This is a genomic window from Nocardioides sp. (genome assembly GCF_036267815.1).
Taxonomy (GTDB): domain Bacteria; phylum Actinomycetota; class Actinomycetes; order Propionibacteriales; family Nocardioidaceae; genus Nocardioides.
In genome coordinates this window covers 1-114,437 of sequence record NZ_DATAVI010000039.1, presented here as the reverse complement: position 1 = coordinate 114,437, position 114,437 = coordinate 1, and the positions used below count along the sequence as shown (strand labels likewise).

Below are 114,437 nucleotides of genomic sequence, written 5' to 3'. Positions count from 1 at the left end.
GCGGCCCGAATGCTGGGGGACCGGGCGGGCACGGCGGGCGGTCGAGCGCGCGGTGGGCGTGCGTCGGCTGTGGGTGCTGCGCGACAACGCACGCGCCCGCGGGTTCTACGAGCACCTCGGCTGGAGGCCCACCGGGCTGGAGCAGGAGGCGGAGTGGCCGCCGTACCCGACCGAGGTGGAGTACGCCCGATGAGCGACCAGCTGCTCGAGATCGCCGACACGCTCTACGCCCTGCCGATGGCTGAGTTCACGCCCGCCCGTGACGCGCGAGCCAAGGAGCTGAAGGCCGACCGGGAGCTCTCCGCCGCCGTCAAGAGACTCAAGAGGCCGTCGGTGGCCGCGTGGGTGGTCGACCTCTTCGTACGCCGCGACGCGGGCCAGGTCGAGCAGCTGATCGAGGTCGGAGACGCGCTGCGCGAGGCCCAGCAGGGCATGGACGGCGCCGAGCTGCGTGCCCTCACCCGGCAACGGCGACAGCTCACCGCGGCGGTGACCCAGCAGGCGCGCAGCCTGGCGGTCGACGAGGGCGTCAAGGTCACCCAGGCCGTGGCCGACCAGGTCGAGGCGACGCTGACGGCGGCGCTGCTCGACCCGGAGTGCGCCAGGGCGGTGCGCAGCGGGCTCCTCGTCGCCGCGCTGGCCTCGACGGGCGTCGACCAGGTCGACGTGGCGGCCGCGGTCGCCGTACCCGAGGCGCTGGGATTCTCGGCGTCGCCGACCACCGGTGACGCGCGGTCGGGGTCGTCGGGGCCGCCCGGGCCGCCGGACCTGCACGTCGTACCCCGGGACGCGAAGGAGCGCCGACGCGAGGAGGCGGAGGCGGCCCTGGCCGAGGCCACGGAGGTAGCCGACGAGACGGCGCCGGCGCTGGCCGAGGCCGACCGGGTGGTCGCGGAGCTCCAGGCCCGCAGCCTCCAGCTCCAGTCCGAGATCGACGAGGTCCGGCGCAGGCTCTCCGAGCTGGAGTCGTCGGCCGAGGAGACCGACGACGAGCTCGAGGAGGCCGAGGAGTCACAGGGTGAGGCGCGGGCGGCCCACGACGCCGCGGTCAAGGCACGCGACACCGCTCAACGCGCCCTCGACAAGCTCACCTGAGGCGATAGTACGGATCAGCAGACTGGTCATCTGCTGCCCGTCACCAGTCCTGTGATCCGTACTATCGCCTCAGTCGGTGGCCCAGGCCAGGGAGCGACGGACGGCCTCCTGCCATCGCGCGTACGCCGCGTCGGCTGCGGCTCGTGCGGCCGGGTCGCCGGACGGCTCGAAGCGGGCATCGAGCGCCCAGGTCTCGCGCAGGTCGTCGGTGGTGTCCCAGATCCCGGCGCCGAGCCCCGCCAGGAACGCCGCGCCGAGCCCGGTCGTCTCGACGATCTCGGGCCGCTCCACCGGCACGCCGAGCTGGTCGGCCTGGAGCCGGCACAGCAGGTCGTTCGCGGCGGCCCCTCCGTCCACGCGCAGGGGCGAGGAGTCGGCGCCCGGCATCGTGGCGACGACGTCGCGCACCTCGAAGGCGATGGCGTCGAGGGTGGCCCTGACGAGGTGGGCGCGGGTCGTGCCGCGGGTGATCCCGAGGACCGTGCCGCGGGCTCGGGGGTCCCAGTACGGCGCGCCGAGGCCGGTCAGCGCCGGCACGAAGACGACTCCCTCGGAGGAGTCCACGGTGGCGGCGACAGCCTCGGTCTCCGCCGCGGAGCCGACGATCTGGAGGCCGTCTCGGAGCCACTGCACAGCGGCCCCGGTCACGAAGATCGCGCCCTCGAGCGCGTAGACCAGCTCACCGCCGGGTGGTCGCCATGCCGCGGTCGACAGCAAGCCGGCGTCCGACCGCTCGAGGGAGCCTCCGGTGTTGGTCAGGATGAACGAGCCCGTGCCGTAGGTGCACTTGGTGTCCCCGGCGTCGAAGCAGGTCTGCCCGAACAGCGCCGACTGCTGGTCGCCTGCCATCCCGGCGATCGGCAGCTCCAGACCACAGAACGACGCCGGGTCGGTGGTCGCGATCTCGCCCCAGTTGGGCACCAGCTCGGGCAGGGAGTCGGTGGGCACGCCGAACAGCTCGCACAGCTCGCCGGACCACCGCCCGGTCGACAGGTCGAGCAGGAGGGTCCGGCTCGCGTTGGACACGTCGGTGACGTGCCAGGTGCCACGGGTCATCCGGGCGACGAGATAGGAGTCGACCGTTCCGACGGCGTACCGGCCGGCCTCGACCAGGGCCCAGGTGTGCGGCTCGTTCTCCCGCAGCCAGGTCAGCTTGGTGCCGGAGAAGTAGGGGTCGAGTCGGAGCCCGGTCAGCTCGGTGACGCGGTCCTCGTGGCCGTCGTCGCGCAGCCGCTCGCAGATGGCTGCCGTGCGCCGGTCCTGCCAGACGATGGCGCGTCGTGGCGAGCCCAGGGTCTCGCGGTCCCACAGCACGACGGTCTCGCGCTGGTTGGTGATGCCGACCGCCCGCAGCTCGGCGACGTCGTACGACGAGAGGGCCGCGCGGGTGGCCTCGAGCGTGGCCTGCCAGATCTCCTCGGGCGCGTGCTCGACCCAGCCGGGCTTGGGGAAGTGCTGCGCGAACTCCTGGTAGCCGCGGGCGGCGATCCGGCCCTCGCCGGTCACGACCAGCGCGGTGACGCCGGTGGTGCCGGCGTCGATGGAGAGCACGCTCATGCGCGGCCCTGCGGAGGCTCCGTCGCGGGGTGGTCCGGCGTACCGGGTGCGCCCTCGGTGGCGTCGCGCAGCCGGTCGAGGATCTGTTGGTCGATCCAGGCGCCGGCGGGATCCACGCGCATCTCGTAGTTCTCGGTGCCGGCCCAGCCTCCGAGGTCGTCGTGGCCGAGCTCGTGGACCCGCCGCTCGATCTCCGTGGCCAGCTCGGGGGTGATCTCGACCTGCTCGGACTCGGTGGACGCCGTGAGGTAGAGGTCGTTGAGGTCGAGCAGGCGGGCCAGCTCGGTGACGGGGTCGGCATGGTCGTCGACCCGCAGGTCGACCGCGATGTCGTCGCCCCCGCCGTACCCCGCGCCTTCCTGGACCACCAGGAGGGCGGCCGACTGGCGTCCGCGTCGGTCGCCGCCGGCGTCGTCGCCCGCGGCGAGCGCGGCCAGCAGTCGCCGCGCCAGGGGCTCGTCTGGGTCGCTGGCCTCGAACGCGTCCTGCATCGCTGCCACCACGAAGTCGCCCGCCAGGATGTTGCCCTGGATCGCATAGCCCTCGCCGGTCGCGCTGCCGGCCCACTCGAGGCAGGCGTGGCCGGTGTGACTGGCCGCTCCGCCGTCGATGTCGACGATGCCGACCTGTCGGTCGTCGCGGCCGTCGTCCTCCTCGAGCAGTCGCTGGAGAGCCACCGAGGCCGTGGCGCCCTCGTCGAGGTGGGACAGGGCCAGGCCCTTGTAGGCGACGTTCGCGTCGGCCTGGGTGGCGACGGCTCCGACTCCCGCAACAGCAGCGGGGACCACCGCTCCCACGGCCAGGAACTTCGAGGCGACGGCCACGCCCCAGGACTCACCGTCGGTGGACCGCGCCACGATGGAGAACGTCATGGCGTCACCGTATCGACATCACTTGCCCTCAAGCCGACATGAAGTTGGAGGATGCAGTCGTGCTTCAGCGACTCGGGTTCCCAGACGTGGGAGCGCACCGCCGCTTCGTCTCCGCGCTCGCGATCGACGCGCTGGGCAGTGGCATCTGGATGCCGCTGTCGCTGCTCTACTTCCTCCACGAGACGTCGCTGTCGCTGGTCCGGCTCGGGCTGGCGATGACGGTCGCGAACGCCGCGGCGTTCGTGGTCGTGCCCTATCTCGGGGTGCTGGTCGACCGGTGGGGCCCGAGGGTCGCGATGCAGGCGGGCAACGCGGGCGCGGCCGCGGCCTTCCTGCTCTACCCCTTCGCCCACTCCCTGCCGAGCGTCACCGTCCTGGTCTTCTGCGCGACCGTGACGCGCCAGGCGTTCTGGAGCGCCCTGGGCCCGATGGTCACGCTCGTGAGCAGCTCGGGGGAGCGCGAGCTCTGGTTCGGCTTCCTGCAGGCGATGCGCAACGCCGGGTACGGCGTCGGCGGCGTGCTCTCGGCGGTCGCGCTCACGATCGGCTCCGGGGCGGCGTACCAGTCCGTCGTGGTCGCGAACGCCGTCTCCTACGTCGTGGCCCTGCTGCTGATGCTGGGCGTCGCCGTCGGCGGCCGGCCCCTCTCCTCGACCATCACCGGCCATCGCGTGCGGGGGAGCGCCTGGGTCGCGTTCTCCGACCGCGGCTACCGCACCTTGATCGCGGTGATCTTCTGCTACGCCCTGGCCACGATGACGCTGAACGTCTCGATGCCGGTCTACTTCGTGGACTCCCTGGGCCTGCCTGGCTGGACTCCGGGCACGGTCTTCGTGATCAACACCGTCATGATCGGGGTCGGCCAGGGGCTCGTCGTCCGGGCGATGACCGGCTCGGTCCGCCGCCGGGTGCTCCAGGCGGCGGTGGCCTTCACGGTCGCGTCGTATGCGATGTTCTACGTCGCGCACGCGCTCTCGGTGGTCGGCGGGGTCGCGCTCGTGCTGGTCGCGGCGCTCGTCTACACCCTGGCCGAGATGACCGCCGGGCCGGTCGTCGCGGCCCTGTCGGCCGAGACGCCGCCGCCCGACCAGCGCGGCCGCTACATGGCGGCCACCCAGCTGGCGTGGAGCGCGTCGGCGGCCGTGGCCCCCTTGCTCTACTCCTGGCTGCTCGACCTCGGCCCGCTGGCCGCCTGGGGCGGCCCGGCCCTGGTCTGCCTGCTGTGGCTGCTGCTGATCGAGGTCCTGGCGCGCCGGATGCCGCAGGTACGTCGTCCGGTGACCAACCTCGCCGAGCCGGAGACCGCCATCGAGGCAGTTCCGCCGGACCCCGCGCGAACTCTCCCCTTGGCCCGCGACCCGGACGGTTGACGCTGCCGTCCACCCGACCCCTAGGCTGACGGCTGCCCTTGTAACGATCCAACGTCCCAGGGTCGGCTCGCAGGGTGGACTCGCAGGGTCGACGTGGAGGTCAGGAGTCAGCATGCGGATCGGAGTGCTCACCGGCGGAGGCGACTGCCCGGGGTTGAACGCGGTGATTCGCGCGGTGGTCCGCAAGGGCGTCGCGGTGCACGGCTTCGAGTTCGTCGGGTTCCGCGACGGGTGGAAGGGGCCGCTGGAGGGGCTGACGATGGAGCTCGGGATCGCCCAGGTGCGCGGGATCCTGCCGCGCGGCGGCACCATCCTCGGGTCGAGCCGCACCAACCCCTTCAAGATCGAGGGGGGCGTGGAGCGGATCAAGGACAACCTCGCCGGGGCCGGGGTCGACGCGCTGGTCGCGATCGGCGGTGAGGACACCCTCGGTGTCGCCACCAAGCTGGCCGACCTCGGTGTGCAGGTCGTCGGCGTGCCCAAGACGATCGACAACGACCTGTCGGGGACCGACTTCACCTTCGGCTTCGACACCGCGGTCAACATCGCCAGCGAGGCCATCGACCGGCTCCACACGACGGCCGAGTCGCACCACCGGGCGCTGGTCGTGGAGGTGATGGGGCGCCACGCCGGCTGGATCGCGCTGCACGCCGGCATGTCCGGGGGGGCGAACGTCGTGCTCATCCCCGAGGTGCCGTTCGACATCGACGAGGTCTGCGAGCTGGTCCGCAAGCGCTTCGAGACGCAGTACGCGCCGATCATCGTCGTGGCCGAGGGCGCCGTACCGCGCGAGGGCGGCGACATGTCACTGGTCTCCGGCGAGGTCGACTCGTTCGGGCACGTGCGGCTGGGTGGGATCGGTGACCGCGTCGCCGCCGAGATCGAGCAGCGCACCGGCGCGGAGGCCCGCGCCGTGGTCCTGGGTCACGTCCAGCGCGGCGGCACGCCCTCGGCGTTCGACCGCTGGCTGGCGACCCGCTTCGGCCTGCACGCCATCGACGCGGTCGCCGAGCAGGCGTTCGGCACGATGGTCGCCCTCCGCGGCGCCGACATCGTCCGCGTCCCGCTCATCGAGGGCACCGGCGAGCTCAAGCTGGTCAGCCCCGCCGAGTACGCCGAGGCGGAGGTCTTCTTCGGCTGACCCTCCCTCGCCCCCGGTCGCCCCTGACCCAGACAGGTAGTCCCTGACAGAAGTGTCCTGAGCGGGCTCGTCCGACGACGTTTCTGTCAGGGACTACCCCCCGCAGGGCCGCCTCGTAGAGGGGCCGCTGGTCTCAGCTCGCGCGATGCCGGTAGCGGAGGAGTCGCTGACGCTGGCTCTCGGTCAAGCGCCTGCGCTGCTCGACGGTGAAGGTCGGGATCCACCAGGAGGGCAGCGCGAGGGTCCATCTCCGGTCGAAGGCGGCCTGTCTCTCGGCGCGCGCGTAGGCCTGACGGAGCCGAGCCAAGAAGGAGAACGGGTCCACAAGATCTCCGGCTAGCATCTCGACCGTCTCGAGACCGACGGCCCGGAAGCGGGCCTCCCGCACGACATCTCTGGAGCGCTGGGCGCCCGACAAGTGAACGGCACCGCTGTACTCACCGACGACGCCGGAACCTGGATCGATGAGATCGGGTGTGCCGACATGGTTCCCGGCGCGGTCGAAGACCGGATGGTTGCAGAGGGGGCGAGGCAGACCCGCCTCCTTGCGCCACACCCCGCGCATCGCCACCTCGGTCGGCGACCACGCGTTCTCCTCCATCTCCGATGCCGCCAGTCGCGATCGCTCCATTCCGGTCCAGCCGGCGTTCACCCGGATGAAGGCGCGCAGCTCGCTCGCGGAGACCAGGTCGGAGTACGCCGCCATGTCGGCGGCCTGGACCGCTTCGGTGTCCGACGCGGCGTATCGCATCTCGAAGAACAACGACCTGAGCGGCGTGGTCACCCGCAGACCTCGGTACGCCGTCAGCTCCGTCGGGTCCATGCGTTCCTCGCTGGTCGCGATGCCGTGGCGAAGCTGCGAACGGATCGAGCGGTCGGCCACCGCCAAGGTGACCGGTCGCCGTTCACGCCCGCCGCGCCGGAGGCCCTCGAACCAGACGCCGCCGAGCCACCGCAGAGCAGCCCAGCCGGAGACGCCGCCGTAGGTGGGGAGTGCCGCAGCGGCCTCGACGATCCGCTGTTCGGTGGTGACCTGGACGTCCGCCGGGACGTAGAGCCCGTGACTGCTGCGGCGCCACTTCGGCCCACTGGCCTGAGCCGGCGTCGGGCCGCCGCCGACGCCGTTTCGAGCGAGCCGCACCGGCCAGGTGAGGTCGTCCGGCAGACCCAGCGGACGAGGCCCGGGCTCCGAGGTCGGCATGTGCCCATGCTCTCGGGCCCACGGCGTTCCTCGCTGGCGCTCTCCACAAGGCCCCCGACAGCGGGGTAGTCCCTGACAGAAGTGTCGCGAAACGGTGGCGGCGACGACATTTCTGTCAGGGACTACCCCAACCTTCAGGGGAGGGAAGGAGCAGGTGCAGGATCAGGGGAGCAGGACGAGCTTGCCGGTGGTGTGTCCGGTGGCGATCTGGCGATGGGCCTCGGCGGCCTCCGCGAGGGGATACGTCGCGGAGACCATGACGCGGAGCGTGCCGGCCCCGGCGAGGGCGGCAAGGTCCGCGCGTGCGGCATCTCGGATGTCGTTGCCAGGGTCGGCGCCGGGGCCTCCGCCGAGCAGCCGGACGCCCTCGCGCGGGCCGCGTGCGAAGTTCGCGATCGTGGCGATCCGAGCCCGGTCGGCGACCAGCTCCAGCGAGACGTCCATCGCCTCGTCGGTGCCGACCAGGTCGACGGCGGCGTCGATGCCGTCGGGCGCGATGGCGCGCACCCGGTCAGCCAGGCCCGCGCCGTACTCCACCGGCTCCGCTCCCAGCTCGCGCAACAGAGCGTGCTGGCGCGCGCTGGCCGTGGCGACGACCCGGGCCCCCCGCAGTCCTGCCAGTTGGACGGCGGCCAGTCCGACGCCGCCGGAGGCACCGTGCACGAGCACGGTGTCGCCGGCCGCGACGCCGGTCGCGACGAGCGTGTGCGTCGCGGTGGCGCCGGCCAGCATCAGCCCGCCGGCCTCGGGCCAGCCCAGAGCGGGCGGCTTGCGGGTGAGCGTCGTGTCGTCGACGACGAGGTCGCCGGCGTAGGCGCCGCTGGCCCGGAACACGATGACCTCGTCGCCCACCGACGCCGATGCCCCGGGGCCCACCCCGGTCACGACCCCCGCGGCCTCGTAGCCCAGTGGCAGCGGCAGGCGTGAGGGGTCGCCGTCGTTGCGGTAGCTCTTGACGTCCGCCGGATTGACTCCCGCCGAGCGCACCGATACCCGAGCCTGGCCGGGCCCCGGGTCGGGCACCTCGACGTCGTCGACTCGAAGATTCTCCGGGCCGCCGTACCCGGCAGCGACGACACGACGGCTCCGCAGGCTCATGGACGTCAACGTAGCCCGCCAGCGGAGGCGCTCGTCGCGACCAGGCCGACGAGGCCACGGCTGTCCGGGTGGCGTCGTCGGTGCGAGGGGGCGGCGTGGCGCGCCGTACCCTGGTGCGGTGACCATCCCCGACCTGGAGTCGCTGCACGCCCTCGGCGCGTCGCAGCAGCCGGCGTACGACGACCCGGCCGCCGTCGACGCCGCGGTCGCGCGGCTGCGCACCCTGCCGCCGCTGGTCTTCGCGGGGGAGTGCGACGAGCTCCAGGCCAAGCTCGGCGACGTCGCGCACGGCAGGGCGTTCCTGCTCCAGGGCGGCGACTGCGCCGAGACGTTCGTGGGCTCGACCGCCGACAACGTCCGCAACAAGCTGCGGGTCCTGCTCCAGATGGCCGTCGTGCTCACCTACGCCGCCTCCGTGCCCGTGGTGAAGCTGGGCCGCCTCGCCGGCCAGTATGCGAAGCCGCGCTCCTCCGACCTCGAGACACGCGAGGGCCTGACCCTTCCGGCCTACCGCGGCGACGCCGTCAACGGCTTCGACTTCACCGCCGAGGCGCGCCGTCCCGACCCGCAGCGACTGATCGAGGCCTACCACTCCAGCGCCTCGACGCTGAACCTCGTGCGCGCCTTCGTCACCGGCGGCTACGCCGACCTGCGGCAGGTCCACACCTGGAACACCGACTTCGTGTCGAACTCGCCGGTCGGCAAGCGCTACGAGAAGGTCGCCGACGAGATCGACCGGGCCATGCGCTTCATGGCCGCGATCGGCGCCGACCCCGACGAGTTCCACCGGGTCGACTTCCACACCTGTCACGAGGCGCTGATCTTGGAGTACGAGCACGCGCTGACCCGTATCGACAGCCGCACCGGCAACCCTTACGACGTGTCGGGTCATTTCGTGTGGATCGGCGAGCGCACGAACGACCTGCAAGGCGCACACGTCGAGCTGCTCAGCCGGGTGCACAACCCGATCGGGGTCAAGGTGGGCCCCCGCTCGAGCGCCGACGACCTGATCGCCCTGGCGGCTCGGCTCAACCCCGACAACGTCGCCGGGCGCCTGACCTTCATCACCCGGATGGGCGCGGGCCGGATCACGCAGGCGCTGCCGGCTCTGGTGGAGAAGGTCACCGCGGCCGGGCTGGAGGTGGCTTGGGTATGCGACCCGATGCACGGCAACACCTTCGAGTCCTCCACCGGCCACAAGACGCGCCGGTTCGACGACGTGATCGGCGAGGTCCAGGGCTTCTTCGACGTCCATCGGTCACTCGGTACGTGGCCGGGCGGCATCCACGTCGAGCTCACCGGCGACGATGTCACCGAGTGCGTCGGCGGCGGCGAGGAGGTCACCGAGGTCGACCTCAACTCCCGCTACGAGTCGGTCTGTGACCCCAGGCTCAACCGCGTCCAGTCCCTGGAGCTGTCCTTCCTGGTCGCCGAGATGCTGCGTACGGCGTAGCCCCGCGTTCCCCCGTTGAGTGGCGACTTCCAACCCGTTGAGTGGTGCATTTCAACCGGTTGAGATGCGGGTCTCTGTTGACACCGCGGCGGAAAGTCGCCACTCAACCGGTTGAAAGTCGCCACTCAACGAGGCGGCCTTTGCTCAGCCTGCTTTGCCGAGCAGGAACACCTCGCTGATCGCGGTGTCGTTGCGGGCCGCTCGGCCCTTCCCGGGGGCGGAGACCGAGAGGATGCGGAGCCGGACCGTCTGGGTCGTGACCGGCTTGATCGGGGTCTGCTGAAGGTCGCGGTCGAACCCCAGGTGCTGGGTGACGCTGCTGCCGTCGTCGAACACCCACTGCACCGACAGCACGCGCCGGTTGCCGTGATACCAGTCGAAGGACCTGCCGCCCGAGTAGGCGATCTTGGAGTAGCCGTTCACCAGTCCGACTCGGAGCAGGCGGGTCGGCTGGTCGAGCCGGAAGGTGAGCAGTGTGCCCGTCGCGGCTCCCGGGGTGCGCCAACAGGTGTCGTTGCGGCCGTCGACCATGTTCTCGGCGACGTAGGTGACCGGCCGTCCGGCGAAGTCGACGCCGGCCGGAGCGTGCCGCGGAGCGGAGGCCCGAGCCAGGCCCGCGACGTTCGTGGGTGGACCCTTCACCGTCGTCGACGGCGTGGTCGACGACGAGCTCGTGGACGACGGCGAGCCCGACCCGGCCGACGTGTCGGACGAGGGGCCGGGCGAGTGGTGGCGGCGCACGATCGGCGCGCTGGACGCGGCACCTCCCGTGTCGCCACCCCCGTGCAGGAGCAGGAAGCCCCCGGCGACCAGCACGACGACTAGCGCGGCGGCGGCGGCGATCCACAGACCGGGTCCCGCGCGGTGCGAGTGCCGCGCCGGCGGCTGGTACGCCGCGCCGCTCGGCGCCGGTCCCGGGGACGGCGCCGCACTCGGCTGCGCCACGGCGTAGGCCGGCGCCGAGACGTCGTAGACGCGCTCGGCGGTGTCGGTGGCCAGTGGCACGACTCGGGGGTTGGTGGGCTCGGTGCCGAGCTGGGCTCCGCAGTTGGTGCAGAAGCGGCCGCCGCTGACGGAGGGAGTCCCACACTGGGCGCACCGCTCAGTCTGGCCGTCCATGGGCGCAAATCTAGGCCACGCACGCCGGGCCGCGTCGAGTCGAGACCGACCTGCTACACCGCGAGGTGCGTGACCTCGCCCTCGATCCGGCGACGCGGTGCCAGCTCGGCCAGCACCATGGCCGCGAGCACGAGCACGCCGCCTGCCAGCATCCGCGTCGTCGCGGTCTCGCCGCCGAACAGCACGGCGAACAGGGCGGCGAAGACCGGCTCCATGCTCATGATGATCGCCGCCCGGGTGGCCGAGAGGTGCGCCTGGGCCCAGGTCTGGCCGATCATCGCGCCGGCGCCGGCGACGATCGCCATGTACAGCACGCTCAGCCAGTCCGTGGGCCGGTGCGGCAGGACCAGGCCGTTCGGTGCGGTGCAGGCCAGGCAGATGACGGCAATCACGATCAGCTGCACGATCGCCATCCCGAGCGCCTGCCCGGGTTCGGACCAGGCGCCCAGTCCGACGATGTGGAGTGCGTAGAGCATCGCTGCCACGAAGATCAGCGCCTCGCCGTACCCGACGGACAGACCGCTGAGGGTCAGCACCCCGAGCCCGGCCATCGCCACCAGGACCGCCAGCCAGGTGAGTGCGCCGACGCGCGAGCGCAGGATGAGGGCCGCGAAGACCGGGGTGGCCACGACGTACATGCCGGTGATGAACCCCGACACGCTGGCCGGGGTGCGCCCCAGGCCCACGGTCTGGAGGATCTGCGCGAGCCCGTAGACGCATCCGAGCACGACGGCTTGGCGGCGCGACTCCCGAGTGAGGCGGCCGAGGGCCTTGGGTGCCAGCAGCACCAGGGTCAGGCTCGCGATCGTGAAGCGGACGGCGAGGAAGTCCAGGGTCGGCACCCGCGTGAGCAGGTCGTGGATCATGAAGAACGTCGAGCCCCAAGAGGCCGTGACCGCCAGCAGCGCCGCGGTCGCGAGCAGCGTCAGCCGGCGGGACTCGGTCACCACGGAACGCTATCCGCCTCCCCGTGGCGTACGCCGTGCAGGCCCAAGGTGCGATCGGCCCGGGGTCAGCGCGGGTCAGTGTGCGGTCAGACGACCCTGAGGATGATCGTGCTCCCGATGGGGGCCATCGAGCCCGGGCTCGGGTCGGACCACGCGACGTACCCCAGCCCGAGGTAGACGCGGGCGTGCTCCTTGCGAACGTGGAAGCCGAGCCCCTCCAGCTCGCTCTTGGCGTCGCCGACCCCCATGCCTCGCAGGTTGTCGGGGATCTGCACGAGCTGCGGGCCCTTGGAGACCACCAACGAGACCGTGTCGCCGCGGTGGAGCACCTTCTCGACCGGGTGCTGAGAGATGACGTGCCCCGCGGGCACCACGGTCGAGTACTCGTGGTCGCTGGTGTCCACCTGGAGCTGCCGGGCCTGGAGCGCCTTGATGGCCCGCTCGGCGCTGGCGCCGGTCCAGTTGCGGATGTGGATCGGCTGCGGGCCCTTGCTCACGACCAGGTCGACCTGGAAGCCGGTGGGCTCCCTGGTGCCCTTCGCCGGGGTGGTGTGCAGCACTGTGCCCTTCGGGGCCGACTCGTCGTAGCGCAGGATCGAGCGTCCATAGGCGAGGTGGTGGGAGCGCAGCGCGTCCTGCGCCTGGTCGACCGTCATCCGCGCGAGGTTGGGGACGGCGAAGCGCTCCTTGCCCATGGACATGGTCAGGGTCACGGTGCCGTGGTCGAGGATCTTCGCGCCGGGGGAGGGGTCGGTGGCGACCACGCGGCCCCTCGGGACGTCCTCGGAGTACGACGGGTCGCCCACCCGGATATGGAGCCCGTCGTGCTCGAGCCGGTCGACGGCGACCTTCTGGGTGAGGCCGATGAGCCCGGGCGTCGCGGTGTAGCGGGCCCAGCCGAACCAGTAGGCGCCGAGGCCCGCTGCCAGGGCGATCGCCAGCGCGACCGCCAGCAGCACGGGGCCGCGGCGCGAGCGACGCGGACGCCTGGGCGCGGGCGCCGGCCGGATCGGCCGGTCTCCTGGCGGCTGCCGGTCGAGGCCGACCGCCTGGGCCAGCTGCCGCGGCTCCAGGATGCGGGGGGAGGTGTCGGCCCGGTCAGAGCCGGTGCCCGAGTCGAACGGCAGGATCGCGAACGCGTCGGTCTCCCGGGGGCCGGTGTCGGACGGCTGGTCGGGCGGCTCGTCGAACGGCTGGTCGAACGGCTCGGCGGCCGCCGCTCGGGGTGGCAGCGCGAGATCCGCGGTGAGCTCCGCGTCGTCCCACACGCCCCCGGCCAGCGCCTGGGAGACCCGGTGCAGCTGGTGGAGCAGGACGCCGGCGTCCGCCGGACGCTGCGCGCGGTCGCGTGCGGTGGCGCGGGCGACCAGCGCGTCGAGGTACGCGGGCACTCCGGGTGCCAGGCGAGACGGCGGTGGGACGTCCTCGTGGACGTGCTTGTAGGCGACCGCGATCGGCGACTCCCCGGCGTGCGGCTTCTCGCCGGTCAGCAGCTCGTACAGGACGACGCCGGCGGCGTAGACGTCGGCACGTGCGTCGCTCGTGCCGTCGACGACGAGCTCGGGCGCGAGGTAGGAGACGGTGCCGATGATCACCCCGCCGGTGGCGGTGTGCTGGGTGTCGGCGCTGACGGCCTTGGCCAGCCCGAAGTCGGCGACCTTGACCCGGCCACCGGCGGAGTCGTCGGCGATCAGGACGTTCTCCGGCTTGATGTCGCGATGGATCAGGCCGGAGCGGTGCGCCGCGGCCAGCGCCGAGACGATCGGCTCCATCAGCGCGAGGGCTCGGGCCGGGGCCATCGGCGCCTGGTCGCGGATCACGTCGCGCAGCGTGTGGCCGGGGACCAGCTCCATGACGAGGTACACAGTGCCGCCGTCCACGCGAGGGTCGTCGCCCTGGTCGAAGACGTTGACGACGTTGGGGTGGCTCAGCCTGGCCGCGGCGCGGGCCTCGCGCTTGAACCGCTCGGCGAACGACGTGTCGCCGCCCAGGGCGGTGTGCATGATCTTGACGGCGCAGACCCGGTCGAGCCGGGTGTCGAGGGCCTCGTAGACGGTGGCCATCCCGCCCCGGGCGATCCGGCGTCCGACGCGGTAGCGGCCGTCGAGCAGCTGGCCGGTCACGGGGTCGACGACAGCCGCGCCCGCGTGGGCGCGCGTACCTGCCTCCACGTCGACCCTCCAGCCACCCGGTCGGGGAAGTGACCCGGCCGGACCATCCTACGGACCTTGGTGCGGTTGCCCCCACTCACCGCCTACCGGCGCGCCGCCGGATCCCGCGGGCGCGCTCTCGCCGGCCTCGTGCCAGAGTGGGACGCATGAGCTCGCTGGCCGACGCCGACCTCTCGCTGCTCGTCGACGAGTGGCTCGAGTGGACCGAGGTCGCCGCCCTGCTCGGGGTCACCCCGGCCAAGGTGCGCACCATGGTCCGTGCCCACGAGCTGGCCGACGCGGTGCCCCGCGCGGGTCTCGGCCCGCGGGTCCCCGCGGCGTTCGTCGACGCCGACGGGCTCGTGGTCAAGGGCCTGCCCGGCCTGCTGACGGTGCTGCACGACGGTGGGTACGACGACCGGGAGTGCATCGCGTGGCTGTTCACCGATGCCGGGCTGCCCGGGCGCCCGATCGACGCGCTGCGCGAGAACCGCGGCTCCGAGGCCAAGCGGCGTGCGCAGGCCCTGGGCTTCTGAGCCGACGCCGGCCCGCGGGCGGCTGTGGCTCGGACTGGGCGCCGTCCTCGCGGTCGCGCTGCTGACCTGGGCGTTGAACTCCGGGGGATTCTCCGGTGGCGGCCGGTCAGGAGACGCCGATCCCGCCGACCTGCCCCAGGTCGCGCTCGCCGACCTGCCTGCCCAGGCGACGCAGACCGTCGCTCTGATCCACGCCGGTGGACCCTTCCCGTACTCCGGGGACGGCATCGTCTTCCACAACTACGAGGGGTTGCTCCCGGCGGAGGCCTCGGGCTATTACCACGAGTACACCGTGCCCACCCCCGGTGCGAGTGACCGCGGCGCCCGGCGGATCATCAGGGGCGCCGGGGGCGAGCTGTACTGGACGCAGGACCACTACCGAACGTTCGAGAGGATCTCTCCATGAGGGGATGTGCCGCGTGAGCGGACTTGCCGGGCTGCTGGCGCACCACGCCGAGCCGGGGATCTACCGATGGCACGGGCACTTCCCCGTCGCCGATGTGCGCCGCACCGTCGAGCATGCCGGCTGGCGGTTCGCCGAGGTCGACGGCTGGCATCACACCTCCAAGGTGGAGTTCCTGGCCGCCTTGGGCGAGGCGCTGGAGTTCCCCGACCACTATGGGCAGAACTTCGACGCGCTGGCCGACTGCCTCGGCGACGTCACCGCCGGCGACAGCGAGGGCTGGGTCCTGCTCTGGGACGGCTGGGGCCCGCTGGCGCGCGAGGACCGTCGCGCGTTCTCGGTCGCCCTCTCGGTGCTCGGCGGCCGCGTCAACGCCGACAAGGGCGGCCGCTTCGCCGTCCTGCTGCGCGGCGACGGTCCCGACGCCGAGGACATCCCCTCCCTCGATTGACCGCCGAGGTGGCAGGCCAGTCCTCCCACCTCGGCGGCTAGACCGCGCGAACGGTGACCGCGGTGGCCAGCTTGAGGAGCACCGCGCGAGCGGCGGGGTCGAGGTCCGCGCGGGTGAGCGAGTCGGTGGCGGTCGTGGAGAGCTCTCCGATCACGGCCTCGACCTGCTCACGGGCGCCTGACTCGTCGATGATCCGCCGCAGCTCGGCGACCTCGTCTGCCGACAGGTCGCTGCCCAGCGCGGCATCCACTCGTGCGGCGTCCTCGGCACCGGCTGCGTCGAGCGTGAGCGCCACCAGCACGGTCCGCTTGCCCTCGACCAGGTCGTCGCCGGCGGGCTTGCCGGTCGTCGAGGGATCGCCGAAGACCCCGAGCAGGTCGTCGCGCAGCTGGAAGGCCTCGCCCAGCGGCAGGCCGAAAGCGCTGAGCTGCCGCAGCTGGTCCTCGGAGGCCCCGGCGAGGGCCGCACCGATGTGCAGGGGGCGCTCGATGGAGTACTTCGCGGACTTGTAGCGCAGGACCGTCATCGCGGCATCCACGTCGGCCGATCCGCGGGCCTGCACCGAGACGTCGAGGAACTGGCCGGTGATCACCTCCGAGCGACACCGGTCCAGCAGCTCCAGTGCGGCCGCCACGCGCGCCAGCGGAAGGCCGCAGCGTCGCAGCAGCTCGTCGGTCCAGCTCAGCAGCAGGTCGCCGAGCAGGATGGCGGCCGCCGCGCCGTACCGCTCGGGGTCGCCGCGCCAGCCGTCGCGGCGGTGCTCGGCGGCGAAGCCGCGGTGAGTCGCGGGCCGGCCTCGGCGCGTGTCGGAGGCGTCCATGTAGTCGTCGTGGGCCAGGGCGCTAGCGTGCAGCAGCTCCAGAGCCGCGCACGCACGGAGCAGAGCGGTCTCGTCGGGCTCGTCGACCTCCGGGCCGACCACCGCCCGGAAGCCCCAGTAGCAGAACGCCGCCCGGAACCGCTTCCCGCCGGACACCGACGCCCGCGCCTCGGACAGCAGCCGCGACGCGTCGTCACCGAGGGGAGCCAGCCGGGTCGCCTGCTCGTCGAGGAAGTGGTCGAGCGCGTCCTGGATCCGCGTGCGGAACCCGGCCTGGTCCCACGCCTCGTCGCTCACGATCGAAGCCTAATGGGGGTGGTCGGCGACGGAGGACCAGTGGCCCCGCGCCAGCACGCGGACCGGATACCGCGCCGGCTCCCGCCTACCTAGACTCCACGCATGCTCGACGTCTCGGACATCGGACAGCTCCTACGCGAGGGAGGACGCTCGTTCTCCTTCGAGTTCTTCCCGCCCAAGGATGCCGAGGGCGAGGAGGTCCTGTGGCGCTCGATCAGCGAGCTGGAGTCCCTGCACCCGACGTTCGTCTCGGTGACGTACGGCGCAGGCGGCACGACCCGGGAGCGCACTGTCGCGATCACCCGGCGGATCGCGGCGCAGACCTCGATGCTGCCGATGGCCCACCTCACCTGTGTCGGTCACACCACCGAGGAGCTCGGTGGGGTCGTCGAGGACCTGCGCCGAGCCGGCATCCACAACGTCCTTGCCCTGCGCGGCGACCCGCCCGGGGGGCCCGGCACGCCGTGGGCGCCGACGCCGGGCGGGCTGGAGTACGCCGCGGACCTGGTCGCCTTCGTGCGTGACCAGGGGTTGACGGTCGGCGTCGCGGCCTTCCCCGAGGGGCATCGCGACGCGCCGAGCCTGGAGCACGACGCGCAGGTGCTCAAGGCGAAGTACGACGCGGGCGCGGCCTTCGCGATCACCGAGATGGTCCTGCGGGTCTCCGACTACACCGGCCTGGTCGGCCGCGCGGCCAGCGTCGGCGCCAACCTGCCGATCGTCCCGGGCATCATGCCGATCCTGGGGCTGGGCTCCATGCGGGCGATGGTGCGGCTGTCGGGTCGTGAGATGCCCACCGAGATCCTCGACCGCATCCGTCCCCTCGAGGACGACCCGGCAGCGCTGCGGGCCGAGGGCATCCGGATCGCCACCGAGCTGTGCGAGCGGCTCCTGGAGGCCGGTGCGCCCGGCCTGCACTTCTACACCCTCAACCGCTCCACGGCGACGCGCGAGATCTTCGCGGCCCTGCCCGTCCCCGTCTGACCTCGCGAGGGCCTGGTCCCTCGGGCAGCATGGCGTCATGCGCACCGTGACGGTCACCGGCCAGGGCGAGGCGCGCGCCGTCCCCGACTCCGCGGTGCTCCGGGTCGCGGCCGTGCATCGGGCCGCCGGGGTCGCCGAGGCGCTCGGCGGCGCGGCCGGCGCGGCACGCCAGGTCGCCTCGACGGGGGCGCACGACGAGCGGCTGCAACGCAGCCAGCGTGCGCGCATCGCGGCGCACAGCAGGCGGGACTGATCAGCGCTTCCCTAGCCTGTGGGGCGGCGCTCCGCGCGACCCACGACCTCGGCGACGAGCGCGGCGGACAGCCCGACGTAGGGCAGGCCGGAGCCGGGTGTGGCGTGGGCCCCCGCGGCGTACACGCCGGGCACGGGCGTGCGGGGACCGAGCCGCTCCCGGACGGTACGGCGCCCGCGCCAGCTCACGCCCAGGGGGGTGCCGCCCCAGCGCTCGACCAGCTCACGGGGGGACAGGTCCACCCGGGCGACGACCTGCTCACGCACGTCGAGCCCGTGCCGGGCCAGCGCCGTCAGCGGGTCCTCGTCTCGGCGGCCGCGGCTCAGGACCGTCCAGGCGTGCCCGCCGGGCGGGGCACTTCCGAGCGTGCGGACGACCAGCGTCGTCTCCCCGTGCACCACCAGCTCGTGGGGGACGTCGGGGACGTCGCCCACCAACCCGACGTACGACGCCGCGGGCGGGATCGCGGGACTGGTGCGGCGTACCAGGGGGGCCAGGGCGGGCAGCGACCGTGGGTCGACGGCACACACGACCACGTCCGCGTCGAGGTCGCCCTCGGAGGTGCGGAGTCCCGCGGCGCGACCCTGTCGGAGTACGACGTCGCGCACCCGCGCGCGGACGACCGCGACATGGCGGGTGTCGAGCCGGCGGACCAGCGACCCCAGCAGCGCACCGGCACCTCCGGTGACCGCCCAGGCACCGAACCGCTGCTCGAGGTAGGCCGACAGGCCTGCCCAGGCGGGCACGTCGCGCAGGGCGTGCCCGTCCATGGTGAACGCCTGACCGGCGACGAGCCGGGGTCGAACGTCGCGAAACCTCCCGCGGAGCCGCCGGGCGAGCGTCTCGCGCGAGTCCAGGCGGGAGGCGAGGTCGCGGGGGAGCTGCTCGGGGTCCCAGGGCACCTCGGCGTACCCGCGCCTGATCACGTCCCAGTCGTCGGCGAAGGACGCCACGTGGTCGACCCAGGCCCTCCCGAGCCCCTGCCCCAGTGACTCGAAGGCGTCGTGCTGGGCGCTGCGACCGGTGGGAAGCACCAGCGAGCTCCCGTCGGCGAACCAGTGCTCGCGAAGACAGTCCAGCTGGACCAGCTCCAGCTCCTTCTCCAGCGGGCGTCCGGTCTTGCGGAACAGGTCGCGAACCACGGCCGGCAGCAGCGTGTGGGACACGGTGTCCCACACGAACCCCTCGTCGCCGCGCACCGGCAGCAGGGCGCCGCCGAGATCGTGCTGGTCGACGATCGTGACGTCGTGCCCCAGCTTCGCCAGCCGCAGCGCACTCGCAAGCCCCCCGAAGCCGCCCCCCACCACCACGACCCGCGACATGGCGCGGAGCCTACGGGGCAGACGAACCCAGCAGCCGGCCCGAGCACGAGGCAGCGCTCAGGTCACGACGACCTCAGTAGCTCCGGTCATCCGCAGCAACTCGTCGTACGTCGTGGCGAAGACCGCGGCCGGGTGCCCGGCCGCAGCCCAGATCTCGGCGTACTGACGCAGGTCGACGTCGAGCCAGGCCGGGACCGGTGCGGGGTGGCCCAGGGGCGAGACGCCGCCGATGACCTGCCCGGTGTGCTGCCGGACGAAGTCCGGGGTGGCTCGCGACAGCTCGTCGACCCCGATCCGCTCGGCGGTCCGGGCGGTGTCCACCCGGTGTGCTCCCGACGTCAGGATCAGAGCCGGCCGGCCGCCGGTGTCGAAGAGCAGGCTGTTGGCGATCGCCCCGACCGGGCAGCCGAGTGCCTCCGCGGCCAGCGCGGCGGTGTGGACGCTGTCTGGCAGGATGACGACGCGGCCCGTGCCTCCCGCTGCGGAGTGGGCCTCCTTGAACCTGGTGACGGCGGCGGGCTCGGTGGCGGCGCTCATGCGCCCGACCCTAGTCGGAGAGGACGGACGTGGTGCGACGCCTCGGTGCCGGTCCGACCGGGCCGCGATCGGTCGGCCTCGCGCTCCGCGCCGCCTGGGGCCTGGTCGCGCTCGTGGCGTTGGTCACGGCGCTGATGGCGATCTTCTACGACGATGTCGTGGGCGCCTGGGCCGATCGCCGCGTGGGCGCCCGCGAGGCGTTCGCGCAGGGGGGTCGCGTGGGTCTGGAGCGCGCGGGGTTCGCGCCGCCGCACTTCCTGCCGGTCGCGGCCACGATGCTGGTGGTCGGCGCGATGATCGTGTGGGTGCTGGGGGTGTTCCTGCGGCTCGGCTACCGCTGGGGCCAGCTGGGGCTGTTCGCGCTGATGCTCGGCTGTGCCTACGCCAGCATCTCCTTGGGTCTCGTGCTCGGCCCGCCTCCGGTCTTCCGGGTCGCGGCGGTCGTCACCCTGCTCGTCGAGGGCGTCGCCGTGGTGTGCCTGTGGCATCGCGACACGCTGGCGCACGTGCACGGGCCGTGGCGGGGCGGTCCCGGCCTCGAGCCGACCGGCGCCGAGGTCGGCCAGGTGTCCGGCCAGGTGCCCGGCCAGGTGACCGGCCAGGTGCCCGGGCTCTCCGGCCCGCCGCCTCCTCCCGCCTGACCGGCTCCCGACCGGCTCGCGACCCGGCTCCCGACCTGCTCGCGGGAGCGGTCCGCGCTCTCTCTCCACGCCTCTGCCCAGCACCCTGGCGCGATGTCGGGAGGGCGGTGTACGGTTCTCGTGTTCGAACAGGTGTTCGATCACATCTCTGGCCCGGGGGCGGGCGACCTCGACCCCCGTCCGCGCCCGGGCCGGGTCACCGGGGTCGACCGAGCGCACCACGATGAAGGACACGATGGAGAAGGGGAGAGCTGCATGAGGCGGTACGACGACCCGGTCGAGACCCGGATGGGCCTGGTGTCGGGGCTGGAGGGCCCCGAGCAGTTCCTGTGGCGGGGCCGCCTGTGGAAGGTCAGGGCGGTGATCGCCCACTGGGTGGAGACCGGGCCGTGGTGGCAGTCGGGGGGAGCCCGGGCGGTGATCGGCTCCGACGACCCGGCGAGGTCTCCCGGTGCCGACTCCCGCTCCGTCGACCTCTTGGGCGAGCGCGAGCTGTGGCGGGTCGAGGCGGGGCGGGGGCCCGTGCGCGACAGCGTGGACGGCGACGACACCGGTGGGGTCTTCGACCTCGCCTTCGACTGGGCCGACGGGCGTTGGGCCCTCGTCGGCTGCACGGACTGAGGGAGACCCGACGATGTCCACCACCACCACAGGTCGCACCGGTCGCACCGGCCGCACTCGCCGGCCGACCACCGACAGGCATGAGCCGAGCGGCCCGTTCTCCCTGCCGGCGACCACCCACTCCTACCTCGCACGGTCGGCCGAGTCGCTGCGCGACGCGATGGTCGCCCGCGACGTCCCGACGCGCTATGCCTGTGCCCATGTCGCCGCTCTGCGTGCCGCCGCGGCGCTGCTCGCGGCTCGTGCGCGCCCGGCGGCGGCGCCGGCGGGCCGTCGTCGCCAGCAGAAGAACGCCTGGGTGCTGCTGGCCGAGGTGGCGCCCGAGCTGACCGAGTGGGCGGCGTTCTTCGCCGGCGGCGCCGCCAAGCGTGCCGCCGCCGAGGCCGGCTCCACCCGGGCTGTGACCGAGCGCGAGGCCGACGACCTGGTCCGAGACGCCGACCGGTTCCTGGCCGTGGTCGAGCAGGTGCTGGGGCTCGCCCCCCATGCGGCCTCCCCGCAGCTGTGCGTCCTGGCCGGGCCGGCCCCCCACCACCGCGCCGGCTGACCCGGGCCGGGCTGACACCTGCGATGGATCCCTTCGTCCACCTGCACGTGGCGTCGGGCTACTCCCGGCAGTACGGCGCCTCCCATCCCCAGGTGCTGGTCGAGCGCGCCGCCGAGCACGAGATGGACACCCTCGCCCTCACCGACCGCGACGGTGCCTACGGCGCGGTCAAGCACGCACGGGCTTGCCGTGCCTACGGGATCCGGCCGGTGCTGGGGGTCGACCTGGCGGTGCGGCCGTGCTCCGCGCCGGCCGACGAGCGGGCGCAGCGAGCGAGAGACCAACCCTCGCGCACCCCGGTTCGCGGCGGTGCGTTCCGTGACGACCGGCGAGTGCCGCGGGTGACCTTCCTGGCCGACGCCAGCCATACCGGTGGCCGGGCCGGGTGGGCGGCGGTGTGTCGCCTGGTCTCGGCGGTCCAGCTCGCCGGGGAGCGCGGCACACCGGTGGCCGACCTGACGGTGCTCGCCCCGTGGCTCGCCAGTGGCGACGTCGTGGTGCTGCTGGGCCCGGCCTCCGAGGTCGGCGCCGCCCTGGCCCGTCGGCGCGACGACCTGGCCTGGGCTGCCCTGGCCCCGTGGCGTGAGGTGGTCCCGGCCGAGAACCTCCTGATCGAGCTGGTCTCCCACCGGCTGCCGCAGACCGGTGGCAGCGGCTGGGGCCCCGGCACCACCCCCCACGCCGCGCGGATGGCCGGTTTCGCCCGCCGCGCCGGGGTCGGCACGGTGCTGACCAACGCCGTGCGGTACGCCGACCGTCGCGATGCCCCGGTCGTCGACGTCCTGGACGCCTCCCGCCGGCTGGTCGCCCTCGACCGGCGGCACGTCGATCGGGCGAACGCGGAGGGCTTCCTCAAGTCCGGCAAGCAGATGCTCGAGGTGGCCGAGGAGATCGCCCGCCTGTCCGGGCTGGGCGAGACCGAGCGCGAGGCCCACCGGCTGCTGTCCCAGACCCGGCAGCTCGCCGACCGCTGCGCGCTCGACCCGCGCACCGACCTCGGGATGGGGGAGGTGCACTTCCCCGAGCTCGACGTCCGACCCGTGACCAGGGAGCCGGGGGAGCCGGGCCCCGACGGCACCGCCGACGGCCTGCTCCGGGCCCGCTGCGAGGGGGCGATCGGTGGTCGCTACGGCTCGGCTCCCCGGCAGCGGATCTGGAAGCGGCTCGACGACGAGCTGGAGACGATCCGGGTCCTGGGCTACGCGTCGTACTTCCTGACCGTCGGCGACGTCACCGACCTGATCCGCGACCTGGGAGTGCGCTGCGCGGCCCGCGGCTCGGGCGCGGGCTCGCTGGTCAACTACCTCCTCGGGGTCTCCGGGGTCGACCCGATCCGCCACGGGCTGCTGATGGAGCGGTTCCTCTCGCCGCTGCGGGCCTCCCTGCCCGACATCGACATCGACGTCGAGTCGGCCCGGCGTGAGGACATCTACCGCGCGATCCTTGACCGGTACGGCGGCGAGCGCTGCGTGTGCGTGTCGATGATGGACACCTACCGCGTCCGCCACGCCGTCCGCGACGTCGGGGCCGCGCTCGGGATGCCCCCGAGCGAGACCGACTCGATCGCCAAGGCGTTCCCCCACATCAGGGCCAGGGACGCCCGGATGGCGATGCGCGACCTGCCCGAGCTGCGGGCGGCCGGGCTCGCCCACGAGCGGCTCGACCTGTTCTTCGACCTCGTCGAGCGCCTCGACGGCCTGCCGCGCCACATTGCCGTCCATCCCTGTGGGGTGCTGCTCTCCGACGCGACCCTGCTCGACCGCACCCCGGTCGAGGCGAGCTTCGTCGGGTTCCCGATGAGCCAGTTCGACAAGGACGACGTGGAGGATCTCGGACTCCTCAAGCTCGACGTGCTCGGCATCCGGATGCAGTCCTCGATGGCCCATGCGATCGACCTGGTCCGGCGCACCGACGGTGCCGAGATCGACCTCGACGACGAGGAGCAGGTGCCGTTCGACGACCCCGCGACGTTCCACATGATCAGCCAGGCGCGCACCCTCGGGGTGTTCCAGATCGAGTCGCCGGGGCAGCGCGAGCTGGTCGGCAAGTCCGGCATCGAGACCTTCGCGCACATCATCACCGACATCTCGCTGTTCCGGCCCGGACCGGTCAAGAGCGACATGATCACGCCCTACCTCGAGGCCAAGCACGGCTGGTCGGGGGCGACGTACCTCCACGACGACCTGCGCCCGATCCTGCGTGAGACCAACGGCGTGGTGGTCTTCCACGAGCAGGTGATCGAGATGATCGCCTGCTTCGGCGGGATCTCCAACGCCGAGGCAGACGAGAAGCGCCGGGCGCTGGGCGACGTCGAGGGGATGGCCGAGACCAAGCTCTGGTTCTACCCGGCCGCCCTCGGCCGCGGGTATTCCCTGCCCGTGGTCGAGGCGGTCTGGAGGGTGATCGAGGCGTTCGCGTCGTTCGGGTTCTGCAAGGCCCATGCCGCGGCGTTCGCACTGCCGACCTACCAGTCGGCCTGGCTCAAGGCCCACTACCCGGCGCACTTCCTGGCCGGCGTGCTCACCCACGACCCGGGGATGTACCCCAAGCGGCTGATCCTCGAGGACGCGCGCCAGTGCGGCATCGCGATCCTCGGCCTCGACGTCAACGCGTCGGAGAAGGAGTACGTCGTCGAGCGATGCGCCGCGCCTGATGCCGCTGGATCGGGCGAGCTCGGGCTCGACGACCCTGATCTCCCCGACCCGACTGCGGGGGGCTGGCCCGACGGGCGGGCGTGGGGCATCCGGCTGGCGCTGGCCGAGGTCAAGGGCATCACCGCCGGTGAGGTCGAGCGCATCGTCTCGGCTCGTCCCTACCACTCGCTGACCGACTTCTGGCACCGCACGCAGGTCTCCCGTCCGATCGCCGAGCGGCTGGTGCTGGCCGGTGGGTTCGACTCCGCCTACGGCCTGGGCGGGGTGGTCGACGGAGGCGGCCTCCCGGGGGTTCGCCGCCGGACCAAGGTCACGCGTCGCGATCTCCTGCTCCAGGTCGCCGAGCTCGACCGGCACGCCCGGGCGGTCCAGCGGGCCGGCCGGGCGCGCGGGCTGGCCGCGGGCCGGCCGCGCAACCGCGGCCTACCGACGCCGCGGCCGGCTGACGTCCGGGTCGAGGAGGCCGCCGCGCGCACCAGCACCGACCCGGGTGCCCGGGAGGGCTCGGTGCCGCTCGAGCGACATCCGCTGGCCAGCCAAGGGGTGTGGGCCAAGGCGGCGGCGCAGTCGCGCGCCGCTGCCGGCCCCCGTCCGGTGACCTCGGTCCAGCTCACCCTCGACCTCGGCGACGAGCCGCAGGAGCACGTCAGCGGGCTGCCGGAGATGAGCGCCGAGGAGCGGATGCGCGCCGAGCTTGAGATCCTCGGTCTCGACGCCAGCCGTCACGTCGTCGACACCTACGCCGGGTTCCTCGACGCGCTCGGTGCGGTCCGGAGCCGCGATCTCCTCCGTCAGCGCAGCCGGTCGGAGATCGTGGTCGCCGGGGTCAAGGTCGCGACCCAGACTCCGCCGGTCCGGTCCGGGCGGCGCGTGGTGTTCCTGACCCTCGACGACGGCACCGGGCCGGTCGACGCGACGTTCTTCGAGGACGCCCAAGGTCCTTACGCCGCCACCGTGTTCGGCTCCTGGCTGCTCGTGGTCCGCGGCGAGGTCCGTCGTACCGGCCATCGGGGCATCTCCCTGCGAGCCACCGGCGCCTGGCCGCTGGCCGACCTCCACGCCTGCTGGGAGCGCGAGGGCATCGAGGCGGTCCGGGCCCATCTCGCGGGCGACGAGCTGTCCCGAGGGGGCGAGGAGGTCACCCAGCACCGGGTGCTGGTGCACTCCAGCGGCTTCCGGATGTCGCCGTACGCCGACGTCAAGCCGTCCGGGGAGTCCGCGAAGCGCGTCCCCCGCCAGCCTTGGGTGGAGGGGGCGAAGGACGAGCCATCTCGAAGCCTGTGGCACCGCAGCCCCGGCAGCCCCGGATGAGCCGCCCCACGGTCGGCCCATCCCCGGTGAACCCTCGTCTGGGACCGCAGACGGTGCCCCTAGGCTGGCGGCCATGTCGACCACCCCGAGCGAGCCTGCCGGCCGGGGCAGCACCCGCACGGCCGTGGTGTGGTCCGGGCTCGAGCCGGTGCTGGCCGGACCGCCCCGCGACGTCCTCGACATCGGCGGCGGCACGGGAGGGCTCGCGGTCCGAGTCGGCGCGCTCGGTCACCGCGTCACGGTGGTCGACCCCAGTCCCGACGCCCTGGCGGCCCTCGACCGCCGAGCCCGCGAGCACGACGTCGAGGTCACCGGCAGGCAGGGCGACCTGTCCAGCCTGCTCGACGTGGCCGGCGCTGCCCGTGCCGACGTCGTCTTGTGTCATGGCGTGCTCGAGGTCGCCGGCGACCCCGCCGCCGCCCTGGCGACCCTGGCCGCCGCGCTCCGGCCCGGGGGTGTGCTCAGCCTGCTCGTCGCCCAGCGCCACGCGGCCGTGGTCGCCCGGGCCATGGCCGGGCACTTCCAGCAGGCGCTGGCGATGCTCGACCCCGTGGCGCATGACGTACCGACCGGCCGCAGCGGTCGTCGCTACACCCACGACGAGATCATCGAGCTGGTCAGTGGCGCCGGGTTCACCGTCGACACGGTGCACGCGATCCGGGTGTTCACCGACCTGGTCCCCGGCTCGCTGCTCGACCTCGAGCCGGGTGCCTCGGCCGCTCTGGTCGACCTCGAGCAGGCCGTGGCCGACCGGCCGGAGTACCGTCCCCTGGCCACCCAGCTGCACCTGCTCGCCCACCGCGCCTGAACCGGCCATCTCCCTTCACCTCCACCGCCACGGGGGCCGGCCATGAGCCGGGTCGGCGCGATGCAGGTCCCGACCCCGGTCCTGCACGTCGACATGGACGCCTTCTACGCCAGCGTCGTCGTCCGCGACCGGCCCGAGCTGCGTGGTGGTCCGGTGATCGTGGGCGGGGGCTATCGCGGCGTCGTGCTCTCGGCCGACTACCTCGCCCGCGCGAGCGGCGTCCGCTCCGGGATGCCGATGACCCGTGCTCGCCGGCTGTGCCCCGCCGCCGAGGTGGTCGCGCCCGACTTCGACACGTTCACGACGGTCTCGGCCTCGGTGATGGAGACCTTCCGCCGGGTCACTCCGCTGGTCGAGGTGCTCTCGCTCGACGAGGCGTTCCTCGACGTCCGCGGCTCGACGCGCCGCCTGGGGTCGCCGGTCGAGATCGCCGAGTGGCTTCGCGCCACGATCCACGACGAGCAGGGCATCACCTGCTCGGTCGGCGTGGCCGCGTCGGTGACGATGGCGAAGATGGCCAGCCGGTGGGCCAAGCCCGACGGCGTCTTCGTCTGCGAGCCCGCCTCGGTGACGACTCTCCTGCACCCGCTCGACGTGGGGGAGCTGTACGGCGTGGGGGAGAAGACCACCGAGCTGCTCCACCGGCTCGGGCTGGTCACCGTCGGCGACATCGCGCACACGCCGGTGCGCACCCTCCAGCGGGCGGTGGGAGGCCATCTCGGCCGCCATCTCCACGACCTCGCCTGGGGCATCGACGGCCGGCAGGTGATCGCCCGCAACACCAGCTCGTTCACCTACCTCGGCGACCCGGACAAGTCCATGGGTGCCAGCGAGACCTTCGGCCACGACACCGACGACCGCGCGGTGATCGTCCGCGAGCTGCTCCGCCTCACCCAGCGGGTCGCGACCCGGATGCGGGTCGCCGGCGTGGCCGGGCGCACGGTCACGATCACGGTCCGGTTCGCCGACTTCACCACCATCACCCGGTCACGCACCCTCGCCGAAGCCACCGACGTGACCCAGGAGGTCTTCCGTGAGGCGGTCCGCTCCTACGACGCGCTGGGGTTGCAGCGGGCCCGGATCCGGCTCGTCGGGGTCAGGCTCGAAGGGCTGGTGCCTCGCGAGCGCGTCCAGCGCCAGCTCGTCCTCGGCCAGCGCGACCGCGGCTGGTCGGAGGCGGACCTGGCCACCGACCGCATCGTCCGCAGGTTCGGCAAGGACGCCGTCGGCCCCGCCAGCCTGCTGACCTGAGGTGCCCGGTCATCTCGCGGTCGCGGATCGTCACAATTTCATCCACGCGCCTACCGGATGGCGGGGTCCCTGCTTACACTGGCCGTGAGGCCGTGGTCATCCGTGTGAGGGGAGGTTCTCATGCCGCTCTCCGAGGAAGAGTTGCGAGCCCTGGAGCAGATGGAACGCGCTCTCGTGCAAGAGGACCCGAAGCTCGCCTCGACCCTGCGTGGCACCAACCTGCGCCGTGCGGCCCAGCGCCGCGCGATCCTCGCCGGCATCTGCTTCGTGATCGGAGTCGGCGTCCTCATGACCGGCGCCATCGGGCGGATCACCGTCGTCGGGGTGCTGGGCTTCGTGATCATGCTCGCCTCGGCGACAGTCGGCCTCGCCGCCCTCCGCGGCAGCCCGAGCAGCCACAGCCCCGCGACCCACACCGGCCACCAGCCCGGATCGATGCTCGACCGGTTCGGCGCTCCGTGGCGTCGCCGGCACGACGGCGAGGTCTGACCCTCCGCTTCCTGGCCGGGTACATCTAGGCTCCCGTCATGGCGGGGACATGAGACGCCCGCACGTCGGCAGGGCCGGTGTGGCGATGGTGACGGGTGTGGTGCTGCTCCTGGCCGCCGGCGCTGTCGGCTGGCACCTCGCGACCGATGACCCGGCGATCGGTCCCCGCACCTCGCTGGCCGACCAGTGCGGCGACGTGCCGCCGAACGCCGACCGGGTCGAGCTGACCGGGTCGGGCGGTCGCGTCCTCGGGGCGGCTCTGGTCGGGCCCTCGAGCGCCAAGGTCGGCGTGGTGCTCAGACAGGGGGCCAGCCAGACGATCTGCGACTGGCTGCCCTGGGCCGGCGACGTGGTGGCGAAGACCGGCGCCCGTGTCCTGCTCTTCGACCGTCGCGGCAGCGGCAGCTCGCCGGGGGCCGCCGACCTGGCCGCGGAGCCCACGGACCTGGTGCGGGCGGTCAGGCTGCTCCGAGGGCGTGGGGTCGACCGGGTCGTCGTGGTGGGCTCGTCGATGGGCAACGCCGTCACCTTCTCGGCCCTACCCGACCTGCCGACGCCGCCTTGTGCCCTGGTGGCGATCTCGCCGGTCCTGGCGGCCTCGGGGGCCGGCGGAAGCGTCGACGGGCGGTCCGCGACGCCGTACCCGCGCAGCCTCTGGGTCACCTGGGAGGAGCAGAACCCGCACATCGTGACCGGCGTCCGCCTGATCCGGTCACAGGCTCGGCAGCAGCACCTGCCGGCGCCGCACCTGCACGGCGTCGCGACCCTCGACCACAGCATCACCCTGGTCGAGCAGCACGCCGACGTCCGTGACTTCCTGCTGAAGGCCGTGCGGTCCTGCTCGAGGGTGACCGGCTGACCGGACCCGGTGGTCAGCCGACGTGGTCGACGACCCCGCCGGCATTGACCGCCGCGGGCTCGCGCTCCAGGGCGGCCGCACCGCGTGCGCCCGCTCGTCCGAAGAGCGACCGGGGGAGCCACCGTGCGCGACGCAGGTTGGCGCGGGTGCTTCCGTGCTCGAGCGCGGTGACCACGGTTGTGACGTTGTCGGCCAGCGCGCCCGGGACGTCGTCGGCGTAGCGCGCGTAGCGCACCCGTTCCAGCGTCAGCACGATCCGGTCCAGGGCGTCCTCCCCGCCGGGGGACAGACCACGTCCACGCGGTGGCCGCACCAGGGGTGGACCGTCCGGCTCGGGCCCGAACCACGCCGACAGCAGGTACCCGGTCTCGTGGGGCGAGCGCCCGGCCGGCCAGCCGACCCCGAGATCGACCGCGGAGTCGCGCAGCTCGAGCCAGGCGTCCTCGGCCCTGCCCGCCAGGCGACGGCTGCGCCGCGAACGACGCGCGAGGCCCGGGAGGTAGAAGAGGGCTCCGGCCACGAGCAGCACCAGCAGCCCGACGAGCAGCGGCACCCACGGCACGCTGCTGTGGCTGGTGGACGAGGTGCCGTCGTTGGTCTGGTTGTGCTGCCCCTTGGGCGCCGCCGCGCTGGTCGTGTCGGTGGCGTTGCGGCCACCCGCCTTGCTCTGGCTCTGGCTCTGGCCGGAGCCCGGCTTCTTCACCGCTCCGGTCGTGTACGTCGGGGCGCCGCCCGTGCGGACGGCCGGCGTGGGCTCGAACTTCACCCACCCCGAGCCCCGGAAGTACACCTCGGGCCAGGCGTGCATGTCGTGGGAGCTGAAGACGTAGGTGTCGGGGCCGGCCGGCTTGGGGTTGATGAAGCCGATCGCCACTCGGGTGGGGAGGCCGATCGAGCGGGCCATCACGGCGTACGCCGAGGAGAACTGCTCGCAGTAGCCGACACGGTGGCCCTTGCCCGGTGTCAGGAAGTCCAGCAGGGCCTGGTTGCTGTCGCCGTCGTCGCTGGTCTTGAGGCTGTAGCGGAAGCCCCCGCCGGTGCGGAACCAGTCCTGGAGCATGACGGCCTGCTGGAACCTGGACGTCGCACCCTTGGTGACCTTCTGGGCCAGTGACTCCACATAGGCGGGCAGGTCCGGGGTGGCGGTGTAGGGCTCCTGGATCGACAGCGGGGCGGTCAGCGAGTTGATCATCGAGTAGCTCGAGAGCTGCGGGTCCGCCGAGATGGCGGTGTAGGTCAGGCCCGCGGTGTTGGTGGAGTCGTTGCTGGCGATGAAGTCCATCGTGGTCGGGTCCCAGTGCCAGTCGCCGGTGGCCGTGACGCTGGTGGCCGGGAACGGCGTGGGCAGCCAGTGCGAGTCGAAGGCGGTGGTCGCGAAGATCTTGTAGGCGTGCGGGTCGAGGGTGGCGGTCCCGGACAGGCCCTGCTCGATGATCGGGAGCTGGCCGGTCGCGGTCTGGCCGGGGACGATCGAGCGGCTGCCGGTGCTCCACTCCAGACCGTTGTACTGCGCGAGCACTGCGATCCGCAGGTACGACGGGTCGGGGTCGTCGGTCTTGACGGTGAGCAGCGGGACGTCGGCGCCCTCGTGGAGGTTGCGCCGCATGTCGGTGATCGGGTTGACGACCTTGATCCCGGAGCCGTTGCCGCCGGGTCCGAACAGGCCGAGCCCGTCGAGGTGCAGCGTCGGGATGAACACCGGCAGCACCACCGCCAGCACGACCGCGGCGCTGCCGACGGTCGTGGCGCTGGCCTTGCTCGCGCCGTTGCGGACGCCGAACCCCTGCGGGTCGGCGGGGCCGTTCGCGCCCAGGGGGCGACCCCATCGGGTGATGTGGGCCGACTCCTGCAAGAAGATCATCAGCAGGAAGCCACACGCCGCGAAGAGGAAGACCAGCCACGGGACGCCGTCGCCGATGACGCTGATCGGCACGCAGTAGACCGCGAGCAGGGGAAGCCCGGCGAGGGGGACCCGGCGCAGCCAGCAGGCCAGCATGTCGACGACCAGGAGCGCGAGCGCGCCGCACGGGATGAGCAGCGGCGCGATCCCGGGCACGGTCTGCGGGATGGGCGGGCGATAGGTCTCGGCGCTGATCCAGGCGTTGCCGATGCGATCGGCCAGGTCGTGGGTGCTGGAGAAGGGATGGATGGGAGAGCCGCCCAGCATCAGCCAGACCAGGGCGGCGATCACCAGCACGTGGACCAGCGCGCCGGCCCGGCGCGGGATCGGCGCCGCACGCAGCAGCGCGCCGGCGACCGGAACGGCGATCGCGACCACGATCAGGGGCCCCAGGAACTGTCCCCACAGGTCGCTGAAGCCTCGCCACGACACCATCGTCAGCCAGGTGGTTGCCGCGGCGACCGCCGCCAGCGGCAGGTCGCGGCGGGCATCGGTCGACAGTCCGTGCATGGGGTTGCTCACCGCGCTCCCTCGGCAACCGGTCGGATCTCCTGCGAGGCTCCGGCCCGGGCGGCGTGGGCGCTGGTGCGACCGAGGTCCTGCCACACCATGTCGAGCCGGTCGCGCGGCCGCAGGGTGACCGCGCGCCATCCCTGCCGGACCAGGAGCGGCCGCGCGGAGTTGGGCACCGAGCCGAGCCCGGCAGCGCCGGTCGGCGACCAGGCGGACACGTCGAGTGCCAGGGCGAGGGCGGAGCCCGCGTGGTGGTGCATGCGACGCAGCATCGGCCCGTCGCTGTCGGTGATGGCGCCGATGACGGCGAGCAGCAGACCGCCGTGGGTGGACTCCGCGAGCCACCCGGTGTCGATCCGGGCGTTGGTGACCGGCAGGACGACGGCGAGCGCCTCCAGCATCGCGCGGGTGTTGAGCTCGGCGTCCCGGGTGTGCCAGCTCGTGCTCAGGTCGTCGCCCGACGCCGTCACGAGCCGGACCGTGAAGCCGCGCTGGCCCAGGTGGACCGCGATCGAGGCCGCCGCCGAGACAGCGGCCTCCAGCGAGGAGGCGATGCCCTGTCCCTGGTGGGCCGAGAGCCGGTTGTCGACGAACAAGGTGGCGCGCGACTGCCAGGGCTGCTCCTCCCGGCGCACCATCAGCTCGCCCATCCGCGCGGAGCTGCGCCAGTGGACCCGGCGCAGGTCGTCGCCGCGGCGGTACTCGCGCACGGTGACGTCCTCGGCGCTGCCGATCGCGAACGCGCGCGGCCGGTTGTCGCCGGAGCCGGTCCAGGCGCCGCCGAGCGGGATCGGCGGGAGCGGGACGGTCCGGGGGGTCACGGTGAGGCTTGCCGTGCTGCGGAACGACCGCCCGAGCTCGACGAGGCCGAAGGGGTCGCTGACACGGACGCTCATCGGGCCGATCTCGTAGCGCCCGCGGACATCGGAGCGCACCTGGTACGTCGCGTGCCGGCGCCACCCGTGGCCGATGCCGTCGAGGACGAAGCGCGGACGGGTCCCCAGGACGTAGGGGACGTGGTCCTCGAGCATCAGCACGCCGGACGGCGTACGGCCCTCGTTGGTCATGGTCAGCTGGACGGTGGCGGGCTGACCGGCGGTCACCGTCTGCGGCCCGACGCTGCGCACCAGGGCCAGCCGGTAGCGGCTGCGCCCCAGGGCCAGCGCGGTCAGCAGCGGCAGCGCCGCGACGAGCACCCCGACCCGGGTCAGGGTGGGCTGGCCGAGCAGCACCGCGCACACGACCGCGGTGATTCCCGCGGCCAGGAACGCCCGTCCGCGGACGGTCAGACCGGAGAGCGCCTCACGCACGGGTCCCCTCGGGGACGGCCACCGAGCTGATGATGCTGTCGAGGATCGTCGCGGTGCTGCGACCGCCCATCGCGGCCTCGACGCTGGGCAGCAGGCGGTGCGTGAGCACGGACGGCGCCAGCGAGTGCACGTCGTCGGGCAGCACGAAGTCGCGGCCCTGGATCGCCGCCGAGGCCTTCGCCGCTCGCACCAGATGCAGCGACGCGCGCGGCGACGCGCCCAGCGCCAGCTCGGAGGTACGCCGCGTGGCCGCGGCGAGGGCCACGGTGTAGCGCTGCACCGCCTGTGACACGTGCACCTGGGTCACGATCTCGGTCAGCTTGCGGATCTCCACCGCGTCGGTGACAGGCTCCAGGTCGTCCAGCGGGTTGGTCATCGTGTGGGAGTCGAGCATCGCGATCTCGGCCGCCTCGACGGGGTACCCGACCGACAGCCGCACCATGAACCGGTCGCGCTGTGCCTCGGGCAGCGCGTAGGTGCCCTCCATCTCGATCGGGTTCTGCGTCGCGATGACCATGAACGGCGCGTCGAGGGTGTACGTCGTGTTGTCGACGGTGACCTGACGCTCCTCCATGCACTCCAGCAGCGCCGACTGGGTCTTGGGCGAGGCGCGGTTGATCTCGTCGCCGACCACGATGTTGGCGAACACACCACCGGGCCGGAACTCGAACTGCCGGCTCTGCTGGTTGTAGACCGACACCCCCGTGACGTCCGAGGGCAGCAGGTCGGGGGTGAACTGGATGCGGCGCACGGAGCTGTCGATGCTGCGCGCCAACGACTTGGCCAGCATCGTCTTGCCCACGCCCGGGACGTCCTCGATCAGCAGATGACCTTCGGCCAGCAGGACCGTGATCGCCGAGGAGATGACGTCGGGCTTGCCCTCGATGACGCGCTTGATATTGGTGCGGACCCTGTCGACCACCCTGCCGAGGGTGTCCAGGTCGGCGCCCTGGGATATCGGACCAGCCACGAGCCGTCCCTTCCTTGTCGTCCTCGCGCCCGCCCCGTTCGCGAGCCACCCGCCGAACTGACCCGGGGCGCACTCTGCCCGCCGGCCGGACCGGTCGTGCAGGACAACCTACGTCGCGGCGGCCACGAAGGTTCTGACTCCTGCCATAACGGTTCGGTTGCAGGTCGGGCCTGCTCGCATCCGCCCCGTGGCCGGCAGGAGATGTCCTGCGGACCATCCTCCCCCACCCGTCCATCCCACCGAAGGCTCCGGGCGCCTGCCCGTGCCCCACTCCGCTCCACCCCGGCTGGTCGCGCCGGCAACGCGACCCGCCGTCGAGCGGCCTGCGGACCGCTGACCTGCACGGATGCGAGTCGGCGTCGGCCGAGCTGCGGGGGAGCGGTGCGACCTGCCGCCCCGGGTCGGCGTACGGCCTCGACGCGGCCCACGCCTGAGTTCGTGCCCCGACTTGGCGGAAAGTGGTTGACGGTGGAGTGAAGTGGAGTACAGTGGCGCAAAGTGGAGGACAGGTCGAGCCAGGTGGAGGTGCCCGGATGTTCGTGGGCTCCTACACCCCGAAGCTGGACGAGAAGAACCGGCTCTTCCTGCCCGCCAAGTTCAGAGACCAGCTCGCGGAGGGACTCGTGGTGACGAAGGGTCAGGACTTCTGCCTCAACGTCTTCCCGATCGCCGACTTCGCGGGCATGACCAACCGCATCCAGGAGGCGCCGCTCACCGTCCGCCAGGCGCGTGAGTACGGCCGGTTCCTGGCGATGCGGGCCAGTGAGGACAAGCCCGACAAGCAGGGCCGGATCACGATCCCGCCCCTGCTGAAGGAGTACGCCGGCCTCGACCGCGAGGTGGTCGTGATCGGCGCTCTGAACCGGGTGGAGATCTGGGACCCGGACCGGATCGCCGCCTGGGAGGACGAGCACAGCCAGACGTTCGCCGACATGAGCGAGGACGTCTTCCCGGGCTGACCAGCACCAGCACCAGCACCAGCACAAGACCACATCGGACTCGTACAGCGAGGTCTCGCGCCCGCTCCCGTCATCTGGGGCACCTTCCCCGGCTCCAGACGACCTTCCCCATCGAACCCACACGCCACCCCATGAGGCGCAGGGCTTCGCGGGAGCGGGCAGGGACCTGACTGGGCGAGTCCGCCCACCAGCACCAGCACCAGCACCAGCCGAGAAGCGGCACCGCACCACCAGCGCGACCAGCACCACCAGTTCCGGCAGTCCGGCAGTCCGGCAGTCCGGTAGTCCAGCAGCCAGCCACAGCGGGGTCGAAGCAGATGAGTCTCACAGCCAGCGCCGCCAGCGCGTCGCCGGTCGCCGCCGTCTCGGCGCCCGACGCGCCGCGCCGGGTCCGCCACCAGGCGCGCGACGCGGTCGCGGTGATGGTGTTCTCGGCCTGCGCGTCGTCCGGCGTCGCCGTGGCGTTCCTGCTGCTGTCCCATCTCTCGCGGGCCGGGCGCTAGGCCGAGCGATGTCCGCCCCCTCCCACGTCCCGGTGCTCCTCGACCGGGTCGTTGCCCTCCTGGCCCCTGCCCTCGACCACGACGGCGCCGTCCTGGTCGACGCGACGCTCGGGCTGGGCGGACACAGCGCGGCCGTCCTGACCCGCTGCGAGCTGGCCCGGGTCGTCGGCTTCGACCGCGACCCCGCGGCCCTCGACCTGGCCGGCGAGCGACTAGCTCCCTTCGGCGACCGGTTCACCCCCGTCCACGCGACCTTCGACCAGATCCCCCGGGCGCTGGCCGACCTCGGCCTCCGGCGCGCGGACGGCATCCTGTTCGACCTGGGCGTCTCCTCGATGCAGCTCGACACGGCCGAGCGCGGCTTCGCCTACCGCCAGGACGCGCCCCTGGACATGCGGATGGACCCGACGACCGGGATCACCGCCGCCGAGGTCCTCAACACCTACGAGCGCGGCGAGCTGACCCGGGTGCTGCGTGAGTACGGCGAGGAGCGGTTCGCGTCGCGCATCTCGGCCGCCGTCGTCAAGGAGCGTGCCCGGGAGCCGTTCAGCACGTCGGGGCGCCTGGTCGAGCTGCTCTACGACCAGATCCCCGCGCCCGCTCGCCGGACCGGGGGCCACCCCGCGAAGCGCACCTTCCAGGCCCTGCGCATCGAGGTCAACGACGAGCTCGGCACCCTGCGCCGGGCGGTCCCCGCCGCCATCGGGGCGCTCGCGGTCGGCGGCCGGGTGGTGGTGGAGTCCTACCAGTCCCTGGAGGACCGCCTGGTGAAGCGGGCCTTCACCGCGGTCACCCGCCTCGACGTCCCACCCGACCTGCCGTTCGTCCCCGAGGACCGACAGCCGGCGCTGCGCCTGGTGACGCGCGGCGCCGAGCGCGCCGACGCCGAGGAGATCGCGCGGAACCCACGGGCCGCATCGGTCCGCCTGCGCGCCGTCGAGCGCGTCCGTCCCGACCTCGATCCGACCGTCCACGGCAAGGGAGCAGCATGAGCAGCACCGCACCAGCGCTACGCGCCCGGGTTCCACGCCTCGCCGAGGCTGCTCTCGAACGAGCCCGACTGAGCGTCGTCCCCAGGCGCAGGCGACGTCGGACCAGCCCGGTGCCGTTCCTGGCCGTGGTCTCGATGCTCGCGGTCGGCGGGGTCGTCGGGCTGCTGCTGTTCAACACCTCGATGCAGCAGGCGTCGTTCGCGGCCACCGACCTCCAGCAGCAGGCCGACCTCCTCCAGGCCAGGGAGCAGAGCCTCCAGATGCGCCTGAACCAGCTGCGCGACCCGCAGAGCATCGCGCTCAAGGCCCAGCGGATGGGCATGGTGCTGCCGACGAGCCCGGCCGTGCTCGACCTGCGGTCCGGCAAGGTGCTGGGCCACCCGGCTCCGGCCAACCGGCTCGATCTCCTGCACCTGCTGCCGCCACCGCCGCCCAAGCCCCCGGCCTACGACGTGCAGGCGGGCGGCTCGACCGCCGGCACCACGACGACGGGCACGTCCGACGGCACGACGAACGAGACCGCCGGCAACGCGTCGGGAGACACGGCGCACGGGTCACCCGGCCGGGCCGACGGCACGGGTACAAAGGGGCACACGCGCCACAAGCACGCGGGTCACGACGGCCACACCACCCACCAGCAGCCGTCCGGCCGCTGATCGCCGACGAGCCATCGACAGGAAGCAGACGGTGCCCACGACCACCCCACGCGGACGCTCCGGGCGTCCGCCGGCGCCTCGCAACCGGCGTCCGGCCCGCGCCGGCCGCGGCCGTCGCCGCCGCTCCCGTCGCGGCCAGGCTCAGCTGAGGCTCCGCGCCGGGTTCGTCTTCATCGCGCTCGTGCTGTCGTTCTTCGGCGCCCGGCTGGTTCAGCTCCAGGGCGTGCAGGCCGCGAAGTACGCCACGCTGGCCGCCTCGACCGGGGGCACCGTCACCGTCGCGCTCCCCGCCGAGCGCGGTGACATCCTGGACCGCAACGGACGCCCGCTCGCCGACTCCGTCGACGGCCGGATGGTCGTGGCCGACCCGGTGCAGACCAGGGCCAAGGCACCGGCGCTGGCCCGGTTCCTGTCCAAGCGGCTCCACATCGACTACTTCGCGACGCTCTCGGCACTGACCCGGAAGGACTCCAGGTTCGCCTACGTGGCCCGCCGTGTGCCGGCCGCGCTCGCGGTCCGCGTCGTCGACGCCGCGACCAGCGCCGGCTACAAGGGCCTGGCCACCCGCAACGACCCCCTGCGCTCCTACCCCGACCACGACGTGGCGGCCAACCTGGTCGGGTTCATGGGCACCGACGGCCCGCTGGCCGGCCTGGAGCTCACGTTCAACAAGATGCTGGCCGGCACCGACGGCTCCGAGACCTACGAGGTCGGCGCCGGCGACAACCGGATCCCGCTGGGCCGCAGCACCGTGGTTCCCGCGCACAACGGGACCGCCCTGCACACCACGATCGACGAGGACCTCCAGTGGTACACCCAGCGGGTGCTCCGGCAGGCGGTGCTCGGGGCGCGTGCCGACTCGGGGTTCGCGATCGTGATGGACCGCAGGTCCGGCGAGATCCTCTCGCTGGCCGACTACCCGACGTACGACGCGAGCAACCCGCAGGCCTCGCCGGCCAAGGACCGCAACTCCCTGGCGATGACCAGTCCCTACGAGCCGGGCTCGGTGGAGAAGGTGCTCACCCTGAGCGGTCTGATCGACGCCGGCAAGGTCACCGACCGCACCAAGCTGCTGGTTCCCGGCGAGCTGCCCAGCGGTGACCGGATCATCCACGACTGGTTCGCCCACGGCACGCTCAAGATGACCCTGGCCGGCGTGATCGCGCAGTCCTCCAACATCGGGACGGCCAAGGCGTCGCGCCTGTACGCGCCCGGGCAGCTGCGGCACTACCTGACCGAGTTCGGCCTCGGGCAGCGCACCGACATCGGCGTCAACGGCGAGACCCCGGGGCTGCTGCCGAGCACGGCGCAGTGGGACGGCATGCTCCAGGACCGGATCGCGTTCGGGCAGAGCGTCTCGGTCAACGGCGTCCAGCTGGCCGCCGCCGTCAACACGATCGCCAACGGCGGGGTCCGGGTCGCCCCCAGCCTGATCCAGGGCCGCGCCACCACTGGCACGGGCCAGGTCGTCGGGACCGACGAGACCACCCGGCACCGCGTCGTGAGCAAGAACGCCGCCCACCAGATGACCCAGATGATGGAGCGCGTCGTCGACCCCGACGTCGGCGTCGCACCGCAGGCCCAGGTGCCCGGCTACGTCGTGGCCGGCAAGACCGGCACCGCCCAGCGGGTCGGTGCCAAGTGCGCCTGCTACAACGGCGAGTACACGGTCTCGTTCGCGGGCTTCGCGCCGGCCGACAACCCGCGCTTCACCGTCTACGTCGTCGTGCAGAACCCGCGCAACGGCGGTGGCGGCGGCTCGGTGGGCGGACCGGCGTTCAGCAAGATCATGTCCTTCGCCCTCCGCAGGTACGGCGTCGCGCCGGACGGCGAGAAGCCCTCGCATCTGCCGACGACGTGGTGAGCTCCTCAACCGGCGACCCGCACCGCCGCTCGGTAGCCTCGCCCCGTGGTGCGCGGACCTGAGCCCCGGGAGCGCGGCCTCGCCCTCGCTGACCTGGTAGCCAGGCTCGTCGACGAGGGATCGGCCGCCTCCGGCTCCGGCGACCTCGGCGCTCGGGCGACCGGCGTGACCCTCGACTCCCGCCGGGTCACCCCCGGGGACCTCTACGCCGCGCTCCCGGGAGCCCACGCGCACGGGGCGTCCTACTGGCCGCAGGCCCGGGCTGCCGGCGCCATCGGGGTGCTGACCGACCACGCCGGCGCGGCGGTCGTCGGGGACGGCGTCTCGATGCTGGTGCAGCCCGAGGTCAGATCCGTCCTGGGCCGGGTCTCCTCGCTGGTGTACGGCGAGCCGGCCACGCAGCTGCGGATGATCGGCGTCACCGGCACCCAGGGCAAGACCACCACCACCCGTCTTCTGGAGGGCGGGCTCTCCGGGGCGGGCGTCCGGTCGGCCGTGATCGGGACCTTGGGCACCACGATCCTCGGAGAGGAGATCTCCAGCTCGCTGACGACACCCGAGGCGCCCGACCTCCACCGTCTCCTGCGCCGGATGGTCGACGCCGGCGTGGAGGCCTGCGCGATGGAGGTCTCCAGCCATGCCCTGGTGCTCGGGCGCGTCGACGCGGTCGTCTACGACGTGGCGGTGTTCCTCAACCTCGGGCGCGACCACCTCGACTTCCACCCCACCATGGAGGACTACTTCGCCGCGAAGGCGTCGTTGTTCACCCCGGGACGTGCACGGCACGGGCTGGTCAACGTCGACGACGAGTGGATCCAGGGGCGTCTGGCCGGGTCGGCCGAGATCCCGGTCGACACGTTCTCGGTCGGCGGCGGCCGGGCCGACTGGGTGGCCTCGGAGATCGAGCAGCACCCCACGGGCTCGCGCTTCCGGGTGACCGGGCCGGGCGTCTCGGTCGAGGCCCGGAGCCCGATCCCGGGCGGCTTCAACGTCCAGAACACCCTCGCGGCCATCGCCACCTCGGGGCTGGCGGGGTACGACGCCCGCGCGGTCGCCCGCGCGATCGCCGAGGGCCCCGGGGTGGCCGGGAGGTTCGAGCGCCTCGACGAGGGCCAGGACTTCGTGGTCGTCGTCGACTACGCGCACAAGCCGGATGCGGTCGACGCGGCGCTGGCGACGCTGAGGCCGCTCACCGCGGGCCGCCTGATCGTCGTCCTCGGCGCCGGGGGAGACCGCGACCCCGGGAAGCGGGCGCTGATGGGCGAGATCGCGGCCCGGCTCGCCGACGTCGTGATCGTGACCGACGACAACCCGCGCTCCGAGGACCCCGCGACGATCCGCCGGGCCATCCTCGGCGGGGCGGCGCACGGCAGGGCGGAGATGCTCGAGATCGGCGACCGTCGGGCGGCCATCGCCGAGGCTGTCGGCCGGGCCGGGGCCGGCGACACGGTCCTGATCGCCGGCAAGGGACACGAGCCCGGTCAGGAGGTCGCCGGCGTCGTCCACCCGTTCGACGACCGCCTGGTGGCGCGCGCGGAGCTGCGCCGATGATCCCGATGCGTCTGAGCGACGTGGCAGCCGCCACGGGCGGAGGCCTGGCCGACGCCGGTGACGGCTCGAGCGCCGTGACGGCGCCGGCGTTCGTCGACACGCGGACTCCGGAGCCGGGCGGGCTCTTCGTCGCGGTGGTCGGCGAGCACGTCGACGGCCACGACTTCGCCTCGGCCGCCGTTGCCGCGGGGGCGGCTGGGGTCCTGGGCGTGCGCCCGACCGGCGTCCCGACCGTGGTCGTGGACGACCCGGTCGTCGCCCTCGGCCGGCTTGCCCGCTCGGTCCTGGACCGGCTCGACGTCGAGGTGCTCGCGCTGACGGGCTCCCAGGGCAAGACCGGGACCAAGGACTTCCTCGCCCAGCTCCTCGCGGCCCACGGGTCGACGGTGGCGACCGCCGGCAACCGCAACAACGAGATCGGCGTCCCACTGACCGTGCTCCGAGCGACCCCCGAGACCCGATACCTCGCCGTGGAGATGGGCGCGCGCGGGGTCGGCCACATCGCCGAGCTGTGCGCGATCGCCCCGCCGCAGGTCGCGGCCGTGCTCAACGTCGGCACCGCCCACATCGGCGAGTTCGGCTCGCGCGAGGCCATCGCCAGGGCCAAGGGCGAGATCGTCGAGGCCCTGCCCCCCGACGGCACTGCCGTGCTCAACGCCGACGACCCGCTGGTGGCGGCGATGGCGTCGCGCACGCAGGCGCGGGTCGTCACCTTCGGGGTCGCCGGTGACGTCTGCTGGCGCGGGGTCGGGCTCGACCGGCTCGGACGCCCGGTCTTCGAGCTCGGCCGGGACGGCGACTGGGCGCCGGTGCGGCTGCTGGAGGCCGGGGCGCACCAGGTCCCGAACGCCGCAGCCGCCGCGGCGATGGCCGCGGCCGCCGGGGTCGCGTGGGGCGACATCGTGGAGACGCTCGGCCGGGCCCGCTCGCTGTCGGCCTGGCGGATGGCGATCCACGAGCGTGCCGACGGCCTGGTCGTGGTCAACGACGCCTACAACGCCAACCCGGCCTCGATGGCCGCGGCGCTGGATGCCCTGGCGGCGATCGGTCGGCGAGGTGGACGACGCACCGTGGCCGTCCTCGGGGAGATGCTCGAGCTCGGCTCGTCGTCGGTCGCCGACCACCTCGGTGTGGGGGAGTACGCCGCCGGGCTGGGGATCGACGTCCTGGTGACGGTGGGTGAGGCGGCAGCCGGCATCGCGGCCGGCGCACGCCGTGCGCCGGGCTGGCCGGGCGAGCCGGTTCCCACGGCGGGCCGCGAGCAGGCGGAGGACTGGCTGCGACACAATGTCGTCGCCGGGGACGTCGTCCTGGTCAAGGCCTCGCGCGGCGCCGCCCTCGAGCACGTCGCCGATGTCCTGGCCGACGAGCACGTCGCCCAGCATGGAGCAGAGCAGGTCCCAGAGCACGCCCCAGACCGCGCCCCAGACCGCGCCGCAGACCAGGAAGGCGGGAGCCCGAGCCGATGAAGGCGATACTGCTGGGCGGCGGGCTCGCTCTGGTGTTCTCGCTGCTCGGCACCCGCGCGGCGATCCCGCTGTTCCGCCGCCTGGGCTATGGCCAGGAGATCCGCGACGACGGTCCGACGAGCCACCACACCAAGCGCGGCACACCCACGATGGGTGGGGTCGTCATCATCGCCTCGACCGTGCTCGCCTACTTCCTGGCCGAGCTGATCACGCAGAGCGAGCCGTCGGCGTCCGCCCTGCTCCTGCTCTTCCTCTTCGTCGGGATGGGCCTGGTCGGCTTCCTCGACGACTTCATCAAGCACTCCAAGCAACGCTCGCTGGGGCTGCGCAGCAAGGCGAAGATGATCGGCCAGACAGTGATCGCCCTGGTCTTCGGGTGGCTGGCGATCTCGGGGATGCTCCACGACGGCAACGGGATCAGCCCTGCCTCTCGGCATCTCTCGTTCATCCGCGACACCAGGTTCACGCTGCCGGCGATCGTGGCCGTGCTGCTCTTCTGGGTGATGGTGACCGGCACCAGCAACGCGGTGAACCTCGCCGACGGGCTGGACGGCCTGGCCAGTGGGGCCTGCGCGATGGTGTTCGGTGCCTTCATGTTCGTCAACATCTGGCAGAACAACCAGAACTGCGCCTTCCACAAGGTCCCCGCGTGCTACCAGGTGCGCGACCCGCTCGACCTGGCGCTGGTGGCGGCCGCGATCACCGGCGCGTGCTTCGGCTTCCTGTGGTGGAACGCGCCGCCCGCCCAGATCTTCATGGGCGACACCGGCTCGCTCTCGCTCGGCGGTGCGATGGCGGGCTTCGCGATCCTGACCCGCACCGAGCTGCTGCTGGTGATCATCGGCGGCCTGTTCGTGGTGATCACCTTGTCGGTGATGCTCCAGGTGGGCTTCTTCAAGGCCTCGCGCCGGTTCGGGGCCGTCCGGCGCATCTTCCGCGTCGGCCCGGGACACCGGGTCTTCCGGATGGCGCCCCTTCAGCACCACTTCGAGCTGCTCGGCTGGGAGCAGGTCACCGTGGTGATCCGCTTCTGGATCATCACCGGCCTCTGCGTCGCCGGCGGCCTCGGGGTCTTCTACGCCGCCTGGGTGGCCCGGGCCTGAGCGCCCGGTACGAGCCCGGCAGGCGAGCCGCATGAGCACCGCAGCGACGAGGGTCCGATGAGCCAGGACGTGACCCGGCTCGGGCGGCACGACGACTGGTCGGGCGTGCGCGCGGTGGTGGCCGGCTTCGGGGTCAGCGGCTTCGCGGCCGCGGACAACCTCACCCACCTCGGCGCCTCGGTGGTGGCTCTCGACGAGACCTCGGACGGCAAGGAGGAGGAGGCCGAGCTGCTGGGCGTCCTCGGCGCGGAGATCAGGCTCGGCCGGGGCTCGACGGCGACCCTGCCCGACCAGGTCGACCTGCTGGTGGTCTCGCCCGGGTGGCGGCCCACCGCGCCGCTGCTCGCGCAGGCGCACGAGCGCGGCATCCCCGTGTGGGGAGAGGTCGAGCTCGCCTGGCGGCTCCGCGACGCCGGTCCGGCCGGGCGCCCCGCGCCGTGGCTCGCGGTCGCCGGCACCCACGGGACCTCCACGACCGTCGCCATGCTCCTGGCCATCCTCCAGGCCGCGGGCCTGCGCAGCATCGCGGCCGGGAGCCCGGGCATCCCGCTCGTCGAGGCGGTGATGGACCCCGCGCCGTACGACGTGCTGGCGGTGGGGCTCTCGAGCCTCCAGCTGCACTACGTGGAGTCGATGAGCGCGGAGTCGGCCGTGGTGCTGAACCTCGCCGACGACCACCCGGCGTCGTACTCCGGCCCGACCGCGCACAGTGACTATGCGACCGACACCGGCCGCATCTACGACGGCGTCCGGAAGGCCTGTGTCTACAACGTCGCAGACCCCGAGACCGAGCGCCTGGTGCGCGACGCGGACGTCGCGGAGGGAGCCCGCGCCATCGGGTTCACCCTCGGCATGCCCGCCGTCGGGATGGTCGGCGTCGTCGAGGGGATCCTGGTCGACCGTGCCTTCATCGCCGAGCGGCAGTCCAGCGCGGCCGAGCTGTGCACCGTCGAGGACCTCGCCAGTGACGAGCCGCACGTCGTCGCCGACGCCCTGGCCGCAGCCGCCCTGGCGCGCGCACACGGCGTGCCGCAGGCCGCGGTCCGCGACGGACTGCGCGCCTTTCGTCAACCAGAGTGACGTCGCGCTCGCGTGCGGTCCGAGGGACGAGGGCGACACGCGCCGGATGTCCCGGTCCTGGCCGCCGGCAGCGACAAGACTGGCAGCGGCCACGACGCGCAGCCTGCGCGGTCACGGCCGTGTTGCCCGACCTGACCGCCCGACCGGAGGGGACCTCGAGGACCGATGGCCGTCGTGAGCCCGCTGCGCCGTTCCCTACGGCGTGCCCCGGCCGCGCAGGCGGGTGGTCGTGCCCGGGCGACGTCGTGGCTCGGCGCGCTGACCGAGGCGTTGGCGCGTCCGCTCGCGTCGTACTACCTGCTCCTGGGCGCCTCGGCGCTGCTGCTGACGATCGGCCTGATCATGGTCTTCAGCGCCTCGAGCGTGTACTCCTTCCAGAACTACGACCAGAACTCCTACGCCGTGGTGGTCAAGCAGCTGACCTGGGTCGCGATCGGGCTGCCGTGCGCCTGGGTGGCGGGGCACCTCCCGCAGCGCTGGGTGCGCCGGCTGGCCTGGCCGGGCTACTTCGTCTCGCTCGGCCTGCTGCTGCTCACCTCCCTGTTCGGCGTCACCCGCAACGGCAACACGAACTGGCTGGCGCTGGGGCCGATCCAGATCCAGCCCTCCGAGATCGCCAAGCTGGCGCTGGTGCTGTGGGCCGCCCACGTCTACGCCAACAAGAACCGTCGCCTCGACAACCTGCACGAGGTGATGATGCCGGTGGTGCCGGGCCTGCTGGCCGCGACCGGCCTGGTCATCTTCGGTCACGACCTGGGCACCGCCCTGGTGCTGTTCGCGATCCTGCTCGGGATGCTCTGGGTCGTCGGGGCGCCGGCCCGGATGTTCACCTTGTCCTTCCTGGTGATCTCGGTGTTCGCCGGTGCGCTCGCGGCCGCCGACCCCGAGCGCCTGGCTCGCATCACCCACTTCACCAACCCCATGCGCGACTACAACACCGCGGGCTGGCAGCCGGCGCACGGCCTGTTCGCGCTCTCGACCGGCGGCCTGTTCGGCCAGGGGATCGGTGCCAGCCAGCAGAAGTGGGGGAACCTGCCCGAGGCCCACACCGACTTCATCTTCGCGGTGCTCGGCGAGGAGCTCGGGCTGGTCGGCACGCTGCTGGTGATCGGGCTCTTCCTGACGATCGCCTACGCCGCGATCCGCGTGGCCCGGCGAACCAAGGACCCCTTCGTCCGGTACATGACCTTCGGCATCGTGGTGTGGATCATCGGGCAGATGATGATCAACGTGGGCATGGTCCTGGCGGTGCTGCCGGTCATCGGGATCCCGCTGCCGCTGGTCTCCTACGGTGGCTCGGCGCTGGTCCCCTCGCTGGTGGCCCTCGGCATGCTCGTCGGCTTCGCCCGGCGCGAGCCCCAGGCGGCCCGCGCGCTGGCCCAGCGCAAGAAGGCTCGCGACTCGGGGGTGACCGCCGGCCGCGCGGACCGCCGGGGGATCTAGTGATGTCCCGGTTCGCGCGATGAGACGGGTCCTGCTCGCCGGCGGCGGCTCGGCCGGCCACACCTCTCCGCTGCTGGCGACCGCCGACGCGCTCCAGCGGCTGTCTCCCGGCATCGAGATCACCTGCCTGGGCACCCGCGAGCGGATCGAGGCGCAGATCATCCCGGCTGCCGGGTATCCCTTGGAGTTCGTGCCCAGCGTCCCGCTGCCGCGGCGACCCGGCGCCGACCTGGCCCGGCTCCCGGGCCGGGTGCGAGCGGCCCGGGGCGCGGCCCTCGAGGTCGTCGACCGGATCCGGCCGGACGTGGTCTGCGGCTTCGGAGGCTTCGTCTCGGTACCCGCCTACCTCGCCGCGCGCAAGCGCGACCTGCCCCTCGTGGTCCACGAGGGCAACACCGTGCCGGGGGTCGCCAACAAGCTGGGTGCGCGACTGACCGAGCACGTCGCGACCAGCTTCCCCGACACCCCGCTCCCGCACGCGACGTACATCGGGCTGCCGATCCGGCGGATGATCGCCACCCTCGACCGGGCCGCCGTGCGCGAGGAGGCCCGCACGTCGTTCGGGCTCAGGGACGACCTGCCCGTGCTCCTGGTCACCGGGGGATCGCAAGGTGCAGCCTCGCTCAACCGGGCCGTCCTGGGCGCGGCCCCGGAGCTCGCCGAGGCGGGAGTGCAGGTGCTGCACGTGACCGGACGCGGCCACGAGGCCACCCCGCCGGAGTCCGGCGTCCCCTACGTCGTGCGCGGCTTCGTCGACCGGATGGACCTCGCCTACGCCGCGGCCGACGCCGTGCTGTGCCGGTCGGGCTCCAACACCGTCACCGAGGTGTCCGGGGTCGGCCTGCCGGCGGTGTTCGTGCCGCTGCCGATCGGGAACGGCGAGCAGGGGCGCAACGCCGCCGTCGTCGTCGGGGCCGGCGGTGCCCTGCTCGTCGACGACGCCGAGCTGACCCCGACGTGGCTCACGACGCACGTCGTGCCGCTGCTCCAGGACCCCGAGCGGCTGGCCGTCATGGGTGCGGCCGCCGCCCACCTCATCCCGCTCGACGCGGACGAGAGGCTCGCCCGCATGATCCTCGACGCGGCGGCATGAGGATCCCGGTCCCGGACGTCATCCCGGCGGCCGGTGAGCTCGGCCGGGTGCACGTGGTCGGGATCGGAGGCGCCGGTCTCTCCGCGATCGCCCGGATCATGCGCCAGCAGGGCGTGCCGGTCACCGGCAGCGACGACCACGACACGCCGTTCCTGCCGGCCGTGCGCGAGCTCGGCATCCGCGTGCACGCGTCGTACGCCGCGGCCCACGTCGGCGATGCCGACACCCTGGTCGTCACCACGGCGGCCCACGACGACAACCCCGAGGTGCTCGAGGGCCGAGCCCGGGGGCTGCGCATCCTGCCCCGCTCGGCCGGGCTGAAGGCGACGATGGCCGGGCACGAGGTGGTGGCCGTCGCCGGCACCCACGGCAAGACCACCGCCACCTCGATGCTCACGATGGCCCTGCGTGCGGCGGGCGCCGACCCGACGTACGCCATCGGCGGACTGCTGGCGGCCACGGGTCGCAACGCCGACGCCGGTACCGGGTCGCTCTTCGTGGCGGAGGCTGACGAGAGCGACGGCGCCTTCCTCGTCTACGGACCCCGCGCCGCGTTGGTGACCAACGTCGACGCCGACCACCTCGACGTCTGGGGCACCGAGGCGGCCTACCACGCAGCCTTCGCCGGCTTCGTCGGCACGATCGACACCGGCGGTGTCCTGGTGGTGTGCGCGGACGACCCGGGAGCCGCAGCGCTGGCCGACGTCGCGCGCGCGCAGGGGCTGGACGTCGTGACCGTCGGGACCGGAGCCGATGCGCATTGGAGGATCACCGACCTCCGGGCCGCGGGCACCGCCTCGAGCTTCGTGCTGCGCGGTGACCTCGGCGCCGTACCGGTGCGACTCGGCGTACCCGGGCGCCACTACGTGCTCGACGCGGCCGGCGCGCTGGCCCTGGCGATGCGGCTCGTCGACGAGCCGGGCCTGCTCGCGCAGGGCCTGGGCGAGTTCACCGGCACCGGACGCCGGATGGAGCGCAAGGGCGAGGCCGGGGGAGTGCGGGTCTACGACTCCTACGCCCATCACCCGGTCGAGATCGCCGGCGACCTGGAGGCCGCTCGCGCGGTCGCCGGCCAGGGTCGGGTGGTCGTGGCCTTCCAGCCGCACCTGGTCTCGCGAACGCGGCTGCTCGGCACCGCGATGGGGCGGGCGCTGGGCGCGGCGGACGAGGTCGTGGTGCTCGACGTCTACGCCGCTCGCGAGGACCCGGATCCCGAGGTCACCGGCCGGCTGGTGGCCGACGCCGTCCCGCTGCCGGCCGAGCGGGTGCACTACGTCCCGCACCTGGCCGAGGTCGCCGCCGAACTCGTACGCCTCGCCCGGCCCGGCGACCTGGTTCTGACCCTCGGCGCCGGTAGCGTCACCAGCGTCGGGCCCGACGTGGTGGCCCAGCTGAGCGAGACCGGAGGATCAGGTCGGTGATCACGCTGCCGCGCACCCCGCTGACCGGGAGCGACCGGCCCGACCCCGACACCAGGTCGCGGAGCCGATCGCGGCGGCGATTCGCCCGGCGGCAGTGGCTGCGGCGGTGGCTGGTCTGGCGCTACGTCATCGGGTCGGTGCTGCTCGTCGGGCTGACCGTCGCCGGCGTGTGGCTGGTGTTCCTCAGCTCCGCGCTGACCGTCAAGCACGTCGACGTCCAGGGCGAGTCGATGCTGTCGCAGCAGCAGGTCCTGACCGCCGCGAACGTCCCCAGCGGCGCCCATCTGGCCCAGCTCGACCTCGGGGCCATCCGCGCCAGGGTCGCCGGCCTCGCGGCCGTCAAGCGCGTGGACGTCTCACGCGAGTGGCCAGACGGCGTGCTGATCAAGGTCACCGAGCGCCGTCCGGTCGCGGTCGTCGAGCTCAACGGTCGCTACCAGGCGCTCGACGAGGACGGCGTCCTCTTCCGCAGCTACGTCCATCCGCCGGCCTCGCTGCCCCGCGTCGTCTCGACCGCTGCGGTCGGCACCGAGGCACTGGCCGAGGCGGCCCGGGTCGTCGCCGCCCTGCCCTCCGGGCTGGCCGCGCGGGTCGACCACGTGGGCGTCCGCGGCGTCGACCAGGTCACCTTGACGATGCGCAGCGGCTCGACGGTGCTGTGGGGCAGCGACGCGCAGTCGGCCCTCAAGGCACAGGTCCTCGTGAGGCTGTTGGCACAGCCCGCCCGCGCCTACGACGTCAGCGTCCCCGGCCAGCCCGTCACCACGCCTCGCTAGCGCCGGGATGAGGGAGCTCTCCGCCCCGGCTGGGCGTTCTCCGCTCGCGCTCGGCCGGTGGCCCCAGCCAAGCTCGGTGCCTCCCCGGCGGGCTGGGCGCGCTCGGTGCGCTCTGACCTGCATGCCGCACGAGGACCCCGCCGCTCCGCACAGGACTCGCCGGGTCCACCGGTCGAGCACGAGCAGGGGACTCCCACCTCGGCGTCTGCGGCGTGTCTGCGCGGCTGGGGCGCTCCGACTCCCTAGCGTGTTCGACAGCACGAGGTTGACATAACTATAACCCTCCACTTGAGGGTGACAGTTATCCCAGGACCGCGTGTCTTCCCCGAGCTGAGCAGTCCAGAACCCGTCAGTCGTCCGGCCGGTCGGCCGGTTCCCCAGTACCGGAGGCGCAACCGTGGCAGCAGCGCAGAACTACCTGGCCATCATCAAGGTGGCCGGCGTCGGTGGCGGTGGCGTGAACGCCGTCAACCGGATGATCGAGGTAGGCCTCAAGGGCGTCGAGTTCATCGCCATCAACACCGACGCCCAGGCGCTCCTCATGAGCGATGCCGACGTCAAGCTCGACATCGGCCGCGAGCTGACGCGCGGACTCGGCGCCGGCGCCAACCCCGAGGTCGGCGAGCGGGCCGCGGAGGACCACGCGGACGAGATCGAGGAGGTGCTCAAGGGCGCCGACATGGTCTTCGTGACCGCCGGCGAGGGCGGCGGCACCGGCACCGGTGGCGCGCCCGTCGCAGCCCGGATCGCCCGCAGCCTGGGTGCTCTCACGATCGGCGTGGTCACCCGCCCGTTCGCCTTCGAGGGCCGCCGACGCGCCAACTCTGCCGAGGAGGGCATCGCCAGGCTCCGCGAGGAGGTCGACACCCTCATCGTCATCCCGAACGACCGGCTGCTGTCGATCAGTGACCGCAGTGTCAGCGTGCTCGACGCCTTCAAGCAGGCCGACCAGGTGCTGCTCCAGGGCGTCAGCGGCATCACCGACCTGATCACGACGCCGGGCCTGATCAACCTCGACTTCGCCGACGTCAAGTCGGTGATGGCCAACGCCGGCTCGGCGCTGATGGGCATCGGCTCGGCTCGCGGCGAGGACCGGTCGGTCGCCGCCGCCGAGCAGGCCGTGTCGAGCCCGCTGCTGGAGGCGAGCATCGACGGTGCTCACGGCGTACTGCTCTCGATCGCGGGCGGATCCGACCTGGGGCTCTTCGAGATCAACGAGGCGGCCGCACTGGTCTCCCAGGCGGCGCACCCCGACGCCAACATCATCTTCGGCGCGACCATCGACGACGCCCTCGGCGACGAGGTCCGGGTCACGGTGATCGCGGCCGGCTTCGACGGCGGCATGCCCAAGCGTCGCGAGAACGAGTCGGCGCTCCGCCGCACCCCGAAGCAGGCCCCGCAGAGCCAGGAGCAGACCCGGCAGGCTGCCCAGGCCCTGGCCGCCACGAGGACCGAGACGTCGCCGAGCGTGCTCGAGTCGGACCAGGAGCGCGAGTCGGTCAATGCCTCCGTCCGGGCCCCTGCGCCCCGCCCGCCCATGGAGTTCGACGACGACGAGCTCGACGTCCCCGACTTCTTGAAGTAGGCCGAGGCCGCCGTGACGCGGCGCGACGAGCTCGCGGCCGGACTCGACGCCGTACGACGCCGGATCGCCGACGCAGCGACGTCCGCCGGACGCGACCCCGGCGAGGTGACGCTGGTGGTGGTCACCAAGCTCTTCCCCGCCTCGGACGTGCGCCTGCTCGCCGAGCTTGGGGTGACCGACGTCGGCGAGAACCGGCATCCCGAGGCCGGGGAGAAGGCTGCGGCCTGCGCCGACCTCGCCCTGCGATGGCACTACATCGGCGGGCTCCAGAGCAACAAGGCGTCGGTGGTCGCGTCGTACGCCGACGTCGTGGAGTCCGTCGACCGGGTCAAGCTCGTCGCTGGCCTCGACCGCGGAGCCCGTGAGCGCGACGGTGACGTCGACGTGCTGCTCCAGGTGAGCCTCGACCCACCCGGTCGTCCCGGGCGCTCCGGCGCCGACGCCGACGACCTCGCGGCACTGGCCGCCGCGGTGCGGGCAGCCGACGCGCTCCGCTTGCGCGGACTCATGGCAGTCGCGCCGCTCGACGAGGACGCCCGGGCGGCGTTCGACCGGCTCGCGGAGGTCCGGGCCGCCTTCCTCGGCGACCAGCCCGGCGCGACCTGGCTGTCCGCGGGCATGAGCCAGGACTTCGAGGCCGCCATCGAGGCCGGGGCGACACATGTGCGTGTCGGCTCGGCAATCCTCGGTGCGCGTCCCACTTTCAAGTAGCGTCACAACCACAACAGGGGCCACGCCAGTACGCACAGCCGAGCGAGGTCACCGCCGAACCTGGAGGATGGACCGATGAGCGGCGCGATGCGCAAGATCGGCGAGTACCTCGGCCTGCTCGAGGACACCGGTGCCTACGACGACGAGTACGACGAGCAGGGCTACGGCGACCCCGAGCCCCAGCAGGTCTCGCGCCGTTCTGCCGCGCCGGCCCAGCCCAAGCCCGCGCCGGTCTCCGACATCTCGCAGCGGCGGCGTGCCCAGGGCCCGGCCCCTGTCGTCGGCACGGAGCTGTCGCGGATCACGACGCTCCACCCGCGTACCTACAACGAGGCGCGCACCGTCGGGGAGAACTACCGTGAGGGGGTCCCGGTGATCATGAACCTCTCGGAGATGGACGACGCCGACGCCAAGCGGCTGGTCGACTTCGCCGCCGGCCTCGTCTTCGCCACGCGCGGCACGATCGAGCGCGTGACGGCCAAGGTGTTCCTGCTCTCGCCGCCGAACGTGTCGGTGGCGGCCGAGGAGAAGCAGCGTCTGGTCGAGGGCGGCTTCTTCAACCAGAGCTGACCGACGCAGACCCCTCTGCGACCTGCGACGACGCTCCGCGCCCGCCTCGGTCCGTCCCACGGACCCCACGGGCCGGGAGTGCCCGACCTGGGACGTGAGGGGCTATTGTTCGACCGAGGACTTGTCACTACCGCGAACTAGGAATTGGGTGAGGTCATGCCGCTGACGCCTGAGGACGTGAGCAACAAGCGCTTTACGCCCGTCCGGCTGCGCGAGGGCTACGACATGGGTGAGGTCGACCAGTTCCTCGACGAGGTGGAGTCCGAGCTCGCTCGCCTCACCCGTGAGAACGAGGACCTGCGCACCAAGCTCTCGGCGGCGCAGAGCGGTGCCGTTGCGGCGCCCGCTCCCGAGGCGCCGGCCCCCGTCGTTGCTCCCGAGCCCGTGGCGGCCACGCCCGAGCCCGAGCCCGAGCCGGCGCCCACCCCCGAGCCCGAGCCCGAGCCGACCATGCAGGCCCCGGCACTCGCGGCAACCGCCGGCGCCGCAGGCGCGGTGGCGGCCGGCGTCCAGACGATCCGTGTCGAGACCGTCGGCGACGCCTCGAACGCCGCGGCCCGCCTGCTCGAGCTGGCCAGCCGCAACGCCGACCAGCTCGTGGAGGACGCCAAGAGCGAGGCCGACAAGATCGTCGGTGAGGCGCGCACCAAGGCCGAGCGCCTCGAGGGCGAGTCGAAGACCAACGCCGACAAGCTCGAGGCCGATGCCCGCGGACGCGCCCAGTCGCTGGACTCCGAGACCGCCGAGCGGCGTACCCAGCTGTTCGGAGACCTCGAGCGCGAGCGCGACTCGCTCTCCCACGAGGTCGACAACCTGCGAGCCTTCGAGCGGGAGTACCGCTCGCGCCTGAAGACCTACTTCAGCCAGCAGCTCGAGGCGCTCGAGACGTCCACCTCGGCCGACCCGACCGCCGGTCAGGACGCCGGAGCCGCGGGCGGTTTCGCCCAGCCCAAGCGCCTGCGCTCGGTGCTCGGAGACGACGAGGGCTGACCCACCACCCCGCTCGGGGGGCCACGCCGACGCGCACCCGAACGGGTGAGCGGCGTCGGCGTGCTGGCGCGCGCGGGCGCGCCTGCTTTGAGTGAGCCGCGTCTGGGCTATACCCTCCCACCGCACGGACTGCCGAGCATGACCTCGGCAACCCGTCTTACCGGCTCCTCTCCTGCTCCACGCCCCCCGGAGGTTCGCATGGCTCGCAGCACCGCTCGGTCGCTTGCCGGCAAGGCCGCCTCCGTCGCGCGCAAGGCGGTCTCACGGCCGACCGGTGGCTCGGCAGGGACGAAGGCAGCGCCCGCGAAGAAGGCTGCCGGCAAGAAGGCCGCGCCGGCCAGGACGGCGGTGGTCAAGAAGGCTGCGCCCGCGAAGAGGTCAGTGGCCAAGCAGGTCGCTCCGACGAAGAAGGCTACGGCGAAGAAGGCTACGGCGAAGAAGGCTCCGGCGAAGAGGGCTCCGGCGAAGCAGGCCGCGCCTGTGAAGAAGGCATCGGCCGTCACGAAGGCCGCCCCCGTCAAGAAGGCTGCTGCCAAGAAGGCGGTCCCCGTCAAGAAGGCTGCTGCCAAGAAGGCGGTCCCCGTCAAGAAGGCTGCTGCCAAGAAGGCGGTCCCCGTGAGGAAGGCGTCCGCGAGCAGGGCCGCCCCGGCCAAGAAGACAGCGCCGGCCAAGAAGGCAGCGCCCGCAAAGGCGGCCGTGCCCCCGAAGAAGACCCCGTCGCCTGTCACGACCACCAAGCGCGGGGGGCGAGGACGCAAGGGCGTGGTCAACCCCGCCAACCTGCCGGTGCTGCCGGGGGAGAAGCCGTGGACCAAGGCCGAGATCGACGAGGTCGTCGCCGACCTCAACGACGACCGGGCCCGGGTCATCCGCACGCTCACCGAGCAGGAGGCCGAGCTGGCCGGGCTCATGCGTGACGCCGGCGACGGTGCGGGTCAGGACCAGGCGGACATGGGTGCCACCAGCTTCGAGCGTGACCAGGAGCTGATCCTGGTCAACAACGAGCGCGAGAAGCTGGCGCAGATCGACCGTGCGCTGGTCCGGATCGCCGACGGCACCTACGGCGTCTGCGAGTCCTGCGGCAACCCCATCGGCAAGGGCCGCTCCATGGCTTTCCCCCGTGCCACACTGTGCCTGACATGCAAGCAACGCGAGGAACGTCGCTGACCTCCGACGACTCCGCCGAGATCCCGTGGCGCCCCTCGGCGCGGCACCGTCTCCTCTTCGCGGTCGTCGCGCTCGCGGCGTACTGCGTGGACCTTGCGACGAAGGTGCTCGCCGTGGCTCACCTGCGCCCGGGCGAGCCTCGAGACGTGGTGGGCGGGCTCCTGCGTCTCGACCTGGTGCGCAACCCCGGCGCGGCGTTCAGCACCGGCACGTCGTACACCCTGGTTCTGTCGGTGATCGCGCTGGTCGCGGCCGGCGTCGTGGTGCGCTTCGGGCGCCGCCTGGGCGATCGTACGTGGGCGGTGGCGCTGGGCCTGCTCCTGGCCGGCGTCTGCGGCAACCTGACCGACCGGGTCTTCCGCGAGCCCGGCGTCCTGCGGGGCCACGTCGTGGACTTCCTCGAGCTCCCGCACTGGCCGGTGTTCAACGTGGCGGACATGCTGATCGACTCGGCGGTGGTCCTGATCGTCATCCAGACCTGGCGCGGGATCGGGATCACCGGCACCCGGCACGCGAAGTCGTGAGCGAGGTCCGCGGCGAGCAGCGGGTGGTCTCGGTCCCGGAGGGTCTGTCCGGGGAGCGTGTGGACTCCGCGATGGCGCGGATGTTCGGGCTGTCGCGCACCCGTGCGGCCGCGCTGATCGCCGACGGTCAGGTGCACCTCGACGGCGAGCTGGCGGGGAAGAGTGACCGGGTCCAGGCGGGCTCCATGCTGGAGGCCACCCTGCCCGGTGTGGCCGACCCGCTGACGGTGGAGCCCGAGCTGGTCGCGGGCATCCGGATCATCTACGACGACGACTCCATCGTGGTGCTCGACAAGCCGGTGGGGATCGCGGTCCACGCCTCGCCCGGGTGGTCGGGACCGACCGTGGTGGGCCACCTGGCGGCGGCGGGGTTCCGGATCGCGACCAGCGGCGCGCCCGAGCGACAGGGCATCGTGCAGCGCCTGGACGTCGGGACCTCGGGGGTGATGGTCATCTGCAAGGGCGAGCGCGCCTACTCGGTGCTGAAGAACGCCTTCCGGCAGCGCACGGTCGACAAGGTCTACCACGCGATGGTGCAGGGCCACCCGGACCCGCTGTCCGGGACGATCGACGCGCCGATCGGCCGCCATCCCAAGGCCGACTACAAGTTCGCGGTGATGGCCGACGGCCGGCACAGCGTGACGCACTACGAGACGCTCGAGGCGCACCGGTTCGCGTCGTTGCTCGAGGTGCATCTCGAGACCGGGCGCACCCATCAGATCCGGGTGCACATGAGTGCGCTCAAGCATCCTTGCGTCGCCGACCTGACCTACGGAGCCGACCCGACCCTGGCCCGGCGGGTCGGCCTCGAGCGCCAGTGGCTGCACGCCGTCCGGCTCGGCTTCGAGCACCCGGACTCCGGCGAGCACGTGGAGTTCGAGTCGCCGTACCCGGCCGACCTGGCTCATGCGCTGGAGGTCATCCGAGATGCCCACTGACCCGAGCGAGGTCGTCGTCCGCGAGGCCCTGCCCGGGGAGTGGATGGCGATCGCCGATCTGTACTCCGAGGCACGCCGTGCCGCCGTACCCCAGATGCCGCCGGCGATCCACACCGACGAGGAGCACCGCGGCTACTACCGCCGCCATGTCCTCGAGGGCGACGGGCACACCGTCTGGGTGGCCGAGAGTCACGGCGAGATCGTGGGGTTCGCGGTCTGCACCCCGGCGTTCCTCGACGGGCTGTACGTCCGGCCGGAGGTGAAGGGCCACGGGATCGGGTCGCTGCTGCTCGACGTGGTCGACGCCACCCACGTCGACGGCTACGAGCTGTGGGTCTTCACCAGCAACGAGGGGGCTCGGCGTCTCTACGAGCGCCGCGGTCTCGTGGAGGTCGAGCGCACCGACGGCGCCGGGAACGAGGAGAGGTCCCCGGACATCCGGATGGCGTGGCGGCCGCCGGGTCGCGGGTGAAGCAACGCCCGAACGCCTCACCCCAGCGGGTGGTGGTCCCTATCCTCGCCGGCTGAGGCGCATCGGACGACGACCCCTCGTGGCGCTGGCCTCGGCCGCCCCTCCTGATCGTCACGCTCGGGCTGAGCACGCTGGGGCTGACCGGCTCCGCGTCGGCCCACCGCGCCGTTGCCCGCCACGCCGGGTCCTACTCCGGCAAGGTCGTCGACCAGGCCACCGGCCGGCCGGTGAAGGGCGTGACCGTCAAGGTCTTCCGGATCAACACCGACGACCTGCTCGGCCAGGACAGGACCGGCTCGGCCGGCAAGTTCCGGATCGGTGGGATCCCGGCGTCCGAGGAGGAGCTCGACGTGCGGGTCAACGGGTCGGCGGTGCGCTACGAGACCGGCTGGGTCGGGTGTAGCCACCAGGTGCGGTCGTGGGGCGCCGCCTGCTCCTTCGGAGAGGGCCACCAGCCGGCGTTCTACCTCGAGCACCTGTGAGTCCTCAGCCGACGGCTCTGGTCACCAGCGCCTTGATCTTCTTCTCGTCGGCCGGCGACAGGTCGGCGATCGCATACTCCGTGGGCCACACGCTGCCGTCGTCGAGGGCGGCCACGTCGCTGAAGCCCATCGTGGCGTAGCGGGCCTTGAACTTCTCGGCCGGCTTGAACCAGCAGAGCACCTTCCCGTCGAGGGCGTAGGCCGGCATGCCGTACCACGTGCGGACGGTGAGGTCGGGCGCGGCGGAGGTGACGATCGCGTGCACCCGCTCGGCGAGCCGCCGGTCGTGGTCCGGCATCTCCGCGATCTTGTCCAGGCAGGCCTGCGCGTCCTCGGCGGCCTTGGCCGCCCCCCTCCCGCCGCCGCGCTTGATCTCGGTGGCGTGCTCCTTGATGGCCGCCCGCTCCTCGTCGGTCCAGCCGCCGACGCCGCCGCTCTGGGTGGCCTTCGTCCCGGTCGCCATGCCGTTCTCCTTCGTCTAGGTCAGCTTCGAGGTCGTGGGACCGAGCCTAGGCAGCCCGCCGCCGTCCCGCTTCTTCGTTCCTGACCGCTGGTCGCCCGCTGTCAAATCCCCCGCTTACGTGGGGGAGTTGACACTTATTGGGGGTTGCAGCGGCCAGGAAGTGCCAATTCCCCCGCTGAAGCGGGGGAATTGGCAGAGTCGCCAGCGCCGGCCGGGAGGGGGTCGGTGGGGGTGTCGGTGAGCCCTGCCATGATCGCCGACGTGGTCGCGTAGGCTGGCGTCCTTCCCCCAGCTGGTCCGTCCAGGCCGTGGGTTCGGCCTACCTCGACCACCTGTGACCCGCTCGCTCGTGCCGCTGAGGAGGATCTCCCCGTCCATGTCGTCCGGCTCCGTCCACGGTGGGGACTTCGTCCACCTCCACGTCCACACCGAGTACTCCATGCTCGACGGGGCCGCCCGTCTCGACGACCTCTTCGCTCGCACAGCCGAGCTCGGGATGCACAGCATCGCGATGACCGACCACGGCAACGTCTTCGGCGCCTACGACTTCTACAGCAAGGCCACGGCGGCCGGCATCAAGCCGATCATCGGGATGGAGGCCTACCTCACGCCCAACACCAGTCGCTTCGAGAAGAAGCGGGTCCGGTGGAACGACGGCGGCGACGACGACGTCAGCGGCTCGGGGGCCTACACCCACATGACCCTGCTCTCGGAGAGCACCGCGGGGATGCACAACCTGTTCCGTCTCTCCAGCCGAGCCAGCATGGAGGGGTACTACTACCAGCCCCGGGCCGACCGGGAGCTGCTCGCCGAGTACGCCGAGGGGCTGATCGGCACCACCGGCTGCCCGTCGGGCGAGGTGCAGACCTGGCTCCGCATCGGCGACTATGCCAAGGCCCGGGAGAGCGCGGCGGAGTTCCAGGACATCCTCGGCAAGGACAGCTACTTCATCGAGCTGATGGACCACGACCTGATCTTGGAGAAGCGCGTCCGCGACGGGCTTCTCCAGCTCAGCCGTGACCTCGCGATCCCGGTGATCGCCACCAACGACTCCCACTACGTGATGCGCGAGGACGCGCCGGCCCACGAGCACCTCCTGTGCGTCTCCTCCGGATCGGTGATGAGCGACCCGAAGCGGTTCCGCCTCGACGGCGACGGGTACTACATCAAGTCCGCGGCCGAGATGCGCGAGCTCTGGGAGGGCAAGCACGGTCTGAAGGAGGCCTGCGACAACACCCTCCTGATCGCGGAGCGCTGCTCCGTCGACTTCACCGAGGGCAACGGCACCTACATGCCCCGCTTCCCGGTGCCCGACGGTCACACCGAGGAGAGCTGGTTCCGGCAGGAGATCGAGAGCGGGCTGCGTCGTCGGTACGCCGACAGCGTCCCGACAGCGGTGCGCGAGCGTGCCGACTTCGAGGTCGGGGTCATCCTCCAGATGGGGTTCGGGGGGTACTTCCTGGTCGTCGCGGACTTCATCAACTGGGCCAAGGACAACGGCATCCGGGTCGGCCCCGGGCGAGGTTCCGGTGCGGGCTCGATGTGCGCCTACGCGCTGCGCATCACCGACCTCGACCCGCTGGAGCACGGACTGCTGTTCGAGCGCTTCCTGAACCCCGAGCGCGTCTCGATGCCCGACTTCGACATCGACTTCGACGAGCGTCGCCGCAGCGAGGTGATCCGCTACGTCAGCGAGAAGTACGGCGAGGACCGGGTCTCGATGATCGTCACCTACGGCACCATCAAGGCCAAGCAGGCGGTCAAGGACGCCAGCCGCATCCTGGGGTACCCCTTCGCGATGGGCGACCGGATCACCAAGGCGATGCCGGCGGCGGTGATGGGCAAGGACATCCCGCTCAAGGAGATCTTCGACTCCGAGCACAAGAGGTTCGGCGAGGGTTCGGAGTTCCGCTCGCTCTACGAGTCCGACAACGACGTCAAGACCGTCGTCGACACCGCGATCGGGATCGAGGGCCTCAAGCGGCAGTGGGGCGTGCACGCGGCAGGCGTGATCATGTCCAGCGAGCCCCTGCTCGACATCATCCCGCTGATCCGCCGCCCTCAGGACGGCGCGATCATCACCCAGTTCGACTACCCGATGTGCGAGCACCTCGGGCTGATCAAGATGGACTTCCTGGGGCTGCGCAACCTCACGGTCCTCGACGACACGGTCCGCAACATCGAGCGCAACCGGGGGGAGACCGTGGTGCTGGAGGAGCTCGCCCTCGACGACCCCACGACGTACGCCCTGTTGCAGCGCGGTGACACCCTGGGGGTCTTCCAGCTCGACGGCGGCCCGATGCGGGCACTGCTGCGGTCGATGCGTCCGGACCAGTTCGCCGACATCTGCGCCGTCGGCGCCCTGTACCGCCCCGGCCCGATGGGCATGGACTCCCACAACAAGTACGCGCGCCGCAAGACCGGGCGAGAGCCGATCGAGCCGATCCACCCCGAGCTCGCCGAGCCGCTGGCCGAGATCCTCGACGAGACCTACGGCCTCACCGTCTACCAGGAGCACGTCCTGGCCATCGTCCGCAAGGTCGCCGGCTACTCCCTGGGCCAGGCGGACCTGCTCCGCAAGGCGATGGGCAAGAAGAAGCGCGAGATCCTGGACGCCGAGTTCGTGCCCTTCCAGGCGGGGATGGCGGCGAACGGCTACTCCCAGGGCGCCATCAAGTCGCTGTGGGACATCCTGGTCCCGTTCTCCGACTACGCCTTCAACAAGGCCCACGCCGCCGCCTACGGCCTGGTGTCGTACTGGACGGCGTACCTCAAGGCGAACTACCCCGCCGAGTACATGGCGGCCTTGTTGACCTCGGTCAGGGACGACAAGGACAAGATGGCGATCTATCTCAACGAGTGTCGCCGGATGAAGATCCTGGTGCTCCCGCCGGACGTCAACGAGTCGGACGCGACGTTCACGCCGGTCGGCACCGACATCCGCTTCGGCCTGACCGCCATCCGCAACGTCGGCGCCAACGTCGTGGACAAGATCGTCGAGGCACGGGCCGAGCAGGGGCGCTACGAGCACTTCAACGACTTCCTGGACAAGGTCGACGCTCTGGTGTGCAACAAGCGCGTCATCGACTCGCTGGTCAAGGCCGGCGCCTTCGACGACATGAAGCACCACCGGCGGGCGCTGGTCGCGATCCACGAGCAGGCCGTCGACCGCTACTCGTCCATCAAGAAGGACGCCGGCGGCGGGCAGGACTCCCTGTTCGACGACCTGGTGGGCGGTGGCGACGCCGGGCCGGTCTTCGACATGACCGTGTCGGTCCCCGACATCGACGAGTGGGACAAGATGACGTTGCTCGGTCACGAGCGCGAGATGCTCGGCCTCTACGTCTCCGACCACCCGCTGATGGGGCTCGAGCACATCCTGGCCGGCGCCTCCGACTGCACCATCGGCCAGCTGATGCTCGACGAGGAGCGGCCCGACGGCAGCCCCATCCAGGTGACCGCGCTGATCACCTCGGTTCAGCGCAAGATCACCCGCAAGGGCGACACCTGGGCCGTGGTCACGATCGAGGACCTCGACGGTGCGATCGACGTGCTGATGTTCCCCGGCACCTACCAGCTCGCCAGTGGCCTCCTGGCCGAGGACGCGATCGTGACGGTGCGCGGAAAGCTCTCTCGCAGCAAGGACCAGCCCGAGATCCGAGCCGAGGAGGTGACCGTCCCCAACCTCGACGAGGGGCCGGCGGGTCCGGTGGTGGTCAACCTCCCGGCCACGCGCGTCACCCCGCCGGTGGTCGACCAGCTGGTCGAGGTCCTGCGCACCCACCCGGGCGTCAGCGAGGTCAGGCTGCGTCTGCGCGGGCGGGAGGGCACCACCGTGCTCAAGGTGGGCGACAACTTCCGGGTGTCGGCGGGGGCGCCGCTCTTCGCCGACCTCAAGCAGCTGCTCGGTCCCGGGTGCCTGACGCCATGAGCCACCGCAGCGAGCCCTCGCAGACATCGGCGGATCCTCCGGGCCACCGCGACCGGCCAGATCGTCGGCGCGGTCCGGTGCCGGCGATCCTCGCGCCGGGCAGCCCGGTGCGCACGGCGTTCCTGGTGATCGCGGCGTACGCCGTGCTGGGTGCGGCGGCCGGCGTCGTGTGGGAGTGGATCTGGACCCCACCGGGCATGGTGGCCGAGCAGCACCAGCTGTTCTACGACAGCGACGCCTCCCTGCGCGGCGTGTTCACCGGGACCGGGCTCTACGTGCTGGTCTCCGTGGCCGCCAGCGCTCTGCTCTCGCTGGCCATCTGTCTGCTGACCCGCGGCCGCGAGCTGTTGGTGCTGGCCCTCGTCCTCGGGGGCTCCGCGGTCGCCGCCGCCTTGATGTGGCGGGTCGGCACTCTGCTCGGTCCCCAGAACCCGATGGCGGTCGCGGCGCACGCCACCGCCCGGACCCCGTTGCACGACCAGCTCACGGTGGCGGGCAAGAGCCCCTACCTCGCCTGGCCGATGACGTCCTTGTTCATCCTGGCGATCGTGTACTTCTCCTGGCCCGGTGTGACCACCCACCCCGGCGACGCCGAAGCGTCACCGGGCGAACATCTCGAAGCGGGCACGGGGCCGGGCACGCGCGGGTAGTCTCGACGGCTCAGCCCATCCGAGCGGCTCAGCGGGGGAGATCGCCCATGTCCGAGCACCAGCCGCCTCCTGGCACGCCCGAGTATCTCGAGCAGGGCACCGGCACGCCGCTGTCGCACCCGTCCGCGCCGGACGGCGTGGCTCCGCCGACGCGCGGTCGGCGCCGTGGGCTGTGGGTCGCCGGAGGCGTCGTGGTGCTCCTCGGCGCGGGCGCCGGTGCCTGGGCGGCGCTCAGCTTCTTCAGGCAGGGCGCTCAGCCCGCCGAGGCCCTGCCCGCGAACACCGTCGCGTACATCAGCCTCGACCTCGACCCGGCCGGTGGTCAGAAGCTCGACGCCTTCCGCACGCTCGACAAGTTCCCGGCGTTCAAGCACGAGGTCGGGGTGAGCAGCGTCGCCGACCTGCGGCACAAGATCGGCTACCAGCTCGTGACCGACGCCGGCTGCTCCGGCCTGGACTACTCCCGCGACATCGACCCGTGGCTCGGCGACCGGATGGCGGCCGCGGCGGTCCCGCTCGGGGGCGACCGGCCCCACGTCGTGGTCGTCGTCCAGGTCACGGACGAGGACCAGGCCCGCGCAGGCATCGCAAAGCTCGAGAAGTGCTCCGGCGCCGAGCACCACCTCGGTGTCGTGGTCAAGGACGGGTGGGCCACCCTGGCAGAGTCACAGGAGGTCGCCGACGAGGTCTCCACCGACGCGGACAAGGCCGACCTCGCCGACGACGCGACGTACCAGAAGTGGACCAAGGCGGTCGGCGAGGCGGGCGTGGTGAACGCCTACGCCTCACCCGACATCGGCACGGTGCTCGGCAAGGAGCTCGGGAGCGTGCTGGGCGGTGGGATGTTCGGGCCCGGCGGCGAGTCGTTCGCGGAGTCCGAGTCCGGGACCGTTCAGAGCAGCGCCTTCCACGCCACCCCCCAGAGCGCGGGCGACCCCTTCTCCCAGGCCCTGTCGACGTTCCGGGGCGGTGCCGCGACGGTGCGCTTCACCGGTGACGGGCTGGAGCTCGCAGCAGCAGGTGACGCAAGCTCGCCGCAGCTCGCCCAGCTGACCGGCCGCACGGGGGGCCAGCTGGTCGCCGGCCTGCCCGACGACACCGCCGCCGCGCTCAGCACGTCGTTCACCCCCGGCTGGCTCGAGAAGGAGCTGGACTCCGCCACGGGCCGCCTCGGCGAGGGGATGTCGAAGGACGACATCGAGCGTGAGCTGTCGCAGGCGACGGGCCTGACGATCCCCGACGACATCGAGACCCTGCTGGGCAAGGGCGTCGTCGTCTCGGTCGGGAAGGACCTCGACGTCAAGGCTGCCGAAGGCACCGACGACGGCGCGGGCGTACCGGTCGCCGCCACCGTCAAGGGCGACGCGACTGCCATCGAGCAGGTGCTGGGCAAGATCCGGGCCAAGGTCGGCGACACGCCGCTGCTCGGCTCGAGCTCGTCGGGCGACCTGATCTCGGTCGGACCCAGTGAGGCCTATCGCCAGCACGTCCTGGCCGGTGGCGACCTCGGCGGCGACGGCACCTTCTCCGACGTCGTACCCGACGCGGCGAACGCCAACGCCGTGCTCTACGTGAACGTCGACGCGCTCCAGGCGACGATCGACAAGGCGTCGTCGGGCGATGACCCCGAGGGCCTTGCCAACCTCACTCCGCTGCGAGCCCTGGGGATCTCGTCGTGGCTCGACGACGGCGTCGCGAGGTTCTCCCTGAAGGTCTCGACCGACTGACCGCCTCGGCGCTAGTTGGGGGACCAGCGGGTGCGGGCTATCTCGGTCGCCGGAAGCGACGGGAGCACCTGCATGGTCCGCAGCTCAGCGCGCAGGACGTCGGTGACCATGTGCAGGCGGTCGTCGGCGTCCTCGGCCTCGAGCAGCGACTGCCGCTGGCCGATGCTCAGCGGGGCGAGCGCCGCCAGGGCCCAGGAGAGGTACGCCGGATCGGTCGGGAGCGTCTCGTCGGGAGCGGCCCGGTCCATCTCGAGCAGCGCCTGGCGGTACAGCTCGTAGGTCAGGCGGGCGGTCCGGGCCAGCTCGTCGGGCACCCGCACGTCGTGCTCGGCCAGGGGGTTGACCTGCCCCACGGGGTAGGCCCCGCTGACGTCCAGCCGCTCCAGCTCGATCCGGTCGAGCCCGACCGCGACCAGCTCGAACGTGCCGTCGGCGTGGGCGTCCACCTCGGTCATCTTCACCCGGCAGCCGACCCGGAACAGCCACTGGGCGCCGTGCTCGCCGATCTCGTACCCCTCGCGGATCCCCACCGACCCGAACACCCGGTCGGCCGGGTTCTCGACCCGGAGCAGATGGTGGACCAGAGCGCGGTAGCGGTCCTCGAAGACCCGCAGCGGCACGCTCATGCCCGGGAACAGCACCGTGTTCAACGGGAACATCGGGAGCGAGTCGCTCATGGCGCAACGGTAGCCTTCCGCCGGGTGGGCTGGCGGGGTCCGGCGGCGCGCCGCGCCCTAGAATTCGCCTCATGATCCGGCGTATCGACCTGCGCGGCGCGAACCCCGCGGACTACCGCGAGGTCGTCCCGCGCGCCGAGCTCGACGTCGATGCCGCCGTCGAGCTGGTCCGGCCGATCTGCGAGCAGGTCCGGACCGGCGGGATGCCGGCGATCCAGGAGCTCTCCTTGAGGTACGACGGGATCGCTCCCGAGCAGGTCCGGGTGCCACCGCAGGCGCTCACCGAGGCGCTGGACCGGCTGGACCCCACGGTGCGCGCCGGGCTCGAGGAGTCGATCGCGCGGCTACGGCGTACGTGTGCGGCCGAGCTCGAGCACGACGTCACGACCTCGCTCGCGACGGGCGCCACGGTCACCCGCAGGCTCGTGCCGGTACGCCGGGTCGGGCTCTACGCGCCCGGAGGCCTTGCCCCGCTGGTCTCCAGCGTGGTCATGAACGTCGTCCCCGCCCAGATGGCCGGGGTCGAGAGCATCGCCCTGGCCAGCTCGCCGCAGCGCGACAACGACGGACTGCCCGCCGCGACGATCCTGGCGGCGTGCGCACTGCTCGGCGTCGACGAGGTGTACGCCGTGGGCGGGGCCCAGGCGATCGCGATGTTCGCCTACGGCGCGGGGGAGTGCGCCCGGGTCGACATGGTCACCGGCCCCGGCAGCATCTACACCGTCGCGGCCAAGCGCCTGCTCAAGGGCAGGGTCGGCATCGACGCCGAGGCCGGCCCCACGGAGATCGCCATCCTGGCCGACGACACCGCCGACGCTGGGTACGTCGCGGCCGATCTGGTCAGCCAGGCCGAGCACGACCCCCGGGCCGCGAGCGTGCTGGTCACCGACTCCCTGCGCCTGGCCGACGACGTCGAGGCCGAGCTGGGCAAGCAGGTCGCCGCGACGCGCCACGCCGAGCGGGTGCGTGAGGCACTCGGCGGCCAGCAGTCGGGGATCGTGCTCGTCGACGACCTCGACCAGGGCCTCGCGGTCGTCGACGCCTATGCCGCCGAGCATCTCGAGATCCACACCGCCGCGGCCGCCGACGTCGCCTCCCGGGTACGCAATGCCGGCGCAGTCTTCGTCGGACCTTTCGCTCCGGTCTCGCTCGGCGACTACTGCGCCGGCTCCAACCACGTCCTCCCGACGGCGGGCTGCGCGTGCCACTCCTCGGGGCTGTCGGTGCGCGCGTTCCGCAAGGCGGTCCACGTCGTCGACTACACCCGCGACGCGCTGGCGGAGGTCTCCGGGCACGTCGTCACCCTCGCCGAGGCCGAGGACCTCCCGGGCCACGGCGCGGCGATCACGATCCGGTTCGACCGATGAGACCGGCGACCTCCCTTCCGCTGCGGGAGGAGCTGCGCGGGATCGAGCCGTACGGCGCCCCGCAGCTCGACGTCTCGGTGCAGCTCAACGTCAACGAGAATCCCTACCCGCCGTCCCGAGCGGTGGTCGACGACATCGCGCAGGCGGTGGCCGAGGCGGCCGGCCGCCTCAACCGCTACCCCGACCGCGAGTTCGTCGCCCTCCGCGAGGGCCTGGCGGCGTACCTCGGCCACGGCGTGGGGCCGGAGCAGGTCTGGGCCGCGAACGGCTCCAACGAGGTGATGCTGCACCTGCTCCAGGCCTTCGGCGGACCGGGACGCACCGCGCTGAGCTTCGCCCCGACGTACTCGATGTACCCCGAGTACGCCCGCGACACCCACACCGCTTGGGAGGTGGGGCACCGCGACGAGGACTTCGGCCTCGACGTCGACCGGGCCGTCGCCCTGGTCCGCGAGCGCCGTCCCCACGTGGTCCTGCTGCCCTCGCCGAACAACCCCACCGGCACGGCGCTCCCGCCGGCTGCGATCACTGCCCTGTGCGCCGTGCTGGACGGCGGCCTCCTGGTCGTCGACGAGGCGTACGCCGAGTTCCGGCGGGCCGGCACCCCGAGCGCACTCGAGCTCCTCCCGGCCCATCCCAACCTCGTCGTCACCCGCACGATGAGCAAGGCCTTCGCGCTGGCCGGGGCGCGGCTGGGCTACCTCGCGGCCTCGGCGGAGGTGTGCGACGCCCTGCGCGTGGTCCGCCTGCCCTATCACCTCTCGGCGACCACCCAGGCCGTCGCCCAGGCCGCGTTGCGCCACGCCGACGAGCTCCTGGGTGCGGTCGACCTCCTGCGCGAGGAGCGCGACCACACCGTCGACTGGCTGCGGGACCAGGGGCTGCGCGTCGCCGACAGCGACGCGAACTTCGTGCTCTTCGGGACCTTCGGCGACCCCCATGCGGTCTGGCAGGGGCTCCTCGACCACGGGGTGCTGATCCGCGAGATCGGACCCCAAGGCTGGCTGCGGGTCTCGGTCGGCACCCCCGCCGAGATGGCAGCATTCCGTGAGGCACTGACCGCCGTGACGAAAGAGATGAGCAGATGACCCGGAGCGCCAGCCTCGACCGGCAGACCAAGGAGTCCAAGGTCCATGTCGAGGTCGACCTCGACGGGTCGGGCCTCGCCGACGTCTCGACCGGGGTCGGCTTCTACGACCACATGCTCGCGTCGTTGGCACGCCACGCGCTCGTCGACCTCACGGTCCTCACCGAGGGCGACACCCACATCGACGCCCACCACAGCGTCGAGGACACCGCGATCGTGCTGGGTCAGGCGCTGCGGGAGGCGTTGGGGGACAAGCGCGGCATCCGCAGGTTCGGCGACGCCCTGGTGCCGCTCGACGAGGCGCTCGTGCAGTGTGCGGTGGACGTGTCGGGCCGCCCCTACTGCGTCCACGTCGGCGAGCCCGACGGACAGGCCTACGCCTCGATCGGCGGCGACACGGGACCGGCGTACGCCGGGTCCTTGACGCGGCACGTCTTCGAGACCCTCGCCTTCCACGCCCAGATCGCGGTCCACGTGCGGGTGCTCTCGGGCCGAGACCCGCACCACCTCGTCGAGGCCCAGTTCAAGGCCTTCGCCCGCGCCCTGCGAGACGCCGTCGCGCTCGACCCGCGAGAGGGCGGCGTCCCGTCGACCAAGGGTGCGCTCTGAGCGGCAAGAGCGTCGTCGTCCTCGACTACGGCTCCGGCAACCTCCGCTCGGCCGTCCGCGCACTCCAGCGCGCCGGAGCCGCGGTCGAGCTCAGCGCCGACCGCGGCGTCGCCGAGAACGCCGACGGGCTGGTGGTCCCCGGCGTCGGGGCCTTCGCCGCCTGCATGGCCGGGCTGCGGGCCGTCGACGGACCCCGGGCGATCGGACGCCGCCTGGCGGGGGGCAGGCCGGTGCTCGGCATCTGCGTCGGGATGCAGGTGCTCTTCGAGCGCGGGGTGGAGCACGGCGTCCAGACGCAGGGCTGCGAGGAGTGGCCCGGCGTCGTGGAGCGACTTCAGGCGGACGTCGTGCCGCACATGGGCTGGAACACCGTCGAGGTGCCTCCCGGGTCCTCGCTGTTCGCCGGGCTCGAGCAGGAGCGGTTCTACTTCGTCCACTCCTACGCCGCGCGGTCCTGGGCGCTGCACACCGACGGCCGCACGGCCGCGCCGCTGGTCACCTGGTCCGAGCACGGCGGAGACCGCTTCGTGTCCGCGGTCGAGAACGGACCCCTCAGCGCCACCCAGTTCCACCCCGAGAAGTCCGGCGACGCCGGTGCCGCGCTCCTGCGCGCCTGGGTCGAGTCGCTGTGAGCCGGCGGTGAGCAGGGAGCGCGCCCGGCGGCGTGCGGAGCGGGAGCGGGTGGCCGCCGAGGCGGCGGCGGCCCGTCAGCGCGAGGCCGAGCGCCGCGCCCGGGCCCAGGCCCGCAAGAAGGCGCTGACCGGGTGGATCCCGCGGCGACGCCTGACGCCGGGCGTTCTCGCGGCGCGACGACGCGCCGAGCTGGGGGCGACGTTCGGGCTGCTGTTCGTGGTCAACGTGCTGGTCTGGGTGCTCCGGCCCGACTGGGCCGCCCGGCTCGGCGCCCTGGTCGTCAGCCTGGTCGTCTTCCCCGTCGTCCGGCTGATGGTGGCGCGCCGGTGAACCGGCTCGTCGTGGTCACCGGCGTCCCGGCGTCGGGGAAGAGCGGTCTCTCGGCGGCCCTCGCCGAGCGCCTGGGCGTGCCGTGGGTGTCCCTGGACGAGATCAAGGAGGAGCTGTCCGTCGGTGCCGAGGGCACACCCCTGGAGTGGTTGCGACTCGACGCCGAGGCCGAGCTGGGGCGTCGCCTCGAGGCCTTCGCCGGCGAGGCCGTCGTCGACATCTGGGTCGCGCCACGACGCGACACCCAGCGCGTGCGCGACCTGCTGGTCCCGTGGTGGGCAGACCTCGTCGAGGTGCGATGCGAGGTGCCCGCCGCCGTCGCGGTCGAGCGCTACGCCCAGCGCACCAGGTCCTGGCCGCACCTGCCGCCAGACGAGGACACCCTGAGTCGCATCCGGGACGCCGCGGACCACCCGGAGGCCCTGGGCGCGCCCCGCACGCTCGTCGTCGACACGACACGCCCGGTCGAGATCGCGGACGTCGTCGCCGCGGTGCGCGGCGAGACGGGAACGCGTCGCCGGGTGCGCCGAGGCTAGGGTCGGGCGGTGTCCACCCGGCTCGAGCTGCTCCCCGCCGTCGACGTCGCCGACGGTCGGGCCGTCCAGCTGGTCCAAGGTGTGGCGGGCTCGGAGAAGCGCTTCGGCGACCCGCTCGAGGCCGCCCTGCGCTGGCAGGAGGCCGGCGCGGAGTGGATCCACCTGGTCGACCTCGACGCGGCGTTCGGGAGGGGCGACAACCGCGAGCTGCTCGCCTCGATCGTCGGCCGGGTCGACATCCGGGTGGAGCTCAGCGGCGGCATCCGCGACGACGAGTCCCTGGCCGCGGCGATGGCCAGTGGCTGCCGCCGGGTCAACATCGGGACCGCGGCGCTCGAGCAGCCGCCCTGGTGCGCGTCGGCGATCGCCACGTGGGGCGACCGCGTGGCCGTCGGGCTCGACGTCCGCGGTCGCACCCTCGCCGCTCGCGGCTGGACCCGCGCGGGCGGCGACCTCTACGAGGTGCTCGCCCGGCTCGACTCCGAGGGCTGCGCCCGCTACGTCGTCACCGACGTGAACAAGGACGGCATGCTCCAAGGGCCCAACCTCGCCCTGCTGCGCCAGGTGTGCGCCGCCACCGACCGGCCGGTCGTGGCCAGCGGGGGAGTCACCGAGCTGAGCGACCTGGAGGCTCTGGCCGGGCTCGTGCCCGAGGGCGTCGAGGGCGCGATCATCGGGACCGCGCTGTACGAGGGGCGGTTCACCCTCGAGGAGGCCCTGGCCAGGGTCTCGACGGGTGCCGCCCCGTCGAGCGACCCATGAGCGTGGCGGTCCGGGTGATCCCCTGCCTCGACGTCGACGGAGGGCGCGTGGTCAAGGGCGTCAACTTCGCGGACCTGCGCGACGCCGGCGACCCCGTCGAGCTCGCCCGTCGCTACGACGCCGAGGGCGCCGACGAGCTCACCTTCCTCGACATCTCGGCCTCCCACGAGGGCCGCGCCACGACGATGGAGATGGTCTCGCGCACCGCCGAGGAGGTCTTCATCCCGCTGACGGTGGGCGGCGGCGTCTCCAGCGTCGCCGACGTCGACCGGCTGCTGCGGGCGGGTGCCGACAAGGTCGCCATCAACACCGCCGCGATCCGCCGCCCCGAGCTGGTGGGCGAGATCGCCGACCGCTTCGGCTCCCAGGTGCTGGTCCTCTCGGTGGACGCGCGCCGCGCCGAGGACGGGTCGTCCGGCACCACGAGGCCCGACTCGGGGTTCGAGGTCACCACCCACGGCGGACGCTCCTCCGCGGGGCTCGACGCGGTCGCCTGGGCGAGGCGCGGCGCCGAGCTCGGTGCCGGCGAGATCCTGCTGAACGCGATGGACGCCGACGGCACGCGGGCCGGCTTCGACCTCGAGCTGCTGCGCCTGGTGCGCTCGGCGGTGACGGTCCCGGTCATCGCCTCGGGCGGTGCCGGGGCCGCCGCCGACTTCCCCCCCGCCGTCGACGCGGGCGCCGACGCCGTCCTGGCCGCCACGGTCTTCCACTTCGGGACCGTGACGATCGGCGAGGTGAAGTCCGCGCTCGCCGAGGCCGGTCACGCCGTCCGCTGACGCCACGCCGCAACCCGACCCGCAACCCGACCCTTCGTGGGCCGACCCAGGGAGGGCTCATCACGCGGGAGAGCCCGGAAATCCCAGAACGGCGCTCGCATGGAGAGCGCGAGCGCCGTTCGCAGTGACCATGGGCTTGGGGGGTATGGCCACGTGCTGACGAAGGTAGCGAACCAACCTCTTCTCACGGGCCGACTTAGGAGAAACTTGACGTTCAGCGCGGGGCGAGGGGCTCGCGGCCCGGGCGGGCCAGACCTTGCCTGCGTGCCGTCCCCGGCGTGGTCGACCCGCCGCCGACTCGAGGTCCGACCGGCCGAGCATCCCTGACCGCCGCTCGCCCGACGCCCACGGCGGGCCCGCAGCCGCTCCGGGGAGCCATCGGGGCGAACGGCCACGTGTTCAGCATCCAAAACCCGTGTTGCACTGGCGGTTTCGTGCCTCAGGAGCCCCAGGGCCCACGAGATCGTGCACGGGTCCTGAGGTGCCCGCTGAGGAGTCACCGGCTCGCACCGGCTCGCGGCTCACCGTGCCCGTGCCCGCTCCACGCGGTCGCCGCGGGCGGCCGCTCGCGGTCGCCCGCCGAGCCACCGCACCACCGGAGCGTCCCGGCGCACGATCGAGGGAGGCCCCCGAAACTTTTACCTTCCTGAGACGTCGTTGGCGGACGCCGCGCAGGTCCGAACGGGGCAGTGGAAGACTCGGGCCCATGGATCTGGACCCCCGCGTCGCCGCCCGTCTCCGGCGGAACGACGCCGGGCTGGTCCCCGCGATCGCCCAGCAGCACGACACCGGCGAGGTGCTGATGTTGGGCTGGATGGACGACGAGGCCCTCGCCCGCACCCTGGCCACCGGCCGGGCGACGTACTGGAGCCGCAGCCGCCAGGAGTACTGGACCAAGGGGGAGACCTCGGGTCACCGCCAATGGGTGCGTCGGGTCAGCCTGGACTGCGACGGCGACACCGTCCTGCTCCAGGTCGACCAGGAGGGTCCGGCCTGCCACACCGGCACCCGCACCTGCTTCGACGACGGCCAGGTCTGGGAGGTCGGTCCGGGCGATGGCGCCGCAGCCTCCTGAGGGTCGGCGCTGGTTCGCTCCGGTCGTGCTCCTCGGCGTGGCCGGGACCGGACTGAGCGCCCTGGCCGGCGACAAGCCCTGGGCGAGACCCGACTCCCGCGCCGGCTCGGCCCTGGTCGAGCAGTCGGGCGGTCACGTCCCGCTGGCGGGCGCCCTCGGGCTGGTGGGGCTGGCCGCGTGGGGAGTCCTGCTGGTGACCCGCGGCCCCGCGCGGCGGGTTCTGTCTCTGCTGGGGGTGGTCGTCGCCGTCGGGCTCGTGGCGACCGCCGTGGTCGGCCGCGCGTCCGCCCTCACGTCGGCCCGGTCCGCCACGGTGAGCGTCGGCAGCTCGCCCGTCGGGGCGCACACCACCGCCTGGTGGTACGCCGGGGTCCTCGTCGCTGTGATCGCGCTGCTGGCGGCCCTGCTCGCCGTACGCCACGTGCGCAGCTGGCCCGAGATGGGCACCAGGTACGACGCGCCGGGCGGCCCGACGCCGCCACCGGATCCGGCCCAGATGGAGGACATCGACCTGTGGCGCGCCATCGACGAGGGGCGTGATCCGACCGCGGGCGAGGACCATTAGGATGCGAGCACCCCCACCGCTCAGGTGCCTTCGAGGAGCCCTGCATGTCTGACAACCACGGCAACACCCCAGCCGCCTGGGCTGCGGTGACGGTCGCGATGCTCGGCTTCGTCGTGGCCGGGATCGGGCTCATGTTCGACCCGATCAGCCTGCCGGTCTTCTGGGTGGGCGTGGCGATCGGCGTCGCCTCCCTGGTGGTGTTCGTGGTGATGGCCAAGATGGGGCTGAACAGCTCCGGTCACTGATGACCCTGACGGCGGCTCCACCAGGCCTGCGGCCGCGGGCCCGGCGCATCCGTGGCCCGCTGGTCGGCGCGGCGCTGATGGGTGCGGCGACGCTGGCGCTGCACGTGCGGGATCCCCACGTGCGCCACTCGTGGGGCGTGTGCCCGCTCTACGCCCTGACCGGTGTCTACTGCCCGGGCTGCGGCGGCCTGCGCGCCGTCAACGACCTGGGCAACGGTCACCTCGGCGCCGCCGCGTCGAGCAACCTCCTCCTGGTGCTCACGATCCCGGTGGCCGTAGTCCTGTTCGTGCGGTGGAGCCACGCCGCCTGGGCCGGCCGCGAGGTGGCCGTGGTGCCGCCGGTCCCGTCGTGGGTCAGGATCGGGGTGGTCGTGGCGGTGACGGCGTTCATGGTCGCGCGCAACCTGCCCGGTAGCTGGCTGGCTCCCTGAGCCCGCGCCACGATCCGGTTGCGCGCCGGTCGCCAGCCGGGCGGCGTCCTGCCGGGTTGGCGGTGCGTGAGAGGCTTGGCGCCGTTCCGACCTGACCGAGGAGGCACTGGAGGCCCCGCATGTCCGTGCTCGACGACATCGTCACGGGCGTGCGCGAGGACTTCGCGACGCGCCGCGCGGCTACGCCGGAGTCAGAGCTGCGCGCACGCCTGCTCGACGTGCCGCCGCCCCTCGATCCGCTGCCGCGCCTGCGCGGGGTGGGCTCCGCGGTCATCGCCGAGGTGAAGCGTCGCAGCCCGAGCAAGGGCGACCTCGCCGAGATCGGCGACCCGGCCGGTCTCGCCGCCGCCTACCAGCGCGGAGGGGCAGCCGCCATCAGCGTGCTCACCGAGGAGCGCCGCTTCGGAGGCTCGCTGGCCGACCTCGACGCCGTCCGCGCGGCCGTCGACATCCCGGTGCTCCGCAAGGACTTCGTCGTGGACCCCTACCAGCTCCTCGAGGCTCGCGCCCACGGTGCCGACCTGGCGCTGCTGATCGTGGCGGCGCTGCCCGGTGACCTGCTGCGCGCCATGTACGACGCGGCGTGCGAGCTCGGGCTGACCCCCCTGGTCGAGGTGCACGACGAGCCCGAGGCCGAGCGCGCCGCGGAGCTCGGGCCCGTCCTGGTCGGGGTCAACGCCCGCAACCTGAAGACGCTCGAGGTCGACCCGAGCACGTTCGGGAGACTGGCGCCGCAGCTGCCGGGCGCCGTCCGGGTCGCCGAGAGCGGCGTGGGCGGACCCGACGACGTCCGCCGCTTCGTGACCGAGGGGGCCGACGCGGTGCTGGTGGGCGAGGCGCTGGTCTCAGAGGGCGACCCCGAGGCGGGTGTCCGGGCGATGACGGGGATCACCGCGTGACGAGGTGGGACGCCGACGAGCGGGGCTGGTTCGGCGGCGAGACCGGCGGCTGGGGCGGCAGGTTCATGCCCGAGGCCCTGGTCGGGGCGCTCGACGAGCTGACCGTGGCCTGGCAGGAGGCGATGGCCGACCCCGGGTTCACCGACGAGCTGGCGACCGTGTCCCGCGAGTACGCCGGCCTGCCCAGCCCGCTCTACGACGCGCGGCGCCTCTCGGAGCGGGCCGGCTGTCGGATCCTTCTCAAGCGCGAGGACCTCAACCACACCGGCGCCCACAAGATCCGCAACGTCCTCGGCCAGGCGCTGCTGACCCGGCGGATGGGAAAGACCCGGGTCATCGCGGAGACGGGCGCCGGCCAGCACGGCGTCGCCAGCGCGACCGCGGCGGCGTACTTCGGGCTCGACTGCACCGTCTACATGGGCGCCGTCGACGTCGAGAGGCAGGCCCTCAACGTCGCCCGGATGCAGCTGCTCGGCACCCGGGTCGTGCCGGTCGACTCCGGGAGCGCGACGCTCAAGGACGCGATCAACGAGGCGCTGCGCGACTGGGTCGCCAGCGTCGACCGCACGGCGTACCTCTTCGGGACCGCGGCCGGCCCTCATCCCTTCCCCAGCATGGTGCGCGACTTCACCCGCGGCATCGGCGACGAGGCTCGCGCGCAGTGCCTGGAGCAGTACGGCGTGCTGCCGCGCGGCGTGGCGGCCTGCGTGGGCGGCGGCTCGAACGCGATCGGGCTGTTCACCGCGTTCCTCGACGACGATGTCGAGATCCTCGGGTTCGAGGCGGGCGGTGACGGCTTCGAGACGGGTCGGCACGCCGCCACCATCAAGGCCGGCGACCGCGGCGTGCTGCACGGCGCCCGCACCTACGTCCTCCAGGACGAGGAGGGCCAGACCATCGAGTCCCACTCGATCTCCGCGGGGCTCGACTACCCCGGCGTGGGCCCCCAGCACGCCCATCTGGCGGCCTCCGGCCGCGCGACGTACGCGCCGGTGACCGACGCGGAGGCCATGGACGCGATGGCCCTGCTGAGCCGCACCGAGGGCATCATCCCGGCCATCGAGTCCGCCCACGCCGTGGCCGGCGCGCTCCGCGCTGCCCGGGCCTACGACGCCGACGACATCCTGCTCGTGAACCTCTCGGGCCGCGGCGACAAGGACATGGGCACCGCCATCGAGTGGTTCCACCTCGGCCAGACGGAGGGCCAGTGAGCGTCGCGAGTGCCTTCGAGAGGGCGAGCTCCGAGGGACGAGCGGCGCTCGTGGGCTATCTCCCGGCCGGGTTCCCGAGCGTCGAGGGCGGCATCTCGGCCCTGCGGACCATGGTCGATTCCGGCTGCGACGTGATCGAGGTCGGCCTGCCCTACAGCGACCCGGTGATGGACGGGCCGACCATCCAGGCCGCCGCCCAGCGCGCGCTCGAGGGCGGGGTCCGCACCAGCGACGTGCTCCGCACCGTCGAGGCGGTCGCGACCACCGGCGTCCCGGTCCTGGTGATGACCTACTGGAACCCTGTCGACCGCTACGGCGTCGCGAGGTTCGCCGCCGACCTGGCCGGCGCCGGGGGAGCGGGACTGATCACGCCCGACCTGACTCCCGACAGCGGCGCCGAGTGGATCGCGGTGGCCGACGCGCACGACCTCGACAAGGTCTTCCTCGTGGCTCCCTCGTCGACCGACGAGCGGGTGGCCCTGACCACCTCTGCGTGTCGGGGCTTCGTCTACGCCGCCGCCGTGATGGGCGTGACCGGCGCACGCACGACGACCAGCGGACTGGCGGAGCCGCTGGTGGCCCGGTCCAAGGCGGCGATCGCGGCCGCGGGCGCCGCCACCCCGGTGGCGGTCGGGCTCGGCGTCAGCACCCGTGCCCAGGCCGCGGAGGTCGCGTCGTACGCCGACGGGGTCATCGTGGGCTCGGCGTTCGTCCGGTGCCTGCTCGACCACGACGACGCCACGCAGGCCCAGGGTGCGCTCGGGGCGCTGACCGACGAGCTCGCCCGGGGAGCTCGCGGTGAGTAGGAGCGGACCCTCACGACCATGGCGGGGCACCGTGGTCGTGGCGGCCCTGGCCGGCGTGCTGCTGAGCGCCTGCGCGCAGGGCTCGGCCGACGCGTTCGCCGGAGCCGTGCTGCCTCGGCCGTACGACGTACCGACCACGCAGCTGCGCGACACCTCGGGCCGCGCGTTCTCGCTGGCCGACACCACCGACCGTCGCCTCACCCTGGTGTTCTTCGGCTACACCCACTGTCCCGACGAGTGCCCCACGACGATGGCGACCCTGGCCTCGGCGATGCTCCAGCTCGACGAGCGCGACCGCGCCGCCACGCAGGTCGTGTTCGTGACCACCGACCCGGCGCGTGACACCGGCCCGGTGGTGCGTGACTGGCTCGACCACTTCTCGTCGTCGTTCGTGGGGCTCACCGGGCCGCTGGGCACGATCGTGGAGGTGGCCACCGCGGTCGGCGTGCCGGTGGCGAAGGGTCATCGGCTCCCGTCGGGCGGCTACGACGTCGCCCACGGCACGCAGGTGCTCGCCATCGACGGCAAGGACACGGTGCCCGTGGTCTGGACCCTCGGCACGACCGCGCCCGAGCTCGCCCACGACATCCATCAGCTACTTGCGTAGGAGAGCGTCCTCGTGACTGCCGTGACATCGCTGTTCATCCCGAGCCCGTCCCAGGGTGTGTGGTATCTGGGGCCGCTGCCGATCCGCGGGTACGCGCTGTGCATCATCGCCGGCATCATCGCGGCCATCTGGATCGGCGAACGCCGCTGGGTCGCCCGCGGCGGCACCCGCGGCGAGGTGACCGACCTGGCCCTGTGGGCGGTGCCGTTCGGCGTCGTCGGCGGCCGGCTCTACCACGTGATCACCGATCACGACCTCTACTTCGGGGCCGGTCGGACGCCGATCGACGCGCTGTACGTCTGGCGCGGCGGCCTGGGGATCTGGGGGGCGATCCTCCTGGGCGCCATCGGGGTGTGGATCGGGGCGAGGACCAAGGGCATCCGGGTGCCACCCGTCCTCGACGCGATGGTGCCGGGCGTGCTCGTGGCCCAGGCCATGGGCCGCTGGGGCAACTGGTTCAACCAGGAGCTCTTCGGCAAGCCCTCCACGGCGCCGTGGGCCCTCAAGATCGACCCCGCCAACCGGCCTCCTGGCTACGAGCAGTACGCCACGTTCCAGCCGACGTTCCTCTACGAGTGCGTCTGGGACCTCGGGGCCTTCGGCTTCGTGCTGTGGGCCGACCGCAAGTGGAACCTCGGCCACGGCCGCGTCGTGGCGCTCTACGTCATGGCCTACACCGCCGGCCGCGGCTGGATCGAGATGCTGCGCATCGACGACGTCGAGTACCAACACGTCCTGGGTCTGCGCCTCAACGTGTGGACCTCCCTGGTGCTGTTCGTCCTGGCGTCGGTCTACTTCGTCGTGGCCGGCCGGAAGCGGCCCGGGCGCGAGGCCATCGTCTACACCGACGAGCGCCTCGGCGCCGAGCGCGAGGCATCGGGAGAGGCCGAGCCGGGTGACGGCGACGCGGCGGGGGAGACCGACCCCGCCGAGCTCGGCGAGCCCGGTCCGGCCGGAGGGTCCGAGGTCGCCGCCGACGACGACCCGATCGAAGCCGCGGCCTCCTCGCCGGAGAAGACGCGCAGGAGATCCCTCGACACGCCCGACTGACCCGTCGCTCTCCCGCGTCCTCCTGGCCGACCCCTGAGCTATGACCCGCTGTGCCGGGTCAGCGGTGTCCCACGGAGCAAGAAGCCCGCATGATCATGCGGGGCCGTGGTTATCCTGGCAGCGCTTGGGCCAACGCCGTCCCCGGCAGCCTCGCCCGATCGCCCCCTGTCGCTGACACCGGGCGCCGACGACGGGAGCACCGGATGCGCGCGCTCCAGGCGGGTCCCCCCGCGCAAGGCCTCTACGACCCACGCTTCGAGCACGACTCCTGCGGGGTCGCGTTCGTGGCGACCCTCACCGGCGTGGCCAGCCACACGATCGTGGCCCAGGCCCTCACCGCCCTGCGCAACCTCGACCATCGGGGCGCGGCGGGCGCGGAGGCCAGCTCCGGCGACGGCGCCGGCATCTTGATCCAGGTCCCCGACGCGTTCTTGCGCGAGGTCGCGGGCTTCGAGCTCCCCTCGTTCGGGGCGTACGCCGTGGGTACGGCGTTCCTGCCCGGCGGAGCCGCCGATGCCGACGACGTCGCGAAGATCCGTCGGCGGGTCGAGGAGCTCGCCGACGAGGAGGGCCTGCGGCTCCTCGGCTGGCGCGACGTCCCCGTCGACCCGACCGGGCTCGGGGCGAGCGCGAGAGCCGCGATGCCGTTGCTCAGCCAGCTCTTCCTCGAGGCCCGGGGTCAGCGCAGCACCGGTGCGGCGCTGGAGCGGATGGCGTTCTGCCTGCGCAAGCGGGCCGAGCACGAGACCGACGTCTACTTCGGGTCGTTGAGCGGCCGGACCCTGCTCTACAAGGGCATGCTGACGACCGCCCAGCTCGAGACGTTCTACCCCGACCTCGCTGACGAGCGGCTCGCCTCCGCGCTGGCCGTGGTCCACTCGCGCTTCTCGACCAACACGTTCCCGAGCTGGCCGCTGGCCCACCCGTTCCGCTTCATCGCGCACAACGGCGAGATCAACACCGTGATGGGCAACCGCAACTGGATGCGGGCTCGTGAGGCGCTGCTGTCGTCGGACCTGATCCCCGGTGACCTCGAGCGACTGTTCCCGATCTGCACGCCCGGGGCATCGGACTCCGCCAGCTTCGACGAGGTGCTCGAGCTGCTGCACATGGGTGGCCGCAGCCTGCCTCACGCGGTGCTGATGATGATCCCCGAGGCCTGGGAGAACCATCGCGAGATGGACCCGCAGCGTCGTGCCTTCTACGAGTTCCATGCCTCCCTGATGGAGCCGTGGGACGGCCCCGCCTGTGTCGTGTTCACCGACGGCTCCCAGATCGGGGCGGTCCTGGACCGCAACGGCCTGCGTCCCGGCCGCTACTGGGTGACCGACGACGGCCTGGTGGTGCTGGCCTCCGAGGTCGGCGTGCTCGACCTCGACCCGGCGAGCGTGGTGCGCAAGGGCAGGCTCCAGCCGGGCCGGATGTTCCTGGTCGACGTCGACGAGCACCGGATCATCGAGGACGACGAGATCAAGGGGGAGCTGGCTGCCGAGAACCCGCACGACGAATGGCTCCACGCCGGGCTCATCCACCTCGACGACATCCCCGCGCGTGAGCACGTCGTCCACACCCATGCCTCGGTCACCCGCCGTCAGCAGGTCTTCGGCTACACCGAGGAGGAGCTGCGCACGCTGCTGGCCCCGATGGCCGGCACCGCCGCCGAGCCGATCGGCTCGATGGGCACCGACACGCCGATCGCGGCGCTCAGCGACAGGCCACGGCTGCTCTTCGACTACTTCGCGCAGATGTTCGCCCAGGTGACCAACCCACCCCTGGACGCGATCCGCGAGGAGCTGGTGACCTCGTTGGCCGGCTCGATCGGTCCGGAGGCCAACCTCCTCGACCCGACCCCCGCCAGCTGCCGGCAGATCGCGCTGCCGTTCCCGGTCTTCGACAACGACGACCTGGCCAAGATCCGGCACATCAACCGCGACGGCGACATGCCGGGCTTCATCACCCACGTCAGCCGCGGCCTGTACGACGTGGCAGGCGGCGGCGCCGCCCTGGCCCGGCGGCTCGACGAGGTCTGCGCGGAGGTGTCGGCGGCGATCGCCGGCGGCGCCCGGGTCATCGTCCTCTCGGACCGGCACTGCACCGCGGAGCTGGCGCCGATCCCCTCGCTGCTGCTCACCGGCGCGGTCCACCACCACCTCGTACGCGAGAAGACCCGCACCCAGGTCGGGCTGCTGGTCGAGGCGGGCGACGTCCGCGAGGTCCACCACGTCGCGCTCCTGATCGGGTACGGCGCGGCCGCGGTCAACCCCTACCTCGCCATGGAGTCGGTCGAGGACCTCGCCCGAGACGGCTACCACGTGAGTGTCGAGCCCGGGGCCGCGGTGGCGAACCTGATCAAGGCCCTGGGCAAGGGCGTGCTGAAGGTGATGTCCAAGATGGGCGTCTCGACGGTCGCCTCCTACACCGGCGCCCAGATCTTCGAGGCCGTCGGGCTCTCGCAGGCGGTCGTCGACCGGTACTTCACGGGGACGACGTCCAAGCTCGGGGGAATCGGCCTGGACGTGATCGCCGAGGAGGTCGCCCTGCGGCACCACACGGCGTACCCCCGGGGCGGGATCAGTCCGGCGCACCGCGAGCTGACCGTGGGCGGTGAGTACCAGTGGCGCAGGGACGGCGAGCCGCACCTGTTCGACCCCGAGACGGTCTTCCGCCTCCAGCACTCGACCCGGACCCAACGCTACGACGTCTTCCAGCAGTACACCGCGCGGGTGAACGAGCAGTCCGAGCGTCTGATGACGCTGCGCGGGCTGTTCCGGTTCAAGGAGGCCAGCGCGACGGGACGCGCGCCGATCCCCGTCGACGAGGTGGAGCCGGTCTCGGCGATCGTCCGGCGCTTCTCCACCGGCGCCATGTCGTACGGGTCGATCAGCCAGGAGGCCCACGAGACGCTGGCCATCGCGATGAACCGGATCGGCGCCCGGTCGAACACCGGCGAGGGCGGCGAGGACACCGACCGGCTGCACGACCCCGAACGCCGCAGTGCGGTCAAGCAGGTCGCCTCCGGCCGCTTCGGGGTCACCAGCGACTACCTCACCCAGGCCGACGACCTCCAGATCAAGATGGCGCAGGGCGCGAAGCCGGGCGAGGGTGGCCAGCTGCCCGGTCACAAGGTCTACCCGTGGGTCGCGAGGACCCGGCACTCGACACCGGGGGTCGGCCTGATCAGCCCGCCACCGCACCACGACATCTACTCCATCGAGGACCTGGCCCAGCTGATCCACGACCTGAAGAACGCCAACCCCGCCGCCCGGGTGCACGTGAAGCTGGTGGCGGAGGTCGGCGTCGGGACCGTGGCGGCAGGGGTCTCGAAGGCACACGCCGACGTCGTGCTGATCTCGGGGCACGACGGCGGCACCGGCGCATCGCCGCTGACCTCGCTCAAGCACGCCGGTGGTCCGTGGGAGCTCGGGCTCGCCGAGACCCAGCAGACCCTGCTGGTCAACGGCCTGCGCGACCGGATCGTCGTCCAGACCGACGGACAGCTCAAGACCGGTCGGGACGTCGTGGTGGCCGCACTGCTGGGCGCCGAGGAGTTCGGCTTCGCGACCGCCCCGCTGGTGGTCAGCGGGTGCGTGATGATGCGGGTCTGTCATCTCGACACGTGCCCGGTGGGCGTGGCCACCCAGAACCCGGTCCTGCGGGAGAGGTTCTCGGGCAGGCCGGAGTTCGTCGTCACGTTCTTCGAGTACGTCGCGCAGGAGGTGCGCGAGCTACTCGCCGAGCTCGGCTTCCGCACGCTCGACGAGGCGATCGGCCAGGTGGAGACCCTCGACGTCGCTCCCGCCGTCGACCACTGGAAGGCCGCGGGGCTCGACCTGAGGCCGCTCCTCCACGTCGCCGAGGTCGGCGACCAGCTCGCCGGACAGAGCCTGCGCCGGGTCCGGGAGCAGGACCACGGGCTCGACCGCGCCTTGGACAACGACCTGATCGCGCTCGCCGGCCCGGCGCTCGACCGTGGAGAGCCGGTGCGGGCACGCCTCGCCGTTCGCAACGTGAACCGGACGGTGGGCACGATGCTGGGACACCACGTGACGCGGCGCTACGGCGCGGCCGGGCTGGCTGACGACACCGTCGACCTCACGCTGGTCGGCTCCGCCGGCCAGTCCTTCGGGGCCTTCCTCCCGCGCGGCATCACGCTGCGCCTGGAGGGCGATGCCAACGACTACCTGGGCAAGGGCCTCTCGGGCGGCCGGATCGTCGTCCGGCCAGACCGGGCGGCGTCGTTCGCGGCGCACGAGCAGGTCATCGCGGGCAACGTCATCGGCTACGGCGCCACCTCGGGGGAGATCCTGGTGCGCGGGGGTGTCGGCGAGCGCTTCTGCGTCCGCAACTCCGGCGCGACGGCTGTCGTCGAGGCGGTGGGAGACCATGCCTGCGAGTACATGACCGGTGGCCGCGTGGTCGTGCTGGGCCCGACCGGGCGCAACGTCGCCGCCGGCATGAGCGGTGGCACGGCGTACGTCCTGGATCTGGACGAGCAGCGGGTCAACCTCGAGCTGGTCGACCTCGGACCGGTGCCGGACGGCATGGCCGACGAGCTGCGCGCGCTGGTCGCCCACCATGCGGAGCAGACCGGCTCGGAGCTCGCGTCGTCGCTGCTGGCCGACTGGCCGAGCACCCTCGCGAGGCTGACCGAGGTGATGCCGCGCGACTACCGCCGCGTGATCGAGGCGAGGGCGCAGGCCGAGCGCGAGGGCGTCCCCGCCCACGAGGTCGACCAGCGGGTCATGGAGGTGCTCCATGGCTGACCCACGCGGCTTCCTGCGCCACCCCCGCGAGGTGGCGGAACGGCGCCCGGTCGCCGAGCGCGTCGGAGACTGGCAGGAGGTCTACCCCGGTGGACCCGGGCGGGCGCTGCTGCCGATCATCGCCACCCAGGCCTCGCGGTGCATGGACTGTGGCATCCCCTTCTGTCACCAGGGCTGTCCTCTGGGCAACCTCATCCCGGAGTGGAACGACCTGGTCTTCCGCGACGACTGGGACGGCGCCATGGACCGGCTCCACGCGACCAACAACTTCCCCGAGCTCACCGGGAGGCTGTGCCCCGCGCCCTGCGAGACGGCGTGCGTCCTCGGCATCGACCCGGCATCGTCGGGTGGACCGGTCACGATCAAGAACGTCGAGGTCGCGATCGTCGACCGGGCCTGGGAGTCCGGGTACGTCCGGCCACGACCACCCGAGTGGCTCTCCGGACGCACGGTCGCCGTGGTCGGCTCGGGGCCCGCCGGGCTGGCAGCCGCACAGCAGCTGACCAGGGCCGGTCACACCGTCGCGGTCTACGAGCGTGCGGACAGGATCGGGGGCCTGCTGCGCTACGGCATCCCCGAGTTCAAGATGGAGAAGGCGGTGCTCGACCGGCGGCTCGACCAGATGCGGCGCGAGGGGACCGTCTTCCGCGCCGGCGTCGAGGTCGGCTCCGCAGGCCCCGACGGCACCGGCCTCACCGGTGAGACCCTCCGGGCCCGCTACGACGCGGTGGTGCTCGCCGTCGGCTCCACGGTCGCCCGCGACCTCCCGGTGCCAGGCCGAGCCCTCGCCGGCGTCCACCAGGCCATGGAGTACCTCCCCCAGTCCAACCGCGCCTCGCTCGGCCTCGACGCGGCGCCGGGGCAGGGCGACCAGATCACCGCCGACGGGAAGGACGTCGTGATCATCGGCGGTGGCGACACCGGCGCCGACTGCCTCGGCACGGCGACCCGTCAGGGCGCGCGCTCGGTGACGCAGCTGGAGATCCTCGCCGAGCCGCCTCAGGAGCGACCGGCGGGTCAGCCGTGGCCGACGTACCCGATGGTCTTCCGGATCTCCTCGGCCCACGAGGAGGCCGGCGACCGGGTCTTCGCCGTCTCGACCCAGGAGCTGCTCGGCGACGTCGCCGGTGCCGTCCGCGGTCTGCGACTGGTCGAGGTCGACGCGTCGTTCCAGCCGGTGGCGGGCACCGAGCGGGAGATCCCGGCCCAGCTGGTCCTGCTCGCGATGGGGTTCACCGGCCCGCGTCGCGAGGGGCTCCTCGAGCAGCTGGAGGTCGACCTCGACGAGCGTGGCAACGTCGCGCGAGACGCGTCGTACGCCACCAGCGTGGACGGCGTCTTCGTGGCCGGCGACGCGGGGCGCGGGCAGTCGCTGGTGGTCTGGGCGATCGCGGAGGGCAGGTCCGCGGCGGCGGCCGTCGACCGCTACCTCACCGGCGAGACCAGCCTGCCGAGCCCGATCGCCCCGACGGCGCGCCCCCTCGTGGTCTGACTGCGCCTGCCGGGGCCCGTTCGGCAAGGTTCGGGACGAAATGTTGGAACGATCCAACACGCGCTAGGTTGAGGGACGTGCGAAGAGCCAAGATCGTGTGCACGCTGGGTCCGGCCGTCGACACTCCCGAGTCCATCCGGCGCCTCGTCGATGCCGGCATGGACGTCGCCCGGCTCAACATGAGCCACGGCAACCACGAGGACCACCGGCGTCGCTACGACCTGGTCCGCCAGGCCTCGGACGCCACCGGGCACGGCGTGGGCATCGTGGCCGACCTCCAGGGCCCGAAGATCCGGCTTGCCACCTTCGCCTCCGGCAAGGCGAAGCTCGCCGCCGGCGACGAGTTCGTGATCACGACCCGCGACGTCGAGGGCGACGCCCGGCTGTGTGGGACGACGTACGACGGGCTGCCCGGCGATGTCGCTCCGGGAGACCCGATCCTGGTCGACGACGGCAAGCTGCGGCTGCGTGTCGTCAAGGTCCAGGGCGACGACGTCACCACCCGGGTCGAGGTCGGCGGCAAGGTCAGCGACCACAAGGGCCTCAACCTGCCCGGGGTGGCCGTCAGCGTGCCGGCCCTGTCCGACAAGGACGTCGAGGACCTGCGTTGGGCGCTGCGGACCTCCGTCGACTACATCGCGCTGTCGTTCGTCCGGTCGGCGGCCGACGTCGAGGACGTGCGCCTGATCATGCGCGAGGAGGGCGTGCTGCTGCCGGTGATCGCCAAGATCGAGAAGCCGCAGGCGATCGACAACCTCGACGAGGTCGTGGAGGCCTTCGACGCGTTCATGGTGGCCCGCGGCGACCTCGGCGTGGAGTGCCCGCTCGAGGACGTGCCGTTCCTCCAGAAGCGCGTCATCGACAAGGCCCGGCGCAACGCCAAGCCGGTGATCGTGGCGACCCAGATGCTCGAGTCGATGATCAGCAGCCCGGCACCCACCCGGGCCGAGGCCTCCGACGTCGCCAACGCCGTCCTGGACGGCGCCGACGCGGTGATGCTCTCGGGCGAGACCAGCGTGGGGGAGTACCCCGTCGAGACGGTCGAGACGATGGCCCGCATCATCTCCTCCACCGAGGGCCACGAGCTGACCAGCATGGCCGCGATCGACTGGCAGCCCCTGACGCGGGGCGGCGTCATCGCCAAGGCCGCGGCCGAGGTGGCCGACCGCGTCGACGCGAAGTACCTCGTGGCGTTCACCCAGTCCGGCGACTCCGCCCGGCGCGCCTCGCGCTACCGCGGCCGGGTCCCGATCCTCGCCTTCACCACCGAGGCCAGGGTGCGCTCCCAGCTGGCCCTGTCGTGGGGGGTCGAGACCTTCTTGACCAAGCCGGTCGAGCACACCGACGAGATGGTCCGCCAGGTCGACGAGGCGCTGCTGGAGATCGGCCGGGTCGCGGAGGGCGACCTCGTGGTCATCATCGCCGGCTCGCCGCCCGGCATCCCGGGCTCGACCAACGCCCTACGGATCCACCGGATGGGCGACGCGATCAACGAGGTCGCACCGGCCTATCGCCGCCTCTGAGGCTTCGGTCCCGCGGGAGTCCGGGCCGAGTCCGGTGGGTGCCGGGTGTGGGACTCGAACCCACACGTCCTTTCGGACAACGCCTTTTGAGGGCGCCGCGTCTGCCGTTCCGCCAACCCGGCCGGCGACCGCCAAACCTACCGGACGCCGACCGTGCCGGCGGGCCGGCCCGGATAGCCTGGACGGGTGACCACCTCGGAGCCACGGCGCGTCGTCATCGCCGAGGACGAAGCCCTCATCCGGATGGACCTCGCCGAGATGCTCGCCGACGAGGGGTACGCCGTGGTGGGCCAGGCGGGCGACGGCGCGACCGCCGTCGAGCTCGCCGAGCGGGAGCGTCCCGACCTGGTCATCCTCGACGTGAAGATGCCGGTGCTCGACGGCATCGCGGCCGCCGGGCGGATCGCCCAGGCCCGGATCGCCCCGGTCGTCATCCTGACGGCGTTCTCCCAGCGCGACCTGGTCGACCGGGCCCGCGACGCGGGAGCGATGGCCTACCTGGTCAAGCCGTTCACCCGCGGCGACCTCCTGCCGGCCATCGAGATCGCCGTGAGCCGCTTCACCGAGCTGTCCGCCCTCGAGCAGGAGGTCGCCGACCTGGGCGAGCAGCTGGCCGCGCGCAAGGCCGTCGACCGGGCGAAGGGGATCCTCCAGCGGGACCTCGGGCTGAGCGAGCCGGAGGCGTTCCGGTGGATCCAGAAGACGGCCATGGATCTGCGGCGCTCGATGCGCGAGGTCGCCGACGGCGTCGTCGAGCACGGCGTGGGATAGGTGCCTCCGAGGGGTCGTAGGCCTCTGCCGCAAGCCGTCTTTGGTCCCGCCACACAGTGTCCAGCGTGTTGCGATCTGCGCAAAACCCATGTCGGGGGTCGGACTGGCCCTCCGAAGGTGCTAGGTTCCCCCGCATCTCGACTAACGCCGCACGGCTCCGTGCGGCCGTGCTTTGACGGAGGAGAAGTGGCTATCAAGCCCCAACTGCGCACCCTTGCCGTGATCGCGGCGGCGGGTCTGGCGCTCACAGCCTGCGGGAGCAGCAACAGCTCGACCGCTGGCAGCGGTGGCAGCGGCGGCAGCGCCCCCTGTGGCAACTACGAAATCGGCTTCCTGGGTGCCACCACCGGTCCCTATGGCGCGCTCGGCCAGAACATGGTCGGCGGCATCAAGCTGGCGCTGGACACCTACAACAAGGCCAACCCCACCTGCAAGGTGAACGTCAAGGTGTTCGACTCGCAGGGCGACCCGACCAAGGCCACCCCGCTGGCGACCCAGATCGTCCAGGACACCAACATCGTCGCCCTGGTCGGCCCCGGGTTCTCCGGTGAGTCCCTGGCGACCGGCAAGACGTTCTACGCCGCCGGCCTGCCCTCGATCTCGCCCTCGGCCACCAACGTGACCATCACCCAGCAGGGCTGGGCCACCTGGCACCGCGTCATCGGCAACGACTCCGCACAGGGGGCCGCCGACGCGCAGTACATCCAGAACACCGCCAAGGCCACCAAGGCGTTCGTCATCGACGACGGCTCCGACTACGGCAAGGGCCTGGCCAGCTACGTCCAGAAGGGCCTCGGCTCGATGGTCACCGGCACCGACACCGTCCAGACCGGTCAGACCGACTTCAGCACGACCGTGGCCAAGGTGACCGGCTCCGGTGCCGACGCGGTCTTCTACGGCGGGTACTACGCCGAGGCCGGCCTCCTGGTCAAGCAGCTCCGCCAGGCGGGCTACAAGGGCCTGTTCATGTCGGGCGACGGCTCGGAGGACCCGGCGTTCGTCAAGGCCGCGGGTGCCGCGGCTGCCGACGGCTCCATCCTGTCGGCCCCGGCCGGTCCCGCTCCGGCTGACTTCAACACCAAGTACAAGGCCGTCAACGGTGCCGACTCGGGTCTGTACTCCACGCAGTCCTACGACGCGGCGAACATCGTCTTGGACGCCATCAAGGCGGGCAAGACGAGCCACCAGGACATGAACGACTTCATCAACGCCTACTCCGGTACCGGCGTCAGCGGTCCCATCAAGTTCGACAGCCACGGCGACATCACCAGCTCGACGATCTTCGCCTACAAGGTCGCGAACGGGAAGCTCGACACCGCGAACCCGTCGCCCATCCAGTAGCTCGGGCCAGCCAACCGCTGTCGCATCGGCTGCGGCCGGGAGCATCCCGGCCGCAGCCGATGCACGGTGCATGCGACGAGAGGAACCATCGTGGACTTCGGGTTCCTGTTCCACCACTTCGCCCAGATCACCATCACCGGGCTGGCTCTGGGGTCGATCTACGCGCTGGTCGCTCTCGGCTACACGATGGTCTACGGCGTGCTCCAGCTGATCAACTTCGCGCACTCCGAGGTGTTCATGTACGGCACCTTCGCGATGGCGTGGACGGTCACCTACTTCCACGGCACCAGCTCCAGCGACGAGGGCCTGGGCAGCGCCCTGGGCCTGCTCGCCCTGTGTCTGATAGCGGCGATGGTCACCTCGGCGCTCGTCGCGCTGCTCGTCGAACGCCTGGCCTACCGGCCGCTGATCAGGCGCGGGTCGCCGAAGCTGGTCATCCTCATCTCCGCGATCGGGGCGTCGTTCTCGCTCGCTGAGCTGATGGGACTGCGCGACAAGATCGCGGGCTGGTTCCACCTGGACGACAAGCTCGCCAACTACGTCGCACAGGCGCGCAACACCTACTCCTCACCCATCACGATCGATCCGCACAAGGTCTTCGAGTTCTTCGGGTACGCAGTGACGGACATCGACCTGCTGGTGATCTTCTCGGCGCTGCTGATGATGTTCCTGCTCGACCTCTTCGTCCGCCGTACGCGGCTGGGTCGCGGCATCAGGGCCGTGGCCCAGGACCCCGAGGCTGCCGCATTGATGGGCGTGAACTCCACCCGGGTCATCCGCACGACCTTCCTGATCGGCGGGATCATGGCCGGCGTCGCGGCCACCCTCTACATGATCCGGATCGGGACCACCCGCAACGACGCCGGCTTCCTGATCGGCATCAAGGCGTTCACCGCGGCGGTCATGGGCGGCATCGGCAACCTGCGCGGAGCCCTGGTCGGCGGGCTCGTGCTCGGGGTCATGCAGAACTGGGGCGGCGCGGTGTTCGGCAGCTCGTGGCAGGACGTCTTCGCCTTCGCCCTCCTCGTGCTGCTGCTCCTGGTCCGGCCCACCGGCATCCTCGGTGAGTCCCTCGGGAAGGCCCGGGCATGAACGCCCCAGGACGTTCTTCGTCTCCTCGGCTGCGCGCCTCCGCCGGACATGGGGGCCCCGAATGAGCAGCACCGTCCCGGCCACGGAGCGCTCCTCGAGGCGGTTCGGCAAGGGGCTGGGCAGGGGATTGGGCAAGCCCCTCCAGATCGAGCTGCCGTTCCTGCGCAAGGGCTGGGTGCGGTGGGCGATGATCGTGGTCGGCATCGTGCTGGCCTACGCGCTGCCGATCATCCGGCCGCCGCTGCTGACCACCACCGACTCCGACTTCGGCGGGGTCATGGTCGACGCCGCGTCGTACGCGCTGGTCGCGGTCGGGCTGAACATCGTGATCGGCTATGCCGGGCTGCTCGACCTCGGATACGTCGGCTTCTACGCCACCGGGGCCTACACCACGGGCGTCTTGACCTCGCAGCACGCGCACTGGCCCTTCTTCCTGACCCTGCCCGTCGCGATCGCCGTGACCATGATCAGTGGCCTGATCCTCGGCGGCCCGGCGATCCGCGTGCGCGGGGACTACCTCGCGATCGTGACCCTGGGCTTCGGCGAGATCATCACCATCTGCGCGCGCAACTCCAACTGGCTCGGAGGAGCCAGCGGCATCAAGGACATCCCGCCACCACCGAGCATCGGGCCCGACCCGCTCGGCACCGACCAGGACGGTCTCTTCCAGATCCCGCACCTGTCCTGGAACGGCCTGGTCCCGTCGGTCGACAACCTGCACAAGACGCCGTTCCTCACCTTCAGCGTGCTCGACGGCATCCCGTACTACTGGCTGATCCTGACCGTGATCATCCTGGTGATGATCGGCGACGTCCTGATCAAGAACAGCCGGGTCGGGCGCGCCTGGGAGGCCACCCGCGAGGACGAGGACGCCGCGGAGCTGATGGGCGTTCCGACGTTCCGCTACAAGCTGCTCGCCTTCGCCATGGGCGCGGCGATCGGCGGGCTCGCGGGCTCGATGCTGGCCGCGGGCCAGGGCGGCTACATCAGCCCGGACGCCTTCCCGCTCCAGCTGTCGATGCTGTTCGTCGCAGCCGTGCTCATCGGCGGTGCCGGCAACCGTTGGGGCGCCCTGGTCGGCGGGTTGCTGGTCGCCTACCTCCCGGAGCGCTTCCGTGGCCTGAGCGACTGGCGGCTGCTGATCTTCGGGCTGAGCCTGATGCTGATCGTGACCTTCCGGCCGCAGGGCATCCTGCCGCCCCGTCGTACCAAACGGGCGCTGCGCGCCCAAGCGGAGATCGAGGAGCTGGAAGGCGATGTCGTCGATGTCTGAGACCGACACCCGCAAGGCCCTGCTCGAGGTCGACGACGTCACCATCCGGTTCGGCGGCGTCACCGCCCTCGACTCGGTCTCCTTCGACATCAAGGAGGGCGAGATCCTTGGCCTGATCGGGCCGAACGGCGCGGGCAAGACCACCTGCTTCAACGTGATGACCGGCGTCTACCAGGCCACCGAGGGCGAGATCCGGTTCGACGGACGGCCGCTGGCGAACCTCAAGCGGCACCGGATCACCAAGCTGGGGATCGCCCGGACGTTCCAGAACATCCGGCTGTTCAAGTCGATGACGGCGTTGGAGAACGTCCTGGTCGGCGCGGATGCCAACAGCAGGGTCGGACTGCTCAACGCGCTGTTCCGCACGCCCCTGCACCGACGCACCGAGTCGGTCGCGATCGAGGAGGCCTATCGGCTGTTGGAGTTCGTCGGGGTGGGGGGCCACGCGGAGGAGCTGGCGGAGAACCTCTCCTACGGCGACCAGCGACGCCTGGAGATCGCCCGGGCGATGGCGACCAAGCCCAAGCTGCTGTGCCTGGACGAGCCGGCCGCCGGCTTCAACCCGGCCGAGAAGCAGCGACTGATGGACCTGATCCGCAAGGTCCGCGACGAGGGGTTCACCGTGCTGCTGATCGAGCACGACATGCGCCTGGTGATGGGCGTGACGGACCGGATCGTGGTGCTGGAGTTCGGCCGGAAGATCGCCGAGGGGGCTCCGGCGGAGATCCGCGACAACCCGGCCGTGATCGCGGCCTACCTGGGAGTGGACGAAGAAGATGCTTCTTGAGGTCGAGGGCCTGTGCGTCAACTACGGCCACATCGAGGCCATCCGTGACATCTCGTTCGGCTGTGCCGACGGCGAGGTCACCACGCTGATCGGAGCCAACGGCGCCGGCAAGACGACCACGTTGAAGACCATCTCGGGGCTCCGCAAGGTGCGTGAGGGCAAGATCGTCTTCGATGGCGAGGACATCACCCGGCTGCCCCCCTACGAGCGGGTCAAGCTCGGGATCAGCCAGTCCCCGGAGGGCCGCGGCTGCTTCCCCGGGATGACGGTGCGGGAGAACCTCGACATGGGCGCCTACGTGCGCACCGACCGCAAGACCCCGGCGTACCAGGAGGACCTGGACCGGGTCTTCCAGCTCTTCCCGCGTCTGGAGGAGCGTGCCAACCAGACCGCGGGCACCATGTCCGGCGGTGAGCAGCAGATGCTGGCGATCGGGCGGGCGCTGATGGCGCGGCCCCGGCTGGTTCTGCTCGACGAGCCGTCGATGGGTCTGGCCCCGCGCCTGATCCAGCAGATCTTCTCGATCATCACCGAGATCAACGAGCAGGGCACGACCGTGCTGCTCGTCGAGCAGAACGCCAGTCAGGCCCTGCGCAGGGCCCACCAGGCCCATGTGCTCGAGACCGGCGAGATCGTGCGCTCGGGGACCGGCCAGGAGCTCTCGGGTGACTCCTCGGTGCGCGCGGCGTACCTCGGCGGCGACATCTAGCGCCGCGCGCACGAAGTCATTGACCCGTTGCGTGGGAGTGACGCCCAGGGAAGTGCCGATCAATGGCGCGCAGCAGGCGGGACTGATCAGCGCTTCCCTAGCGGAAGGCCGCGACGACTCCGACCAGCAACGGGGCGACCAGCAGACCGGGCAGCAGGTCGGCGACGGCGATCTCGCGGATGCGCAGCAGGCGGAAGGCCACACCGACGAGCATGAGTCCCCCGGCCGCGGTGATGGCGGCCAGCTGGGCGTCGGGGAGCACGTTGCCCAGTGCCGCGCCGAGGGCGGTGATCCCTCCCTGCACCACCAGGACCGTCAGCGCGCTGGCGGCGACCCCCCAGCCGAACGACGAGGCGAAGGCGATCGCCGCGAAGCCGTCGAGGGTGGCCTTGAGGTAGAGCTGGTCGGCGCCATGGCCGAGTCCGTCGGACAGCGAGCCCAGGATCGTCAGCGGACCGGTGCAGAAGACCAGGGACGCCGTCACGAAGCCCTCGATGAAGCGCGCCCGCTCGGTCGTGTCCGCCGCACCGGACAGCCGACCCTGAAGCCAGCCGCCGAGGCCTTCGACGCGGTGCTCGAGGCGGAGCAGCGAACCCACGATCCCGCCGATCACCAGCGACCCGAGCACGATCAGCAGGGGAGCGTGGGGGCCGACCTTCGCGGCCAGCGCCGGGTCGTCGACCGCCATCGCCGACATCCCGGCGATGAGCAGGGTCACCAGGCCGAGGACGTCGGTCACCAGGTCGCGGGTGCGGGCGGGTAGACGATTGCCCGCGAGCACGCCGACCGAGGAGCCGGCCAGCACGGTGAGCACGTTGACGGCAGTGCCGGAACCGGCGATCACATGACTCCTCGAAGGACACCTAGGGACAAAGCGGCGGACTGAGCGTAGTCTGCCCGTGCGGCATCGACGGGGGGACCGGAAGGTGCCGTTCCTTCGTCGACCCGGAGGTCTACGGATGACAACGCCCCCGCACCCTTCCCCGCACGCCGGAATCCGTAGGAGGACCGCATGAGCCGGTCCCCGGTCGCCTTGCGCGACGCGATGCTCGCCGACGCCGAGCAGCTGGCCGAGCTGTGGCAGCCCTTCCTTCGTCGTGGCGCCGAGGAGCAGCTGCACGACCTGGCGTCCACGATCGAGCAGCTCGGGGAGCGTCCGGGCGAGCGGCTCCTGGTCGCCGACTACGACGGCGTGTTCGCCGGTGCGGCGTTCCTCAAGGCCGGGACCTACTCGCCGGTCAACCCCGAGCCGGTGCTCGAGGTGCACAACGCCGCCGTCGTCGCGGCCTTCCGGCGGCGCGGCATCGGCAAGGTGCTGGTCGAGGCCGCCGTCACCTGGGCCGAGGAGCTCGGCATCGGCCACGTGGCGACCGCCGCCGCCTCGGGCTCCCGCGAGGCCAACCGGTTCATGGCGCGACTGGCGCTGGGCCCGCAGGCGGTGCTCAGGGTCGCGCCCACGCCGGCGGTGCGGGCCAGGCTGACCTCCCGCAGCCCGGGTACCCGCCAGGTGACCCAGGTGCTCGCCGTACGCCGAAGCCTGCGCCACGCGCGCTCGGTCTCGGGCACGATCTCCGGCAGCTGAGGGGCCGAGGCTCGCTCATCGCTCGCACACCGACCGCGCTCTCACTCCACGCCGGAGTGCGGTCGGACGGCGACCCTGCGGATCAGCCGGTCAGGACGGCGCCTCAGCGGTCGCGGGGGAGCAGGGCGCAGGTGATACGGCAGGTGCACACGCGGCGGTCCTCCTCGTCGGTGATCACGACCTCGTACGACGCCATGCTGCGCCCGAGGTGCAGCGGCGTCGCCACGCCGGTGACAATGCCGCTGGTCGCCGAGCGATGATGGGTGGCGTTGATGTCGACCCCGACCGAGATCCGGTCCGGATGGGCATGGATCGCGGACCCCAGGGAGCCCAGGCTCTCGGCGAGGGCGACCGACGCCCCGCCGTGCAGGAGCCCGTAGGGCTGGGTGTTGCCCTCCACCGGCATCGTGGCCACGACGCGCTCGGCGGAGGCCTCGAGGATCTTCACGCCGAGCTTGCGGTTGAGGGCGCCCATGCCGGCCTCGTCGCCGGCGATGAAGGCCGCGAGCAGGGACTCCGGGGCGCTGGGGGTGCTCATGTCGTCATCCTGCCCGATCGGGCCGGCTCGGCTGTCGGCGGCGCTGGATAGAGTCGGCGAGTGCCCGCCCCCGACGCCGTGACAGTGACCTCCAGCCGGCCGCGGCTGCTCCTCCTCGACGGCCACTCCCTGGCCTACCGAGCGTTCTTCGCCCTTCCGGTGGAGAACTTCTCGACCACCACCGGTCAGCACACCAACGCGGTCTTCGGGTTCACCTCGATGCTGATCAACGTCCTGCGTGACGAGCAGCCGACCCACATCGCGGTCGCGTTCGACAAGTCGCGGCAGACCTTCCGCCTCCAGGAGTACGCGGAGTACAAGGCGAAGCGCAACAAGACACCCGACGAGTTCTCCAGCCAGCTCCCGCTCATCGACGAGGTGCTCGACGCGCTGAAGATCAAGCACCTCGTCAAGGAGGGCTACGAGGCCGACGACATCATCGCCACGCTGGTGACCGAGGCGCTCGCCGAGGGCTTCGAGGTGCTGATCCTGTCCGGCGACCGCGACGCCTTCCAGCTGGTCACCGACGACTCGACGGTGCTCTACCCCATGCGCGGGGTGTCCGAGCTCGCCCGGATGACCCCCGACGCCGTGGAGGAGCGGTACGGCGTTCGCCCCGATCGCTACCCCGAGCTGGCAGCGATCGTGGGGGAGACCTCCGACAACCTGCCCGGCGTGCCGGGCGTCGGTCCCGGCTTCGCCGCTCGCTGGCTCAAGGAGTACGACGGGCTCGACGGCGTTATCGCCCACGCCGACAAGATCACCGGCAAGAAGGGGGAGGCGCTGCGCGAGCATCTCGGCGACGTCATCCGCAACCGCCACCTCAACGCGCTGGTGCGCGATCTCGACCTCGAGCTGGCGCCGGCCGATCTCGCGGCCCAGTCGTGGGACCGCCAGCTGGTGCACACGTTGTTCGACTCCCTGGAGTTCCGGGTGCTGCGCGAGCGGCTCCTGGAGTCGTGGGACGTCCAGCACGACGACATCGACGACTCGGGCTTCGCCCTCTCGGGGAGCATCCTGGGCGGCGGCGACGTCGCGGCCTGGCTCGGCGAGCACGCCGAGGAGGGCACGCGGACCGGCCTGACCGTGCACGGGGCGTGGGGCGCGGGCACCGGTGAGGTCCGCGGCCTGGCTCTGGCCGCGGCCGACGGGCAGGCCGCCTGGGTCGACGCGGCGGAGGTCACTCCCGACGACGACGCCGCGCTGATGTCCTGGCTGGGGGAGCCCGACCGCGACAAGGTGCTCCACGACGCGAAGGGCCCGATGCTCGCCCTGGCGGCTCGCGGGTGGCCGCTGCGCGGGCTGGTCAGCGACACCGCGCTCGCGGCGTACCTCGTGCGGCCCGACCAGCGCTCCTACGACCTGGCCGACCTCACCTTGCGCTACCTCAAGCGCGAGCTGAAGCAGGGCTCGGGGGACGAGGGGCAGGAGGAGCTGCTGTTCGACGACGAGACCACCGGGGGCGGGGTCGCGGAGACCGCGATGCTCCGTGCACGGGCGGTGCTCGACCTGGCCGACACCCTCGACGACGAGATCGAGGAGACGGGCGGCACGCGGCTCCTGGCCGACGTCGAGCTGCCGCTGGTCGACCTGCTGGCCACGATGGAGCAGACCGGCATCGCGGTCGACATCGAGCACCTGGAGGGGCTCGAGAGCCACTTCGCCGACGAGGTCCGAGACGCCGCCGCCGAGGCGTACCGCGTGATCGGCAAGGAGATCAACCTCGGCTCTCCCAAGCAGCTCCAGGTCGTGCTCTTCGAGGAGCGCGGCATGCCGAAGACCAAGCGCTCCAAGACCGGGTACACCACCGACGCCGACGCGCTCCAGGGCTTGTTCGAGAAGACCGAGGACCCGTTCCTGCTGCACCTGCTGCGCCATCGCGACGTGATCCGGCTGCGGCAGACCATCGAGGGTCTGCTCAAGACCGTGCAGTCCGACGGCCGCATCCACACGACGTTCAACCAGACGATCGCCGCGACCGGCCGGCTCTCCTCCACCGAGCCCAACCTCCAGAACATCCCGATCCGTACCGAGGAGGGCCGCCGCATCCGGGAGGGCTTCGTCGTCGGTGGCGGGTTCGACTGCCTGATGACCGCCGACTACAGCCAGGTCGAGATGCGGATCATGGCCCACCTCTCGGAGGACGCCGGGCTGATCGAGGCGTTCAGGTCGGGGCAGGACTTCCACTCGATCACCGCCTCACGCGTCTTCGGGGTGCCCGCCGGCGAGGTCACGCCGGGCCAGCGGGCCAAGATCAAGGCGATGAACTACGGCCTGGCCTACGGCCTGTCGGCGTTCGGCCTCGGGGCGCAGCTCCGCATCGACCCGAGCGAGGCCCGGGGGCTGATGGACGAGTACTTCCAGACGTTCGGCGGCGTGCGCGACTACCTCGCCGGCGTCGTCGACGAGGCCCGGCGCACCGGCTTCACCGAGACCCTCTGGGGTCGTCGCCGCTACCTGCCCGACCTCAGCAGCGACATCCGGCAGCGCCGCGAGATGGCCGAGCGGATGGCCCTCAACGCGCCGATCCAGGGATCGGCCGCCGACCTGATCAAGGTCGCGATGCTCCACGTCGACGAGGCCATCCGCGCCGCCGGACTCGCCTCGCGGATGTTGCTCCAGGTACACGACGAGCTGGTCTTCGAGGTAGCCCGCGGAGAGCGGGAGGCGCTGGAGGAGGTCGTGCGCCGAGAGATGGGCGGGGCGGCGGACCTCGCCGTCCCGCTCGACGTGTCGGTGGGCACCGGTCGCTCCTGGCACGACGCCGCCCACTGACGGGCTCGAGGTCACCCCGCGGCGAAGGGCTCCGCGATCCCCGTCACCGGCAGGCCACGTCCGCGCTCGTGGGCGACCAGCAGGACGACGACGAGCACGGCATCCACGGCGATGACGACGCTGAGCATGGCCGTGACCGTGTGGACGGTCAGCCCGAGTCCGACGATCGTGGCCAGACCCAGCCAGGTCAGGTAGACGCTGCGCTGGCCGCCTCGCGCGATCAGGGCGTAGACCACCATCATCATCACCGCGAGCAGTGTCCCGAGGACCGCGAAGACCCAGAGCCGCGAGCGCACGTCGGCGTACTCCGACCCGCCGACGAAGACCAGCGCCAGGCCGGGGAGCACGGCCGTCGCGGCGGTCGCAAGGGCTCCCAGAGCGACCACCGAGCCGACCGCCAGGACGAACGTGCGGGTGCTCTCGCCCGAAGCCATCGAGGGGAAGGCGACGATCGAGACGAACTGCGGCAGGAACAGCACGGCCTTGGCCAGGATCAGGCCGGCGGCGTAGAGCCCCGCCTGGTGGGAGCCGAGGACGTGCCGGGCGACGATGAGGTCGACGTTGCTCACCGCGAACAGCGCGAGCAACGCCTGGGAGTTGTGGACCATCTCGGTCACCAGTGAGCGCAGACCCTCGCCGAGCCCGTCGCGGCCGGCGGAGACCCGGCCTCGGCGGTGCCGGAGGGCCCGCAGGCCCACCAGCACCGGGACCACCATGGTGACCGTGACGGCGACCGCGCCCCAGCGCGGCTCCGGGCGCCACAGCATCAGGGCCACCCCGACGAGCAGGCGCGGCGCGCCCAGGCAGACCTGCACCGCGGAGAACGCACCCCATCGGCGCTCACCCTGCAAGATGCCGCTGAGGCCGCCGACGAGAGTGAGCGGCACCGCCGAGACGCCCAGCAGGGCCGCCATGAGCAGGTCGTCGAGCTGGAGGGTCACGTCGATCAGCGGCGTCAGCACCAGCAGCACCAGACCGATGCCGAGGGAGCTGACCAGGGTGAGCCGGACGAGGTGCGGCTCGACGTCGTCGAGGCTGTGCTCGCCCGACGACAGCCGGCGCGCGGCGGTGGCCTGGAGGCCGAGGGAGCCGACGTTGACGACCATGAGGAGGTTCATCCAGGCCGCGAGGGCGCCGTACCCGGTCGGCCCGAGGAGGTGTGCGGAGGCGATCGTGAAGCCGTACGTCGCGCCGTTGAACACCAAGACGGCCGCGGCGACCCCGCCTCCACCGCGGAGCGTGGCGCCGGACGTCGACGACTCCACCGCCCGCGCCATGTCTCCGGAGCCTAGGGCACCCGACCCGCCGACTCGTCGAGGCGGTGGGCAGCCCCGGGCCGAAGGTCCTGCAAAGTTACTCGGGGGTTAACCACGAGCCCGATTGCGTTATATCCTCCGGGCCAGTCCCGTGCCCGGTCGGGCGCGGTGGATGCGCCGTGCCGCCTCAGGCCGGGCGCCAGGGAGGGAGCAGCGTGCGAAGCACCTTGCTGTCAGGAGCCGTACTCACCGTCGCCTCGATCCTGGTGATCGTGCTCAGCTCGGGCCTCGGGCTCGACGTGGAGTCGGTGGCACTCATGGGGGCCGGCAGCGGGGCGGTCGTCGCGCTCGTCCCCGGCCGCAGTCCGGGGCTGCGTCTGGTCGGCTTCCTCGTCGGCTTCGCGCTGTCCTGGGTGGGGTACCTGGTCCGGGCCGGGTTCCTGCCCGACACGACGACCGGACACGCGATCGCCGTCGGCGTGGTCGTGGCCCTGTGCACGGCCGCTGCCGCTCTGAGCCGCGAGCGCCTCTCGTTGTGGACGCTGCTCCTGGGTGCCGCCGTGCTGGCCGGGAGCTACGAGACGACCTATATCGAGGCCCCGAGCCAGGTGCTGCGCACCTCGGCCTCCTCCTCGACCAGTGTTCTGCTGGCGTTCGCCTTCGGGTTCTTCGCCGCCGCCCTGGTCGCTCCCGGTGGTACGCCGTCCGACGAGGCCGTCGCCCCGGCGACGCCTGATGCTCCCCCCGCGACGACCAGCAAACCGGAGTCAGGCGCCGACGACACGAGACTCGGGCCGATGCTGAAGGACAAGGAGGACGCTCGATGAGGGCGCTGGTCACCGGTCGGCCCGCACGGCTCGCCGCCGTGCTGACCGTCACCGCCCTGGTGGGGCTCGGTCCGGGATCGGCCTTCGCCACCGGGAGCGGCTCCAGCGGGGTGTCCACGGTCAACACCGAGACCGTCCAGACCTACCTGAACGCCGACGGCAAGGTCGACAGCTCGCGGCTCTACGAGCAGCTGACGCTGACCGGTCACGGCTCGGTCTCCGTGCAGAACCCGGTCGACCCCGACGGCCTGCGCAACCTCAACGGCTTCGGCGGGCTGAACCCGAAGAACGGCGTCCTCGACCAGCACTACGACGTCAACGGCGTCTCACAGGGTCGCAGCGTGAGCACGTTCGACACCGCGAAGCTGCCGATCTCGGTCGCGGTCGGCTACGAGCTGGACGGCAAGACGGTCTCGGCGAACGACCTGGTCGGCGCCACCGGCGACGTGAAGGTCACCTACACCGTCAAGAACCTCACGACCAAGAGCGTGCCCCTGACCTTCACCGACGGCGCCGGTGGCACCAAGACCGCGTCGGGCGACGTCCCGATCCCGATCGTCGGCACCGTCGTGTTCGACCTGCCCAAGAACTTCACCGACGTGCAGTCCGTGGCGGCCAGCATGGGTGGCGACGGTCACGGCGGCACCCAGATGGAGTACCTCCTCACGCTGTTCCCGCCGATCGGCTCCGACACGGTCTCGTTCGGGTACACCGCCCACCTGACCGACGGTCTCCTGCCGCCGGTCTCGTTCACGGCCGTGCCGGTCGACCCCACGACCAACCCGACCTTCGCCACGGCCGTCACCAGCTACCAGTCGGGCGCGAAGACCGGCGACAAGCTGGCCGCGGGCGCGACCAAGATCAACACCAACCTGCTGCGACTGCGCGATGGCGCCGGGCAGCTCCTCGCCGGCCTGATCAAGCTCGACAACGGTGCTCACCAGCTCCAGGCCGGACTCTCGGGCCAAGCCGCTCCCGGCTCAGCCCAGCTGGCGGGAGGCGCCCACCAGGCGAGCGTGGGCGGGGACAAGCTCGCGGCCGGCCTGACCAAGCTGCACGACGCGCTGGCCGGCCTGCCCCAGCAGCTGCGGCACAACCATAAGTACCAGCTGCTCCTGGGCGCCCTCACGAAGATCGCCACGGGCGTCGGCAACCTCAACGACAAGCCCACCGTCAAGAGCCTGCTGGGTGGCCTGAACGCCATCCAGCAAGGACTCGAGGTGGGGCCGTCGAACGACTGCCTGGTCTCAGCCACCGGGGGGACCCCGAAGAGCTGCGGGGCGATCGACGCCGTGAAGACCCTGGCCCTGTCGGTCTCCTTCAGCCGCAGCCAGGGCCCCGGGGTGAACATCGGCGGTCTCCAGGTGATCAGCCTGGGAGACCTCCAGACCCAGCTGACCGGAATCGCCAACACGACCGGCTGCGCGGGAGTCACCGCCTGCCAGAACGCCGTCCAGGCGATGGTCAACCGGCTCAAGACGGGGGGCGACTACGACCAGCAGCTCGCCCTTCTCCAGACGAGCCTCAACACCATCGCCACCCAGGCCGACCAGCAGCTGCTGGACAAGGGCGCAGGCCTCGACCAGCTGCGCGCGGGGCTCTCGCACGGCAACTACAAGGACTGCATCCACACCCAGTGCGGCATCAAGGAGGCGGCGCTGGCGGTGCAGGCCGGTGTCCCGCTGCTCGTCGACTCCCTGCGATCGCAGATCCTCGCCGGGCTGGGGACGCCCACCCCCGGCTGCAACCCGAACAAGACGCTGCGTTGCGGCGCGACGGCTCTGGCCAACGGCCTGGGTCAGCTCGACTCGGGAGCCCAGCAGCTCTCCGGAGGGCTCAGCACCGCGGCGTCCGGCTCGGACCAGCTCGCCAACGGCATGCAGCAGGCGCGAGACGGTGCGCCGCAGCTGAAGAACGGCGCCAACGAGCTCTCCAAGCGCGGGGTGGTCAAGATCGTGCACGCCGGGCAGAAGACGGCCCAGCAGTACGGCAAGCTCTACGCCACGCTCGTTGCCGGGGCGAAGCGAGCCCACACCGACGGGATGATCTACGGCGCTCCGGCCGGGTCGATGGGCCTGATGGCCTACGACTTCGAGATCAACGGCAACGACGGTCAGGGGTCGCGCAACGTCGAGCGGCTCATCCTCGCGATCGTCCTGGGTGGGCTCGGTCTCGGTGCCTTCGCCCTGCGTCGGCGCGCCGTACCCTTCCTGCCGAAGGCCTGAGCCAGGACGGCCGAGCAGACGCAGTCCGTCTCAGCAGAGGTCGGCGGCGAAGATGGCGGTGCCGGGGGTGAGCCGGCCGCGCACGCGTGACCAGCCGCCCCAGACCCGGTCGTGGTCCTCGGGCCACTCGGGCTCCAGCAGGGCCACGATCCGGAAGCCCCCCGCCGCCAGGATCTCGACCCAGTCGCCGAGCGTGCGGTGGTGCTCGACGTAGGAGACGTTCCCGGTCTCGTCGTCCAGCTCGACGTAGGGTCGCCGGTCCCAGTAGGACGAGGTCGCGGTGAGACCCGCATCGGACGGGTCGTCGGGGAAGCTCCATCGGGTCGGGTGGGTGATCGAGAAGCCGAACCTGCCCCCGGGGCGCAGTACCCGCGCGACCTCGGTCACCGCCACCGCGAGGTCCGCGACGAACTGCATCGCCCCGAACGAGCAGAAGACCACGTCGAAGGACCGGTCGGCGAACGGCAGCGCCGTGGCGGTCCCCAGCACCGACGGGACGGCGATACCGCTCTCCTCGTCGATCCGCCGCGAGTGCTGGAGCTGACGCGCCGAGAGATCCACGCCGTACGACGCACCGCCGTGCGCGCGCACCCACCGCGAGCACTGGCCGCCGCCCGATCCCACCTCGAGGACGTCGTGCCCGGCGACGTCGCCGAGGACGCCGGCCTCGTCCTCGGTCAGTCCCTCGGGACCCCATACGAAGCCGGTGTCGCCGAGGAACCCACCGTGGGTGGCTTGGTACTCGTCGGCGTAGCGGTCCCAGTCGGGGCCGTTGGCACGCCGTGACTCGGCCTCGCTGACCGCACGCCGTTCGACACGCACGCGCTGCGGCAGGTGGTCCTCCACGGTGGCGACCCTACTGGGCGCCTGACAGGCTGGCCGACATGGACTTCGCCGACCTGACCCCCCTCGCCGGCGGCTGGTCCGGGCAGACCTACCTGGCGCAGACGGCGGGGGAGCGCACCGTCGTCCGGGTCTACCCGCCGCGGCTGCGTGACGATGCGGCACCCGAGATCGATGCCGCGGTGCTCCGGCTGGTCCGTGGTCTGGTGCCGGTGCCCGATGTCTTGGAGGTGCGTCGCGGAGCCGCTGAGGGGAGCAGGCCGGGCCTCCTGGTCACGTCGTTCGTCACCGGCGTGCGGGGTGACCTCCTCCTGACCACGCTGGACGAGGCCGGCCTCGCGGTCCTCGGCGGGCATCTGGGCAGCCTCGTCGCGACCGTCGCTGGGATGCCGACGCTTCGGCCGGGCCCGTTCGTCGATCCCGAGCTCACGATCGGCGACTTCGGGATGGCTGACGGGCTGCCCGGCTTCGTGGCGGAGTACGCCGACTCCCTCGGCTGGCCGGCTGCCGACCTGAGCTCGCTGATGGCCGTCGCCGAGCACGCGCAGAGCCTGCTCGACAGCGTCGGCCGCAGCTGCCTCGTGCACTCCGACGCCAACCCGAAGAACGTGCTCGTCGACCCGGAGTCCCTGGTCGTCACCGCCGTGTTCGACTGGGAGTTCGCCCACTCGGGCTGTCCAGTTTCAGATCTCGGCAACCTCCTCCGCTTCGACCGCGTGCCCGCGTATGCCGATGCGGTCCTGGCGGCGTGGTGTGAGAGGCGCGGGACCTGTCCAGCCGAGACCTTGGAGCTCGCCCGCGCCGCCGACCTCTGGGCCCTCGTCGACCTCGCGGCACGACGAGGCCAGAACCCGGTCGCTGACCGAGCCCACGAGCACCTCCTGGCCATCGCGCGGACTGGCGACCTGCACGCTCTGCCGTCGTAGCGCACCACCCGATGAGCGGATGTCCCGCGAAGGCGGTTGAAGGTTCAGTCGAGCGCAGCGAGCGCGAGACGATCACCTACTTCACCTTCGAGGCGGTGGAGTTGCGGGCCGCCACCATCGGCAACGTCCTTCCTGGCGTTGAACAGGCGGACCCACAGGCCGGCGGCCCAGGCGTCCTGGACCTCGGACTGCGCCCAAGGCCGCCCAGTGGCCACTTGGTAGGAGGCAATGAACTCCCCGGTCTGCGCGACGGAAGCCGCTCCCCCCGGTTCCCCAGTCGCGGCCCACACGGCGGCTGCAAGGCCGACGATGGATGTCTCCGGTTGGGCGATCACGCTGTCCCAGTCGTGCACGGCCAGCGGGGCCTCGGAGGCCCAGGCGATGTTCTGGGACTCCCAGTCGCCGTGACCGATGCGCACGGAGGCACGGCCCGAGGTGAGCCGATCTCGCACACGCCGAGCAGCCTGGTCGATCCAGGTGGGCGCACTCAGGGCGTTGAGGTCCCGGCCCTCATCGTCAGCGTCCGGCCACAGCCGTGCCCCTGGGTGGTCCCACCCCGTCCATGGCGGTGACGGCGCGAGGGTCGGTGTTCTCGATGGGTCGGGCGCTGAGTCGATGAGGCGGGCGAGGAGAGACGCAAAGGGTGCCGCACCACTCTGCGGTGACGACTGACCGCCGCCTGGCATCGCGGTTTCGGCGGTCACCGCCAGCCCGCCAAGCCTTGTCACGCCAGTCAATGGCGGAGGGCACGGGAATCCCGACCGAGCAAGGTGATCCTGGACGGCCAGACAGCCCATCAGGCGGGGGTCGTACGGACGCGCCTTGATCACAACCTGGCGCCCACTGGTGAGCTGCACACCGACGACTTCGGAGAGGTGCCCCGAGCGGAACAGCACGGACTCAAGTCCGTCCTCCAAGTGCTGGTGGCACCACTCACTGAGCGCCTTGTCGTCCACCACGTTGGCAGTATCCCGCCAACTAGCAACGCACTCTGTGCCGCTGTCCAGTGTTCGTGCCTCCTGGTAGGTGGGTGGTGCCGCTTCGGCGACCGCCACCCTGGTGCGCCAGGAGTAGGAGTCCTCAACGACCGATGCTTGGGGGTCCGGCAAGCCGATCACTGGTCCGAGTGCGGCGCTGGCGTTGGCGATGACCGGTCGGGCCGTCGCTCTGGACGATCTGGCAGGCGAGGGTGTCACCTAGTGAGGCAACGGATCCGGGAGGCCAGCTCGCCTGAGCCTCGGTGTGGGACAGCCCGACGGTGGTTGTCAGCTTCCGCGGTGGCAGCCGACGACCAGGAATCGGATGACTGGCAGCGCGGGCGCCGTGTGCTGCCCCGTCCGCGTGACCGGCTCGACGAGCTCGTCGAGGACGAAGCCTGCCCGCAGCGTGGCGTTGAGGTAGGTCGACAGCATCCGGTGGTGAGCGCCCACCCGGCCACGCACCCCGTCTCCACCGGTGGTCCACCAGCCCTCTGCGGCATACCCGCGGTCCGGAGGCCAGCTGCTCAGCTGTTCCGATGTCGCGTCGTGGAGACCCGGGAAGCAGGAGTGGAGGAGTGAGAAGCTGAACCAGCCCCCGGGCTTGAGGACCCGGGAGCCAGACAACCTGGACCGGCCCTCGAAGACGTAGCCTGCGGAGCATGTCCGGACCAGTGCGCGGCCTACCAGCCGGGCCCGAGCGGCCCTGCCTCCTGCTCACCCATGCCACCGTCTGGCCCTCTCCCGACGCGGGCCTCCTGAGCGCAAGGACTGGACGACCGGGCCGGAGTCTCGAGTGAGGGGTCACATGGCCGAGCACGGAGCGTGGCGTCGCATGGCTTCCGACTACGAGCTGGCGCGCGGTCGGCCGGACTCGCTCGACACGCTCGTCGAGTGGCCGGCCGAGCTGGACGCCATCGGCGACCCAGCCGGCCTGGCGGTGCTCGACGTGGGATGCGGGAACGGCGGCAAGTCGCTGGAGCTGTCAGCGCGCGGGGCATCGCGGGTCGTGGGCCTCGACGTCACCGAAGGGTTCCTGCCGGTGCCGGAAGGCGCGGACGTCCGGTTTCGGCAGCACGACCTGTCGAGGTTGGCTGACCTCGCCGTCGACGAGCCGTCCCGCTTCGACCGGGTGCTCTTCCTGTCGTCCCTCGGCTACGCCGACGACGAGGTTGCGACCCTCGTCGCCGCGCGGCAGCTGCTGCGACCGGGAGGCGCCGTCGTCGTGGCGAGGACGAGTCCGATCCGCTACGCCGTCGAACGATCCGAGCGTGACGGTGGCGGTCTGGGCGTCGCCTATCACGATTCCGAGCCGTGGACCTACCGGCCGAGCTGGGATCCGTCGATCGAGCTCTCGCGACGCACGCGGAAGTTCTCGGACATACTCAACTCGTTCTCCGCGGCAGGCCTGCGCGTCGCGGGATGCACCGAACCTCGGCTGAGCAGCGAGCAGGCGGAGCTCTACCCGCACAAGCAGCAGTGGATGGACCGCTATGTCGGGATCGTCATCTTCCGACTCGAGGTCACCTAGCCGCAGCGGCCCTATCCCGGGCGAGACGAAGGAGCGCCGGCATGAGTGTGACCACGCGGGTGGCCGACACCTCCGACCTGGCCTTTCTCGCGGGTGCCGACACGCACCTGACCCCGGAGCGGCTGGCCGACCTCGTGGCCGTGGGCCGTGTGCTGGTCGGTGTGGTCGACGGTGATGTCGTGGGGTTCTTGCGCTGGGGCCTGTTCTGGGATCTGGTCCCCTTCATGAACCTGCTCTGGGTCCTCCCCGAGCGGCGTGGCACCGGCGTCGGCACCGCCTTGGTCGATGCCTGGGAGGGGGCCCAGCACGCCGCTGGTCACGACCTCGTCCTCACCTCGACGATGTCCCACGAGAGGTCGCAGCATCTCTACCGGCGGCTCGGCTACGTCGACAGCGGTGCCCTGCTCCTGCCCGGCGAGCCGGCAGAGCTCATCCTCCGCAAGTCACTGGCCTAGTGGCCTGTCCGCCTCCGGCTCGGGCGAGGTGAGCGCTCACATGCCTGGGGGAGCGGGCGCGGTGTGCACGCTGCACGCGTTCTGCCACGGCTTCTCGAGGGTGGTCTCCGAGGCCGTGCAGGAGTAGTCGTAGCGCGTGCCGCTGACATTGACGAAGGTGTCCAGCGTCGAACCCGACACGATGTCGTAGCCCGGGACTCTCCAGGTCAGCTCTGCGTAGGGACCGGCGATGACCGCCGGCGACATCGGCATCAGCCCCTCTGCGACGCCGGCGGTGTGGTCCTTGTAGGCCTCCATCTCGCTGTCGGCGAGGTTCGCGGTCCGGCCCAGGCTGACGTAGGTCACCCAGGTGGGCAGGCTCGCCCGCGGTGTCACGACTGCCTGGCAGAACTGGATGCCGTTCGGGGTGGTGGTGCACCCGGACAGGCCGGAGGTGTCGGCGGCGTAGTCCGCCTCGCTGATCGTCGTGACCGACATCTGCGGGTCGTCGGCGACGGTGGCCCGGGCCTTCCCCGACAGGTCGGCGGTCCGGGCGTGCACCGTCAACGCTTGGGCGGCACCCTGGGAGAGGTCCGTGCGGTCGTGGACGACGACATAGCCGGCGAGCGAGGCTGCGATCACGGTGGTCGCGACGGCGGCGGAGGCGACGAGTCTGCGTGTGGTCACGCCAGGAGTCTCTCGGTCCCGCTCCGGTACGGTCTGTCACCTATCTGACACAGGCAGGGGTGGGCTCGCGAGTTGGACGCGCTGTACGGCCCCCGCGTAGACTCGACGGGCGCTTGGAGTCCGCCGGCGTCTCGGACGTAGCGGACACCGGCTCGCTATCTCCCCCCGCGGTCGGCTCAGGTCCACCACGGAACCCGATGGTAGTGACCAGGGCTTCACGCGTGCCCGCCCTTCAACTCCATCCATCCGAGGAAACACCTTCCATATGACGAGCAGCGCCTTCGCTTACGCCGACACCGAAGCTCCCCAGGTAGCGATCAACGACATCGGGTCCGAAGAGGACGTCCTGGCCGCGATCGACGGCACCATCAAGTACTTCAACGACGGCGACATCGTTGACGGGACGATCGTCAAGGTCGACCGCGACGAGGTCCTGCTCGACATCGGCTACAAGACCGAGGGCGTCATCCCCTCGCGAGAGCTGTCGATCAAGCACGACGTCGACCCCAACGAGGTCGTCACCGTCGGCGACAAGGTCGAGGCCCTGGTCCTCCAGAAGGAGGACAAGGAAGGCCGGCTGATCCTGTCCAAGAAGCGCGCGCAGTACGAGCGCGCCTGGGGCACGATCGAGCAGGTCAAGGAGGAGGACGGCGTCGTCGAGGGCACCGTCATCGAGGTCGTCAAGGGCGGCCTGATCCTCGACATCGGCCTGCGCGGCTTCCTGCCGGCCTCCCTGGTCGAGATGCGTCGCGTGCGCGACCTCCAGCCCTATGTCGGTCAGACGCTCGAGGCGAAGATCATCGAGCTCGACAAGAACCGCAACAACGTGGTCCTGTCGCGTCGTGCCTGGCTGGAGCAGACCCAGTCCGAGGTGCGCCACGGCTTCTTGACCCAGCTCCAGAAGGGCCAGATCCGCAAGGGCGTCGTCTCCTCGATCGTGAACTTCGGTGCGTTCGTCGACCTCGGCGGCGTCGACGGCCTGGTCCACGTCTCGGAGCTCTCGTGGAAGCACATCGACCACCCCAGCGAGGTCGTGGCCGTCGGCGACGAGGTCACTGTCGAGGTGCTCGACGTCGACATGGACCGCGAGCGGGTCTCCCTGTCGCTCAAGGCGACCCAGGAAGACCCCTGGCAGCACTTCGCCCGCACCCACCAGATCGGTCAGATCGTGCCGGGCAAGGTCACCAAGCTGGTGCCTTTCGGCTCGTTCGTGCGGGTCGAGGAGGGCATCGAGGGCCTGGTCCACATCTCCGAGCTGGCCGAGCGCCACGTCGAGATCCCGGAGCAGGTCGTCCAGGTCAACGACGACGTGATGGTCAAGATCATCGACATCGACCTCGAGCGGCGCCGGATCTCGCTGTCGCTGAAGCAGGCCAACGAGACCGCGACCGCCGCGGACGTCGAGGAGTTCGACCCGACCCTCTACGGCATGGCCGCGACCTACGACGACCAGGGCAACTACATCTACCCCGAGGGCTTCGACCCCGAGACGGGGGAGTGGCTCGACGGCTACGACGAGCAGCGCAAGGTCTGGGAGGACCAGTACGCGCAGGCACATGCTCGCTGGGAGGCCCACGTGCGCCAGCAGGCCGAGGCCAAGCAGGCCGAGGCCGAGGCGGGCGAGGCGACGTCGTACTCCTCGGGCGGCGACGAGGTCGACGAGGCCGACACCGGCTCGCTGGCCTCCGACGAGGCGCTTCAGGCGCTGCGCGAGAAGCTCACCGGCGGGGGCGCCTGACCCCGCGAGCAGCTCCACGACCACCCAGAAGGGCCCGGCGTACGCCGGGCCCTTCTGTCGTCCCCAACGGCTCGACCGACCCCCAGGATCTCTTGGGCTCGGTGTCCCGCGGCTCTTGTGGCTCCTGGTCACACCACCTATACATGGGCATGCGTCATCACTCGGGTGACGACCGCACATCTCGGGGGTAGCTCATCCATGTCCGTGACCTCACCTCGTCGCCGACGTCTCGCCGCTGTCTCAGCCTGCGTCCTCATCGCCTCCGCAGGCGGCGAGGTCGCATCGCCGGCCGGCGCGGCGACGATCCCACCGCCCCTCACCGGCCGCGTGCTGCTGCCGGACGGCTCGCCGCTGGCCGGTGCTCGCGTGACTCTCCAGGCAGAGGTCGCCCAGCAGATCGCCGGCGGTGACGGCACCGACGGGTTCCTGGTCGGCACGGCCGTGACCGATGACGCGGGCGCGTGGTCGGTCGTGCCGCGCTGGCCGGGCCCGCTCGACGATGCCGTCCGCAACCCCGACGGGTCGATCACGATCCAGGCCGAGGCGTCCTCCGCCGACGGCACCTGGGACCAGGTGTTCGACGTGGACGTGGATGAGCCGACCGCTCCGGCGGAGTCCGCCGTCGTGCCGGATCTGGGTGACTCCGGCATTCTCTCGGGTGACCCAGGGGGCCCGGTCACCGGCGTGGCGCTGAGCCTCGTGGGCGCGACCCCGTCGACCCCCACCACGCCCAACCCTCTGGCCCCCGTCGAGACCGACTACCCCGACGGCACGGCGTACGACATCGCCGACGCGGACGACGGCGACGAGACCGGTCTCCATGCGGGCAAGCCCCCGAAGAAGACCTGCGACCTGGCGCACCACGTCTGCTACCTCACCGGCGATCCGGGAGCCTGTCGGACGAGCGAGAAGGTCTCGGCCTGGCGGAGCATGAAGGGCGACGACCACACGCAGCAGCGCTGGGTCCCCGTGCAGGCGATCTGGACGACCGCTCACGGCCACGAGCACTACGCGGTGAAGAACGGTCGGACGACCCAGATGTCGATCGCGTACGGCGGGGCTTTGGGCAACTACAAGGGCGGCCTCGCCTTCAGCACCAGGGACTCCTCGGACATCGGCAACAGCGCCAGCGTCGGCACCTGGTTCAGGGGCTACTTCCGCGAGCAGTGGATCTTCCGCAAGCAGCGCCAGTGGTGTGTCGGAGCCGATCCGGGTCACGTCGACTACAACCTCATGCGCGACAGCGGCGAACGCCGGTTCGTCCCCGAGCAGTGGTTGGGAGGGCTCGACGAGTACTCCGACACCATCCCGCTGTTTGCCTGTCACGATGCGTACGCGATCACGGTCCACAAGGGCGACCAACCCTGGGTCGCCCGGACCAGCAGGACGAAGCTGTCCGGATACTTCTCACTCTTCGGAGTCGCCCTGGACGCGGCGACGCAGAACGACGCCCGGCACAAGCTGACGCTCACCGCGAACGACACGACACGGTTCTGTCCTGACTCGTCGACGTCGATCGCGCACGCCGACCGGGTGCAAGAGGAGTGAGACGTCGAGACGGCGTCACGGGGAGGGCGGCCGCACCGCCGGGGCTGCTGGTCGTGACCGCCCTCGTCGTCGCGGGAGCCTGCTTGCTGGCCACCCGGGGAGCCAACCCAGCAGAGGTGCCACCGATCGGGCGCAGCTTGGCCACCGTTCCGCTGCACGGCAACGACTGGACGCTTCCCGGCGGGGGAGTGGTCACCGACGGGTTCGAGGTCCTCGAGCTCGCCCCGGGCCAGTCGCCGGTCACGATCACCTCGGTGCGGCTCATCGGGGCGCGCGACGTGAGGCTGGTCGGGGCCCGAGTCGCCGGGCCGCACCGGGAGGTCTACCAGTTCGCGGGAGATCGGGGCTTCCCCTCCGTCGACGGCAAGCGCAGTCGACCTGCGGTCGGGACGACCATCGCCGAGGCGAAGCGGGGTTGGGGACTCCTTGTCGGACTGCGCGTCGGATCTTCCGGCTACCCGATGATCGTGGGCGTGGAGGTCCGCTACTCGGTCGACCGCGGGGTCAATCATCAGGTGTATCGCCAGGTGTTCCGAGGGGGAGTGATCTTCTGCGCCGACCGGCCCCCCAGCAATCGCGGCCGCTGCCGGCCCCCGAACGACCTGGAGAAGCTGGTCGGCAACGGCGGAGAGCAGTAGCCATCAGCCCACTCACCACCTCAAGTCCGCCCGCCTTCGCACCGCCCCGCCTACGCCAGGCTGACCAACACTGCACAGACACGCGCGCAGACAACCAACAAGCACGAAGGCCCGGACCACAGGGTCCGGGCCTTCGCGTGTGCCGGTCGATCAGGGTGACGGTGACCCGGCCACCACCAGCTCGGTGAGCGACGAGTAGGTGCACCCGCCGTACCCACCGTTCGGGCAGTTGCTCGAGTACGGCGCCGGGACCTGGTTGGCCTCGATCGTCGCTCGCACGTAGAGCACGTTCGACGTACCCGGCCCGGTCACGGTGACCGTGTTGAGGTGACCGACGCTCGCGCTGGTGTACGTCGGCTGCGCGACCTGCGTCCACGAGGTGCCGTTCGGTGAGGTCTCGATCTTGAGCTCACCGGTGGCCGTGCTGGTGCCCGTGCCGCAGGTCTCACTGGGATCGACCTGGAAGGAGGCGACGTCGACCGCCTGCGGCAGCCTCACCACGATCGCCTTCGGATCGAAGGTGCCGGTCGCGCCCTTGCTCACGCCGGCGTCGGTCACCCAGCTCGTGCCCTCACTCTGGTCGAAGGCCTGCGCGGGTCCGCAACCGGCTGCCGTGTAGTCGGTCCCTTCGGCCGACTGCACAGACGCGCCGCCATCCAGACTGGCCCAGTCACGGGTGATCTGGAAGTTGGTCGCCTTGGCGTTGGTGAACGACCCGATGGAGACCGCCTTGCCCCGCTTGGCCGAGGGCAGGTAGCCCCCGAAGGTCGCCACCACCTTGGCGTAGGTGCCCGTGACCAACCCGACTCCCGCGGGGAAGATCTGGTAGTCCCCGTCGGCGTCGGTGATCGCCGTGTTCTGGTACCCCTGACCGGTCACCTGGACGAGCGCCCCGGCCACCGGCAGATGGGTCTGCGAGTCGGTCACCGTCCCGGCCATGACACCGTCGTGCGCGTGACGCGCCCGAGGCGGCGTGTGGAAGTCGCTGGCCGGGGTGGTGTCGTCGGAGTCGATCGACCCGGCGTAGAAGCCCATCCCGCGGTTCGCGAACACCTTCCAGATGGCCTTCTCGTACTTGCCGTTGTAGGCCACCAGGTCGGCCCGGACGATGGCGTTGCGCATGTCGAGGAAGTCAGGGTCCTCGGCCGACATCGTCATCGCACGGGTGACGAGGTTGTCGGTCACCTTGCGGCCCAGCCTCTCACGCAGCTGCCACAGGGTCTGGCCCCAGATCTCGCCACTGCCGTGCACCTCGGCGCCACCCACGATGTTGGGGAAGTCGCCGTAGACGTAGCCGCCCTTGACCTTCGAGTCGAAGCCCGACGTGCAGCCCTTGGTCTTGGCGTTCCTCGGGCAGTCCATGGCCATGGTGCGGATCAGGTGCTGTCCAGCGGCGACGTACTTGCCCTCGAGCAGCTCCCCGGGCTTCTTGGTGTCCTTGAGGAAGTGGTGCGCGACGAGGTAGTCCATCGCGTAGTAGTCGCTCCACGCCTCACCCATCGACCCGGCCTGGATGCTGTTCAGCGTCGAGTTGCCGTTGGCGTCGATGACGAGCCGGTTGGACAGGCCGTGGGTGTACTCGTGGTACTCCACCGAGGCGTCCAGGGAGCCGGTCGTCGGGACGAACGGGTCCTCGGCGTCGCTGGCCCCGGCCAGGTGGAACAGGTACATCTGCATGATCGGCGAGATGCCGTCGGGAGGCGTGGCCATGTTGGCGTTGTCGATGTGGTTGCCGTCCGGCATCCCGCCGGCGGTGTTGGCGCCGTCCAGGGTGTTCAGCATGACCGGGTCGCCGCCCTTGCGGGTGAAGTTGCCGGCCGCCGGGGTGAACGAGATGGGCTTCTTCTGGAGCCAGTCGTGGAAGTTGCTGGCGAAGTAGAAGCCGTTGGCGGTGACCGCGTTCATGTTCTTGCGCCACGAGTTGGTCTTGTGCGGGCTCCAGGTGCAGACCCACTTCTTGCAGAACGACGAGGCGTTGATCCCGAACCTCTTCAGCTTGAACTGTGCGCCGTGCTTGGTGCCCGGCACCGTGGTCTTCTCACCGGGGTTGATCTTGTCGTCGTCGTTGAGGTCGGCGAACGCCGTCACGGACGTGCCCTTGAGGAATGTCGCCTTCTTGTTCAGCCATCCGCGCTTGAAGAAGTTGACGACCCTCGCCTTGCCACCCTTGTGGGCGCCGGGGTAGTTGTCGTAGACCTCGGCGTCGCCGTTGGCGTCGTCGGTGTTGGAGTGCCGGTACAGCGTCGAGCCGGTCGCGGCGTCGATGACGTGCTGGTAGGCGCCCTGCGGAGTCTGGACGTACGTCGACCAGCCGGGCCGCAGGCCCGATCGGGTCACGAACCAGACGGCTTGGGACTGGTCGCCGTTGGACCAGCGGGTCTCCGCGTCGGCGCCGCCGCGCGAAGCCGCCACCGAGGCCCGGGCGAGCGTGCCCTTGACGTCGCGGGCGGAGGCGGTGCGTGCACCGGAGGCCGTGACCTTCGTCGACGTGGGTGCCGTCGCGGCGAGCTTCGCCAGGCCGGTCACCGGGCTGCCCTGCACAGCGAGCACGCGTCCGTTGTGGGTGACGCGCACGATCAGGCCGTTGCCGAAGACGGTGCGGCCGCCGACACTCTGGGTCCAGGAGAGGTTGTGGTCGCCGAGCGGGTCGACGTAGTCCTGCCGCAGGTGCAGCGTCTTCAGGTCACCCTTGCGCAGTCCCAGGGCGGACAGGTGCGAGCGGACGTAGCGCAGCGCCACCTGTCGAGCCGGCGCCGACGAGCGGCCCGTGAGGTAGCCGTTGAGCTTGCCGATGTCGCGCACCGTGTGGGTGAGCGGGTCCATCGAGACCACGGCTTGCACGCCGAGGCTGCGGTAGTAGCGCTCGACGCCCCTGCTCCGGGAGGCGACCTCCTGCCCCATCGAGCGCGAGAGCGCCGATCCGGAGAGCTGTCGCGCGTCGTAGTAGCCCGCACTCAAGGTCTGCGAGGAGCCCAGATGCGAGGTTGGACGGGCCTTGGCAGCCTGGCCATGGGTGGCGGCCTGGCTGGGCAGACCCAGCATGCTGACCGCGAGGACGGTGCCGCCGATGGCGGTCACCGTCGTCGCTTTGTTCCTGATCAGAGACACGGATGGTTCCCTTCTCAATGCGCCGGATGGTGAGGGGTGGGTAACACCCCAGCATTTGGAACCCCCAAATGGAAGCCTGTTGCGTAAGGTTCATACGTGCGTGTGGGACTGACGGGCGGGGTCGCCTCCGGCAAGAGCACCGTGTCCGCTTTGCTGGGCCGGCTCGGCGCGGTGGTGATCGACGCGGACGTGTTGGCGCGAGAGGTCGTCGCTCCGGGCACCCCGGGTCTGGAGCGGATCGTGGCCGTCTTCGGGCCGCAGATGCTCGACGCCGACGGCGCCTTGGACCGCGCCCGACTGGGTGCCCTGGTGTTCGCCGACCCGGCCCGGCGAGCAGAGCTCGAAGCCGTCATCCATCCGCGGGTCCGTGCGCGCGCCGCGGACCTCGAGCGCGACGCACCGCCCGGCGCGCTGGTGGTGCACGACATCCCGCTGCTGGTCGAGACCGGGCAGGCGGCCGACTTCGACGCCGTCCTGGTGGTCGACCTCCCGGTCGAGGAGCAGGTCGCCCGGGCGATGCGCGACCGCGGGTGGAGTGAGGACGAGGCGCGCGCACGTGTCTCGGCGCAGGCCTCCCGGGGGGAGCGGCTGGACGCAGCCACCCACGTGATCGACAACTCCGGGACGCTCGAAGACCTCCGCCAACGGGTGGCGGAGGTCTTCGAGGAGCTGGTCTCGGCTAGCTCGGCGTGACTGTCGTCCTGCTCACTGCTCCACGGTGATGCTTGCGTTCAGGTCGAAGGTGACGTTGGCCGTCTTGCGGTAGTTCAGGTGGGTCTCGGCCGAGATCACGTTCGTCCCGTCGACCAGCAGGCTCGTCGGCACGTCGAACGTCGGGTGCGTTGCATTGGCCGTGGGCACCGAGGTACTCGCGTAGGTGTTCGGGCCGATCGTCCCGCTCGGCATGTTCGCGCGCCCCACCTCCGTGCCGTTGACGTACACGACGATGCCGTCGTCGGCGACCGTGTTCAGCGTCAGCTGCACGACTCGTGACGCGTCGGCGATCTGGACCTGCTTGGTGAAGTAGGCCGCGAGCGGACGCTGCGTCGGGTCGGCGAACGTGTCGATCTTGGTCACCACCGAGCTCGGGCCGAAGCCGAGCACGGCAGGCCCCGAGCTCCACCCCGACGCGTCGAACGTCGGGGAGTTCCAGTTGCTCGGGAGAGCGTTGTTGTCGAACTTCCACGACCATGACGACCCGTTGGCCACGAGGGTGCTCGTCGTGGTGGTGGTCGGCGCGGTCGCCGTGACCGTCTGCGTGGAGGAGGTCATGGCTCCGTCGTTGTCGGTGACGGTGAGCGTCACGTCGTAGGGGCCCGCGCTGCCGTAGGTGTGGTTCACGGTCTCGCCCGACCCGTGTGCCGACCCGTCACCGAAGTCCCAGTCGTAGGACGCGATCGATCCGTCGGGGTCGCTGGAGTCCGAGGCGTCGAAGGAGCCGCTCAGCAGGTTCATGGTCGGCGTGAACGACGAGACCGGCGGCTGGTTCACAGGTCCGGTCCCCGTCTCGCCGCCCACGCCCGAGGCGAACATGGACTGGATCTGGTCCGAGGTGAGCGCGACGTCGTACTCGCTGGCCTCATCGACGGTGCCCTGCCAGAACGACGATGCCGGCCAGGTGCGGTTGTAGAAGTTGATGCCGAACACGCCGAGCTGCTGGAGCTTGGACATGTCGGCGTAGCCGACGCGGAGGTAGCTGCTGGCCAGCCCGGTCGCCGCGCGGGTCGTGACCGTGGTCCCGATCAGCTGCCCGTCGACATAGAGGCTCAAGGTGGTGCCGCCGTCGTACACGCCGACGACCTGGTGCCACTGGCCGTCGTTCCAGATGGTGTCCTGGTTGCGGAAGTTGATGCCACGGCCAGCGAGCGCGAAGGACAGGTCGCCGTTGTTGTCCATCACGATCGCGCGGTCGGTGGTGCCGCCGGCGCCGGTCGGGATGCTGCTCTGGGCCATCAGCACCCCACCGGAGGTGGTGGTGGTCCTGAACCATGCCGACTCCGAGAACGCTCCGGGAGCCGAGAACGGCTGGGCGGAGGAGATGTAGCCGTCGGAGCCGTTGAGCGTCACCGCGTTGTTCCCGTCGATGGCGCCGGGCACCCCCGTGGTGACCCCACCGTTGAAGCTGCCCGTGTTGGTGCCCGTCGAGCTGGAGTCGGCCGCGGTGTTCCCGGTGTCGTCCAGCCGCCACCACACCTGCGGGCTGAGCCCCGCGATGGCGGTCGAGTACGACGCCGGAGCGGTGCTGGAGACGGTGCCGGAGACCGCCGTCGACTTGGCGCTGGTGAAGGTGCCGTCGCTCGCGGTGACCCGGTAGGAGTGCGTCGACCCTGGCGCAAGCCCCTTGTCGTCGTATCTGAGCGTCGGCCGGCTCCAGGTGTAGGACTCCGCCGTCATCGTCGCGATCGGGGTGGTGGCGTTGTCGCGGTAGATGCTGTAGGTCAGGGTCCCGGAGTCGGGGTCGTCGGCGGCCGGGACCAGCAGGGTCAGCGTGTTCGCCGCAGTCGGCTGCACGGTGATCGCGAGGTTTGCCGTGAGCACGCCCGGCTGACCGCCGAAGGGGTCGGAGTTGTAGCTCCGACCGGGAGCGGCGGGCGTGGCGTGGTTGCCGTTGGCGACGAACCGTGTCAGGTAGGTCTGCGAGGTGTTGTTCACCGTGGTGAAGTCACCGCCGACGATGATCTGGGTGCCGTCGTTGGTGATGCAGTGCGGACCCGTCGCCGCGCTGCCGGAGCCGTTGGTGTTCGGCGACCAGTGCACGAAGGTGCCGTCGGCGATGTTCTGACC

General features: G+C 71.8%; 104 protein-coding genes and 1 tRNA gene (1 of these 105 running past the window's edge). 80 read left to right on the top strand and 25 right to left on the bottom strand.

The window, feature by feature from the left end:
• Both VHW64_RS08260 and VHW64_RS08255 read left to right on the top strand, forming a co-directional pair.
• A protein-coding gene (locus VHW64_RS08260; RefSeq protein WP_329650184.1) for a GNAT family N-acetyltransferase crosses the window boundary here: on the top strand, positions 1-193 show its end. 302 nt of this gene lie to the left of the window's left edge; the window shows 193 of its 495 coding nt (coding positions 303-495); its start codon lies beyond the left edge, outside the window; it ends in the stop codon at positions 191-193.
• The gene (locus tag VHW64_RS08255; protein ID WP_329650050.1) at positions 190-1,095 is read left to right on the top strand and encodes a hypothetical protein; all 906 of its coding nucleotides are present in this window, start codon (positions 190-192) and stop codon (positions 1,093-1,095) included. Before VHW64_RS08260 ends, VHW64_RS08255 begins: the two co-directional genes overlap by 4 nt.
• Positions 1,096-1,164: 69 nt before the next feature.
• On the opposite strand, the gene glpK is transcribed toward VHW64_RS08255, so the two are convergent.
• Both glpK and VHW64_RS08245 read right to left on the bottom strand, forming a co-directional pair.
• On the bottom strand, positions 1,165-2,652 hold the full coding sequence (glpK, locus tag VHW64_RS08250; protein WP_329650049.1) for a glycerol kinase GlpK: 1,488 nt from the start codon (positions 2,650-2,652) through the stop codon (positions 1,165-1,167).
• Entirely contained in the window at positions 2,649-3,524 is an 876-nt protein-coding gene (locus VHW64_RS08245; protein ID WP_329650048.1) for a DUF1028 domain-containing protein, read from the bottom strand. The genes glpK and VHW64_RS08245 overlap by 4 nt, the downstream gene beginning before the upstream one ends.
• 59 nt (positions 3,525-3,583) lie before the next feature.
• Here VHW64_RS08245 and VHW64_RS08240 point away from each other — a divergent pair, with 59 nt between their 5' ends.
• Together VHW64_RS08240 and VHW64_RS08235 are read left to right on the top strand one after the other, a co-directional pair.
• Positions 3,584-4,894 carry an MFS transporter gene (locus tag VHW64_RS08240; protein ID WP_329650047.1) on the top strand — a complete coding sequence of 437 codons (1,311 nt, stop codon included), beginning with the start codon at positions 3,584-3,586 and terminating at the stop codon, positions 4,892-4,894.
• 112 nt (positions 4,895-5,006) lie between these two features.
• A complete protein-coding gene (locus VHW64_RS08235; RefSeq protein WP_329650046.1) occupies positions 5,007-6,035 on the top strand; it encodes a 6-phosphofructokinase in 1,029 nt (342 codons plus the stop codon).
• A gap of 133 nt (positions 6,036-6,168) precedes the next feature.
• Here the strand turns inward: VHW64_RS08235 and VHW64_RS08230 are convergent, their stop codons facing one another.
• Together VHW64_RS08230 and VHW64_RS08225 are read right to left on the bottom strand one after the other, a co-directional pair.
• On the bottom strand, positions 6,169-7,236 hold the full coding sequence (locus VHW64_RS08230) for a hypothetical protein (protein ID WP_329650045.1): 1,068 nt from the start codon (positions 7,234-7,236) through the stop codon (positions 6,169-6,171).
• A gap of 162 nt (positions 7,237-7,398) precedes the next feature.
• A complete protein-coding gene (locus VHW64_RS08225; RefSeq protein ID WP_329650044.1) occupies positions 7,399-8,334 on the bottom strand; it encodes an NADP-dependent oxidoreductase in 936 nt (311 codons plus the stop codon).
• A 118-nt stretch (positions 8,335-8,452) separates the two neighbouring features.
• Here VHW64_RS08225 and VHW64_RS08220 point away from each other — a divergent pair, with 118 nt between their 5' ends.
• Positions 8,453-9,787, top strand: coding sequence for a class II 3-deoxy-7-phosphoheptulonate synthase (locus tag VHW64_RS08220; protein ID WP_329650043.1), 1,335 nt, complete (start codon positions 8,453-8,455; stop codon positions 9,785-9,787).
• Positions 9,788-9,931: 144 nt separating this feature from the next.
• Here the strand turns inward: VHW64_RS08220 and VHW64_RS08215 are convergent, their stop codons facing one another.
• The 3 genes from VHW64_RS08215 to pknB form a co-directional block, all read right to left on the bottom strand.
• Positions 9,932-10,906: a zinc ribbon domain-containing protein gene (locus VHW64_RS08215; protein WP_329650042.1), complete on the bottom strand. Its 975-nt coding sequence runs from the start codon at positions 10,904-10,906 to the stop codon at positions 9,932-9,934.
• A 53-nt stretch (positions 10,907-10,959) separates the two neighbouring features.
• On the bottom strand, positions 10,960-11,853 hold the full coding sequence (locus tag VHW64_RS08210) for a DMT family transporter (RefSeq protein WP_329650041.1): 894 nt from the start codon (positions 11,851-11,853) through the stop codon (positions 10,960-10,962).
• 86 nt (positions 11,854-11,939) lie between these two features.
• Positions 11,940-14,024, bottom strand: coding sequence for a Stk1 family PASTA domain-containing Ser/Thr kinase (gene pknB / locus VHW64_RS08205; protein WP_329650040.1), 2,085 nt, complete (start codon positions 14,022-14,024; stop codon positions 11,940-11,942).
• A gap of 146 nt (positions 14,025-14,170) precedes the next feature.
• Here pknB and VHW64_RS08200 point away from each other — a divergent pair, with 146 nt between their 5' ends.
• Genes VHW64_RS08200 through VHW64_RS08190 form a run of 3 tightly spaced genes read left to right on the top strand, consistent with a single transcriptional unit; the run spans position 14,171 to position 15,393 of the window.
• Complete coding sequence (locus tag VHW64_RS08200) at positions 14,171-14,539, top strand: Rv2175c family DNA-binding protein (protein WP_329650039.1); 369 nt, start codon at positions 14,171-14,173, stop codon at positions 14,537-14,539.
• The gene (locus tag VHW64_RS08195; RefSeq protein WP_329650038.1) at positions 14,517-14,945 is read left to right on the top strand and encodes a ribonuclease domain-containing protein; all 429 of its coding nucleotides are present in this window, start codon (positions 14,517-14,519) and stop codon (positions 14,943-14,945) included. The genes VHW64_RS08200 and VHW64_RS08195 overlap by 23 nt, the downstream gene beginning before the upstream one ends.
• Before the next feature lie 13 nt (positions 14,946-14,958).
• Positions 14,959-15,393: a barstar family protein gene (locus VHW64_RS08190; protein ID WP_329650037.1), complete on the top strand. Its 435-nt coding sequence runs from the start codon at positions 14,959-14,961 to the stop codon at positions 15,391-15,393.
• A gap of 37 nt (positions 15,394-15,430) precedes the next feature.
• Here VHW64_RS08190 and VHW64_RS08185 read toward each other — a convergent pair whose 3' ends face one another.
• A complete protein-coding gene (locus tag VHW64_RS08185; protein WP_329650036.1) occupies positions 15,431-16,510 on the bottom strand; it encodes a polyprenyl synthetase family protein in 1,080 nt (359 codons plus the stop codon).
• A gap of 102 nt (positions 16,511-16,612) precedes the next feature.
• Here VHW64_RS08185 and VHW64_RS08180 point away from each other — a divergent pair, with 102 nt between their 5' ends.
• Together VHW64_RS08180 and VHW64_RS08175 are read left to right on the top strand one after the other, a co-directional pair.
• Positions 16,613-17,494 carry a methylenetetrahydrofolate reductase gene (locus VHW64_RS08180; RefSeq protein ID WP_329650035.1) on the top strand — a complete coding sequence of 294 codons (882 nt, stop codon included), beginning with the start codon at positions 16,613-16,615 and terminating at the stop codon, positions 17,492-17,494.
• Positions 17,495-17,531: 37 nt separating this feature from the next.
• Positions 17,532-17,747, top strand: coding sequence for a hypothetical protein (locus tag VHW64_RS08175; protein ID WP_329650034.1), 216 nt, complete (start codon positions 17,532-17,534; stop codon positions 17,745-17,747).
• An 11-nt stretch (positions 17,748-17,758) separates the two neighbouring features.
• Here the strand turns inward: VHW64_RS08175 and VHW64_RS08170 are convergent, their stop codons facing one another.
• Both VHW64_RS08170 and VHW64_RS08165 read right to left on the bottom strand, forming a co-directional pair.
• Complete coding sequence (locus tag VHW64_RS08170) at positions 17,759-19,069, bottom strand: phytoene desaturase family protein (RefSeq protein WP_329650033.1); 1,311 nt, start codon at positions 19,067-19,069, stop codon at positions 17,759-17,761.
• A 57-nt stretch (positions 19,070-19,126) separates the two neighbouring features.
• Entirely contained in the window at positions 19,127-19,606 is a 480-nt protein-coding gene (locus VHW64_RS08165) for a YbaK/EbsC family protein (protein ID WP_329650032.1), read from the bottom strand.
• Between the two features lie 32 nt (positions 19,607-19,638).
• Between VHW64_RS08165 and VHW64_RS08160 the strand changes: the two genes are divergently transcribed.
• From VHW64_RS08160 to VHW64_RS08125, 8 genes are all read left to right on the top strand, one after another.
• A complete protein-coding gene (locus VHW64_RS08160; RefSeq protein WP_329650031.1) occupies positions 19,639-20,247 on the top strand; it encodes a hypothetical protein in 609 nt (202 codons plus the stop codon).
• Positions 20,248-20,502: 255 nt separating this feature from the next.
• Entirely contained in the window at positions 20,503-20,868 is a 366-nt protein-coding gene (locus VHW64_RS08155; RefSeq protein WP_329650030.1) for a DUF6504 family protein, read from the top strand.
• 13 nt (positions 20,869-20,881) lie between these two features.
• Positions 20,882-21,415 (top strand): SAV_6107 family HEPN domain-containing protein, encoded by a 534-nt coding sequence (locus VHW64_RS08150; RefSeq protein ID WP_329650029.1) that lies wholly within the window; start codon positions 20,882-20,884, stop codon positions 21,413-21,415.
• A gap of 23 nt (positions 21,416-21,438) precedes the next feature.
• Positions 21,439-25,380, top strand: a complete 3,942-nt coding sequence (locus VHW64_RS08145) for a DNA polymerase III subunit alpha (protein ID WP_329650028.1) — start codon at positions 21,439-21,441, stop codon at positions 25,378-25,380.
• A 73-nt stretch (positions 25,381-25,453) separates the two neighbouring features.
• Positions 25,454-26,188, top strand: coding sequence for a class I SAM-dependent methyltransferase (locus tag VHW64_RS08140; protein WP_329650027.1), 735 nt, complete (start codon positions 25,454-25,456; stop codon positions 26,186-26,188).
• Positions 26,189-26,230: 42 nt separating this feature from the next.
• The gene (gene dinB / locus VHW64_RS08135; RefSeq protein WP_329650026.1) at positions 26,231-27,439 is read left to right on the top strand and encodes a DNA polymerase IV; all 1,209 of its coding nucleotides are present in this window, start codon (positions 26,231-26,233) and stop codon (positions 27,437-27,439) included.
• A gap of 120 nt (positions 27,440-27,559) precedes the next feature.
• Positions 27,560-27,928, top strand: coding sequence for a DUF3040 domain-containing protein (locus VHW64_RS08130; protein ID WP_329650025.1), 369 nt, complete (start codon positions 27,560-27,562; stop codon positions 27,926-27,928).
• A gap of 49 nt (positions 27,929-27,977) precedes the next feature.
• A complete protein-coding gene (locus VHW64_RS08125) occupies positions 27,978-28,787 on the top strand; it encodes an alpha/beta fold hydrolase (protein WP_329650024.1) in 810 nt (269 codons plus the stop codon).
• 13 nt (positions 28,788-28,800) lie between these two features.
• Here the strand turns inward: VHW64_RS08125 and VHW64_RS08120 are convergent, their stop codons facing one another.
• The 3 genes from VHW64_RS08120 to VHW64_RS08110 are packed head-to-tail and all read right to left on the bottom strand — an operon-like array spanning position 28,801 to position 33,480.
• Positions 28,801-31,209, bottom strand: a complete 2,409-nt coding sequence (locus VHW64_RS08120) for a DUF3488 and transglutaminase-like domain-containing protein (RefSeq protein ID WP_329650023.1) — start codon at positions 31,207-31,209, stop codon at positions 28,801-28,803.
• Positions 31,206-32,510: a DUF58 domain-containing protein gene (locus VHW64_RS08115; RefSeq protein WP_329650022.1), complete on the bottom strand. Its 1,305-nt coding sequence runs from the start codon at positions 32,508-32,510 to the stop codon at positions 31,206-31,208. The genes VHW64_RS08120 and VHW64_RS08115 overlap by 4 nt, the downstream gene beginning before the upstream one ends.
• Complete coding sequence (locus VHW64_RS08110; protein WP_329650021.1) at positions 32,503-33,480, bottom strand: MoxR family ATPase; 978 nt, start codon at positions 33,478-33,480, stop codon at positions 32,503-32,505. The genes VHW64_RS08115 and VHW64_RS08110 overlap by 8 nt, the downstream gene beginning before the upstream one ends.
• Before the next feature lie 533 nt (positions 33,481-34,013).
• On the opposite strand from VHW64_RS08110, the gene mraZ reads away from it, so the two are divergent.
• The 22 genes from mraZ to VHW64_RS08000 all read left to right on the top strand — a co-directional run bounded on the left by mraZ (position 34,014) and on the right by VHW64_RS08000 (position 55,829).
• Entirely contained in the window at positions 34,014-34,439 is a 426-nt protein-coding gene (mraZ, locus tag VHW64_RS08105) for a division/cell wall cluster transcriptional repressor MraZ (RefSeq protein WP_329650020.1), read from the top strand.
• Between the two features lie 317 nt (positions 34,440-34,756).
• Positions 34,757-34,942, top strand: coding sequence for a hypothetical protein (locus VHW64_RS08100; protein WP_329650019.1), 186 nt, complete (start codon positions 34,757-34,759; stop codon positions 34,940-34,942).
• 8 nt (positions 34,943-34,950) lie between these two features.
• Positions 34,951-35,934 (top strand): 16S rRNA (cytosine(1402)-N(4))-methyltransferase RsmH, encoded by a 984-nt coding sequence (gene rsmH, locus VHW64_RS08095; protein ID WP_329650018.1) that lies wholly within the window; start codon positions 34,951-34,953, stop codon positions 35,932-35,934.
• Complete coding sequence (locus VHW64_RS08090; protein ID WP_329650017.1) at positions 35,931-36,590, top strand: hypothetical protein; 660 nt, start codon at positions 35,931-35,933, stop codon at positions 36,588-36,590. Before rsmH ends, VHW64_RS08090 begins: the two co-directional genes overlap by 4 nt.
• A gap of 31 nt (positions 36,591-36,621) precedes the next feature.
• Positions 36,622-38,454 carry a penicillin-binding protein 2 gene (locus tag VHW64_RS08085; RefSeq protein ID WP_329650016.1) on the top strand — a complete coding sequence of 611 codons (1,833 nt, stop codon included), beginning with the start codon at positions 36,622-36,624 and terminating at the stop codon, positions 38,452-38,454.
• A gap of 45 nt (positions 38,455-38,499) precedes the next feature.
• Complete coding sequence (locus tag VHW64_RS08080; protein ID WP_329650015.1) at positions 38,500-40,005, top strand: UDP-N-acetylmuramoyl-L-alanyl-D-glutamate--2,6-diaminopimelate ligase; 1,506 nt, start codon at positions 38,500-38,502, stop codon at positions 40,003-40,005.
• 5 nt (positions 40,006-40,010) lie between these two features.
• Entirely contained in the window at positions 40,011-41,474 is a 1,464-nt protein-coding gene (locus tag VHW64_RS08075; protein ID WP_329650014.1) for a UDP-N-acetylmuramoyl-tripeptide--D-alanyl-D-alanine ligase, read from the top strand.
• A complete protein-coding gene (gene mraY / locus VHW64_RS08070) occupies positions 41,471-42,577 on the top strand; it encodes a phospho-N-acetylmuramoyl-pentapeptide-transferase (RefSeq protein WP_329650013.1) in 1,107 nt (368 codons plus the stop codon). Before VHW64_RS08075 ends, mraY begins: the two co-directional genes overlap by 4 nt.
• A gap of 57 nt (positions 42,578-42,634) precedes the next feature.
• Positions 42,635-43,657, top strand: coding sequence for a Mur ligase family protein (locus tag VHW64_RS08065; RefSeq protein WP_329650012.1), 1,023 nt, complete (start codon positions 42,635-42,637; stop codon positions 43,655-43,657).
• Positions 43,658-43,822: 165 nt separating this feature from the next.
• Positions 43,823-45,100 carry a putative lipid II flippase FtsW gene (gene ftsW, locus VHW64_RS08060; protein ID WP_329650011.1) on the top strand — a complete coding sequence of 426 codons (1,278 nt, stop codon included), beginning with the start codon at positions 43,823-43,825 and terminating at the stop codon, positions 45,098-45,100.
• Positions 45,101-45,119: 19 nt separating this feature from the next.
• Positions 45,120-46,193 (top strand): undecaprenyldiphospho-muramoylpentapeptide beta-N-acetylglucosaminyltransferase, encoded by a 1,074-nt coding sequence (murG, locus tag VHW64_RS08055; RefSeq protein ID WP_329650010.1) that lies wholly within the window; start codon positions 45,120-45,122, stop codon positions 46,191-46,193.
• Entirely contained in the window at positions 46,190-47,614 is a 1,425-nt protein-coding gene (gene murC / locus VHW64_RS08050) for a UDP-N-acetylmuramate--L-alanine ligase (RefSeq protein WP_329650009.1), read from the top strand. Before murG ends, murC begins: the two co-directional genes overlap by 4 nt.
• Positions 47,611-48,390 carry a cell division protein FtsQ/DivIB gene (locus tag VHW64_RS08045; protein ID WP_329650008.1) on the top strand — a complete coding sequence of 260 codons (780 nt, stop codon included), beginning with the start codon at positions 47,611-47,613 and terminating at the stop codon, positions 48,388-48,390. Before murC ends, VHW64_RS08045 begins: the two co-directional genes overlap by 4 nt.
• 397 nt (positions 48,391-48,787) lie before the next feature.
• Complete coding sequence (ftsZ, locus tag VHW64_RS08040) at positions 48,788-49,975, top strand: cell division protein FtsZ (protein WP_329650007.1); 1,188 nt, start codon at positions 48,788-48,790, stop codon at positions 49,973-49,975.
• 12 nt (positions 49,976-49,987) lie between these two features.
• On the top strand, positions 49,988-50,686 hold the full coding sequence (locus VHW64_RS08035; protein WP_329650006.1) for a YggS family pyridoxal phosphate-dependent enzyme: 699 nt from the start codon (positions 49,988-49,990) through the stop codon (positions 50,684-50,686).
• A 75-nt stretch (positions 50,687-50,761) separates the two neighbouring features.
• Positions 50,762-51,256, top strand: coding sequence for a cell division protein SepF (locus VHW64_RS08030; RefSeq protein ID WP_329650005.1), 495 nt, complete (start codon positions 50,762-50,764; stop codon positions 51,254-51,256).
• A 156-nt stretch (positions 51,257-51,412) separates the two neighbouring features.
• Entirely contained in the window at positions 51,413-52,246 is an 834-nt protein-coding gene (locus VHW64_RS08025; RefSeq protein ID WP_329650004.1) for a DivIVA domain-containing protein, read from the top strand.
• Between the two features lie 198 nt (positions 52,247-52,444).
• Positions 52,445-53,413, top strand: coding sequence for a TraR/DksA family transcriptional regulator (locus VHW64_RS08020; protein ID WP_329650003.1), 969 nt, complete (start codon positions 52,445-52,447; stop codon positions 53,411-53,413).
• On the top strand, positions 53,386-53,937 hold the full coding sequence (locus VHW64_RS08015; RefSeq protein WP_329650002.1) for a signal peptidase II: 552 nt from the start codon (positions 53,386-53,388) through the stop codon (positions 53,935-53,937). Before VHW64_RS08020 ends, VHW64_RS08015 begins: the two co-directional genes overlap by 28 nt.
• Positions 53,934-54,875: an RluA family pseudouridine synthase gene (locus VHW64_RS08010; RefSeq protein WP_329650001.1), complete on the top strand. Its 942-nt coding sequence runs from the start codon at positions 53,934-53,936 to the stop codon at positions 54,873-54,875. The genes VHW64_RS08015 and VHW64_RS08010 overlap by 4 nt, the downstream gene beginning before the upstream one ends.
• Positions 54,865-55,347 (top strand): GNAT family N-acetyltransferase, encoded by a 483-nt coding sequence (locus VHW64_RS08005; RefSeq protein WP_329650000.1) that lies wholly within the window; start codon positions 54,865-54,867, stop codon positions 55,345-55,347. The genes VHW64_RS08010 and VHW64_RS08005 overlap by 11 nt, the downstream gene beginning before the upstream one ends.
• A gap of 104 nt (positions 55,348-55,451) precedes the next feature.
• Positions 55,452-55,829, top strand: a complete 378-nt coding sequence (locus tag VHW64_RS08000; protein WP_329650183.1) for a carboxypeptidase regulatory-like domain-containing protein — start codon at positions 55,452-55,454, stop codon at positions 55,827-55,829.
• 4 nt (positions 55,830-55,833) lie between these two features.
• Here the strand turns inward: VHW64_RS08000 and VHW64_RS07995 are convergent, their stop codons facing one another.
• Positions 55,834-56,292, bottom strand: a complete 459-nt coding sequence (locus tag VHW64_RS07995; RefSeq protein ID WP_329649999.1) for a DUF1801 domain-containing protein — start codon at positions 56,290-56,292, stop codon at positions 55,834-55,836.
• Positions 56,293-56,668: 376 nt separating this feature from the next.
• Here VHW64_RS07995 and dnaE point away from each other — a divergent pair, with 376 nt between their 5' ends.
• The 3 genes from dnaE to VHW64_RS07980 are packed head-to-tail and all read left to right on the top strand — an operon-like array spanning position 56,669 to position 62,600.
• The gene (gene dnaE / locus VHW64_RS07990; RefSeq protein WP_329649998.1) at positions 56,669-60,223 is read left to right on the top strand and encodes a DNA polymerase III subunit alpha; all 3,555 of its coding nucleotides are present in this window, start codon (positions 56,669-56,671) and stop codon (positions 60,221-60,223) included.
• Positions 60,220-60,873, top strand: coding sequence for a hypothetical protein (locus tag VHW64_RS07985; RefSeq protein ID WP_329649997.1), 654 nt, complete (start codon positions 60,220-60,222; stop codon positions 60,871-60,873). The genes dnaE and VHW64_RS07985 overlap by 4 nt, the downstream gene beginning before the upstream one ends.
• Positions 60,874-60,920: 47 nt before the next feature.
• A complete protein-coding gene (locus tag VHW64_RS07980) occupies positions 60,921-62,600 on the top strand; it encodes a DUF3352 domain-containing protein (protein WP_329649996.1) in 1,680 nt (559 codons plus the stop codon).
• Between the two features lie 11 nt (positions 62,601-62,611).
• Here VHW64_RS07980 and VHW64_RS07975 read toward each other — a convergent pair whose 3' ends face one another.
• Entirely contained in the window at positions 62,612-63,277 is a 666-nt protein-coding gene (locus VHW64_RS07975; RefSeq protein ID WP_329649995.1) for an LON peptidase substrate-binding domain-containing protein, read from the bottom strand.
• 71 nt (positions 63,278-63,348) lie between these two features.
• On the opposite strand from VHW64_RS07975, the gene hisD reads away from it, so the two are divergent.
• The 20 genes from hisD to pyk all read left to right on the top strand — a co-directional run bounded on the left by hisD (position 63,349) and on the right by pyk (position 84,047).
• Positions 63,349-64,644, top strand: a complete 1,296-nt coding sequence (gene hisD, locus VHW64_RS07970; protein WP_329649994.1) for a histidinol dehydrogenase — start codon at positions 63,349-63,351, stop codon at positions 64,642-64,644.
• Positions 64,641-65,732 carry a histidinol-phosphate transaminase gene (locus VHW64_RS07965; protein WP_329649993.1) on the top strand — a complete coding sequence of 364 codons (1,092 nt, stop codon included), beginning with the start codon at positions 64,641-64,643 and terminating at the stop codon, positions 65,730-65,732. The genes hisD and VHW64_RS07965 overlap by 4 nt, the downstream gene beginning before the upstream one ends.
• Positions 65,729-66,340 carry an imidazoleglycerol-phosphate dehydratase HisB gene (gene hisB / locus VHW64_RS07960; RefSeq protein WP_329649992.1) on the top strand — a complete coding sequence of 204 codons (612 nt, stop codon included), beginning with the start codon at positions 65,729-65,731 and terminating at the stop codon, positions 66,338-66,340. The genes VHW64_RS07965 and hisB overlap by 4 nt, the downstream gene beginning before the upstream one ends.
• Positions 66,337-66,972 carry an imidazole glycerol phosphate synthase subunit HisH gene (gene hisH / locus VHW64_RS07955; RefSeq protein WP_329650182.1) on the top strand — a complete coding sequence of 212 codons (636 nt, stop codon included), beginning with the start codon at positions 66,337-66,339 and terminating at the stop codon, positions 66,970-66,972. The genes hisB and hisH overlap by 4 nt, the downstream gene beginning before the upstream one ends.
• Before the next feature lie 7 nt (positions 66,973-66,979).
• Positions 66,980-67,303 (top strand): hypothetical protein, encoded by a 324-nt coding sequence (locus VHW64_RS07950; protein WP_329649991.1) that lies wholly within the window; start codon positions 66,980-66,982, stop codon positions 67,301-67,303.
• Positions 67,300-67,839 carry an AAA family ATPase gene (locus tag VHW64_RS07945; RefSeq protein ID WP_329649990.1) on the top strand — a complete coding sequence of 180 codons (540 nt, stop codon included), beginning with the start codon at positions 67,300-67,302 and terminating at the stop codon, positions 67,837-67,839. Before VHW64_RS07950 ends, VHW64_RS07945 begins: the two co-directional genes overlap by 4 nt.
• 9 nt (positions 67,840-67,848) lie before the next feature.
• Entirely contained in the window at positions 67,849-68,601 is a 753-nt protein-coding gene (gene priA, locus VHW64_RS07940) for a bifunctional 1-(5-phosphoribosyl)-5-((5-phosphoribosylamino)methylideneamino)imidazole-4-carboxamide isomerase/phosphoribosylanthranilate isomerase PriA (RefSeq protein ID WP_329649989.1), read from the top strand.
• On the top strand, positions 68,598-69,380 hold the full coding sequence (gene hisF / locus VHW64_RS07935) for an imidazole glycerol phosphate synthase subunit HisF (protein WP_329649988.1): 783 nt from the start codon (positions 68,598-68,600) through the stop codon (positions 69,378-69,380). Before priA ends, hisF begins: the two co-directional genes overlap by 4 nt.
• A gap of 706 nt (positions 69,381-70,086) precedes the next feature.
• A complete protein-coding gene (gene hisI / locus VHW64_RS07930) occupies positions 70,087-70,455 on the top strand; it encodes a phosphoribosyl-AMP cyclohydrolase (RefSeq protein ID WP_329649987.1) in 369 nt (122 codons plus the stop codon).
• A gap of 25 nt (positions 70,456-70,480) precedes the next feature.
• A complete protein-coding gene (locus tag VHW64_RS07925; RefSeq protein WP_329649986.1) occupies positions 70,481-71,020 on the top strand; it encodes a Trp biosynthesis-associated membrane protein in 540 nt (179 codons plus the stop codon).
• A 44-nt stretch (positions 71,021-71,064) separates the two neighbouring features.
• Positions 71,065-71,265, top strand: a complete 201-nt coding sequence (locus VHW64_RS07920) for an HGxxPAAW family protein (protein WP_329649985.1) — start codon at positions 71,065-71,067, stop codon at positions 71,263-71,265.
• On the top strand, positions 71,265-71,696 hold the full coding sequence (locus VHW64_RS07915; protein WP_329649984.1) for a DUF2752 domain-containing protein: 432 nt from the start codon (positions 71,265-71,267) through the stop codon (positions 71,694-71,696). The genes VHW64_RS07920 and VHW64_RS07915 overlap by 1 nt, the downstream gene beginning before the upstream one ends.
• 119 nt (positions 71,697-71,815) lie before the next feature.
• Positions 71,816-72,595, top strand: coding sequence for an indole-3-glycerol phosphate synthase TrpC (gene trpC, locus VHW64_RS07910; RefSeq protein WP_329649983.1), 780 nt, complete (start codon positions 71,816-71,818; stop codon positions 72,593-72,595).
• 65 nt (positions 72,596-72,660) lie between these two features.
• Positions 72,661-73,806 carry a tryptophan synthase subunit beta gene (gene trpB, locus VHW64_RS07905; RefSeq protein ID WP_414690472.1) on the top strand — a complete coding sequence of 382 codons (1,146 nt, stop codon included), beginning with the start codon at positions 72,661-72,663 and terminating at the stop codon, positions 73,804-73,806.
• Positions 73,803-74,612, top strand: a complete 810-nt coding sequence (gene trpA, locus VHW64_RS07900) for a tryptophan synthase subunit alpha (protein WP_329649981.1) — start codon at positions 73,803-73,805, stop codon at positions 74,610-74,612. Before trpB ends, trpA begins: the two co-directional genes overlap by 4 nt.
• Entirely contained in the window at positions 74,605-75,219 is a 615-nt protein-coding gene (locus VHW64_RS07895) for an SCO family protein (RefSeq protein ID WP_329649980.1), read from the top strand. The genes trpA and VHW64_RS07895 overlap by 8 nt, the downstream gene beginning before the upstream one ends.
• Positions 75,220-75,231: 12 nt before the next feature.
• Positions 75,232-76,269, top strand: a complete 1,038-nt coding sequence (gene lgt / locus VHW64_RS07890; RefSeq protein WP_329649979.1) for a prolipoprotein diacylglyceryl transferase — start codon at positions 75,232-75,234, stop codon at positions 76,267-76,269.
• 203 nt (positions 76,270-76,472) lie between these two features.
• Positions 76,473-81,032 (top strand): glutamate synthase large subunit, encoded by a 4,560-nt coding sequence (gene gltB, locus VHW64_RS07885; protein ID WP_329649978.1) that lies wholly within the window; start codon positions 76,473-76,475, stop codon positions 81,030-81,032.
• Positions 81,025-82,524, top strand: a complete 1,500-nt coding sequence (locus VHW64_RS07880; RefSeq protein WP_329649977.1) for a glutamate synthase subunit beta — start codon at positions 81,025-81,027, stop codon at positions 82,522-82,524. The genes gltB and VHW64_RS07880 overlap by 8 nt, the downstream gene beginning before the upstream one ends.
• 77 nt (positions 82,525-82,601) lie before the next feature.
• The gene (gene pyk / locus VHW64_RS07875) at positions 82,602-84,047 is read left to right on the top strand and encodes a pyruvate kinase (protein WP_329649976.1); all 1,446 of its coding nucleotides are present in this window, start codon (positions 82,602-82,604) and stop codon (positions 84,045-84,047) included.
• 39 nt (positions 84,048-84,086) lie between these two features.
• Here pyk and VHW64_RS07870 read toward each other — a convergent pair.
• Positions 84,087-84,169: transfer RNA gene (locus VHW64_RS07870), tRNA-Leu, on the bottom strand.
• A 64-nt stretch (positions 84,170-84,233) separates the two neighbouring features.
• Here VHW64_RS07870 and VHW64_RS07865 point away from each other — a divergent pair.
• The 6 genes from VHW64_RS07865 to VHW64_RS07840 all read left to right on the top strand — a co-directional run bounded on the left by VHW64_RS07865 (position 84,234) and on the right by VHW64_RS07840 (position 90,020).
• Positions 84,234-84,818, top strand: coding sequence for an ANTAR domain-containing response regulator (locus tag VHW64_RS07865; protein ID WP_329649975.1), 585 nt, complete (start codon positions 84,234-84,236; stop codon positions 84,816-84,818).
• Between the two features lie 186 nt (positions 84,819-85,004).
• Entirely contained in the window at positions 85,005-86,159 is a 1,155-nt protein-coding gene (locus tag VHW64_RS07860) for a branched-chain amino acid ABC transporter substrate-binding protein (protein ID WP_329649974.1), read from the top strand.
• Positions 86,160-86,249: 90 nt separating this feature from the next.
• The gene (locus VHW64_RS07855) at positions 86,250-87,251 is read left to right on the top strand and encodes a branched-chain amino acid ABC transporter permease (RefSeq protein WP_329649973.1); all 1,002 of its coding nucleotides are present in this window, start codon (positions 86,250-86,252) and stop codon (positions 87,249-87,251) included.
• 61 nt (positions 87,252-87,312) lie between these two features.
• Positions 87,313-88,524 carry a branched-chain amino acid ABC transporter permease gene (locus tag VHW64_RS07850; RefSeq protein WP_329649972.1) on the top strand — a complete coding sequence of 404 codons (1,212 nt, stop codon included), beginning with the start codon at positions 87,313-87,315 and terminating at the stop codon, positions 88,522-88,524.
• Entirely contained in the window at positions 88,517-89,311 is a 795-nt protein-coding gene (locus VHW64_RS07845) for an ABC transporter ATP-binding protein (protein WP_329649971.1), read from the top strand. The genes VHW64_RS07850 and VHW64_RS07845 overlap by 8 nt, the downstream gene beginning before the upstream one ends.
• Positions 89,301-90,020 (top strand): ABC transporter ATP-binding protein, encoded by a 720-nt coding sequence (locus tag VHW64_RS07840; protein WP_329649970.1) that lies wholly within the window; start codon positions 89,301-89,303, stop codon positions 90,018-90,020. Before VHW64_RS07845 ends, VHW64_RS07840 begins: the two co-directional genes overlap by 11 nt.
• A 97-nt stretch (positions 90,021-90,117) precedes the next feature.
• On the opposite strand, the gene VHW64_RS07835 is transcribed toward VHW64_RS07840, so the two are convergent.
• Positions 90,118-90,864, bottom strand: a complete 747-nt coding sequence (locus tag VHW64_RS07835) for a DUF554 domain-containing protein (RefSeq protein WP_329649969.1) — start codon at positions 90,862-90,864, stop codon at positions 90,118-90,120.
• 168 nt (positions 90,865-91,032) lie between these two features.
• Here VHW64_RS07835 and VHW64_RS07830 point away from each other — a divergent pair, with 168 nt between their 5' ends.
• On the top strand, positions 91,033-91,602 hold the full coding sequence (locus VHW64_RS07830) for a GNAT family N-acetyltransferase (protein ID WP_329649968.1): 570 nt from the start codon (positions 91,033-91,035) through the stop codon (positions 91,600-91,602).
• Positions 91,603-91,705: 103 nt separating this feature from the next.
• Here VHW64_RS07830 and VHW64_RS07825 read toward each other — a convergent pair whose 3' ends face one another.
• The gene (locus VHW64_RS07825) at positions 91,706-92,140 is read right to left on the bottom strand and encodes a hotdog fold thioesterase (protein ID WP_329649967.1); all 435 of its coding nucleotides are present in this window, start codon (positions 92,138-92,140) and stop codon (positions 91,706-91,708) included.
• 60 nt (positions 92,141-92,200) lie between these two features.
• On the opposite strand from VHW64_RS07825, the gene polA reads away from it, so the two are divergent.
• Complete coding sequence (gene polA / locus VHW64_RS07820) at positions 92,201-94,915, top strand: DNA polymerase I (protein WP_329649966.1); 2,715 nt, start codon at positions 92,201-92,203, stop codon at positions 94,913-94,915.
• An 11-nt stretch (positions 94,916-94,926) separates the two neighbouring features.
• Here the strand turns inward: polA and VHW64_RS07815 are convergent, their stop codons facing one another.
• On the bottom strand, positions 94,927-96,192 hold the full coding sequence (locus tag VHW64_RS07815; RefSeq protein ID WP_329649965.1) for a polysaccharide biosynthesis protein: 1,266 nt from the start codon (positions 96,190-96,192) through the stop codon (positions 94,927-94,929).
• A gap of 194 nt (positions 96,193-96,386) precedes the next feature.
• On the opposite strand from VHW64_RS07815, the gene VHW64_RS07810 reads away from it, so the two are divergent.
• Positions 96,387-96,998: a hypothetical protein gene (locus tag VHW64_RS07810; protein ID WP_329649964.1), complete on the top strand. Its 612-nt coding sequence runs from the start codon at positions 96,387-96,389 to the stop codon at positions 96,996-96,998.
• Positions 96,995-99,223 (top strand): hypothetical protein, encoded by a 2,229-nt coding sequence (locus tag VHW64_RS07805; protein WP_329649963.1) that lies wholly within the window; start codon positions 96,995-96,997, stop codon positions 99,221-99,223. Before VHW64_RS07810 ends, VHW64_RS07805 begins: the two co-directional genes overlap by 4 nt.
• A 30-nt stretch (positions 99,224-99,253) precedes the next feature.
• Here VHW64_RS07805 and VHW64_RS07800 read toward each other — a convergent pair whose 3' ends face one another.
• On the bottom strand, positions 99,254-100,069 hold the full coding sequence (locus tag VHW64_RS07800; protein WP_329649962.1) for a class I SAM-dependent methyltransferase: 816 nt from the start codon (positions 100,067-100,069) through the stop codon (positions 99,254-99,256).
• A 38-nt stretch (positions 100,070-100,107) separates the two neighbouring features.
• On the opposite strand from VHW64_RS07800, the gene VHW64_RS07795 reads away from it, so the two are divergent.
• Entirely contained in the window at positions 100,108-100,992 is an 885-nt protein-coding gene (locus VHW64_RS07795) for a phosphotransferase family protein (RefSeq protein WP_329649961.1), read from the top strand.
• A 44-nt stretch (positions 100,993-101,036) separates the two neighbouring features.
• Here the strand turns inward: VHW64_RS07795 and VHW64_RS07790 are convergent, their stop codons facing one another.
• Positions 101,037-101,951 (bottom strand): phosphotransferase, encoded by a 915-nt coding sequence (locus tag VHW64_RS07790; protein WP_329649960.1) that lies wholly within the window; start codon positions 101,949-101,951, stop codon positions 101,037-101,039.
• A 306-nt stretch (positions 101,952-102,257) separates the two neighbouring features.
• Positions 102,258-102,596, bottom strand: a complete 339-nt coding sequence (locus VHW64_RS07785; RefSeq protein ID WP_329649959.1) for a hypothetical protein — start codon at positions 102,594-102,596, stop codon at positions 102,258-102,260.
• Positions 102,597-102,804: 208 nt separating this feature from the next.
• Here VHW64_RS07785 and VHW64_RS07780 point away from each other — a divergent pair, with 208 nt between their 5' ends.
• Both VHW64_RS07780 and VHW64_RS07775 read left to right on the top strand, forming a co-directional pair.
• Positions 102,805-103,500 (top strand): class I SAM-dependent methyltransferase, encoded by a 696-nt coding sequence (locus tag VHW64_RS07780; protein WP_329649958.1) that lies wholly within the window; start codon positions 102,805-102,807, stop codon positions 103,498-103,500.
• 41 nt (positions 103,501-103,541) lie between these two features.
• Positions 103,542-103,955, top strand: coding sequence for a GNAT family N-acetyltransferase (locus VHW64_RS07775; RefSeq protein ID WP_329649957.1), 414 nt, complete (start codon positions 103,542-103,544; stop codon positions 103,953-103,955).
• A gap of 36 nt (positions 103,956-103,991) precedes the next feature.
• On the opposite strand, the gene VHW64_RS07770 is transcribed toward VHW64_RS07775, so the two are convergent.
• Positions 103,992-104,621, bottom strand: coding sequence for a hypothetical protein (locus VHW64_RS07770; RefSeq protein ID WP_329649956.1), 630 nt, complete (start codon positions 104,619-104,621; stop codon positions 103,992-103,994).
• 265 nt (positions 104,622-104,886) lie between these two features.
• Here VHW64_RS07770 and rpsA point away from each other — a divergent pair, with 265 nt between their 5' ends.
• From rpsA to VHW64_RS07755, 3 genes are all read left to right on the top strand, one after another.
• Positions 104,887-106,359 (top strand): 30S ribosomal protein S1, encoded by a 1,473-nt coding sequence (gene rpsA, locus VHW64_RS07765; RefSeq protein ID WP_329649955.1) that lies wholly within the window; start codon positions 104,887-104,889, stop codon positions 106,357-106,359.
• Positions 106,360-106,557: 198 nt separating this feature from the next.
• Complete coding sequence (locus VHW64_RS07760) at positions 106,558-107,907, top strand: carboxypeptidase-like regulatory domain-containing protein (protein WP_329649954.1); 1,350 nt, start codon at positions 106,558-106,560, stop codon at positions 107,905-107,907.
• A gap of 53 nt (positions 107,908-107,960) precedes the next feature.
• Positions 107,961-108,545 (top strand): hypothetical protein, encoded by a 585-nt coding sequence (locus VHW64_RS07755; RefSeq protein ID WP_329649953.1) that lies wholly within the window; start codon positions 107,961-107,963, stop codon positions 108,543-108,545.
• 150 nt (positions 108,546-108,695) lie between these two features.
• Here VHW64_RS07755 and VHW64_RS07750 read toward each other — a convergent pair whose 3' ends face one another.
• Complete coding sequence (locus VHW64_RS07750) at positions 108,696-111,653, bottom strand: M36 family metallopeptidase (protein WP_329649952.1); 2,958 nt, start codon at positions 111,651-111,653, stop codon at positions 108,696-108,698.
• 96 nt (positions 111,654-111,749) lie between these two features.
• On the opposite strand from VHW64_RS07750, the gene coaE reads away from it, so the two are divergent.
• Positions 111,750-112,346, top strand: coding sequence for a dephospho-CoA kinase (gene coaE / locus VHW64_RS07745; protein WP_329649951.1), 597 nt, complete (start codon positions 111,750-111,752; stop codon positions 112,344-112,346).
• A gap of 12 nt (positions 112,347-112,358) precedes the next feature.
• On the opposite strand, the gene VHW64_RS07740 is transcribed toward coaE, so the two are convergent.
• Positions 112,359-114,437 (bottom strand): PKD domain-containing protein (locus VHW64_RS07740; RefSeq protein WP_329649950.1); only part of this gene is annotated, 2,079 nt, incomplete at its 5' end.

What these genes read in the sequence shown, in the direction of transcription:
- rpsA (WP_329649955.1), top strand. Translation starts at nt 104,887, where the DNA reads ATGACGAGCAGCGCCTTCGCTTACGCCGACACCGAAGCTCCCCAGGTA.
- VHW64_RS08090 (WP_329650017.1), top strand. Translation starts at nt 35,931, where the DNA reads ATGAGCAGCACCGCACCAGCGCTACGCGCCCGGGTTCCACGCCTCGCC.
- VHW64_RS08145 (WP_329650028.1), top strand. Translation starts at nt 21,439, where the DNA reads ATGGATCCCTTCGTCCACCTGCACGTGGCGTCGGGCTACTCCCGGCAG.
- VHW64_RS07880 (WP_329649977.1), top strand. Translation starts at nt 81,025, where the DNA reads ATGGCTGACCCACGCGGCTTCCTGCGCCACCCCCGCGAGGTGGCGGAA.
- VHW64_RS07965 (WP_329649993.1), top strand. Translation starts at nt 64,641, where the DNA reads ATGAGACCGGCGACCTCCCTTCCGCTGCGGGAGGAGCTGCGCGGGATC.
- dinB (WP_329650026.1), top strand. Translation starts at nt 26,231, where the DNA reads ATGAGCCGGGTCGGCGCGATGCAGGTCCCGACCCCGGTCCTGCACGTC.
- glpK (WP_329650049.1), bottom strand. Translation starts at nt 2,652, where the DNA reads ATGAGCGTGCTCTCCATCGACGCCGGCACCACCGGCGTCACCGCGCTG.
- VHW64_RS08200 (WP_329650039.1), top strand. Translation starts at nt 14,171, where the DNA reads ATGAGCTCGCTGGCCGACGCCGACCTCTCGCTGCTCGTCGACGAGTGG.
- VHW64_RS08075 (WP_329650014.1), top strand. Translation starts at nt 40,011, where the DNA reads ATGCGTCTGAGCGACGTGGCAGCCGCCACGGGCGGAGGCCTGGCCGAC.
- VHW64_RS08170 (WP_329650033.1), bottom strand. Translation starts at nt 19,069, where the DNA reads ATGTCGCGGGTCGTGGTGGTGGGGGGCGGCTTCGGGGGGCTTGCGAGT.
- VHW64_RS07795 (WP_329649961.1), top strand. Translation starts at nt 100,108, where the DNA reads ATGGACTTCGCCGACCTGACCCCCCTCGCCGGCGGCTGGTCCGGGCAG.
- VHW64_RS07805 (WP_329649963.1), top strand. Translation starts at nt 96,995, where the DNA reads ATGAGGGCGCTGGTCACCGGTCGGCCCGCACGGCTCGCCGCCGTGCTG.
- VHW64_RS07780 (WP_329649958.1), top strand. Translation starts at nt 102,805, where the DNA reads ATGGCTTCCGACTACGAGCTGGCGCGCGGTCGGCCGGACTCGCTCGAC.
- dnaE (WP_329649998.1), top strand. Translation starts at nt 56,669, where the DNA reads ATGTCGTCCGGCTCCGTCCACGGTGGGGACTTCGTCCACCTCCACGTC.
- mraZ (WP_329650020.1), top strand. Translation starts at nt 34,014, where the DNA reads ATGTTCGTGGGCTCCTACACCCCGAAGCTGGACGAGAAGAACCGGCTC.
- VHW64_RS08165 (WP_329650032.1), bottom strand. Translation starts at nt 19,606, where the DNA reads ATGAGCGCCGCCACCGAGCCCGCCGCCGTCACCAGGTTCAAGGAGGCC.
- VHW64_RS07830 (WP_329649968.1), top strand. Translation starts at nt 91,033, where the DNA reads ATGAGCCGGTCCCCGGTCGCCTTGCGCGACGCGATGCTCGCCGACGCC.
- VHW64_RS07845 (WP_329649971.1), top strand. Translation starts at nt 88,517, where the DNA reads ATGTCTGAGACCGACACCCGCAAGGCCCTGCTCGAGGTCGACGACGTC.
- VHW64_RS08030 (WP_329650005.1), top strand. Translation starts at nt 50,762, where the DNA reads ATGAGCGGCGCGATGCGCAAGATCGGCGAGTACCTCGGCCTGCTCGAG.
- mraY (WP_329650013.1), top strand. Translation starts at nt 41,471, where the DNA reads ATGAAGGCGATACTGCTGGGCGGCGGGCTCGCTCTGGTGTTCTCGCTG.
- VHW64_RS08025 (WP_329650004.1), top strand. Translation starts at nt 51,413, where the DNA reads ATGCCGCTGACGCCTGAGGACGTGAGCAACAAGCGCTTTACGCCCGTC.
- VHW64_RS07980 (WP_329649996.1), top strand. Translation starts at nt 60,921, where the DNA reads ATGTCCGAGCACCAGCCGCCTCCTGGCACGCCCGAGTATCTCGAGCAG.
- hisD (WP_329649994.1), top strand. Translation starts at nt 63,349, where the DNA reads ATGATCCGGCGTATCGACCTGCGCGGCGCGAACCCCGCGGACTACCGC.
- VHW64_RS07775 (WP_329649957.1), top strand. Translation starts at nt 103,542, where the DNA reads ATGAGTGTGACCACGCGGGTGGCCGACACCTCCGACCTGGCCTTTCTC.
- VHW64_RS08125 (WP_329650024.1), top strand. Translation starts at nt 27,978, where the DNA reads ATGAGACGCCCGCACGTCGGCAGGGCCGGTGTGGCGATGGTGACGGGT.
- trpB (WP_414690472.1), top strand. Translation starts at nt 72,661, where the DNA reads ATGCCCGAGGCCCTGGTCGGGGCGCTCGACGAGCTGACCGTGGCCTGG.
- VHW64_RS07850 (WP_329649972.1), top strand. Translation starts at nt 87,313, where the DNA reads ATGAGCAGCACCGTCCCGGCCACGGAGCGCTCCTCGAGGCGGTTCGGC.
- ftsW (WP_329650011.1), top strand. Translation starts at nt 43,823, where the DNA reads ATGGCCGTCGTGAGCCCGCTGCGCCGTTCCCTACGGCGTGCCCCGGCC.
- VHW64_RS08130 (WP_329650025.1), top strand. Translation starts at nt 27,560, where the DNA reads ATGCCGCTCTCCGAGGAAGAGTTGCGAGCCCTGGAGCAGATGGAACGC.
- VHW64_RS08065 (WP_329650012.1), top strand. Translation starts at nt 42,635, where the DNA reads ATGAGCCAGGACGTGACCCGGCTCGGGCGGCACGACGACTGGTCGGGC.
- trpC (WP_329649983.1), top strand. Translation starts at nt 71,816, where the DNA reads ATGTCCGTGCTCGACGACATCGTCACGGGCGTGCGCGAGGACTTCGCG.
- VHW64_RS07760 (WP_329649954.1), top strand. Translation starts at nt 106,558, where the DNA reads ATGTCCGTGACCTCACCTCGTCGCCGACGTCTCGCCGCTGTCTCAGCC.
- VHW64_RS07815 (WP_329649965.1), bottom strand. Translation starts at nt 96,192, where the DNA reads ATGGCGCGGGCGGTGGAGTCGTCGACGTCCGGCGCCACGCTCCGCGGT.
- VHW64_RS07985 (WP_329649997.1), top strand. Translation starts at nt 60,220, where the DNA reads ATGAGCCACCGCAGCGAGCCCTCGCAGACATCGGCGGATCCTCCGGGC.
- hisI (WP_329649987.1), top strand. Translation starts at nt 70,087, where the DNA reads ATGGATCTGGACCCCCGCGTCGCCGCCCGTCTCCGGCGGAACGACGCC.
- hisB (WP_329649992.1), top strand. Translation starts at nt 65,729, where the DNA reads ATGACCCGGAGCGCCAGCCTCGACCGGCAGACCAAGGAGTCCAAGGTC.
- VHW64_RS08175 (WP_329650034.1), top strand. Translation starts at nt 17,532, where the DNA reads ATGCGCACCGTGACGGTCACCGGCCAGGGCGAGGCGCGCGCCGTCCCC.
- VHW64_RS08230 (WP_329650045.1), bottom strand. Translation starts at nt 7,236, where the DNA reads ATGCCGACCTCGGAGCCCGGGCCTCGTCCGCTGGGTCTGCCGGACGAC.
- murG (WP_329650010.1), top strand. Translation starts at nt 45,120, where the DNA reads ATGAGACGGGTCCTGCTCGCCGGCGGCGGCTCGGCCGGCCACACCTCT.
- VHW64_RS07825 (WP_329649967.1), bottom strand. Translation starts at nt 92,140, where the DNA reads ATGAGCACCCCCAGCGCCCCGGAGTCCCTGCTCGCGGCCTTCATCGCC.
- VHW64_RS08215 (WP_329650042.1), bottom strand. Translation starts at nt 10,906, where the DNA reads ATGGACGGCCAGACTGAGCGGTGCGCCCAGTGTGGGACTCCCTCCGTC.
- VHW64_RS07995 (WP_329649999.1), bottom strand. Translation starts at nt 56,292, where the DNA reads ATGGCGACCGGGACGAAGGCCACCCAGAGCGGCGGCGTCGGCGGCTGG.
- VHW64_RS08015 (WP_329650002.1), top strand. Translation starts at nt 53,386, where the DNA reads ATGCAAGCAACGCGAGGAACGTCGCTGACCTCCGACGACTCCGCCGAG.
- VHW64_RS08225 (WP_329650044.1), bottom strand. Translation starts at nt 8,334, where the DNA reads ATGAGCCTGCGGAGCCGTCGTGTCGTCGCTGCCGGGTACGGCGGCCCG.
- rsmH (WP_329650018.1), top strand. Translation starts at nt 34,951, where the DNA reads ATGTCCGCCCCCTCCCACGTCCCGGTGCTCCTCGACCGGGTCGTTGCC.
- VHW64_RS08020 (WP_329650003.1), top strand. Translation starts at nt 52,445, where the DNA reads ATGGCTCGCAGCACCGCTCGGTCGCTTGCCGGCAAGGCCGCCTCCGTC.
- VHW64_RS08150 (WP_329650029.1), top strand. Translation starts at nt 20,882, where the DNA reads ATGTCCACCACCACCACAGGTCGCACCGGTCGCACCGGCCGCACTCGC.
- VHW64_RS07840 (WP_329649970.1), top strand. Translation starts at nt 89,301, where the DNA reads ATGCTTCTTGAGGTCGAGGGCCTGTGCGTCAACTACGGCCACATCGAG.
- murC (WP_329650009.1), top strand. Translation starts at nt 46,190, where the DNA reads ATGAGGATCCCGGTCCCGGACGTCATCCCGGCGGCCGGTGAGCTCGGC.
- VHW64_RS07975 (WP_329649995.1), bottom strand. Translation starts at nt 63,277, where the DNA reads ATGAGCGACTCGCTCCCGATGTTCCCGTTGAACACGGTGCTGTTCCCG.
- VHW64_RS07915 (WP_329649984.1), top strand. Translation starts at nt 71,265, where the DNA reads ATGACCCTGACGGCGGCTCCACCAGGCCTGCGGCCGCGGGCCCGGCGC.
- gltB (WP_329649978.1), top strand. Translation starts at nt 76,473, where the DNA reads ATGCGCGCGCTCCAGGCGGGTCCCCCCGCGCAAGGCCTCTACGACCCA.
- VHW64_RS08005 (WP_329650000.1), top strand. Translation starts at nt 54,865, where the DNA reads ATGCCCACTGACCCGAGCGAGGTCGTCGTCCGCGAGGCCCTGCCCGGG.
- VHW64_RS08155 (WP_329650030.1), top strand. Translation starts at nt 20,503, where the DNA reads ATGAGGCGGTACGACGACCCGGTCGAGACCCGGATGGGCCTGGTGTCG.
- VHW64_RS08100 (WP_329650019.1), top strand. Translation starts at nt 34,757, where the DNA reads ATGAGTCTCACAGCCAGCGCCGCCAGCGCGTCGCCGGTCGCCGCCGTC.
- VHW64_RS08245 (WP_329650048.1), bottom strand. Translation starts at nt 3,524, where the DNA reads ATGACGTTCTCCATCGTGGCGCGGTCCACCGACGGTGAGTCCTGGGGC.
- VHW64_RS08255 (WP_329650050.1), top strand. Translation starts at nt 190, where the DNA reads ATGAGCGACCAGCTGCTCGAGATCGCCGACACGCTCTACGCCCTGCCG.
- hisF (WP_329649988.1), top strand. Translation starts at nt 68,598, where the DNA reads ATGAGCGTGGCGGTCCGGGTGATCCCCTGCCTCGACGTCGACGGAGGG.
- VHW64_RS08180 (WP_329650035.1), top strand. Translation starts at nt 16,613, where the DNA reads ATGCTCGACGTCTCGGACATCGGACAGCTCCTACGCGAGGGAGGACGC.
- VHW64_RS08235 (WP_329650046.1), top strand. Translation starts at nt 5,007, where the DNA reads ATGCGGATCGGAGTGCTCACCGGCGGAGGCGACTGCCCGGGGTTGAAC.
- VHW64_RS08140 (WP_329650027.1), top strand. Translation starts at nt 25,454, where the DNA reads ATGTCGACCACCCCGAGCGAGCCTGCCGGCCGGGGCAGCACCCGCACG.
- VHW64_RS07920 (WP_329649985.1), top strand. Translation starts at nt 71,065, where the DNA reads ATGTCTGACAACCACGGCAACACCCCAGCCGCCTGGGCTGCGGTGACG.